88 protein-coding genes and 5 pseudogenes (1 of these 93 running past the window's edge) are annotated in these 106518 nt (G+C 71.4%); 27 read left to right on the top strand and 66 right to left on the bottom strand.

The window, feature by feature from the left end:
- Positions 1-327 precede the first annotated feature (327 nt).
- Complete coding sequence (locus ACZ49J_RS22070; RefSeq protein ID WP_467450217.1) at positions 328-621, bottom strand: hypothetical protein; 294 nt, start codon at positions 619-621, stop codon at positions 328-330.
- Between the two features lie 207 nt (positions 622-828).
- A complete protein-coding gene (locus tag ACZ49J_RS22065; RefSeq protein ID WP_467450216.1) occupies positions 829-1173 on the bottom strand; it encodes a hypothetical protein in 345 nt (114 codons plus the stop codon).
- Positions 1174-1303: 130 nt separating this feature from the next.
- On the opposite strand from ACZ49J_RS22065, the gene ACZ49J_RS22060 reads away from it, so the two are divergent.
- Positions 1304-2074 carry a transposase gene (locus ACZ49J_RS22060; RefSeq protein WP_467450235.1) on the top strand — a complete coding sequence of 257 codons (771 nt, stop codon included), beginning with the start codon at positions 1304-1306 and terminating at the stop codon, positions 2072-2074.
- A gap of 195 nt (positions 2075-2269) precedes the next feature.
- Positions 2270-2449: pseudogene (locus tag ACZ49J_RS22055) on the top strand (hypothetical protein); the annotation flags it as partial.
- A gap of 51 nt (positions 2450-2500) precedes the next feature.
- Here the strand turns inward: ACZ49J_RS22055 and ACZ49J_RS22050 are convergent.
- On the bottom strand, positions 2501-3151 hold the full coding sequence (locus ACZ49J_RS22050; RefSeq protein WP_467450215.1) for a Uma2 family endonuclease: 651 nt from the start codon (positions 3149-3151) through the stop codon (positions 2501-2503).
- Between the two features lie 325 nt (positions 3152-3476).
- Here ACZ49J_RS22050 and ACZ49J_RS22045 point away from each other — a divergent pair, with 325 nt between their 5' ends.
- The 4 genes from ACZ49J_RS22045 (at position 3477) to ACZ49J_RS22030 (ending at position 6019) form a co-directional block, all read left to right on the top strand.
- Positions 3477-3884 carry a hypothetical protein gene (locus tag ACZ49J_RS22045; protein WP_467450214.1) on the top strand — a complete coding sequence of 136 codons (408 nt, stop codon included), beginning with the start codon at positions 3477-3479 and terminating at the stop codon, positions 3882-3884.
- 8 nt (positions 3885-3892) lie between these two features.
- Entirely contained in the window at positions 3893-4408 is a 516-nt protein-coding gene (locus ACZ49J_RS22040) for a thiol-disulfide oxidoreductase DCC family protein (protein WP_467450213.1), read from the top strand.
- Between the two features lie 10 nt (positions 4409-4418).
- On the top strand, positions 4419-5321 hold the full coding sequence (locus tag ACZ49J_RS22035) for a TetR/AcrR family transcriptional regulator (protein WP_467450211.1): 903 nt from the start codon (positions 4419-4421) through the stop codon (positions 5319-5321).
- A gap of 89 nt (positions 5322-5410) precedes the next feature.
- Positions 5411-6019, top strand: coding sequence for a Uma2 family endonuclease (locus ACZ49J_RS22030; RefSeq protein WP_467450210.1), 609 nt, complete (start codon positions 5411-5413; stop codon positions 6017-6019).
- Here ACZ49J_RS22030 and ACZ49J_RS22025 read toward each other — a convergent pair.
- Positions 6012-8429: an MMPL family transporter gene (locus ACZ49J_RS22025; protein ID WP_467450233.1), complete on the bottom strand. Its 2418-nt coding sequence runs from the start codon at positions 8427-8429 to the stop codon at positions 6012-6014. The two genes, ACZ49J_RS22030 and ACZ49J_RS22025, sit on opposite strands and share 8 nt — an antisense overlap.
- A gap of 167 nt (positions 8430-8596) precedes the next feature.
- Here ACZ49J_RS22025 and ACZ49J_RS22020 point away from each other — a divergent pair, with 167 nt between their 5' ends.
- Positions 8597-9304: a response regulator transcription factor gene (locus ACZ49J_RS22020; protein WP_467450209.1), complete on the top strand. Its 708-nt coding sequence runs from the start codon at positions 8597-8599 to the stop codon at positions 9302-9304.
- Positions 9301-10803: a sensor histidine kinase gene (locus tag ACZ49J_RS22015; protein WP_467450208.1), complete on the top strand. Its 1503-nt coding sequence runs from the start codon at positions 9301-9303 to the stop codon at positions 10801-10803. Before ACZ49J_RS22020 ends, ACZ49J_RS22015 begins: the two co-directional genes overlap by 4 nt.
- A gap of 88 nt (positions 10804-10891) precedes the next feature.
- Here the strand turns inward: ACZ49J_RS22015 and ACZ49J_RS22010 are convergent, their stop codons facing one another.
- From ACZ49J_RS22010 to ACZ49J_RS21995, 4 genes are all read right to left on the bottom strand, one after another.
- Positions 10892-11299 carry an ATP-binding protein gene (locus tag ACZ49J_RS22010; protein WP_467450207.1) on the bottom strand — a complete coding sequence of 136 codons (408 nt, stop codon included), beginning with the start codon at positions 11297-11299 and terminating at the stop codon, positions 10892-10894.
- 116 nt (positions 11300-11415) lie between these two features.
- Positions 11416-12972 (bottom strand): ABC transporter substrate-binding protein, encoded by a 1557-nt coding sequence (locus tag ACZ49J_RS22005; RefSeq protein WP_467450206.1) that lies wholly within the window; start codon positions 12970-12972, stop codon positions 11416-11418.
- Positions 12973-13221: 249 nt separating this feature from the next.
- Positions 13222-14559: a metallophosphoesterase gene (locus tag ACZ49J_RS22000; protein WP_467450204.1), complete on the bottom strand. Its 1338-nt coding sequence runs from the start codon at positions 14557-14559 to the stop codon at positions 13222-13224.
- A 16-nt stretch (positions 14560-14575) separates the two neighbouring features.
- Positions 14576-14818, bottom strand: a complete 243-nt coding sequence (locus ACZ49J_RS21995; protein WP_467450203.1) for an SCO4848 family membrane protein — start codon at positions 14816-14818, stop codon at positions 14576-14578.
- Between the two features lie 205 nt (positions 14819-15023).
- On the opposite strand from ACZ49J_RS21995, the gene ACZ49J_RS21990 reads away from it, so the two are divergent.
- Entirely contained in the window at positions 15024-16304 is a 1281-nt protein-coding gene (locus ACZ49J_RS21990) for a D-alanyl-D-alanine carboxypeptidase family protein (protein ID WP_467450201.1), read from the top strand.
- A gap of 41 nt (positions 16305-16345) precedes the next feature.
- Here ACZ49J_RS21990 and ACZ49J_RS21985 read toward each other — a convergent pair whose 3' ends face one another.
- Positions 16346-17386: a YihY/virulence factor BrkB family protein gene (locus tag ACZ49J_RS21985; RefSeq protein ID WP_467450200.1), complete on the bottom strand. Its 1041-nt coding sequence runs from the start codon at positions 17384-17386 to the stop codon at positions 16346-16348.
- Positions 17387-17512: 126 nt separating this feature from the next.
- On the opposite strand from ACZ49J_RS21985, the gene ACZ49J_RS21980 reads away from it, so the two are divergent.
- Positions 17513-17818: a hypothetical protein gene (locus ACZ49J_RS21980; protein WP_467450198.1), complete on the top strand. Its 306-nt coding sequence runs from the start codon at positions 17513-17515 to the stop codon at positions 17816-17818.
- A gap of 304 nt (positions 17819-18122) precedes the next feature.
- On the opposite strand, the gene ACZ49J_RS21975 is transcribed toward ACZ49J_RS21980, so the two are convergent.
- The 12 genes from ACZ49J_RS21975 to ACZ49J_RS21920 form a co-directional block, all read right to left on the bottom strand.
- A complete protein-coding gene (locus tag ACZ49J_RS21975) occupies positions 18123-19325 on the bottom strand; it encodes an MFS transporter (RefSeq protein ID WP_467450196.1) in 1203 nt (400 codons plus the stop codon).
- Positions 19326-19410: 85 nt separating this feature from the next.
- Positions 19411-21870 carry a non-ribosomal peptide synthetase gene (locus tag ACZ49J_RS21970; RefSeq protein ID WP_467450195.1) on the bottom strand — a complete coding sequence of 820 codons (2460 nt, stop codon included), beginning with the start codon at positions 21868-21870 and terminating at the stop codon, positions 19411-19413.
- A 14-nt stretch (positions 21871-21884) separates the two neighbouring features.
- Positions 21885-23303, bottom strand: a complete 1419-nt coding sequence (locus tag ACZ49J_RS21965; protein WP_467450194.1) for a serine hydroxymethyltransferase — start codon at positions 23301-23303, stop codon at positions 21885-21887.
- 57 nt (positions 23304-23360) lie between these two features.
- Positions 23361-24806, bottom strand: coding sequence for a condensation domain-containing protein (locus ACZ49J_RS21960; protein WP_467450192.1), 1446 nt, complete (start codon positions 24804-24806; stop codon positions 23361-23363).
- Positions 24799-26649: a non-ribosomal peptide synthetase gene (locus ACZ49J_RS21955; protein WP_467450191.1), complete on the bottom strand. Its 1851-nt coding sequence runs from the start codon at positions 26647-26649 to the stop codon at positions 24799-24801. Before ACZ49J_RS21955 ends, ACZ49J_RS21960 begins: the two co-directional genes overlap by 8 nt.
- 3 nt (positions 26650-26652) lie before the next feature.
- A complete protein-coding gene (locus tag ACZ49J_RS21950) occupies positions 26653-27720 on the bottom strand; it encodes an acyl-CoA dehydrogenase family protein (protein WP_467450189.1) in 1068 nt (355 codons plus the stop codon).
- Positions 27710-28873 (bottom strand): acyl-CoA dehydrogenase family protein, encoded by a 1164-nt coding sequence (locus ACZ49J_RS21945; RefSeq protein ID WP_467450188.1) that lies wholly within the window; start codon positions 28871-28873, stop codon positions 27710-27712. Before ACZ49J_RS21945 ends, ACZ49J_RS21950 begins: the two co-directional genes overlap by 11 nt.
- Positions 28870-29727, bottom strand: a complete 858-nt coding sequence (locus ACZ49J_RS21940) for a thioesterase domain-containing protein (protein ID WP_467450187.1) — start codon at positions 29725-29727, stop codon at positions 28870-28872. Before ACZ49J_RS21940 ends, ACZ49J_RS21945 begins: the two co-directional genes overlap by 4 nt.
- A gap of 56 nt (positions 29728-29783) precedes the next feature.
- Positions 29784-31124: a condensation domain-containing protein gene (locus tag ACZ49J_RS21935; protein ID WP_467450185.1), complete on the bottom strand. Its 1341-nt coding sequence runs from the start codon at positions 31122-31124 to the stop codon at positions 29784-29786.
- Positions 31125-31249: 125 nt separating this feature from the next.
- Complete coding sequence (locus ACZ49J_RS21930; protein ID WP_467450183.1) at positions 31250-32110, bottom strand: class I SAM-dependent methyltransferase; 861 nt, start codon at positions 32108-32110, stop codon at positions 31250-31252.
- A 297-nt stretch (positions 32111-32407) separates the two neighbouring features.
- Entirely contained in the window at positions 32408-33580 is a 1173-nt protein-coding gene (locus ACZ49J_RS21925; RefSeq protein WP_467450180.1) for an arginine deiminase, read from the bottom strand.
- Between the two features lie 267 nt (positions 33581-33847).
- The gene (locus tag ACZ49J_RS21920) at positions 33848-34009 is read right to left on the bottom strand and encodes a hypothetical protein (RefSeq protein ID WP_467450179.1); all 162 of its coding nucleotides are present in this window, start codon (positions 34007-34009) and stop codon (positions 33848-33850) included.
- Positions 34010-34566: 557 nt separating this feature from the next.
- Between ACZ49J_RS21920 and ACZ49J_RS21915 the strand changes: the two genes are divergently transcribed.
- Positions 34567-36138 (top strand): amino acid adenylation domain-containing protein, encoded by a 1572-nt coding sequence (locus ACZ49J_RS21915; RefSeq protein ID WP_467450177.1) that lies wholly within the window; start codon positions 34567-34569, stop codon positions 36136-36138.
- A 33-nt stretch (positions 36139-36171) separates the two neighbouring features.
- Here the strand turns inward: ACZ49J_RS21915 and ACZ49J_RS21910 are convergent, their stop codons facing one another.
- Together ACZ49J_RS21910 and ACZ49J_RS21905 are read right to left on the bottom strand one after the other, a co-directional pair.
- Positions 36172-37110 (bottom strand): decaprenyl-phosphate phosphoribosyltransferase, encoded by a 939-nt coding sequence (locus tag ACZ49J_RS21910; RefSeq protein WP_467450176.1) that lies wholly within the window; start codon positions 37108-37110, stop codon positions 36172-36174.
- The gene (locus ACZ49J_RS21905; RefSeq protein ID WP_467450175.1) at positions 37103-37696 is read right to left on the bottom strand and encodes a phosphatase PAP2 family protein; all 594 of its coding nucleotides are present in this window, start codon (positions 37694-37696) and stop codon (positions 37103-37105) included. The genes ACZ49J_RS21910 and ACZ49J_RS21905 overlap by 8 nt, the downstream gene beginning before the upstream one ends.
- Before the next feature lie 144 nt (positions 37697-37840).
- Between ACZ49J_RS21905 and ACZ49J_RS21900 the strand changes: the two genes are divergently transcribed.
- Positions 37841-39211, top strand: a complete 1371-nt coding sequence (locus ACZ49J_RS21900; RefSeq protein WP_467450174.1) for an FAD-binding oxidoreductase — start codon at positions 37841-37843, stop codon at positions 39209-39211.
- An 82-nt stretch (positions 39212-39293) separates the two neighbouring features.
- Positions 39294-40049, top strand: coding sequence for a decaprenylphospho-beta-D-erythro-pentofuranosid-2-ulose 2-reductase (locus ACZ49J_RS21895; RefSeq protein ID WP_467450173.1), 756 nt, complete (start codon positions 39294-39296; stop codon positions 40047-40049).
- A gap of 23 nt (positions 40050-40072) precedes the next feature.
- On the opposite strand, the gene ACZ49J_RS21890 is transcribed toward ACZ49J_RS21895, so the two are convergent.
- The 3 genes from ACZ49J_RS21890 to ACZ49J_RS21880 form a co-directional block, all read right to left on the bottom strand.
- Positions 40073-40669, bottom strand: coding sequence for a 2'-5' RNA ligase family protein (locus ACZ49J_RS21890; RefSeq protein WP_467450171.1), 597 nt, complete (start codon positions 40667-40669; stop codon positions 40073-40075).
- A 167-nt stretch (positions 40670-40836) separates the two neighbouring features.
- Positions 40837-41850, bottom strand: a complete 1014-nt coding sequence (trpS, locus tag ACZ49J_RS21885) for a tryptophan--tRNA ligase (protein WP_467450170.1) — start codon at positions 41848-41850, stop codon at positions 40837-40839.
- 221 nt (positions 41851-42071) lie between these two features.
- Positions 42072-43526: a glycine hydroxymethyltransferase gene (locus ACZ49J_RS21880; RefSeq protein WP_467450169.1), complete on the bottom strand. Its 1455-nt coding sequence runs from the start codon at positions 43524-43526 to the stop codon at positions 42072-42074.
- Between the two features lie 251 nt (positions 43527-43777).
- On the opposite strand from ACZ49J_RS21880, the gene rocD reads away from it, so the two are divergent.
- Positions 43778-44995, top strand: a complete 1218-nt coding sequence (rocD, locus tag ACZ49J_RS21875; RefSeq protein ID WP_467450168.1) for an ornithine--oxo-acid transaminase — start codon at positions 43778-43780, stop codon at positions 44993-44995.
- 10 nt (positions 44996-45005) lie between these two features.
- On the opposite strand, the gene ACZ49J_RS21870 is transcribed toward rocD, so the two are convergent.
- The 3 genes from ACZ49J_RS21870 to pdxR all read right to left on the bottom strand — a co-directional run bounded on the left by ACZ49J_RS21870 (position 45006) and on the right by pdxR (position 48121).
- Positions 45006-46190 (bottom strand): glutathionylspermidine synthase family protein, encoded by a 1185-nt coding sequence (locus tag ACZ49J_RS21870; protein ID WP_467450166.1) that lies wholly within the window; start codon positions 46188-46190, stop codon positions 45006-45008.
- A gap of 30 nt (positions 46191-46220) precedes the next feature.
- Positions 46221-46583: a hypothetical protein gene (locus tag ACZ49J_RS21865; RefSeq protein ID WP_467450165.1), complete on the bottom strand. Its 363-nt coding sequence runs from the start codon at positions 46581-46583 to the stop codon at positions 46221-46223.
- Positions 46584-46717: 134 nt separating this feature from the next.
- Positions 46718-48121: a MocR-like pyridoxine biosynthesis transcription factor PdxR gene (gene pdxR / locus ACZ49J_RS21860; RefSeq protein ID WP_467450164.1), complete on the bottom strand. Its 1404-nt coding sequence runs from the start codon at positions 48119-48121 to the stop codon at positions 46718-46720.
- A 46-nt stretch (positions 48122-48167) separates the two neighbouring features.
- On the opposite strand from pdxR, the gene ACZ49J_RS21855 reads away from it, so the two are divergent.
- The 3 genes and pseudogenes from ACZ49J_RS21855 to ACZ49J_RS21845 all read left to right on the top strand — a co-directional run.
- Positions 48168-48737: a carboxymuconolactone decarboxylase family protein gene (locus ACZ49J_RS21855; protein ID WP_467450162.1), complete on the top strand. Its 570-nt coding sequence runs from the start codon at positions 48168-48170 to the stop codon at positions 48735-48737.
- A 94-nt stretch (positions 48738-48831) separates the two neighbouring features.
- On the top strand, positions 48832-49554 hold the full coding sequence (locus ACZ49J_RS21850; RefSeq protein ID WP_467450232.1) for an isocitrate lyase/PEP mutase family protein: 723 nt from the start codon (positions 48832-48834) through the stop codon (positions 49552-49554).
- A gap of 10 nt (positions 49555-49564) precedes the next feature.
- Positions 49565-49717, top strand: a pseudogene (locus ACZ49J_RS21845) (JmjC domain-containing protein); the annotation flags it as partial.
- A 79-nt stretch (positions 49718-49796) separates the two neighbouring features.
- Here the strand turns inward: ACZ49J_RS21845 and ACZ49J_RS21840 are convergent.
- The 6 genes from ACZ49J_RS21840 to ACZ49J_RS21815 all read right to left on the bottom strand — a co-directional run bounded on the left by ACZ49J_RS21840 (position 49797) and on the right by ACZ49J_RS21815 (position 53915).
- On the bottom strand, positions 49797-51413 hold the full coding sequence (locus ACZ49J_RS21840; RefSeq protein ID WP_467450161.1) for a serine/threonine-protein kinase: 1617 nt from the start codon (positions 51411-51413) through the stop codon (positions 49797-49799).
- Between the two features lie 231 nt (positions 51414-51644).
- Positions 51645-52088, bottom strand: a complete 444-nt coding sequence (locus ACZ49J_RS21835) for an NUDIX hydrolase (RefSeq protein WP_467450160.1) — start codon at positions 52086-52088, stop codon at positions 51645-51647.
- Positions 52089-52107: 19 nt separating this feature from the next.
- On the bottom strand, positions 52108-52539 hold the full coding sequence (locus tag ACZ49J_RS21830) for a sulfatase-like hydrolase/transferase (RefSeq protein WP_467450158.1): 432 nt from the start codon (positions 52537-52539) through the stop codon (positions 52108-52110).
- A 21-nt stretch (positions 52540-52560) separates the two neighbouring features.
- Entirely contained in the window at positions 52561-52902 is a 342-nt protein-coding gene (locus ACZ49J_RS21825; protein ID WP_467450156.1) for a hypothetical protein, read from the bottom strand.
- A gap of 82 nt (positions 52903-52984) precedes the next feature.
- The gene (locus ACZ49J_RS21820) at positions 52985-53395 is read right to left on the bottom strand and encodes a hypothetical protein (protein ID WP_467450154.1); all 411 of its coding nucleotides are present in this window, start codon (positions 53393-53395) and stop codon (positions 52985-52987) included.
- Complete coding sequence (locus tag ACZ49J_RS21815) at positions 53358-53915, bottom strand: nucleoside/nucleotide kinase family protein (RefSeq protein ID WP_467450231.1); 558 nt, start codon at positions 53913-53915, stop codon at positions 53358-53360. Before ACZ49J_RS21815 ends, ACZ49J_RS21820 begins: the two co-directional genes overlap by 38 nt.
- A 30-nt stretch (positions 53916-53945) precedes the next feature.
- Between ACZ49J_RS21815 and ACZ49J_RS21810 the strand changes: the two are divergent.
- Positions 53946-54554: pseudogene (locus ACZ49J_RS21810) on the top strand (DUF6879 family protein); the annotation flags it as partial.
- Between the two features lie 10 nt (positions 54555-54564).
- Positions 54565-55416 (top strand): annotated as a pseudogene (locus ACZ49J_RS21805) (helix-turn-helix domain-containing protein).
- Between the two features lie 305 nt (positions 55417-55721).
- On the opposite strand, the gene ACZ49J_RS21800 reads toward ACZ49J_RS21805, so the two are convergent.
- Positions 55722-55913 carry a hypothetical protein gene (locus ACZ49J_RS21800; RefSeq protein WP_467450153.1) on the bottom strand — a complete coding sequence of 64 codons (192 nt, stop codon included), beginning with the start codon at positions 55911-55913 and terminating at the stop codon, positions 55722-55724.
- Positions 55914-55924: 11 nt separating this feature from the next.
- The gene (locus ACZ49J_RS21795) at positions 55925-56776 is read right to left on the bottom strand and encodes a helix-turn-helix domain-containing protein (protein ID WP_467450151.1); all 852 of its coding nucleotides are present in this window, start codon (positions 56774-56776) and stop codon (positions 55925-55927) included.
- Between the two features lie 242 nt (positions 56777-57018).
- On the opposite strand from ACZ49J_RS21795, the gene ACZ49J_RS21790 reads away from it, so the two are divergent.
- A complete protein-coding gene (locus tag ACZ49J_RS21790; protein WP_467450150.1) occupies positions 57019-57432 on the top strand; it encodes an ATP-binding protein in 414 nt (137 codons plus the stop codon).
- A gap of 185 nt (positions 57433-57617) precedes the next feature.
- Here ACZ49J_RS21790 and ACZ49J_RS21785 read toward each other — a convergent pair whose 3' ends face one another.
- From ACZ49J_RS21785 to ACZ49J_RS21760, 6 genes are all read right to left on the bottom strand, one after another.
- Positions 57618-60821 carry a type I restriction endonuclease subunit R gene (locus tag ACZ49J_RS21785; RefSeq protein WP_467450148.1) on the bottom strand — a complete coding sequence of 1068 codons (3204 nt, stop codon included), beginning with the start codon at positions 60819-60821 and terminating at the stop codon, positions 57618-57620.
- A 6-nt stretch (positions 60822-60827) separates the two neighbouring features.
- Positions 60828-61442, bottom strand: a complete 615-nt coding sequence (locus ACZ49J_RS21780) for a DUF4276 family protein (protein WP_467450147.1) — start codon at positions 61440-61442, stop codon at positions 60828-60830.
- Positions 61439-62668: an AAA family ATPase gene (locus ACZ49J_RS21775; protein WP_467450146.1), complete on the bottom strand. Its 1230-nt coding sequence runs from the start codon at positions 62666-62668 to the stop codon at positions 61439-61441. Before ACZ49J_RS21775 ends, ACZ49J_RS21780 begins: the two co-directional genes overlap by 4 nt.
- Positions 62669-62675: 7 nt before the next feature.
- Positions 62676-63923 carry a restriction endonuclease subunit S gene (locus ACZ49J_RS21770; protein ID WP_467450145.1) on the bottom strand — a complete coding sequence of 416 codons (1248 nt, stop codon included), beginning with the start codon at positions 63921-63923 and terminating at the stop codon, positions 62676-62678.
- On the bottom strand, positions 63920-65989 hold the full coding sequence (locus ACZ49J_RS21765) for a type I restriction-modification system subunit M (protein ID WP_467450143.1): 2070 nt from the start codon (positions 65987-65989) through the stop codon (positions 63920-63922). The genes ACZ49J_RS21770 and ACZ49J_RS21765 overlap by 4 nt, the downstream gene beginning before the upstream one ends.
- A gap of 82 nt (positions 65990-66071) precedes the next feature.
- Entirely contained in the window at positions 66072-68192 is a 2121-nt protein-coding gene (locus ACZ49J_RS21760) for an N-6 DNA methylase (RefSeq protein ID WP_467450141.1), read from the bottom strand.
- A 195-nt stretch (positions 68193-68387) separates the two neighbouring features.
- Between ACZ49J_RS21760 and ACZ49J_RS21755 the strand changes: the two genes are divergently transcribed.
- Together ACZ49J_RS21755 and ACZ49J_RS21750 are read left to right on the top strand one after the other, a co-directional pair.
- Positions 68388-70082 carry a TIGR04141 family sporadically distributed protein gene (locus tag ACZ49J_RS21755; RefSeq protein WP_467450140.1) on the top strand — a complete coding sequence of 565 codons (1695 nt, stop codon included), beginning with the start codon at positions 68388-68390 and terminating at the stop codon, positions 70080-70082.
- Between the two features lie 5 nt (positions 70083-70087).
- A pseudogene (locus ACZ49J_RS21750) lies at positions 70088-70210 on the top strand (isocitrate lyase/phosphoenolpyruvate mutase family protein); the annotation flags it as partial.
- Between the two features lie 12 nt (positions 70211-70222).
- Here the strand turns inward: ACZ49J_RS21750 and ACZ49J_RS21745 are convergent.
- The 12 genes from ACZ49J_RS21745 to ACZ49J_RS21690 all read right to left on the bottom strand — a co-directional run bounded on the left by ACZ49J_RS21745 (position 70223) and on the right by ACZ49J_RS21690 (position 86552).
- Positions 70223-71179 (bottom strand): ABC transporter substrate-binding protein, encoded by a 957-nt coding sequence (locus ACZ49J_RS21745; RefSeq protein ID WP_467450139.1) that lies wholly within the window; start codon positions 71177-71179, stop codon positions 70223-70225.
- 1 nt (position 71180) lies between these two features.
- Positions 71181-73145 (bottom strand): ABC transporter permease, encoded by a 1965-nt coding sequence (locus tag ACZ49J_RS21740; protein ID WP_467450137.1) that lies wholly within the window; start codon positions 73143-73145, stop codon positions 71181-71183.
- Positions 73145-74323 carry a quaternary amine ABC transporter ATP-binding protein gene (locus ACZ49J_RS21735; RefSeq protein WP_467450136.1) on the bottom strand — a complete coding sequence of 393 codons (1179 nt, stop codon included), beginning with the start codon at positions 74321-74323 and terminating at the stop codon, positions 73145-73147. The genes ACZ49J_RS21740 and ACZ49J_RS21735 overlap by 1 nt, the downstream gene beginning before the upstream one ends.
- Entirely contained in the window at positions 74323-75897 is a 1575-nt protein-coding gene (locus ACZ49J_RS21730) for a GMC family oxidoreductase (protein WP_467450133.1), read from the bottom strand. Before ACZ49J_RS21730 ends, ACZ49J_RS21735 begins: the two co-directional genes overlap by 1 nt.
- Positions 75898-76079: 182 nt before the next feature.
- The gene (locus ACZ49J_RS21725) at positions 76080-77591 is read right to left on the bottom strand and encodes an aldehyde dehydrogenase family protein (protein ID WP_467450131.1); all 1512 of its coding nucleotides are present in this window, start codon (positions 77589-77591) and stop codon (positions 76080-76082) included.
- A gap of 212 nt (positions 77592-77803) precedes the next feature.
- Positions 77804-78538: a hypothetical protein gene (locus ACZ49J_RS21720; protein WP_467450129.1), complete on the bottom strand. Its 735-nt coding sequence runs from the start codon at positions 78536-78538 to the stop codon at positions 77804-77806.
- A 757-nt stretch (positions 78539-79295) separates the two neighbouring features.
- Positions 79296-79649 (bottom strand): hypothetical protein, encoded by a 354-nt coding sequence (locus tag ACZ49J_RS21715; protein WP_467450127.1) that lies wholly within the window; start codon positions 79647-79649, stop codon positions 79296-79298.
- The gene (locus ACZ49J_RS21710) at positions 79636-81507 is read right to left on the bottom strand and encodes a hypothetical protein (RefSeq protein WP_467450125.1); all 1872 of its coding nucleotides are present in this window, start codon (positions 81505-81507) and stop codon (positions 79636-79638) included. Before ACZ49J_RS21710 ends, ACZ49J_RS21715 begins: the two co-directional genes overlap by 14 nt.
- A gap of 265 nt (positions 81508-81772) precedes the next feature.
- The gene (locus tag ACZ49J_RS21705; protein WP_467450123.1) at positions 81773-82762 is read right to left on the bottom strand and encodes a malate dehydrogenase; all 990 of its coding nucleotides are present in this window, start codon (positions 82760-82762) and stop codon (positions 81773-81775) included.
- A gap of 472 nt (positions 82763-83234) precedes the next feature.
- A complete protein-coding gene (locus tag ACZ49J_RS21700) occupies positions 83235-84488 on the bottom strand; it encodes a helix-turn-helix domain-containing protein (RefSeq protein WP_467450121.1) in 1254 nt (417 codons plus the stop codon).
- A gap of 665 nt (positions 84489-85153) precedes the next feature.
- Complete coding sequence (locus ACZ49J_RS21695; protein WP_467450120.1) at positions 85154-85708, bottom strand: DUF3017 domain-containing protein; 555 nt, start codon at positions 85706-85708, stop codon at positions 85154-85156.
- On the bottom strand, positions 85698-86552 hold the full coding sequence (locus tag ACZ49J_RS21690) for a bifunctional methylenetetrahydrofolate dehydrogenase/methenyltetrahydrofolate cyclohydrolase (RefSeq protein WP_467450119.1): 855 nt from the start codon (positions 86550-86552) through the stop codon (positions 85698-85700). The genes ACZ49J_RS21695 and ACZ49J_RS21690 overlap by 11 nt, the downstream gene beginning before the upstream one ends.
- A 285-nt stretch (positions 86553-86837) precedes the next feature.
- Here ACZ49J_RS21690 and ACZ49J_RS21685 point away from each other — a divergent pair, with 285 nt between their 5' ends.
- Both ACZ49J_RS21685 and ACZ49J_RS21680 read left to right on the top strand, forming a co-directional pair.
- Positions 86838-87497, top strand: coding sequence for an RDD family protein (locus ACZ49J_RS21685; protein WP_467450118.1), 660 nt, complete (start codon positions 86838-86840; stop codon positions 87495-87497).
- A 309-nt stretch (positions 87498-87806) separates the two neighbouring features.
- Positions 87807-88409 (top strand): ALF repeat-containing protein, encoded by a 603-nt coding sequence (locus ACZ49J_RS21680; protein ID WP_467450117.1) that lies wholly within the window; start codon positions 87807-87809, stop codon positions 88407-88409.
- A gap of 66 nt (positions 88410-88475) precedes the next feature.
- On the opposite strand, the gene ACZ49J_RS21675 is transcribed toward ACZ49J_RS21680, so the two are convergent.
- On the bottom strand, positions 88476-88664 hold the full coding sequence (locus ACZ49J_RS21675) for a hypothetical protein (RefSeq protein ID WP_467450116.1): 189 nt from the start codon (positions 88662-88664) through the stop codon (positions 88476-88478).
- A gap of 345 nt (positions 88665-89009) precedes the next feature.
- On the opposite strand from ACZ49J_RS21675, the gene ACZ49J_RS21670 reads away from it, so the two are divergent.
- Complete coding sequence (locus ACZ49J_RS21670; protein WP_467450115.1) at positions 89010-89525, top strand: peptidoglycan-binding domain-containing protein; 516 nt, start codon at positions 89010-89012, stop codon at positions 89523-89525.
- A gap of 55 nt (positions 89526-89580) precedes the next feature.
- Here ACZ49J_RS21670 and purH read toward each other — a convergent pair whose 3' ends face one another.
- Both purH and purN read right to left on the bottom strand, forming a co-directional pair.
- Positions 89581-91143 carry a bifunctional phosphoribosylaminoimidazolecarboxamide formyltransferase/IMP cyclohydrolase gene (gene purH / locus ACZ49J_RS21665; RefSeq protein WP_467450114.1) on the bottom strand — a complete coding sequence of 521 codons (1563 nt, stop codon included), beginning with the start codon at positions 91141-91143 and terminating at the stop codon, positions 89581-89583.
- Positions 91140-91778 carry a phosphoribosylglycinamide formyltransferase gene (gene purN, locus ACZ49J_RS21660; RefSeq protein WP_467450113.1) on the bottom strand — a complete coding sequence of 213 codons (639 nt, stop codon included), beginning with the start codon at positions 91776-91778 and terminating at the stop codon, positions 91140-91142. The genes purH and purN overlap by 4 nt, the downstream gene beginning before the upstream one ends.
- A 366-nt stretch (positions 91779-92144) precedes the next feature.
- Between purN and ACZ49J_RS21655 the strand changes: the two genes are divergently transcribed.
- Positions 92145-92921 carry a hypothetical protein gene (locus ACZ49J_RS21655; RefSeq protein WP_467450112.1) on the top strand — a complete coding sequence of 259 codons (777 nt, stop codon included), beginning with the start codon at positions 92145-92147 and terminating at the stop codon, positions 92919-92921.
- A 30-nt stretch (positions 92922-92951) separates the two neighbouring features.
- Here the strand turns inward: ACZ49J_RS21655 and ACZ49J_RS21650 are convergent, their stop codons facing one another.
- Entirely contained in the window at positions 92952-94793 is a 1842-nt protein-coding gene (locus tag ACZ49J_RS21650) for a cell division protein PerM (protein ID WP_467450111.1), read from the bottom strand.
- 104 nt (positions 94794-94897) lie between these two features.
- On the opposite strand from ACZ49J_RS21650, the gene ACZ49J_RS21645 reads away from it, so the two are divergent.
- Positions 94898-95893 carry a SigE family RNA polymerase sigma factor gene (locus ACZ49J_RS21645; RefSeq protein WP_467450110.1) on the top strand — a complete coding sequence of 332 codons (996 nt, stop codon included), beginning with the start codon at positions 94898-94900 and terminating at the stop codon, positions 95891-95893.
- A 140-nt stretch (positions 95894-96033) separates the two neighbouring features.
- Here the strand turns inward: ACZ49J_RS21645 and sucD are convergent, their stop codons facing one another.
- The 7 genes from sucD to ACZ49J_RS21610 form a co-directional block, all read right to left on the bottom strand.
- Positions 96034-96918, bottom strand: coding sequence for a succinate--CoA ligase subunit alpha (gene sucD, locus ACZ49J_RS21640; protein WP_467450109.1), 885 nt, complete (start codon positions 96916-96918; stop codon positions 96034-96036).
- A 21-nt stretch (positions 96919-96939) separates the two neighbouring features.
- A complete protein-coding gene (gene sucC / locus ACZ49J_RS21635; protein ID WP_467450108.1) occupies positions 96940-98121 on the bottom strand; it encodes an ADP-forming succinate--CoA ligase subunit beta in 1182 nt (393 codons plus the stop codon).
- 476 nt (positions 98122-98597) lie between these two features.
- Positions 98598-100682: a hypothetical protein gene (locus ACZ49J_RS21630; protein ID WP_467450106.1), complete on the bottom strand. Its 2085-nt coding sequence runs from the start codon at positions 100680-100682 to the stop codon at positions 98598-98600.
- Between the two features lie 330 nt (positions 100683-101012).
- Positions 101013-102116 carry a hypothetical protein gene (locus tag ACZ49J_RS21625; RefSeq protein WP_467450105.1) on the bottom strand — a complete coding sequence of 368 codons (1104 nt, stop codon included), beginning with the start codon at positions 102114-102116 and terminating at the stop codon, positions 101013-101015.
- Positions 102117-102449: 333 nt separating this feature from the next.
- Positions 102450-103664, bottom strand: coding sequence for a VWA domain-containing protein (locus tag ACZ49J_RS21620; RefSeq protein WP_467450103.1), 1215 nt, complete (start codon positions 103662-103664; stop codon positions 102450-102452).
- On the bottom strand, positions 103661-106051 hold the full coding sequence (locus tag ACZ49J_RS21615) for a DUF5682 family protein (protein ID WP_467450101.1): 2391 nt from the start codon (positions 106049-106051) through the stop codon (positions 103661-103663). Before ACZ49J_RS21615 ends, ACZ49J_RS21620 begins: the two co-directional genes overlap by 4 nt.
- Positions 106052-106172: 121 nt before the next feature.
- Positions 106173-106518, bottom strand: the final stretch of a protein-coding gene (locus ACZ49J_RS21610) for an ATP-binding protein (protein WP_467450099.1). Its footprint extends 854 nt past the window's final position; the window shows 346 of its 1200 coding nt (coding positions 855-1200); its start codon lies beyond the right edge, outside the window; it ends in the stop codon at positions 106173-106175.

Below are 106518 nucleotides of genomic sequence, written 5' to 3'. Positions count from 1 at the left end.
GAGCTTCACAGGCCCCTGAGCCTTGCGAACCTTGCGGATCTCGAAGTCCATCGCACCCCTAACTGGGGTGTTGCGAGGACCACTAGAACCGAAGCGCACCTGACGGGGCTTCAGTTTACTTCTGTCACCTAGCGAAGTAGGCGTGGCATCGGGGCAACGAGGCTCACGCCCAGCCAGCGCGAGAATGGCGCGAACCTCCGACGGTTCGGAGTTGATCACCTTTAATTCTCCGACGACAGGGAAAGTCGACCCTGCCGCACATCTCGCCACTCATCCTTTGCGGGCGCGGCACTGGCGAACGGGATAGCTCGCAGGGATCGAGTCAAGTCAATCACCGGAGATCCACAGATAACCTCTACGCCTGACCACCCCGTCTAGAATCGACTTGAATTCTACCGCATCGCTCTTTGCGTCGAAATTTCGCTCAATCAAGAGGTCAATTTCACCCATTACCCGCATCAATTGAGGGGAGTTGAACATTGTGTCACCATGAAGATGAACTCCCGCCAGAAGGGAATCAGCATCAACGTGCGGCAAGATCGCTTCGAGGTAGACCTCAGCCTCCCTACCTGCATGCACCCGCTGATGATTCTGATCTTCAATGTAGACCGCAAGGCCCATTGCAACTCCCACTCTATTCCGTGGGGTCGGCTCGCAAAGACCGAGCCGACCCCACGAACAATCACCTAAGGGCTGTCCCGTAGGGTGTTCGGGCTGGCCGTTGTCTGGGTGCCGGGTCTTGGTGGGTTGGTAGCCAGGCCAGAGTCAGGTCGTGCAGTAGGCGATGCCGCGCATAGGGTCGTGTCAGCCGTTGCCCCAGCTACGGGCTCAGCCCTCCGCGTCGGAAAACCTTTGCGCAAGGTCGCGGTGCTTGTCTGCGGCCAGCCTCCCTTGGGCAGGGCTGATGGTCGATCCAGCCATGCGGCTCAGGCGTTCAACCTCCTCCGAGAAGCGCAGGTGCTCGCGCCGTGCGTGCTCACGGCAGGCAAGGCAGGTGACACGATCCGGGCGAGGAGAGGTCATCGCATACGGCACCTGCAGCCCGCATCCAGTAGTGGCAAGGCTCGGCAGGTCACCGGCCAGACCAAACGTGGATGCCAACACGTTGCGGGTAGCGGCATCGCCGTGGACCACCTTCGACTGAACGTGGATGTGCGGATCGTTCCCGCCCATGAGTCCTCCCTGCCCCGGCGACTGGACTGACCGAGGGTGCTTGCGCCCGGCCGCACCCTGCAGGATGAGTCTGCCATGTGCCCACGAGCCAATTCCCTGCAAGTGATCTTGCGGTGCGATGATCTTGCTGGTGGCAGGTGTGATCACGACGTCGGAACCCTCCTGGATAACCCCGTTCAGCGGGCTGAGCCCCCGCGCTTTCAGCGTGCTGGTGACCACGCTGCGCCGTGAGGGCGCCCACGCGCGGGGGCGGGGCCGGCCCTGGAAGCTCCCGCTGGAGGATCGGCTGCTGCTGGTGGCCGCGTACTGGCGAACGAACCTGACGTTACGGCAGTTGGCGCCGCAGTTCGGGATCTCGAAGTCGGCGGCCGACCGGGTCATCGACCACCTCGGACCGAAGCTCGCGCTCCAGCCGCGCAAGCGGTTCAGCAAAGGCACCGTGCTGATCGTGGACGGCACCCTGGTGCCCACACGCGACCACAAAATCGCCGAGCAATCGAAGAACTACCGATATTCCACCAACCATCAGGTGGTCATCGACGCCGACAGCCGCCTTATCGTCGTGGTCGGCCGACCGCTGCCGGGCAACCGCAACGACTGCCGCGCCTGGGCCGAGTCCGGCGCGAAGGCAGCCGTTGGAAAGACCACCACGATCGCTGACGGCGGCTACCGCGGCACCGGACTGATCATCCCGCACCGCCGCCGCAGCAAGGACGACGAACTACCCGCCTGGAAGCAAGACCACAACAAGTCCCATAAGCAAGTCCGCGCCCGCGTCGAGCATGCCCTCGCCCGCATGAAGACCTGGAAGATCCTGCGCGACTGCCGCCTGAAAGGCGACGGCGTCCATCACGCCATGCTCGGGATCGCCCGGCTGCACAACCTCACCCTCGTCAGATGACGAGCCAGTACAGCGCGGAAGGCTGCACCTCGACCAGACCGTAGATCATTTACGGGACAAGTCTTAGGCACTGCCAGCTTCGGAATAGGGTGCATTGTGATTACGCCGCCGTACTTGTCTTGGACAACTCGATACCACGTCGTGGGCAGCCCACCAGCATCGTCCGATAGGCGACCGATCACAGTACCCGCATTGAACGTGCCGCTGCTGATCGGCACCCCGGACGCCAACGGCGATGGCATCCCCGACATCTGGGCCGTGCGCTCCGGCGGTTCCGTCCGCTTCTACGCGGGCGGGAGGACGGCGCTGCCGGGGTCCGGTACGGAGATCATCGGCGCCAGGAGCTACTGGCGGACGCGGACCGCCATCGGCTGAGGGCGCCTCGTGGCAGGGCCGACCGTGTCGTGGGGTCGGCCCTGTGCCGTGTCAGCCCTGCTCCGGTTCCGGCGCGGTCCTCGGTCGCCGGTTGATGGCCGTCAGGTCGATCTCGATGTCGAAGGGCACCGTGAGCTTGAGGCGGTCGTGGAAGATGCCGGTGAGGGCGTAGGACTTGGTGGCCGGATCGAGTTCGTAGACGTAGACGACAGGGAGGCCCTTGTCCTCGTCCTCCTCGATGCGCCAGAAGTGGGGCACGCCGACCGCGGCGTACTTGCGAGGCTTGACCTCGCGGTCGCGTTCGCGCGAGTCGGCGGAGACCACTTCGACGGCGAGGACGACGTCCTCCGGCTTGTACCAGGTCTGCTTGGGCCCCGTGTTCGCCTCCAGCGGGAAGACCAGGACATCTGGCTCCGGCCGGTTCTTCATGTCGAGCCTGATGGTCATCTCCCGCATGACGTCGAGATGCTCCGGGGCCTGTGCGAGCAGAGTGTTCTCCACCAGACGCATGCAACGCGCACGGAAGGCGGTCTGCGGACTCATGAAGACGAGACTCCCGTCGATCAACTCCGTGTGCGGCGGGAGGCCCGGAATCCGGTCGAGGTCGTCCGCGGTCCAGCCCTCGGGGGGCGGGATGGGCCAGCGGTACTCCGGCTCGTCGTCGAGTCGACCGTCCGGCCTGCTCTCGGATGCGGCGCTCATGATTGCTCCCATGGGACGGAGTCACGCCTGTGGCCCCAGCCGGAACGCCTGAGCCGTCAGCTGTACGAGCGACCACCCAATGGGGCGCTTGAACGAGACTCGTGCGTGTGCGCGATTCGGCTGGTCGCTCACCCACCGGGCGCGATCCCCGCGTGTCACTTCGGCCTCCACGGGCGCGGGTCTTACCTGACGCCATGTCAGCCCGCGAGGCGTACGGCCCGCCCGGCCCTCACCACCTCCGGACAACTCTCCCTTGAACGTGTTCAAAAACAGGAGTACGGTTCCCCCAAGAACCTTTTGAACGTGTTCAAGAAAGGGTCGGGACATGGACCTCACGGTCGTCGCATACGTCATCTACCTGCTGGTCAGCGTGGGGCTGACCGTCTGGGTGGCGCGGACGCTGAGCCGCAACGGGCGGATCTTCCTCGGCGATGTGCTGCGCGGGAACGAGAAGCTCGCCGATGCCGTCAACCACCTGCTGGTCGTCGGCTTCTACCTCGTCAATCTGGGGTTCGTGGCCCTCTATCTGAACCAGGACGGAGCGGTCGCCGACGCGCGCGGGGTCTTCGAGGCGGTCTCGACGAAGCTCGGCGTGGTCCTGCTCGTGCTCGGTGTGCTGCACCTCGGCAACGTGTTCGTGCTGAACAAGATCCGGCGGCGGGGGCTCATGGAGCGGGAGCAGGTGCCGCCCGTCGCGCCGCAGGACTGGGTCGCCCCGGCGGCCGGGGCGTGACGGCACCGATGACGACGCCGATGGAAGCCGTCGCCGTACGCGACCGGGACGCCGCCCGCGTCCCGGTCCGCGGGCTCACCGTGCTGTACGACGCCCAGTGCTCGCTGTGCCGCTTCGTGAGGGAGTGGCTGGGCCGGCAGCGGCAGTTGGTGCCGCTGGAGTTCGTGGCGGCGGGGAGTGAGGAGGCCCGGCAGCGCTTCCCCTCGCTCGATCACCGGGCCGCCCTGGAGGAGATCACCGTCGTGGGCGACGCGGGACAGGTGTACCGCGGGCCGGCCGCCTGGGTCGTGTGTCTGTGGGCCCTGCGGGAGCAGCGGCCGCTCGCCCACCGGCTGAGCACCCCCGCCGGGGCGGTGCTGGCCAAGGGTGCCGTCCTGGCCGCGGCCAAGTGGCGGGCGGCGCACACCGACAGCCAGTGGGGCGGGAGCGCGTACAGGCATCGTGAGGGCTGGTCCTACGATCCGCGGTACGGGTGGACGTACACCCCACCCGCCTGCGACAGCGGTTCGTGCGCGACTCGTTAGGCTCTGTTCCGTGCCAGCAGTTCCCGAAGCGGCCGACGCGGCCCACGACCCCCGGCCCGAAGACGACCTCGGCCCGAGCTCCGGCCCCGCGGAGGGCTCGGGCCCGGCAGAGAGTCCCGGCCCGCGAGACGGCTCGGGCCGGCCAGAGGACTCCGGCTCCGGCTCCGGCTCCGGCTCCGGCTCCGCAGCGGACCGTACGTCCGCCAAGGGTCCCGCCAAGTCCGAGCAGACCCGCGCGCTCATCCTGGAGACCGCGCTGCGGCTCTTCCAGGAGCGCGGGTACGACAAGACGACGATGCGGGCCATCGCGAAGGAGGCGGGGGTCTCCGTCGGCAACGCCTATTACTACTTCGCCGGCAAGGAGCACCTGATCCAGGGGTTCTACGACCGGATCGGCGAGGAGCACCTGACGGCGGCCGGGCCGGTGCTGGCGCGCGAGAAGGATCTGGAGGCGCGGATAGCCGGGGTGCTCAAGGCCTGGCTGGACGTGGCGGAGCCGTACCACGAGTTCGCCGCGCAGTTCTTCAAGAACGCGGCCGATCCGGACAGCCCGCTCAGCCCCTTCTCGGCCGAGTCGGAGAAGCCGCGGGAGGAGGCCATCGCCCTCCACCGGGAGGTGCTGGCCGGGTCGAAGGCCAAGGTGCCGGAGGAGCTCCGGGAAGTGCTGCCCGAGCTGATGTGGCTGTCCCAGATGGGGCTGGTGCTGTACTGGGTGTTCGACCGGACGGAGGGGCGTGAGCGGAGCTACCGGCTCGCCGAGCGGGGGGCCCGGCTCACGACCCGGGGGGTCTCGCTGGCCCGGTTCCGGGTGCTGCGGCCGCTGGTCCATGAGGTGCACGAGCTGTTCACGGACTTTCTGCCGGGGATGACGAGGGTCCTGCCTGATCCCGGGGGCAAGAGGCGGGCGAGGTGATCACTTTCGGGTGAAGCGGTCGAAGGGGACACCTGGCACCCCGCCTGCCTACGATGATGCTCTCGACACCAGCCCACGGGAGGCACGTGATGTCCGCAGCATCCGTCGAGCGGCCCCATGGAGACCGTCCGCTGATCGCGGAAGCCAACCGGCTCATGGACCGCAATCCGGGCTACCGCGTCGAGATCATCGGAGGCCAGATCCTCGTGTCCCCGCCGCCCGACGGCCCGCACGCCGTAGTCCTGACCGACCTCATGCTGCCTTTCGTGGCCTCCGGTCTCCACGGGGAGGAGTCGAAGGTTGTCCAGGGCATCGGTCTCTGGCTGCCAACCGGCACCGAGGACTACGCGATTCCCGACCTCTCCGTGGTCGACGCCGACTACCGCGACCACCACGTCGAGAACAACTGCTACGACCCCGTCTGCTTCCGCTTGGCCCTGGAGGTCACCTCCAGCAACTACCGGACCGATCTGCGCGACAAGGTCAAGGCCTACGCCAGCGCGAAGATCCCGGTGTACGTCATCGTCGACCGCAAGCACCAGCGCCTCCACGTGCTGACCGAACCCGCCGGGGTGGAGTACGAGAACCACCGCCCGCACTCCCCCGGCGAGATCGTCACCCTGCCCTCGGGCATCGGCGGCCAGGTCACCCTGAACGTCGACGAGATCCTCAAAGCCGGTGAGCCGAAGGCTAATTGACCACGTCCACCTCTCCTTCGGCCACCTCCACGTCGACCACCAACGGCCCCTCCGCCACCTCCACGGACCGCGCCCGCGAGCCCAGCCCGTCAGCCGCCGTCGCCAGCAGGTACTCCCCCGCCCCCGGCACCGCCACGATGTACGACCCGTCCGCCAGCGACGTCACCCGGTCCAGCTGACGCCCGCCCTTCGTCAGGAGCGTCACCGCCGCGCCCTCCACCGGCTCGCCCTCCTGGGTGCGGACGAAACCGTGGATCACGGAAGCGGGCCCGCGTGGTGACGGGACCTCGGCCCCGGAGGCCTCCTCCCTCGGCTCCACCGCAAGGTGCGGCAGCCGCTTCTCCAGCCCGGCCGGCAGCCACCAGTTCGCCCTGCCCAGCAGGTGCATCGCCGCGGGGACCAGCGCCGTACGGAGGATGAACGCGTCCAGGGCGACCGCCGCCGCCAGGCCGATGCCCGCCATCGCGCCCTCCATGTCGCCGCTGAGGACGAAGGCCGAGAACACGCAGATCATGATCAGAGCCGCGCAGTTGATGACCCGGCTCGTCTCGGCGAGGCCCACGCGCACGGCCCGCGCGTTGTCCTTCGTGTGGACCCATTCCTCGTGCATCCGGCTCACCAGGAACACCTGGTAGTCCATCGAGAGGCCGAAGAGCAGCGACAGCATGATGACCGGGAGGAACGCCGTGATCGGGCCCTCTTTGCCGAGGCCGAGCAGTTCCGCGCCCCAGCCCCACTGGAAGACCGCCACCAGTACGCCGAAGGACGCGGCCGCCGCGACGAGGTTCATCAGCGCGGCCGTCAGTGGGACCACCAGGGAGCGGAAGGCCACCAGCAGGAGCAGGAAGCCGAGCGTGATGATCGCCGCGACGAAGTACGGCAGCCGGTCGCCGGTCACCGCCGCGAAGTCCTTGAAGACCGCCGTCACCCCACCCACGTGGGCCTCGGCCCCGGACCGCGGGATCACCTCGTCCCGCAGGCGGTCGATCAGCTGGTCCGTCTTCTCGGACTGCGGTGACGTCGTCGGCACCACCTGGATCACCGAGACGCCGTTCGCGGGCGGGAGGGCGGCCACCTGAGCCACTCCCTCGGTCCTCTCGATGGTGGTGATCAGCTTCTCGGGCGCCGAGCCGTCCACGACCACCTGGAGCGGCCCGTTGAAGCCGGGGCCGAACCCCTCGGCGAGCAGGTCGTACGCCTGCCGCGTCGTCGTGGACTCCTGGTGGTTGCCCTGGTCGGTGGCGCCGAGCCGGAGCGACAGGACGGGGATGGCGAGGACGGCCATGACGACCACAGCCGCCGCCGCGACCGAGCGCGGGCGCCGCTGCACGTACGCCGACCAGCGTGCCGCGAGACCGCTCGCCTCGTCGGGCTCGGGTCCCGTCGCGGCCAGCCGGCGCCGCTGCCCGCGGCTGAGCACGCGCATGCCGAGCAGCCCCAGCAGGGCGGGCAGCAGCGTGACGGCCGCGAGCACGCTCAGCACCACGGTCAGCGAGGTCGCGACGACGACGCCGTCCAGGAACCGCATGTTCATCACCAGCATGCCGGCGAGCGCGATGCACACCGTGCCGCCGGCGAACAGCACGGCACGTCCCGAGGTGTTGAGCGCCGTCACCGCCGCGTCCTCGGGCTTCATCCCGCGCAGGATGCCGCGCCGGTGCCGGGTGACGATGAACAGCGCGTAGTCGATGCCGACGCCCAGACCGATCAACGAGCCCAGCAGCGGGGCCACTTCGGGCACGTCCGTGACATGGCTGAGCAGCGACGTCGCCATCATGCCGGTGCCGACGCCCGCGATCGCCACCACGATCGGCAGCAGCATCGCGAAGAGCGAGCCGAAGGCGAGGAAGAGGACGACGGCCGCCGCGAGGATGCCGACCAGTTCGGCCAGGCCCTGCGGGGGCTCCTGGGTGCGGGCGATCGCCTGGCCGCCCAACTCCACCCGCAGACCGGCCCGTTCGGCGCCCTGGGCCGTGTCGACGACGTCCTCGATCAGCTCCTTGGGGACGCCGTTCGCCTGCTCGGTGAACGTCACCTGCGCGTACGCGATCCGCCCGTCCCGGCTGATCTGCGCGGCTCCCCCGTCCGCGTACGGGCTCGTGACCTCCCCGACGCCCTTCATCGCGCCGATCTCCTTCAGCGCGGGCTCGATCCGGGACCGTACGGACTCGTCCCGTACCGATCCGCCGTCTGTCCCGTCCACCTTCCACACCACCGTGTCGGTGTCGCCCGCGCTCTCGGGGAAGGCCTTCTCCATCAGGTCGTACGCGCGCTTGGAGTCCGTGTCCGGGAGGGAGAAGACGTTCGCGTAGTCCGTTCCGGCGGCCGAACCCGCCGCGCCCAGACCGAACAGTGCCCCCACCCACAACAACAGGACCACCAGCCGGTGCCGATAGCACCACCGTGCCAATGTCGCCACGATCAACTCTCCTCGTACGGCGGTCGATTGGTCCCCCAGGTCCGAGGCAACAGCATGGGCGGCGGCACGCACGCGGGGACACGAACCGGCCATGACTCTCAAGGAACTCCAAAGCGGGAGCTGTCCCCCTGCGGGATCGCCGTGACGATACTGGGGACATGACCGGAAACGAGGGGGCCGGATCCGTGGGAGCCACCGTCCTTGTCGTGGAGGACGAGGAGAGCATCGCGGACGTCCTCGCCATCGCCCTGCGCTACCACCGCTTCGAGGTGATGACCGCGGGTACCGTCCGTGAGGCGCTCGCCCTCGCCGAGCGCACCCGGCCCGACGCGGCCCTGCTGGACGTGATGCTCCCCGACGGCGACGGCCGGGCCCTGGGCCGTGAACTGCGGGTGAGGCAGCCGGAGCTGGCGCTGGTGTTCCTGACCGCGCGGGACGCCCCCACCGAGATCGTGGGCGCCCTCGGCTTCGGCGACGACTACATCACCAAGCCGTTCAACATCGACGAGGTCGTCGCCCGGATCACCGCCGTCCTGCGCCGTACGCGACGCGCCGACGTCCTCCCCCAGCGCCCGCCCCTGCGCTACGGCGACCTGGAGCTGGACGAGACGACGTACTCCGTGCACCGCGCCGGCCGCACGGTGGAGCTGACGCCCACCGAGTACGCGCTGCTGAGGTTCCTGGTGCGCAACGGCGGCCGAATCGTGCCGAAGGAGCAACTCCTGCGCCACGTCTGGCAGTACGAGCACGCGCCGGCCGAGTCGACCGTCGTCGAGACCTACATCAGCTATCTGCGCCGCAAGCTCGACACGCTCGGGCCGCCGGTGATCACCACCCGGCGGGGCGTGGGATACGGGCTGGCATGAGCGCGGGCCCCGCCGGTTCCCGCGCCCGCCCCCTCGGCCGGCTCCTCGCCCGTTTCCGCTGTCGTCGCGGCATCCACTCCCTGCGCGGCAAGCTCACGCTGGCGAACGTGGGGCTGCTCGCCCTGGGCATCGCGGTCGCTACCGCTGTGAGCGTGGTGGGCATGCGGCTGTACCTGCTCGACAGCGTCGACACGGAGCTGATGTCGACGCGTGGTTCGATCGGCGAGGCGCGGATCAGCATGGAGCAGGTGGACGCGCTGGGCGCCCTGGTCGCCCTCAGCGACAAGATGTCGCCCGCCCGCTCCGCCGAGGACACCGACTCCCTCGTGCGGGGCGCGGTCTTCGCGGCCCTGGACGACAAGGGCAGGCCCCTCACGGTCGCCGGTTTCGCGCCGACCGCCCAGCAGCGCGCGCTCGCCGCCGCCGTGGACGACCCTGACGCCCTGGTCGAGGACGACGAACCGCACGACGTCAGGGTGCGGGGCGCCCCCTACCGGGTCACCGCGGCCCGGCTCGGCGACGGTACGACCGTCCTGCTCGCCACCTCGACCAAGGCCCTGCACGACGTCCTCACCAAGGCCATCAGGCTAGACCTCGCCTTCGGCGCGCTGCTGCTGGCCCTGCTCGCCTGCCTGACGATGATCAGCGTCAGCCGCCGCATGCGGCCCCTGGAGGACATGGTGGAGACCTCGTCGGCGATCGCCGAGGGCGATCTGACCCGGCGCGTCCCCTCCAGCAGCGAACCGACAGAGGAGGTCGAACAGCTGCGGCTCGCCCTCAACTCCATGCTCCAGCAGGTCGAGTCGGCGTACCGGACGCGCGAGCGCAGCGCCGCCCAGCTGCGCCGTTTCGTCGCCGACGCCTCGCACGAGCTGCGCACACCGCTGTCCGCGATCCGGGGCTACCTCCAGCTGTACGACAAGGGGATGCTGCGCGAACCGGCCGAGCGGAAACGCGCCTGGGACCGGATGACCGGCGAGGCCGACCGCATGGGCCGCCTCGTCGACGAGCTGCTCACCCTCGCCCGCCTCGACCAGCACCCCGAACTCCGGCTCAGGAACGTCGACCTGACCCGCCTGGTCCGTGACGCCGCCGAGGACCTGCGGGCCCAGCAGCCCGACCGCCCGGTGACCGTCCACGCCGACGGCACCCTCCTCGTCCACGCCGACGAGTCGGGCCTGCGCCAGGTGCTGGGCAACCTCGTGGGCAACGTCCGCGCGCACACCCCCGCCGACGTCCCGGTCCTGCTGAGTGTGGAGCGCGCCGACGGCGCCGTACGCCTGTGCGTCGCCGACGAGGGCCCGGGCCTGACGGAGGAGGACGCGTGCCGCGTCTTCGACCGCTTCTTCCGCACGGGAGGCGGCACGGGCAGCGGATTGGGATTGGCGATCGTGCAGGGGGTGGTACGAGCCCACGGAGGCGATGTAGAGGTGCACACAGCTCCGGGCAAGGGCTTGAAGGCAACGATCACCCTCCCCACCCCAGGGGCGCGGGGCTGAGTCGATTTGCGGCTCCGCCGCGTGGGCGCGACCAGCCACAACGAACCCGCACCCGCCAACGAACAGGAACCACCCACCCCCGTAGGCGTCACGGCCCCCCGAGCGGAGCGACAAGCGCCCACACCGTCTGCCCGTGCCGCCCCCGGTTCCACACCCCCCACGCCGAAGCGATGTGCTGCACCAGGAACAGCCCCCGCCCGGACTCGTCCCACTCACCGGCCTCCCTCACCCGGGGCGGCACTCCGCCCTCGTCGGAGACCTCTATGAAGCACGAGCCGTCGGCGAGCGCGGTCACCGCGACCTCGAACTCCCGCTCCAGCAGGGGCCCGTGGCGCACCACGTTGGTCGCCAGCTCGGAGACGAGGAGCACGGCGTCCTCCAGGGCGGCGTCGCCGTCGCCGTGTCCCCAGTCGGCGAGATGGGCCCGGGCCCGGCGCCGGGCGAGTCCGACGGACGCGGGATGCCGGGGCAGCCGGAAGGAATCGCGTCTCAACACGTTTGCTCCTCACCCCGACCGCACCTTCGTCACATGGTGCTGCGTGGTGGGCGAACAGGGTGTCACTTCAGCGAATGTCACACCACGCGTCGCCATGAGGTGTCACACGGCGGCTGTCAGATCCAGTTCAGCTGCCAGAGCCGGAAGACGCCGGTTCCGTCGGAGAGGTACTGACCGCCGCCGACGTCCTCGGTGCTCAGCACGTACTCCTTCTGCTGCCACAGCGGGATCAGCGGTACGTCCTGGGCCACGGCCTCCTGGATGTCGCGGAAGTCCCGTGTGGCCCGGCTGCGGTCCCCGTAGCGCCTGCTGTCCTTGATCAGCCGGTCGACGGCCTTGTTGCTGTAGCCGTTCTTCATGCTGCCGCCGGTGCCGACGAGGGGTCCGCTGAAGTTGTCGGCGTCGGGGAAGTCGGCGACCCAGCCGACGGCGTACGCGTCCAGCTTCCCCTGGGCGTACCGCTCCTGGAAGTCGGTCCACTCGTACGCCTTGGTGGTCACCTTGAACAGTCCGCTCGCCTCCAGCTGCCTCTTCAGCTCGGCGGCCTCCTCGGCCGTGGATCCGCTGCCTGTGGCGTACCCGTAGGTGAAGCGCACGGGCAGTTTCACTCCGGCCTCGGTGAGCAGTGCGCGGGCCCGCTCGGGGTCCGGCTCGGGGTACATGTCGAAGAACGGGGTGGTGTGGCCCGTGATGCCGACCGGGATGAGCGAGTAGAGCGAGTCGGTGGTGCCCTTGTAGACGTCGCTGACGAGCTTCTCGCGGTCGACGAGAGCGGCGACGGCCTGGCGTACGCGGCGATCGTGCAGCGGCGAGTTCCCGCGGACGTTCAGGACGAGGTCGCGGGTCTCGGCGCTGTCGGACTCGGAGACGCGCCGGTTCGGGTCGCTCGGTGACAGTTCGGCGACCACCGACGGGGGCAGCTCGCGGGAGGCGACATCGATGTCCTTCGCCTTCCATGCCTTGTTCAGTGCCTCGGAGTCCTTGTAGTAGCGCAGGGTCACGGGCCGGCCGGTGTCCTTGACGGCGCCCTTGTACTTCCCGTTCGGTTCGAGCACGGCCTCCTTCTTCTTCGTGTACGACTTCAAGACGTACGGCCCCGTGCCGTCGGTGCCGCTGTCGGTGCGTACCGTGCGCGCGGGGTACTTGGTGTGGTCGACGATCGCCCCGGCGCCGGTGGCCACCTTGAAGGGGAACGTGGCGTCCGCGGTGGACAGGTGGAAGGTGACGGTCTGCCCGTCGGCGTCGACCGACCGCAGGGTGCTGAGCAGGGCGGCGGGGCCCACGTCGGAGTTGATGCGTTTGACGCGGTCGAAGGAGTACTTCACGTCCTCGCCGGTCATGGTCCGTCCGCTGGGGAACCTCAGGCCGTCGCGTACGGTGCAGCGGTACGTGGTCAGGCCGCTGCCCACGAACTCACAGCTCTTCGCGGCGTCGGGCACCGGGGTCGCGCCGCCGGGGTCGAAGGTCATGAGTGACTGGAAGACGTTGCTGAACAACGCCCATGACCCGGCGTCGTACGCGCCCGCCGGGTCGAGGGCCGTCACGGCGTCCGTCGTCCCCACGGTGATCGTGCGGCCCCCGCCCTTCCCGGCCGGCAGCATCTGCCAGGCGCCCACGGCCGCGGCCGCCAGGACGGCCAGCATCGCGAGAATCCGCATGCGAACCGAGCGCATCGGTGTGCCCTCCCAAGGCCCTCATCGCACAAGCCACCAGTCGTGGCGCGGCTCACCCAACCACACGCGTTTCGGCCGGCGGAAGAGCATTCCGGATACCTGAGGAAAGCTCTTACCATCGGCCGTTTCGCCGGATTTCACAGCCGGCCCACAGCTGGCCAACAGCCGGCCCGTGGTTGGCCCGCGGTCGGCCCGCAGCCGACCCGCAGAGGTGCCGGGCAGGGTCCACGGAGGGGATCCGCAGGGCGCTCAGGCCTGCTTCGAGGCCAGCTCCACCACCGTGATGTCCGACGGGGCTCCCACGCGCACCGGAGGCCCCCAGGCGCCCGCCCCACGGGTGACGTACAGCTGGGTGTCGCCGTGGCGTTCGAGGCCCGCGAGGGTCGGGTTGGCGGCGGCCGCGACGAAGTTCATGGGCCACATCTGGCCACCGTGGGTGTGACCGGACAGCTGGAGGTCCACGCCGTGGTCGACGGCCTCGTGGACCTGGACCGGCTGGTGCGCGAGGAGGACGACGGCCCGCGAGGTGTCCCGGTCGCCCAGCGCCCTGGTGAAGTCCGGTCCCTGGCCCTCGTCCTCGCCCGCCACGTCGTTGACGCCCGCGAGGTCGAAGTGGGGCAGCTCACGGCGCGCGTTCTCCAGCGGGTCGAGACCCAGCCGCCCCACCTCCTCGACCCATGGCCCGGCGCCCGAGAAGTACTCGTGGTTGCCGGTGACGAAGTACGCCCCGTGGCGGGCCGTCAGCTGCGCCAACGGGGCCGCCGCCGGGCCCAGGTCCTCGACGGAGCCGTCCACCAGGTCACCGACGACCGCGATGAGGTCGGGCTGCGTGCCGTTGATCGTGTCCACGACCTTCTGGGCGAAGCCACGGCCCAGCATCGGCCCGAGGTGGATGTCGCTGACCACGGCGATCCTGAACCCGTGGGCCGCGCGCGGCAGTTTGGCCAGCGGCACGGTGACCCGCTTCACCTTGGGGCCGCGCACGACGCCGTACGTGCCGTACCCGACGGTGCCGACCGCTGCGGCGGCCACGGCTCCGCCGATTACGCGCGAGACGAACAGGCGCCGGGAGGGGTCTGCGGGGGCCGGGTCCGGGGTGGCGGCGGGGGCCGGGTCCGAACCGGATGCCATGGGGTCCGCGGGAGCCGGGGGGTCGGCGGGAGCCGGGGGGTCGGCGGGTTCCGCGGGCTGCGAGCCGGCCGGGACGGGCTCGGCCTCCCGCACCGGCACCGGCTCCGTCGCTCCGGCGGGCGCGACCGCCGGAGCGCGCCGCTCCACCAGGCGCCGCAGGAGCGGGCGTACGAGCTCTCCCGCCAGCAGCGCCAGCAGCAGGTACAGCGACAGCGCCAGCCACAGGAAGCCCGGCCAGCCCAGCACCTGCTGGAGCCAGAAGGGGGCACCACCGCGCTCGGCCCCGAACGCCGCGAACAGCAGCACCGGCCCGGCGGCGAACACCGCCGCGCCCACACGGCGGGCGGTTCCGGGCCCGCGTGTCGTGTCCCGCACCAGACGGCGCCACGCGTACCAGTGCAGGACACCGAAGGCCGCAAGGACGGCCAGCGCCGCCAGTATGAAGAGAATCACCATTCCGCCGCACTCCCCGCTATGACGTGGCGCGCAGTGCGCGCAGTCCGCGCAACCCGATGAGGCCGATGGCCGTCCCAAGGACAAAGGAGACGACGGCGAGCGTCAGGTGCACCCAGAAGTACGCCGTCGGATCACCCGCGTCGTCGAACGCGAGCCCGCTGCCGTCCTTCCAGAGGTTTTTGACGAAAGTGATCCAGATGACCCAGCTCCACACCCCGAAGGCGAGCAGGAACCAGGAGAGGGGGCGGCTGAGCTTCACAAAAAGAAACCTCTCTTCAACACGCTGGGCATCCGGAGCCGAGGCAACCGGCCGGGGGGCAGGCCCACTGCGCAGCAGCCATGGGACACAGCGTCCCCCGGATGGGCACAGCATGGGCCCAGTATCGCCTCCGGTGGCTCGGGTTCGCCGGGTGGGTGGGGGCAGCGGTAGGAGTTACCGGTCGGGGCCATGTACTTTCTCGGTCGTGCCCGCCTCCATGAAGACCGCCGCGCGACCCCTGCTCGTCGCCTCCGCCCTGTCGTTGTCCCTGTCGCTGACGGCCGCTCCGGCCGCGTTGGCCGCACCCGGGAAGCCTTCGCCCAGCACGTCGCCGTCGGCGACACCCCCGGCGGGGATGTCGACGGTCGGCGGCGAACGGCTCGGCATGCCGGGCACCCAGGCCGAGCTCGGCACCGGCGCGCCGGTCCTGCCGAAGGACATCACGGCGCGCTCCTGGATCGTCGCCGACGCAGAGTCGGGCGACGTTCTCGCCGCCCACAACGCGCACTGGCGGCTCGCGCCGGCGAGCACGCTGAAGATGCTCTTCGCGGACACGGTGCTGCCGAAGTTCAACAAGGACGAGAAGCACAAGGTCGTGCCCTCCGACCTCGCCGGCATCGGCGCGGGCTCCAGCATGGTCGGCATAAAGGAGGACGAGACGTACTCGGTCCACGACCTGTGGCTCGGCGTCTTCCTTCGCTCGGGCAACGACGCGGTGCGTGTGCTGTCCGCGATGAACGGCGGTGTCGAGCAGACCGTCAAGGACATGAACGCCCACGCCGAGGAGCTCCAGGCCCTCGACACGAACGTGGTCAGCCCGGACGGCTACGACGCGAAGGGACAGGTGTCGTCGGCGTACGACCTGACGCTCATCGCCCGGTCGGGCCTGCAGAAGAAGGACTTCCGCGAGTACTGCTCGACCGTGCGGGCCAAGTTCCCGGGCGAGACCAGGAAGAACAAGAAGGGCAAGACGACCCGTGGGTCCTTCGAGATCCAGAACACCAACCGGCTGCTGACCGGTGACACGGGGCTCGACGCGTACCAGGGCATCGCGGGTGTGAAGAACGGCAACACGACGAACGCGGGCTCCACCTTCACGGGGGTGGCCGAGCGAGACGGCAGGGTGCTGCTGGTGACGGTCATGAATCCGGAGAAGGAGGAGTACAACGCCGTCTACAAGGAGACCGCCCGCCTGTTCGACTGGGGCTTCCAGGCCGCGGGCAAGGTGACGCCGGTGGGTGAGCTGGTGCCGCCGAAGGGCGCGGAGACCGGCGGCGGCTCGGAGCCGGGGGGCACGCCGTCCGGGGCCGCGCCCGTCTCGGGGGCGACGGGGGGCAAGTCGGTCGCCGCGGGCGCCTCCGGCGGGTCCAGCGGGATCGGGGTTGCTCTGGGGATCACCGGGGGTGTGGTCGCGCTGGTGGCCGGTGGGGTGTTTCTGCTGAACCGGCGGTGGCCGTTGCCGGAGCTGATGAGGCGGCGCCGGTAGCTCCGCCGGGTGGGCCGGGGGGCCTGGTTGCTGTCGTCCGGTCAGTGCGCGTCGTCTGTGGCTGGTCGCGCCCCGCGGCGGAGCCGCACGGTGCCCCAGCCCCGCGCCCCCCAAAAGCGCGTCTGCCTGGTTGCTGTCGTGTGATCAGTGCGGGTCGTCCGTGGCTGGGCGCGCAGTTCCCCGCGCCCCTTTCGGGGCTCGTCCTCGCCCGTATCCGTACCGACCAGTTCCACCGCCTTGCTGCCCGTTGCCGTCCAGGACGCGCAGTACAGGAGGAGTTTCGAGGTGAAGTTGATCCAGAGGAGGAGGGCGATGGGGACGCCGAAGGCGCCGTACATGCTCTTTGAGGCGATGCCCTGCAGGTAGCCGCTGAGCAGCAGCTTCAGGAGTTCGAAGCCGGCCGCGCCGAGCAGTGCGGCCACCATCAGGCGGCGGCGCGGGGGGTGGACGCCGGGCAGCAGGGTCAGGACGTACAGCAGGACGAGGAAGTCGGCGAGGACGGCGATCGCGAAGGCGGCGGCCCTCAGCAGCGCGCCACCCCAGCCGTCCCGGTCGATGCCGAGCTGGTCGGCGAGTCCGCCCACCAGCGCCGAGGCCACCGTGGAGGCGGCGAGGGTCACCACGACCGCGCCACCGAGGCCGAGGAGCACGCCCGCGTCCCTGGCCCTGCTCAGGACCGGGTTCTCCTCGGGCTCCGGCTTCTCCCACACCGCGCGCAGACAGCCCCGCATCTCGCCGACCCAGCCGACGCCGGTGAACAGCAGGAACGCGCCGGCGATGATCCCGATCGTGCCCGCGTTGTCGACGAGGGTGCCGACGTCGAGCTGGTCGGCGATCCCCGGCACCTGCTCGGTGATCTTGGACTGGAGCTCCTGTTGCTGTTCCTTGCCGAATATCGCGGCGACCACGGCGGCGCTCAGGGTCAGCAGCGGGAAGAGCGCGAGGAAGCTGATGAAGGTCATGGCGGCGGCCAGCCGCGTCCAGTGCACGCGGTCCAGCCGCTCGTACGACCGCCACGCGTGTGTGGTCATCAGGCGCTCCATCCAGGGGCCGATCCCGGGGAGCTTCTTCAGCCAGTCCATGATCCCACTCTGCCCCCTTCGCCTCCGCCCTCATGCCGGAGGCCCTCTATCCGCGTACCCCCAAATCGCGGGACAGTGGCTGTCAGCACGGTGCGAAACGGACGCCCGCTCACCGATGAGTGCTCAGTGGACCCCAGGGGAGCACAACGGCACTTCCGCGGCCACAACCTGGCCTTCGTGGCCGGCTCCGCGGCCCTGGACCACTGGACGGACCCGCACTTCACGGCCCACGCCGCCGACCTGGCCACAGCGGTGCGCACCGACTTGGAGGGCGTCACCGCCGACCTTCCGCCGGGCGTGGCCCAGTTGGTCGGCAAGGGCGCGATGAGCGGCCTGCGCTTCGCCACGCCCGCCCTCGTGTCAGCGGTGCAGCAGGCCCTCTTCCACGAGGCGGTCATCGCCGAGCCCTCGGGCCTCGGCCACGGGTCCTGAAGCTCCTGCCACCCTCACGATGCCGCTGACCGACTTGAAGGAGGTCAGGGACACGATCGGCCAGGCGATCCTGGACACGGTGACGCACGCGGCCCCCTGAACCGTCGTCCCGTCCAGAGCCGCCCCGACGACCGCCCGACGGCCACCCGGGCCCGCGCGTGTCCAGGTCCGGGAGGTGTCCGGGCCCGGACGGCCGGTGCACCGGCCGTCCGGGGGGCCGGTGGGGCCCGGGTGCCGGGGGCTGGGGCCCGGACGTTCGAAGCACCGACGGAGCGGTGCGAGGCGTTCAGCGCAAGCCGCTCGCTCACGAACGGGCCGGCCCCGAAGGGAGGTAGGCGATCACGGCGGCGACGAAGCAGACGGCGAGGGGCGCGGCGAAGGCGACGTGCACACCCAGCGGAAGCAGGGCGGCGACGGCGAAGCCGGCCAAGCCGTACCCGGCGCCGTTGGCGGCATACAGGGCGGAGAAACCGGCGCTCCAAGCCGACTCGGGCAGGTCCCGCTGCAAGGTCAGTGACCGTGCGGTGAGCTGTGGTGCGGCGAACAGCCCCGCCGCCACGACACTCACCGCGATGACCGGCAGGCTGGGCACCACCGCCGCCGGAATCAGCACCACGCACAGCGCCGCGAGCAGCAGAGCCGCCTGACGGTGGATCCGGCCCGGCCAGTGACGCAGTCCGAAGGCCAGGCCTCCCACCACACTGGTGATGGAGTAACCGGTGAACAGCACCCCGGCAAGGGAGGCGGGCGAATCGGCGGCGTGCAGGGCGGGTGGCAGTGCCGTGTCCAGGACTCCGCCGGCGAAACCGCCGACCACCCCCAGGACGAGGGAGGGCAGGGCTGCACGCAGCAGCACCGGGCCGAGCGCCACCCCCGACTTCCGCCCACCGGTGAGGCCGCTGCCGCCGGATTCCGGGGCGGGCAGGCGCAGTGAGGCGAGGGCGGCGGCGGCCGCCAGCACGGCCATCGCGGCGACGGCCAGCCGCGCGTCTCCGAGGGCGACCAGAACGGACACACCGACCGGTGCGACCGTCCAGGCCAACTCCAGCAGCGTGGTGTCCAGGCTCATCGCCGGATGCAGCAGCGGCGGGTTCATCGTCCGCGCCAGCAGCGCCCTCAGCTGTCCGGGCACCCCGGCTCCGATGCCGCCCGCCACACCCGCGAACAGCACCAGGCCCGCGGCGGGCAGGACCGTCGCGGTGGCGGCCAGCAGGGCATAGGCGACCGCGCGGACCACCAGAGCCACCCGCACATAGCGGTGGCCGCGCCAACGGTCGGCGAGCACACCGAGCCACGGCGCCAGGACCGCCTCGCTGATCGCGTGGGCGCCGGAGGCGAGTCCTCCGACGGTGAACGACCCGGTCTCATGGCCCAGCAGCACCAGCGCCAGCGGGGCCATCGCGTCGGGAATGCGGCTCAGCAGCGTGGTCAGCGCCCACGGCCGCCATCCGGGCACCGACATCACCTGTCGGTAGCCGACCGGCCGCGCCGTCACCTCCGTGCCCAACAGAGCCCTCCTTTCCACGTACGGGGCCTGGAGGGCACCCCGTTGCGCAGCCCGTGACAGCGCCGGGTTCCCCCGCGGACATCCTTCACGGGTGCCTCACCGCGCGCAGCCGGGCGGCCAGCGCGCCGACGGTCGGGTGGCGGAACAACTCGGTCGGCGGCAGGTCCGGCGCCAGGGCGCTCATGGCGCGGATCGCCCGGAAGGAGTCACCGCCCAGGGCGAAGAAGTCCTCGTCGGGTCCCGGCCGGGGGACGTTCAGCACGTCGGCCCACACCTCCGCCACGCGCCGCTCCTGCGGGTCCGCGTATCCGTCGTGGCGCGGCGGCTCCGGCGCGGTGGACGGGCCGGTCGGGGCCGGAGGTGTTTCGGTCAGCCGCCGCCGGTCGACCTTGCCGTTGGGACTGAGCGGGAGGCTGTCGGTGACCACGACGGAGCCGGGGACCAGGGCGGAGGGCAGCCGGGCGGCCAGTTCCGCCCTGACCGCCTCGGGGCGCACCGGGTGCCCGGGCTGCGGAACGACGTATCCGACGAGCTGCCGACCCGAGCGCTCGCCGGTCGCGACCGCCACCGCCTGCTGTACACCGGGCACCCGCCGCATGTGGTGCTCGATCTCCCCCAGTTCGACGCGGACCCCACTGATCTTCACCTGGAAGTCGAGCCTGCCGAGGAGTTCCACCAGTCCGTCGGAGTGGTAGCGGGCGAGGTCGCCGGTGCGGTAGAGCCGCTCCTCACCCACCTCCGGGTGACGCCACGTCCAAAACCGTTCGGCCGTCAGTTCCCCGCGGTGGGCGTAGCCGCGGGCCAGCCCGACCCCGGCGAGATGCAGTTCTCCCGGCACACCGACGGGGGTGGGGTGCCCGCCGGGACCGAGGATGTACAGACGCTGGTTGGCCAGCGGGCGGCCGTACGGCACGCTCGGCCAGTCGGGCGGGCCCGTGGGGGGCACCTCGTAGAGGGTGGAGTGGATGGAGGACTCGGTTGCTCCGCCGAGGGCGGCCACCCGGACGCGGGGAGCGAGCGCCCGCAGCCGGTCGGGCAGGGTGACCCCTATCCAGTCGCCCCCCAGCATCGCCAGCCGCAGATCCGGTAGCCGCAGACCGGTGCGCTCGGCGTGCTCGACGAACAACTCCAGCAGGGCGGGTGCCGAGTTCCACACGGTGACCCCGTGGGCGCGCGCCAGGCGCGCCCAGTGCGCCGGCTGACGCAGGCCCTCGGGGTCGGGCACCACGACGGTCCCTCCGGCGATGGTGATGCCCAGGAACTCGTACACGGACATGTCGAATCCCGGAGAGGACAGGGCGAGGAGCGTGTCGCCGGGGCCGACACCGAAACGGTCGTTGAGGTCGGTGAGGTTGTTGACGACGCCCCGGTGCCGCAACTCGATGCCCTTGGGCTCACCGGTGGAGCCCGAGGTGTGGATGACGTAGCACAGGTCGTCCGGGCCGGCGCGGCGCGGCAGGTCGTCCGCCGGCTCGGCCGCCTCGCCGCCCGCGTCGTCGACGCGGAGCACGCGGCCGGGGCCGTCGGGCAGTGTCCCGGCCACGACCGCGTCCGTGAGCACCGCGTCGCAGCGGCCGTCGCGCCGCAGGAAGGCGAGTCGCTCGGCCGGGTAGGCGGGGTCCATCGGCAGATAACAGCCGCCGGCCTTCAGCACCGCCAGTACGGACACCAGCAGGTCGGCGGAGCGCGGAAGGGCGACGCCGATCACGGATCCGGGGGCCACGCCGATGTCCACCAGCCGACGAGCGAGCCGGTTGGCGCGCCCGTTGAGCTCGGCGAAGGTGGTGGGCCGGCCGCCTTCCCACACGGCGACCGCCTCCGGCTGGGCCTCGGCCCGGTCCTGGAAGTGCTCGTGCAGGCAGCGGTCGTGAGGCAGGTCCGCGGTCGTACGGTTCCACTCCACCAGCATCAGCCGTTCCTCGGCCGAGGTCAGCAGGGGCAGTGTCGCCACGGGCCTGTCCGGTCGTGCGGCCGCAGCCGCCGCCAGTACGCCCAGGTGGCCTGCGAGCCTTCCGGCGGCGTCCGGGGGCAGTGTGCCGGACGGTGCGTGGAGGCAGGCGGATTCGGGCCCGTGGGCGGGGGCGGCGACGGCGAGGGTGAGCCGGCCGGGGGCCGCGACGGCGCCGGTGGCCTGCTCCTGACAGGCTGTCACCTGGACCGGCGGCAGACCGGCGCCCGGCACGGCGTCGCCGGAGCCGTCGTCCTCGGGACCGGCGCTGCGGCCTCGCGGGGATCGCAGCGCCGCACGCACGTCCTCCAGCAGCCTGTTGAAGGAGGGGTTGCCCGTGAGGTCGACGGGTACGGCCGTGGGGCGGGCGTCCGGTCCCTGAGGCAGGACGTTCAGCACGACGGTGTCGGCGTCCGCGTAGCGACCCAGCACCGCCGCGCAGACCGCCGCGGCCTCGGCCGCCCCGGGGACGCCGTCGGCATCGGGCGCGCGCCGCAGCCACTCGGCCGGCAGGCGCACGGGGTGGACGGAAGGGACACCGGATGCGGGCGGGGCGTCCGCCGGGTCGCCGTGCACCGGAAGCAGCAGGGGGCGCATGGTGATGTCCCTTCTCAGCGGGCGACGGGGTACTGGGGCACGGGAAAGCGGTCGCACAGCTCTCGCACGACGGCGCGCACGCGGTCGCGGAGCACGGGATCCAGCCGGTGCTCCTCACCGCGCCGCAGCCGCAGGCCGCGCACCACCGTGTGGACCAGGTCCGCGCAGACCGCCATGTCGGAGGGGCCCAGCCCGCGCTGGGCGAGGATGTTGGTGCCCAGGCGCAGTCCGCTGGTGACCAGGGGCGGCCGGGTGTCCCCCGGGACGCGGTTGCGGTTGGCGAGGATTCCGCACTCCTGGAGCGCCTGCTCGGCGGCGGCCCCGGTCACCGCGCCGCCGGTCAGGTCGAGCAGCACCATGTGGTTGTCGGTGCCGCCGCTGACCAGGCGGTGGCCGCGGGTCGTCAAGGCGTCGGCCAGGGCTCGCGCGTTCGCCTTGATGCGGTGGGCCAGCGCGGTGAAGCGAGGTTCCGCCGCCAGGTCCAGGGCCCGCGCCTTGGCGGCGATGGTGGCGGCGTCCGGGGTGCCCTGGGTCCGCGGGAAGACTCCGCGCTGGATGCGTTCGGCGAGCGGGGTGCGGCCGGCCGGGCCGGGTGTCTCCTCGGCCGCGGCTCCCAGCAGGATGAGTCCGCCGCGCGGGCCGGCGAGCTGTTTGTAGGTGCTCGTGGTGGTGACGTGGGCGATGTCGACGGGACTGGGGTGTGCTCCGGCCGCCACCAGGCCGGCGATGTGTGAGATGTCGGCCAGCAGGTAGGCGCCCACCTCGTCGGCGACGGCGCGGAAGGCGGCGTAGTCCCAGGTGCGGGGGTAGGCGCTGGCTCCGGCCACGATGACCTTGGGCCGGTGCCTGCGGGCGAGGTCGGCGACCTGGCCCAGGTCGACACGGCCGTCGGCTCCCAGCCCGTAGTGCACCGCGTGGAAGCAGCGGCCGGTCACCGAGGCGGGCGCTCCGTGGGTGAGATGGCCGCCGGCGTCGAGGTCGAGACCGAGCAGGGTGTCCCCGGGCCGCATCAGGGTGAACAGCACGCTCAGGTTCGCCGAGGAGCACGAGTGCGGCTGGACGTTCGCGTACCGGGCGCCGAACAGCGCCGCCGCCCGTTCGGTCGCGAGGCGTTCGACCTCGTCGAACCAGCGGGTGCCCGGGTGGTAGCGGGCGCCGGGGTAGCCCTCGGCGGTGACGTTGGACAGGGCGCTGCCCGCCGCCGCCAGGACGGACGGGTGGGCGAGGCTGGCGTAGGCGACCATGGCGAGGTTCTCCTGCTGGTACCGGGCCTCGGCGTCCAGCAGGCCGGCCAGGGCGGGGTCGTCGTCCGGCAGTGCGCCGAGGCCCCGGTCGAGGAGTTGTCGGTGGGCGCCCGGCGTGGGGCCGGCCGGTGCGGGGGCGGCCGGTCCCGTCGACGGGGGCCGGGTCGGAAGCGTACGTCCGGTGATCATGGCTGTTCCCAGAAGTCGGAGGGGTACGGGTGCGGCGGGTCGGGGGTCGGGCGAAGGTCAAGGGCCTGGCCGTGGCACGTCGGTGTCCGACAGGCCCGCGACGCGCCGTGCCTCCCGGTGCCAGCGGTCGGCCAGCGTCGTCAGCCGGTCGGCCCAGAAGGAACGAGAGGGCGCCTGGAGGACGCCGTGCACGGGACCGCGACCGTCGTCGTACAGCTCCAGCAGGACCTCCGCCTGCGGGGCGGACGGCGGCACGGGGACGGTGCGGACGGTGACTGGTCCCGCGCCGTGGGCGCGGCGCGGCCAGCTCTGGAGCAGGAACGTCGCCTGGTACAGCGGCATGCGCCGGCCACGCCCGGCGCCCGCGGCCCGGACGATGTCCTCCAGGGGCAGTGCGGCATGGGCGACGCAGTCCACGACCGCCCGCCACAGCCGCGGCACGCAGTCCGGGGCGAGCGGGTCGCGGACCGGGACGGGAACCATGGTGAAGAGGCACCCCACTTCCTCCTCCGTGCCGGCGCGGCGGTCGGCGACGGCGGTCCCGACCGCGAAGTCCCGCGCCCCGGCCAGCGCCGACAGGGCGCGCGCGTACGCGGCGAGGAGTACCGCGAAGGGGGAGGTGGCGGCGAGCCTGGCGGCGTCCCTCAGCGCCTCGGTGTCCTCGGCCCCGAGCCGGACCGGCCGTTCCACGAGCGTGTCGCGCAGCAGATCGCGCCGGGTCAGGCCGCGGTCGTCGTCCGGCAGGTCGCTCAGGCCGCACAGGGCCTGCTTCCAGTACGCCTCGTGCTCCGCCCGCAGATCCGGGGGCAGGGGCCTGGGACGGTGACGGGGTACCGGGGCCGGCCGGGGGCACCTGCCGGAGAGGGCCTCGGCGTACGCCTGGGCCAGATCGGCGGCGAGCACCTCTCCGGAGGCGCCGTCGAAGGCGATGTGGTGGACGGCCAGATAGAGGTCGGCGCCCTCGGGGAGGGGGACGAGAGCCCAGCGCAGCAGGTCGGCGCGGGTGGTGTCGAGGGCGGGGCCGGAGCGCAGGATCCGTACGGCTTCGGCGGGCGCGGTCCCTGACGGAAGTACCAGCGGGTCGTGTTCCGCAGGCCGGTCCGTCGTCCGGGCCAGCAGAGTCCCCTCGTGCACCGTGTAGGCGGTGCGCAGGCCTTCGTGCCGCTGGCGCACGGCTCGCAGGGCGATCCGCAGGGCGGACCGGTCCACCGGCCCCGTGAGGCGGAATCTGCCGAACGTCATGGCGGCGGCCGGATCACGTGCGGTGTGCTCCAGTGCCCAGAACCGGCGCTCGGCCGCCGTCGCGGGCTCCCCGGTCGACGCCTTGGGCGGCGCGGCGGAGCTGGGGCCTGCCGGATCGGGCCGGGTCGGGCGCGGGGCACCGGTGTCGTCAGGTGCCGGGCCGAGCGCGGTGGCCGGGGCCGGAGGTTCGGGACGGGGCGCCGCGTCCGGGGGGATCGCCCCGGTCCGGGGTGGTGGGGCTGCGGTGTGTGCGTCACCCATGGTGGAGCCTCCGGAGCGCCGCCGTGATGCCGGCGGGGGTCGACGCCTCGAACAGCACGGCCAACGGGAGGTCCTCGCCCAGCCGCCTGCGGAGCCGGTTGACGAGCCGGGCGGCCTGGAGCGAGTTGCCGCCCAGGTCGAAGAAGTCGTCGTCCGGTCCGACCGAGGGGCGGCGCAACACCTCCTCGAAGACCTCGACGACGGCTCGGGTCGCCTCGTCGTCCGGCTCGGCGGGACCCTCAGCCGTGTCCTGCGGGCCGGGGAGGCCGACCTGCCCCTGGTCGCCGTGCACCGGCGGCAGGGCCGAGCGGTCGACCTTTCCGGTCGGGCCGAGCGGCAGGGCGTCGAGGACCATGAGGTGCGCCGGGACCAGCTGGGCGGGTGCCCGCGCGGCCAGCTCCCGCCGCAGGGCGCGCGGATCGGCGCCTGCCGGGCCGGGCACCACGTAGCCGATCAGCGTGCCACCGTCCCCGTCGGGACCGTCCACGGCCCGGGCCGCCGCCGCCCGTACACCAGGCAGCGCCATGAGGTGCGCCTCGACCTCGCCGAGCTCGATCCGGTGGCCCCGGATCTTGATCTGGTCGTCCTGCCGGCCGAGGAACTCCAGGGCTCCGTCCGGACGGCGGCGGACCACGTCACCGGTGAGGTACATGCGGGAGCCGGGCCGGAAGGGGGCGACGGGGAAACGGCGGGCGGTCAGCTCGGTGTCGCCCAGATAGCCGAGGGCGAGCTGGTCGCCGGCCACCGCCAGCTGGCCCGCCCGACCGTCCTCGACGGGCCTGAGGACGTCGTCCAGCACGTACAGTTCGGTGCGGTCCAGGGGGAAGCCGATCGGCACCTCCTGGCCCGGGGGCAGCGGACGGCAGGTCCACCAGGTGGCGTCGATCGCGTACTCGGTCGGGCCGTACATGTTGTGCAGCCGCGCCGACGCGTGCCGCAGGAACCGGTCGTGCAGGGAGCGGTCCAGGCGTTCGCCCCCGCAGAACACCTCGCGCAGACGCTCGCACGACCGCAACCCCTCGTCCTCGTCCAGCAGGGCACGCAACAGGGACGGAACCAGCGCCAGGGTGGTGACCCGCTCCCGGGCGAGCAGGCGCACCAGGTGGGCCGGGTCCCGCTGTCCGTCGTCGTCGGCGACGACGACGCGGGCGCCGGTGGCCAGCGGCGGGAAGATCTCCTGCAGGGAGATGTCGAAGGCCAGGGACGTGCGGTGCAGGACGCTGTCGCCCGGGCCGCTGGGGAAGGCGGCCGTCTCCCACACCACGCGGGAGCGAATGGCGCGGTGCGGAACGACGACGCCCTTGGGCCGTCCCGTGGAACCCGAGGTGTGGATGACGTAGGCGGGCGACTCCGGGGAGAGCGCCGGGCGCGTCGCGGAGCGTTCCGCGTGCGCGGCCGGCGCCACCGGGAGGGAGCCGATCCCTGCCACGGGTACGTCGCCGGTCAGCAGCCGGGCGGTCTCCTCGGGGTCGGCGGCGAGGAGGAGCCGTGGCCGGGCGTCCTCCAGCACCGCCCGCAGGCGCTCGGCGGGATAGCCCGGGTCCAGGGGGACGTACGCCGCACCGGCGTTCAGCACCCCGAGGACGGTTACCAGTGCGTCGGCGCCGCGGGGGAGGGCCACGCCCACCAGAGAGCCGGGACCGCAGCCGGCGTCGGCCAGCCACTCGGCGGTGGCGTCGGCCCGTTCCTGGAGCTGCCGGTAGGTGAGGGTGGTGCGGCTGTCGGTGACGGCGGGTGCGTCCGGAGTGCGCAGGCTCTGGTCACGGACCAGGTCGTGCAACAGGCCGTACGGTTCGGGCCGTACGGGAAGCACGCCCGGCGAGGGGTGGGTGAGGCTGGTCATCGGTCACGTCCTTGAGGAAGCGGTGTCTGCGGGTGGGGGCGCCGGGCGCGCCAGGGCGGTGTGGAACAGTGCGCGGCGGTACAGGAGCTGCGCGGGGGACTTCTCGGTGAGTCCCTGGGCGCCGTGCACGTGGAGTGCGCACCAGGTGGCGTCCAGGGCCAGATCGCTGTTGTGCCGGACGAGGTCCGCCACCCGTTCGCCGAACGGCTCCTTGCGGCTGTCGACGGGCGGACTGTCGTCGTGAGGACGGGTGCGGCGGTCGGCGAGCGCCGCCGTCCAACGGGTGAGGAGGCGAGCCGCGTGCAGACGGGCGGTGAGAGCGGCCAGTGGGAAGGCGACCGCCTGGTGGCGGCCGATGGGGGTGCCGAACTGGCGGCGGCCACGCGCCCGCAGGACCGCCGCGCTCACGGCGGCGTCCGCGAGCCCCCACAGGTACCCGGCGCGGCGGATGCCGTCCAGAGCGGACAGTGCCGTGGTGCCGCCGGTGCCGTTCTGCTCCGGGGCGAGGGTTTCGTGGGTCGTGAGATCGTGCGTGGATCCCTGGCCGCCCAGGACGAGCCGGTGGCGGGGCTCGCCGTGCACTCCCGTGTGCGGCAGCCAGGAGGCATCGCGCAGGGGTACGACCGTGAACCGCTCACCACCGCCGGGGGCCGGGGGCAGCCGCAGCAGTGCCGTGACGGCCGGCAGTCCGCTGACGAAGTCACGGTGCAGGGGGGACGGGGAGCCGTCGTGCCGTTCGTCCGGCGCCGGGTGCAGGCTGACCGCGAGCCCTGCCCGTCCGGCCAGCAGGTCGTGCAGTGCCTCGGCCACGGGTCCCTCGTCCGGGGCGGCGGCCAGCGCTTCGGCGGCGGTGGCCAGGTCGAGCAGGGTGCCGTCGCGCCCGGCCCGACCGGTCTCCTCCGCGATGAGCACGGCCTCCAGCTGCCCCAGCCCACGACCCCCGCGCGCCCCGGGCACCGTGAGCGCGGCCCAGCGGGGCAGCGCCGATGCCACCGCTCCCTCCGACGCTGCCAGCGCCCGCCGGTACTCGTCCACCAGATCCCGTTGCACGGCACTGAGTTCAGTCGGCATCGCCGGCCTCCAGCCCGAGCCCGCCGGCGATCACCTGGAGCATCATCTCGGAGGTGCCGGCCGACAGGCTCAGCCCCGGGGCCTCACGGTTCAGCAGCAGCGCGCTCGGGTCGGGCGGCGCCCCGGCGTCCTGCGGCGTCAACAGGTCGTGGGGGGAGGCCATTTCCTGGGCCAGTTCCCAGACGTCGTGCATCAGCTCGCTGTTGAGCCACTTGGACTGCGCGGCCTCCATCGGGTCGAGGTCACCGTCCTCCAGCCGGTCGGCCATGGACCAGGCCAGCAGACGGCCTGCCTCGGCGGCGGTGGACAGCCGGCGCAGCCGACCAGCGAGGGCGGCGCCGTGGCCGGCACGCGCCGCGCGCCGCCGAAGCCACTCCAGGTGGGCCCGTACCCGTGCGCTGTAGTCCATGCCGACCCGTTCGACGGCGAGTCCCTCGGTGACGACCAGCCAGCCTTCGTCGACGCCGCCGACGACATCGGCCGGGCCGACCCGCAGACCGTCGAACACGACCTCGTGGAAGGGCTCGTGGTTGACTCCGGCGACCGGCCGGACCACCACGCCGGGAGAGCGCAGGGAGACCGCGAACAGCGTGATGCCCAGCAACGGCTGCGCGTGCCGTGAGGTACGGGCCGCGACGATCGCCAGGTCGCAGTGGGCCGTCTTGACGCTGTGCGCCTTGGTGCCGTGCAGCTCCCAGCCGTCGCCGTGGGGCCGCGCCGTGGTGCGCAGCGACGCCAGGTCGGAGCCTGCGTCCGGCTCGCTGTACAGCACGGCGGCCAGCACGTCACCGCGGGCCATCGCGGGCAGCAGCCGTTCCCGCTGCCGGTCGTCACCGCACAGCAGCAGGCAACGACCCGCGTTGCGGACGCTGTTGACGTGCGCGCTGTCCGGGATGCCGTGGGCGGCGAGTTCCTCGGTGAGGATGCCGGCCGTCGCCGCGTCCAGCCCGGCTCCGCCCAGTTCGGGCGGCCAGTCGGGAGCGAGCCAGCCATGGCGGCCCAGCAGGCGGTAGGCGGGCCGGGGGTCGGGGTCGTCGGGATGGTCCCGGCTGCCTTCGTGCAGGGCTCGGCGCATCGCCTCCCCGGCCAGCACGTCGCGCAACCGGTCCCGGAATGCGAGGTGTTCGGGGCTGAGCAGGAGGTCCACGGTCATTCTCCGGTGAGGGCGCGGTCCACCGCGGCGGCGACGGCCGCGGCGGGTGCCGCGCCCATGAGGCCGAAGTGGTCGGTGGGCAGGCTCAGACGGTGGACCGGGCCCGACAGGTGAGGCAGCCAGGCGTCGCCGCGCCGGCGCTCTCCGTCGGCCGGCTCGGTGTCCACCACGAGTGCCGGGCCCGTGTGGGGGCGGGCCGGACGATGACCGGTCAGGCTGCGGCTGTGCTGCCGGAAGGCCGCGAAGCGCCGGTACGTCTCTTCGGGGTCGGTGTCCGGATCGTCGGTACCGGTCTCGCGCACCGCCGTGCCGAGAGGGTCGGGTTCGTCTTCGGCACGTGCCTCGATGTCGGACAGGCCATTCATCCGGCGCACCTCGTAGAGGAACTGCCGGGCCAGCGTGTCGTCGTCGAGGGGGTCGGTCCAGGTGCCCGGTGGCGGCGCGTCGAGCAGGACGAGCAGATCCACGGCGCGGCCCTGTGCGGTGAGCCCGAGGACCGTCTCGAACGCCGCCGTACCGCCGAACGACCAGCCGCCGACCAGGCAGGGTCCGCGGGTGTCGGTGTCGGCGGCGATCGACGTGGCGTAGCGGGCTGCCAGCTCGGTCAACCGGTCGGGTGCCGGGCGCCCCGACAGCAGGGGTGAGGCGATGCCACTGACGCGATGGCGGGCGGCCAGGGCGCGGGCCAGCGGCAGGTAGCACAGCAGGCTTCCGCCGACCGGGTGCACGAGGTAGACCGGCGTCGCGCCCGCCGGTCCGGGCAGCAGCGGCGTGATCGCGTCGGTGGTGCGGGCGGGATCGCCCGACTCCGTGGGGCACGGGCCGTTCGGGACGGAGACGAGGGACTCGGGCATCTCCCGACGAGCTGCCGGAGTGGCAGCGGCAGGGGGGCTCGGGTGGGACGGCCGGGTCATGCAGGTGCTCCCTTCCGGGGCTCGGGGACGGGAACGGGACGCGGCGACGGATCGGAGCGCGGCAGTCGGTCGGCGACGGCTGCCAGCACCGCGTCGGCCTGTGCCGGGGAGACGGTGGAGGTGTCGGTGCGCAGCAGCAGCCGCAGGGTCTCGTCCCCGACCCGGGCCTCCAGGTCGAGGGGGTACTGCACGGAGCCCGGTTCGACGTGCACCGCCTCGGTGACGCAGCCTCGCAGGGGCAGTGCCGGCGGTGTCTCCTGCCGCACGTCGACGACGGCCTGGTACGGCGACTCCAGTACCGCCGTACCGGCGGCCCGGGCCAGGGCGGCGGCCGGCACCGCGCGGTGCCGCTGTGCCTCGAGGCTGCGCTCACGGACCTGCCGCAGCAGTGCCGCGCCGTCGCATCCGGTCAGTCGTATGCGCAGCGGCATCATCGTGACCAGGCAGTCGACGAGATCCGCGTCGCCGGGGCCGCGCAGCGACACGGGGCACCCGAGGACCACCTCGTCGCGGCCGAAGACTTCCCCCAGGGCCGCCGCGTACACGGCGGTGAGCACCATGTGCGGGGTCGCGCCCGCCGCGCGGGCCGTCCGCGCCAGAGCGTGTACGGCGGGGGCGCCGCGGCGCAGCTGTCGAACCCGCGCGGGACGGCCGGTGGGCGGCACCCGGTCGGCCGGGGCGGGCAGCAGGGGCGGCGGAGGAGCGGCGAGCCGACGCGCCCAGTAGGCGGTCGACGCACCGTCGTCAGCGCGCTGGGAAGCGGGCCCCTGCGCCCCCGCCGGTGATGCCGCGCGGTCTCCCCGGGCGGCGGGCGCGAGGATGCCGTGGGTGCCGTCCGGGCCGGTCTCGGCACGGTAGGCGTCGGCGAGGTCGCGGCAGAAGACGGTGGCGGAGACGCCGTCCATGGCGATGTGGTGGAAGCAGAAGGCGATCAGTGTGCCGGCGCGGTCCGGACGGCTGATGCCGGCGCGCATCGGCTGCTCCGTCTCCAGGTCGAAGGGACGGCGATGGAAGTCGGCCAACTCGCGGTCCGAGCCGGTGCCCAGGTCCTCCCAGCGCGGGCTGCCCGGGGGCGGCTGGATGTGGCGCACCGGTCCATCGGAGCCGTCATCGGGATGCAGTGACCGCAGCGCGGGGTGACGGGTCGTCACCCGGGCGAGGGCGCGGTCGAGCGCGGTGCGGTCCAGCGGGCCCGCCACCCGGAAGGCGCGCAGGACGTGGAGGTCGGCGTCGCCCGGTCGCATCTGGTGGGCCAGCCACAGACCGAGCTGTGCGTCGGTGAGCGGGCGGATCAGGGGCGGGTCGGCAGCCGGTGCCGCCGGATCACGCAGAGCCATGGCATGTCCTGACGTTCACGTGGGGGGAGGAGCGGCGGCGGGAGAGCCGGGACGGCGGGCCGTAGGCACGGCGTGGGCGACGTGTCCCGTGGATCCGCCGCCCCGGCTGCACGCCGCCCGGCTCCTCAGTGACGGGGCTTCACCGCTTCGACGAGCAGGTGGTAACCGAGGTGGTTGAACGGCGGGGTGTCGCACAGGGTCCGCTCGAAGGACTGCACCGCGAGCGCCACGGCGGGGTCGCCGAGCACCTCGTCGGCGAGCCACACCGCCAGGGGTGAGTTGCCCCGCAGCTGCGTGACGACCATGCCCTCGGCGGCGAACAGGGCCTTGAGGTCATGCGGGCTGAAGCTGTACCAGGGCGCTGTGTACTCCTCGCCGCTGCGGGTGCGGGTGAAGACGAGTTCCTTGGCGGTGACGTCGGTGACGTCCACGGAGGCGAACCGGTCGGCCTTGAACAGCCGCTCGATCAGGCTGTTCTTGACGCCGAGCAGCATCCGCCCGCCGGGCCGCAGCACCCGCCGGACCTCGGCGAAGACCTTGGGCCGGTCCTGCAGGGGGATGTGCATCAGGGCGAGCATGCTGGTGACGACGTCGAAGGACTCGTCGGGGAAGGGCAGCGCGGCCATGTCGCCCTCACGCAGTTCCGCGTGCAACCCGCGCGAGGAGAGTTTGTCACCGAGGACGTCGAGCATGGCCCGCGACAGGTCGAGACCCGTCACCTGGGCGCCGCGCTCGGCCATGGGCACGGTGAACCGCCCGGTGCCGCACCCCATGTCCAGCACCCGCTCACCCGCGTGCACCTTGGTGAACAGGAAGTCCCTCTCCGCCGCGGTGAACATGTCGTCGGAGGGGCCGGCGCCCGGTATGCGCTCGTCGTATTCGGCGGCCACGCGCTGGTAGACCGAGCGGACCTTCTCCTTGACCTCTGCTGCCTCGCGCGGCGGTGCGGTGGTGTCGGTGTTCAGGTCCTGGTCGTAGGTGGTCATGGGGATCTCCTTGTGATGTGACGGGACGTGCGGGCGTCTTGTGGTGGATGCGGAGTAGTGGACGGAACGTGGTGATTGGGGGGCGTGTGGACGGGCCGTCGGAGGAAGAGGGACGTGCCGTCGAGGGGCAGCGGTGGTGGGCGGCGCGGCGGCGGCCGGCCGGACCGGAGGTGTTCGGCCCCGGTCAGGACGTACGGGGCGGGCACCGGCCCTGCGGGGAGGTGGACGGCCCGTACGTCCCGACCGGCGTTGTCGGCGCCTGAAGGAGGCGGTTGCCCGGGGACCCGGCCGACGGGTTCAGGACCCGGCGCGCACCAGGGGGCAGGACAGGCAGTGGGGGCCGCCGCGGCCACGGGCGAGCTCGGAGCCAGGGAAGGTGATCACCTCGATGCCCGCCTGTTCCAGGCGCCCGTTGGCGTCGGCGTTGCGGTCGTAGGCCACGACGAGGCCGGGTTGGAGCGCGAGGACGTTGGCCGAGTCGCTCCACTGTTCGCGGCGTACGGCGAAACCGTCGTCGCCGGTGTCCACCACGCGTACGGCCGGCAGGCCCAGGGCGTCGGCCAGCGCGGCGAACCCGTCGTCCGCCGGACGCGCGCGGATGTCACCGCGGCGGTCGAGGACCAACTCGTACCAGCGGCACTTGTCATGGTGTGCTCTGCTCACCAGGAAGGTGTCGTGGTCGACCATGGTCATCACCGTGTCGAGGTGCATGGTCTGCCGGTCCCTCGGCAGCATCACGGCCAGCACACGCCGTTCACCGCCGGACATGAGCAGGGACCGCGCCAGTTGTTCGGCCGCCACGGTGCCGGTGCGCTCGCCGACGCCGACGACCACACAGCCGGGGCCGGCCACCATGACGTCCCCGCCCTCCAGGGAGGCCGATGGGGTGTCGCCGCCGGTCAGGATCCCTTCGGCACCGACAGTCCGCAGCAGTGCTGCGGTCAGCGCGCCCTCGCGCGACCTGGCGGGGGTGGCCATACGGCCCGCTGTGCAGCGTTCGCCGATCCAGCTCAGGGTGTCGCGAACGAACATCGCGTTGGGCAGAGGTGGCAGCGCGAGCCAGTCGAGCGGCCGGTCCTCGGCGCAGAGACTGTCCCTGAGGGCGGCGCGGCGCCGTTCGGGCAACTCCGCCAGTGTGGCGCCCAGCAGCAGCCGTTCGGCCAGCTCCGCGGGGGGCAACTCCTCCAGCCAGCCGCGTAGTTCGCGTCCGGCCAGACTGCCCAGTCCGGGTGTGGCCGGGTCGCCGGTCACACCGTCCACGAGCAGGCTCCGGCCGACGGGCAGGGACGCCGCGGCGGTCAACAGGTCGGCCAGTTCGACCACGGCCACGCCGCGCCGGCGCAACAGACCGCTGAGGACGTCGTGTTCGCGCTGTGCCGCGCTGAGCCAGGGAATGTCGTCGAAGAGCAGCGTGTGCAGGTTCTCCGGGACCAGGCGGTCGAGTTCTGACCCGGGGCGGTGCAGGAGCACACGTCGCAGGGGAGCGGTCTCGGAGTCCACGACACAGTCGCCGAGTGCCGCTTCGAGGAAGGCTGTGGGGAACCGGGCCGCGTCGACGGCGGGCCGGGAGGGGGAGGAGGGGCATACGGCGGAGGCCGGGTCGGCCGGTGGGCCGGGCGACGGACGCGGCCGTGTGCGCGGGGGGCTGTGGAGAGTCGATGAGATGGCTAACGCGTCATCCACGGATTCGTCCCGGAGTGGGGGGAGGGAGGCGGTGGGGGCCCGGGGGCCACCGGTTCAAGCCCTGGTCCGGCCCTCGGCGAGCACACGCAGGGCCAGCAGGCCCTCGCTCGTGAGGACGTCGAGGTAGTCGACCTCGATACCGGTGGCTTCGTAGAGGCGTGTGGAAAGCAGGACGGCGTGGAAGGAGTCACCGCCGTTGTCCAGAAAGCTCCGCAAAGGATCTGCGGATGGACCGAGTATTTCTCGCCACAGATTCTCGGCAATATGTGAGGAGGGTCCCGAACTTAAGGGAACCGAACTCTCTTCGGAAGTCAATGCGGCCTCCTGGCAGATGAAGACGGAGGATGAGCCGGAGCAACCGGCGGGGAGAGCCGTGCGGTAAGTCGACGCTACGGACGCATTGAGCGCGATGTCAACCCGTGCATAGGGAATCAGAGTTATTGACGACTCGCGCGAAGCCTGCCGGATCTCTTGCCCTACCAGCGATTTCATGAAAGGCGCGACCCCGGGTGACATCTTCCGCGTAGACCTTGCGAACAAATGGAATGCGATCTTCCGACTGGTTCGGAAATTCCGGGACCACCCGCTCACCTGCAAGGATGCAACACCCGAAAAGAACCCTGTTTGCTTGTGGGACGCAGGGGTACGCGTCAGCCGCTCGCCTCTTGAATGCAGGGGACACCTCTATGCCGGGAACGACCGGCAGATATCCCCTGCGCGCGTTCTGCTTCTCTTTCTGTCCTCCCCCTGTCGGACTTCAGCGGAGCTTCCCCATGCCTTTATCCCGACCGTCGTCCTTGTCCGACCTGCTGCATGCCGCAGCCCGCCGCCACGGGCGGGAACCAGCCCTGGAAATCTCCGGCGACATCTTCACCTACGGCGCTCTGCACGCGCTCGCAACGAACGTCGCCGGCGCACTGGTGGCGGCAGCGGGCCGTCGGTCGGCGGTGCTGGCCCTGTGCGCTGCGCGCAGCCTCCCGGCCTACGCCGGCTACCTGGCGGCGATCCGGCTGGGCTGGACGGTCGTACCGCTCAACCCCGCCTTCCCCTCCGAGCGCAACGCCGCCGCGGCTGCCGCGGCCGGTGCACGGGTCGTGCTCGCCGACGCCTCGGGCGCCGTGCAGTCGGCCGCGGTCGCCGAGCGCGCGGGAGCCCGCCCGCTCCTCGTCGATGACCTGTGCGCCGAGCTGCCGTCAGTGGATCCGGCCACGTTGCCGGACCCTCGCACCGGTCCCGACGACGTGGCCTACGTGATCTTCACTTCGGGCACCACCGGCCGCCCCAAGGGTGTTCCGATCCGGCATCGGCACCTGCTTCCGTTCCTGCGGCACTGCGTACGGGCCTACGGCATCGGGCCCGGCAGCCGGCTCTCCCACACGTACGATCTGACATTCGATCCGTCGGTCTTCGACCTGTTCGCCACCTGGTCCGCCGGAGGCACCCTCGTGGTGCCGCAGCGCAACGTGGCGCTGCGGCCGTCCGTCTACGTCAACGAGCACCGGCTCACGCACTGGTTCTCGGTGCCGTCCGTCGTCTCGGTCGCCGACCGGCTGGGGGACCTGGAGGAGGGCAGCATGCCCGGTCTGCGCTGGACGCTGTTCGGCGGGGACCGTCTGACCAGACGGCAGCTGGAGCGCTGGTCGGCGGCGGCACCGGGCAGCGTCATCGACAACACCTACGGCCCCACCGAGGTGACCGTCTTCTGCACGGCCCACCGGCTGGCGGCCGGGCAGCGCTGCGCGGAGACCTCCAACGGGACCGTGCCGATCGGCACCACACTGGCCCACCTCGATCATGCCGTCGTCGACCCGGACGGACACCCCGCCGACCAGGGCGAGCTGTGCCTGCGCGGCCCCCAGCGCTTCGACGGCTACCTCGACCCGGCCGACAACGCCGGCCGGTTCCACCTGGGCACGCCGGGCACCGGGCTGCGCCCCGCGCCCCCGGGCCCACCACCGGCCGACGCCTGGTATCGCACCGGCGACCTGGTCGCCCGGGAGCAGGGGCACCTCGTCCACCTCGGACGGCTGGACCACCAGGTCAAGATCCGCGGCTACCGCATCGAGACGGGAGAGGTCGAGTCCTCGCTGCGGTCGGACCCGGCGGTGACCGACGCGTGCGTCGTCGCGGTCGGCCCGCCCGGGGCGGCGGAACTGCACGCGGTCTACGTCGGCCCACCGGACCGGGGCCCCGCTCTGGCCGCCCGGCTGCGCGGTCTCCTGCCGCCCTACATGCTGCCCCGGCGCATCGTGCACCGCGACGCCCTCCCCCTCACCGCCAACGGCAAGATCGATCGCACCCGGCTCGCCGAGGAACTCCGGACACATCCGACGGCGCCCGTCTAACGGAGATTCAGCCCTCCGTCGAGCACGAAGCACTCAATGGGCCACCGCCAGGCCGTACATCGCGAGCCACACGACGGCGATGAAGGCGAGCGCGCGGTCGCGGAGCACCACGTCCTCCGGCTCCCCCGCCGTGCCGCGGTCGGCGAAGACGGCGTACCTGAGGACCGCCAGGACGAAGGCGACCACGGACAGTTGACGCCACGGCAGCAGGCCCGTCCCCGGCGCCCCGTCCCCCTCCAGGGCCCACAGGCAGTAGCCGAGCACGGCGACTCCCGCCGCCAGTTGCCACACGAAGCGCAGATAGCCGGCGGTGTACTCGGTGAGGAGGGCGCGCGTGGCGCCGCCCGCCCCCGCCATCTGAACGGCCTCGGAGTACCGCTTGGCGGCGACCACGAACAGCGCGCCGAAACCCGTGGTGATCAGGAACCAGCGCGAGAGCGGGATGCCGAGCGTCACTCCCCCGATCACCGCGCGCATCAGGAAGCCGGTCGTGACGACGGTGAGGTCGACGACGAGGACGTGCTTGAGGCTGACGCAGTAGGCGAGTTGGAGCCCGAGGTACGCGGTGAGCACTGCGGTGGTGTACGGGGAGCAGAGCCAGACCGCGACGGTGGGTGCGAGGACGGCGAGGGCGCCCCCGACGGCGTAAGCGACCGGAACGGGGACCTGACCGGCGGCCACCGGGCGATGGCGTTTGACGGGGTGGGCGCGGTCGGCCTCGGCGTCCCGGGCGTCGTTGACGAGGTAGACGGCCGCCGAGCAGGCGGTGAACAGCACGAAGACGAGCGGGAGTTGGGTGAGGGCACGGGCCGAGAACAGCTCTCCGGCGGACGCGGGCGCGGCCACGACGAGGACGTTCTTGATCCACTGGCGGGGGCGGGCGGCCCTGAGGAGGCCGAGAGCGAGGCTCCCGGAGGCGGGGGCGGGGGCCGCTGTCGTGCGTGGGGGGAGGAGCGTGGTGGGTTCAGCCATGGCCACCGCCCGCCGCCGGTGGTTCCGTCCGGGCCGCCCCGGACGCCGCCGCCCCGGTCATCCAGCGGGCGCCGAGCCGGGCGGTGGCCGCCCCGAGGGCCATGCCCGCCGCCACGTCCGACGGGTAGTGCACGCCGGCCACCAGCCGTGAGACGCACATCGCGGCGGCCAGCGGGGCCACGACGGAGCCCAGCAGGGGCGCGCGCGGCGCGCGGAGCGCCCCGTACGCCACAACCGCCGCCACCGCCGCGCTCGCGTGCGAGCTGGGGAAGGAGTGCCGGCCGAGGGTGTGGACCCGGGGCTCGACATGGACGGGCCGGGGGCGCCGCACCACCCGTTTGACCCCGACGCAGGCCAGATGCGCGCCCGCGGTGAGCGCGGTGCCGCGCAACCACGCGCCGCGCCGCTCCCGGTCGGCCGCGGCACCGGCCAGGCCGGCCGCGAGCCACAGGGCGCCGTGTTCCCCGGCCCGGGACAGGGACCGCGCGGCGAGGGCGACCCACGGGTCCGCCCCGTACCCGTGGAGCACCGTGAGGAGCCGCCGGTCCAGGTCACGAACATCGCCACCAGCGTCAACATCATTCATACGATGTAACTCTTATAGGGAGACAGCCCGGAAGTACGGCAATCTTGGCCGACATCCCATTAATCACCCGTTTCGGTGAGGGGTACGGAGTGCGCCCAAGCCACCGCACCGATATGCCCCCTTGAGGGCGATACGGTCGCGGGCATGCCCGCCGCCACGGTCCCCCCTACGGCACCCGTCCCCGTCACCGGCTGGGGCCGCACCGCCCCCACAGCCGCCCGAATGGTCCGCCCGCGCACGTACGAGGAGGTCGCGGCGGCCGTCCGGGCCTGCGGGCCACGCGGAGGTATCCCCCGGGGTCTCGGCCGGGCCTACGGGGACGCGGCACAGAACGCGGGCGGCACCGTGCTCGACATGACGGGCCTGGACCGCGTCCGCGCCATCGACGTGGACGGCGGGACCGTGCTCTGCGACGCGGGCGTCTCCCTGCACCGGCTGCTGGAGGTCCTGCTGCCGCTGGGCTGGTTCGTGCCGGTCACGCCCGGGACGCGGTACGTCACGGTCGGCGGCGCGATCGGCGCGGACATCCACGGCAAGAACCACCACGTCTCGGGTTCGTTCTCGCGTCATGTGCTGTCCCTGGAGCTGCTGACGGCGGACGGCGAGATCCGTTCCGTGAGCCGCGGGACCCCGCTGTTCGACGCGACGGCGGGCGGCATGGGCCTGACCGGTGTGATCCTCAACGCGACCGTCCGGCTGCTGCCGGTGGAGACCTCGCTGATGTCGGTCGACACCGAACGGGCCCGCGACCTGGACGACCTGATGGCCCGCCTCGCCGGGACGGACCACCGCTACCGCTACTCCGTCGCCTGGATCGACCTGCTCGCGCGCGGCGCCTCGACGGGCCGCTCGGTCCTGACCCGCGGCGACCACGCGCCGCTGGACGCACTGCCTCCGCGCGCGCGGAGAACCGCGCGGGCATTCGGCGCCCGCCGCCTCCCGGCCGTCCCCGCCCACATCCCGGAAGGGTTCCTGAACCGGACGACCGTGGGCCTCTTCAACGCGCTCTGGTACCGCGCGGCGCCCCGCGCGCGCACGGGCGAACTCCAGCGGATCGCCACCTTCTTCCACCCCCTCGACGGCGTCCCCCACTGGAACCGCGTCTACGGCAGGTCCGGCTTCGTCCAGTACCAGTTCGTCGTCGGGTACGGCCGTGAGGAGGCGCTGCGCCGGATCGTGGAGCGGATCGCGCGCCACCGCTGCCCGTCCTTCCTCGCCGTGCTGAAACGCTTCGGGGAGGGCGATCCGGGGTGGCTGTCCTTCCCGATGCCCGGCTGGACGCTGGCCCTGGACCTCCCCGCGGGCCTGCCGGGCCTCGCCGCCCTGCTCGACGAGCTGGACGAGGAGGTCGCGGCGGCACAGGGCCGTGTGTACCTGGCCAAGGACGCCCGGCTGCGGCCCGGGCTGCTGGCGGCCATGTACCCCCGGCTGGCCGAGTTCCGGGAGCTGCGCCGGACGCTGGACCCGCGCGGCGTCTTCGTGTCGGACCTGGCCCGCCGACTCGGTCTCCAGTGACCCACCTGCCGGTCCAGCGGCCCCCTTCCCGTCCCCTTCCCGTTTCTTTCCGATCCCCCTCTCCACGACCCCGGGAGCTGTCATGAAGGACGCCTTCGGTATCCCCCAGTCCCTGCTGGTCCTCGGCGGCACGTCGGACATCGGGCTGGCCACCGCGCGCCGGCTGATCACCCGCCGCACCCGCACGGTGTTCCTGGCCGGGCGCCCCTCGCCCGACCTGGACGACGCGGCCGCGCACCTGCGCGGACTGGGCGCCGACGTGCGCACCGTCGCCTTCGACGCGCTCGATCCCGCCTCCCACGAGACGGTCCTCGGCAAGGTGTTCGCCGAGGGCGACATCGACATGGTGCTGCTGGCCTTCGGCGTGCTCGGCGACCAGGCCAACGACGAGCGGGACCCGCTGGCCGCGGTGCGCGTCGCCCAGACCAACTACACGGGCGCGGTCTCCGCCGGGCTCGTATGCGCGCGGGCCCTCCAGACCCAGGGGCACGGCTCGCTCGTGGTGCTGTCGTCGGTCGCGGCCGAGCGGGCCCGCCGCTCGAACTTCATCTACGGCTCCAGCAAGGCCGGCCTCGACGCCTTCACCCAGGGCATCGGCGACGCCCTGCACGGCACGGGCGTCCACGTCATGGTCGTCCGCCCCGGCTTCGTCCGCTCCCGCATGACGACGGGCCTCCCGGAGGCTCCCCTGGCGACGACTCCCGAGGCGGTCGCCTCAGCGATCGAGCTCGGACTGCGCCGGCGGTCAGAGACGGTGTGGGTGCCAGGGCTCCTGCGCTGGGTCATGTCGGCGCTGCGCCACGTACCGCGGCAACTGTTCCGCCGGCTCCCGGTGTAGCTCTGGGCGGCCCGGCCACCCCGTCAGGGGCGCGGACCCCTGCCGAGGCGATCCCTGTCCGCCAAGCGGAGCGTCCCCGCCTGCGGCGGCACCACCGCACCTGCGAACGGGAACTCACGGAGCTTGCGCCACACCCCGTCCGCGCCCTGTTCGTAGAGCGCGAACCCGGTGCAGGACCACTCCGCCTCGTACTCGGCCAGTTCCTCGTACGCCCGGTCCATCGCCTCGTCGGGGATGCCGTGCGCCACCGTGACGTGCGGGTGGTACGGGAAGGCCAGCTCGCGCGCCACCGGACCCGAGGCGTCCCGGACCTGCTTCTGCAGCCATGTGCAGGCATCGGCTCCCTCGACGACCTGCACGAACACCACGGGCGACAGCGGCCGGAACGTGCCCGTGCCCGACAGCCTCATCAGAAAGGGGCGCCCGGCGGCCGCGACCTCGGTCAGGTGGTCCTCGATCGCCGGCAGCTCCGAGTCGTCGACCTCGGTCGGTGGCAGCAGGGTGACGTGGGTGGGAATGCCGGAAGCCGCGGGGTCGCCGAAGCTCGCGCGCTGCTCCTGGAGCAGGCTGCCGTGAGGCTCCGGGACCGCGATCGAGACACCGATCGTTACGGTCCCCACGTCGTCTCCTGTCGTCTGGTGTCGTATGTGTGGTCGGTTGTGCGGTGCGGCGGTGCGGCGGTTGTGCTCTGTCACCGTTTCCGTGCCGTCGGAGGGCAGGGGTGACTGCCGCTCGTTCACCGACTGTACGGTGGCGCGGCTCGGTGCGGGGAGGGCGGCCGGGCGGCTCAGTGCTTGGCGGGCAGGAAGCCCACCCTCTCGTACGTCTGCGCGAGTGTCTCCGCCGCGACACCACGCGCCTTCTCCGCGCCCTTGGCCAGGATCGAGTCGAGCGTCTCGGGATCGTCCAGGTACTGCTGGGTGCGCTCCCGGAACGGAGTCACGAACTCGGTCATGACCTCGGCGAGGTCCGTCTTGAGCGCACCGTAGCCCTTGCCGGCGTACTTCTCCTCGAGTTCCGCGATTCCGGTCCCGGTGAGGGTCGCGTAGATGGTCAGCAGGTTGCTGACACCCGGCTTGTTCTCGGCGTCGTAGCGGATGACCGTGTCGGTGTCGGTGACCGCGCTCTTCACCTTCTTGGCCGTCACCCTGGGCTCGTCGAGCAGGTTGATCAACCCCTTCGGGGTCGACGCGGACTTGCTCATCTTGATCGACGGGTCCTGAAGGTCGTAGATCTTCGCCGTCTCCTTCAGGATGTACGGCTTAGGAAGGGTGAAGGTCTGCCCGAAGCGGCCGTTGAAGCGCTCGGCGAGGTCGCGGGTCAGCTCGATGTGCTGGCGCTGGTCCTCACCGACGGGGACCTCGCCCGCCTGGTACAGCAGGATGTCGGCGACCTGGAGGATCGGGTACGTGAAGAGGCCGACGCTCGCGCGGTCGGCGCCCTGCTTGGCGGACTTGTCCTTGAACTGGGTCATGCGGCTGGCCTCGCCGAAGCCGGTGAGGCAGTTCATGATCCAGGCGAGCTGCGCGTGCTCGGGGACGTGGCTCTGGACGAAGAGGGTGCACCGCTCGGGGTCGAGCCCGGCCGCGAGCAGCTGGGCGGCGGCGAGCCGGGTGTTGGCGCGCAGCTCCGCCGGCTCCTGCGGGACGGTGATCGCGTGCAGGTCGACGACCATGTAGAACGCGTCGTGGGACTCCTGCAGGGCCACCCACTGGCGCACGGCACCGAGGTAGTTGCCGAGGTGGAACGAGCCGGCGGTGGGCTGGATTCCGGAGAGCACGCGAGGTCGATCAGAGGCCATGCTCACCATTCTCTCAGGTGCGGGGGCCCGTTCCGGAACTGGTCCGAAACAGAAGTGACACAGGTGGGAACGGAAGGGTCCGGCTGGAGCACCGGCCGTCTTCGGGGGCGCGGGGCTGTACCGGATGTGCGGCCCCGCCGCGTGGCGCGGCGCTGCGGAGACGGCACCCTTCCGACACGCCGCGCGGCGTGTCGGCCCTCCCGACACGCCGCGCGGACGGACTAGCCCAGGTCGATCTCCGGGTACAGCGGGAAGCCGGCCACGAGGTCGGTGGCGCGGCGGGAGATCTCGTCGGCGACCTTGGGGTCGAGCACGTGCTGGGCCTTGGAGGGGGCGCCCGACTTGGTGGTGCCCGGCTCGGTGGTGGTCAGCACGCGGTCGATGAGGCCCGCGACCTCGTCCATCTCGGCGGTGCCCAGGCCACGGGTGGTCAGCGCGGGCGTGCCGATGCGGATGCCGGAGGTGTACCAGGCGCCGTTCGGGTCGGCGGGGATGGCGTTGCGGTTGGTGACGATGCCCGAGTCGAGCAGCGCGGTCTCCGCCTGGCGGCCGGTGAGGCCGTAGGAGGTGGCGACGTCGATCAGGTTCAGGTGGTTGTCCGTACCGCCGGTCACCAGGGTCGCGCCCCGGCGCACGAGGCCTTCGGCCAGGGCGCGGGAGTTGTCGACGATGCGCTGGGCGTAGTCCTGGAAGGCGGGCTGCCGCGCCTCGGCGAGCGCGACGGCCTTGGCGGCCATGACGTGCGGGAGGGGGCCGCCGAGGACCATCGGGCAGCCGCGGTCGACCTGGTCCTTGAGGGAGTCGTCGCACAGGACCATGCCGCCGCGCGGGCCGCGCAGCGACTTGTGGGTGGTCGTCGTGACGATCTGGGCGTGCGGGACCGGGTCGAAGTCGCCGGTCAGCACCTTGCCCGCGACCAGGCCGGCGAAGTGCGCCATGTCCACCATCAGCGTCGCGCCGACCTCGTCGGCGATCTCGCGCATGATCCGGAAGTTGACCAGGCGCGGGTACGCCGAGTAGCCGGCGACGATGATCATCGGCTTGAACTCGCGGGCGGTGGCGCGCAGGGCCTCGTAGTCGAGGAGCCCGGTGGCGGGGTCGGTGCCGTAGGAGCGCTGGTCGAACATCTTGCCGGAGATGTTCGGGCGGAAGCCGTGGGTGAGGTGACCGCCGGCGTCCAGGGACATGCCGAGCATGCGCTGGTTGCCGAAGGCCTGGCGGAGCTCGGCCCAGTCGGCCTCGGAGAGGTCGTTGACCTGGCGGGCGCCGGCCTTCTCCAGGAAGGGGGCCTCGACGCGGTCGGCGAGGACGGCCCAGAAGGCGACGAGGTTGGCGTCGATGCCGGAGTGCGGCTGGACGTAGGCGTGCCGGGCGCCGAAGAGCTCTCGGGCGTGCTCGGCGGCGAGGCCCTCGACGGTGTCGACGTTGCGGCAGCCGGCGTAGAAGCGGCGGCCGACGGTGCCCTCGGCGTACTTGTCGCTGAACCAGTTGCCCATGGCCAGGAGGGTGGCCGGGGACGCGTAGTTCTCGGAGGCGATCAGCTTGAGCATCTCGCGCTGGTCGGCGACCTCCTGCCCGATGGCGTCGGCGACGCGGGGCTCCACGGCCCGGATGACGTCGAGGGCGCTGCGGAAGGCGGTGGACTCGGTGGAGAGGGGCGCGGGGTTGTCGGACATGAGGACCTCCGGACGTGGCGTTCGGCGTTCACGGTACGGCCCAGGCGCACGGCACTCGCTTCCCGGGCCGCTCCCCGATGGTCGGTCCCATCTTCGGAACCCCGCCGTCAGGCGGGATCCAGCGCGCCAGTCACGGCCCGCCGCCACCCTACCGGGCGCGCCGGAGCAGCGGGTTCGCGCGTCCACCATGCGAGCGACGATGGAAACGGGAGCGGGTCCCGCCCGGTTCCGCAGGGAGGAGAGGAGACGTCGTGGCTGCCCCGAAGAGCCCCTCGGAGCGGTTGATCGCCTCGGCCGAGGAGTACGGCGCGCCCACCTACGACCCGTTGCCGGTGGTGGTGGCGTCGGCGGACGGGGCGTGGATGACGGACGTGGAGGGGCGCCGGTACCTGGACCTGCTGGCGGGGTATTCGGCGCTCAACTTCGGTCACGGCAACCGGCGGCTGATCGAGGCGGCGAGGGCGCAGCTGGAGCGGGTGACGCTGACGTCGCGGGCGTTCCACCACGACCGGTTCGCGGAGTTCTGCGAGCGGCTCGCCCAGTTGTGCGGCATGGAGATGGTGCTGCCGATGAACACGGGCACGGAGGCGGTGGAGACCGCGGTGAAGACGGCCCGGAAGTGGGGGTACCGCGTCAAGGGCGTGCCCGGCGGGCGGGCGAGGATCGTGGTCGCGGACGGCAACTTCCACGGCCGTACGACGACGGTCGTCGGCTTCTCCACCGATCCGCTGGCCCGGGCGGACTTCGGCCCGTACACGCCGGGCTTCGACGTCGTGCCGTACGGGGACGCGGCCGCGCTGCGTGCCGCGGTCGGCGACGACACGGTCGCGGTGCTGCTGGAACCCGTCCAGGGCGAGGCGGGGGTGCGGGTGCCGCCGCCCGGTTACCTGGCGGAGGTACGGGAGGTGACGCGGGAGCGGAACGTGCTGTTCGTCGCCGACGAGATCCAGTCCGGTCTCGGCCGGACCGGGCGGACCTTCGCCTGTGAGCACGAGGGCGTCGTACCGGACGTCTACGTGCTGGGGAAGGCGCTCGGGGGCGGGATCGTGCCCGTGTCGGCGGTGGTGTCGTCGCGGGCGGTGCTCGGGGTGTTCCGGCCCGGTGAGCACGGGTCGACGTTCGGCGGGAACCCGCTGGCCTGCGCGGTGGCGCTGGAGGTGATCGCGATGCTGGGCTCGGGGGAGTTGCAGCGGCGGGCGGCCGAGCTGGGCGGGCACCTGCATCGTGAGCTGGGCCTGCTGGCGGACGCGGGGCGGCTGACCGAGGTGCGGGGGCGTGGGTTGTGGGCGGGCGTCGACATCGCTCCCGGGTACGGCACCGGCCGCGAGGTCTCCGAGAGGCTGATGGACCGGGGTGTCCTGGTGAAGGACACCCGCGGCGCCACCCTGCGCCTCGCCCCTCCCCTGGTCATCGGCGAGGAGGAGCTGGACTGGGGGCTCGCCCAGCTCCGCTCGGTACTCGGCGTGTAGGGCCCGGCCCTCAGAGGATCACGTGCGGCAGGAACCGCGCGTACTCGTCCGTGACCAGCCCCGACGACTCGCGGATGCCGAGCCCCGCCGACTCGTTCTCCACGACCCACGCGCCCAGCACGACCCGGTTGCCGTCGAAGGACGGCAGGGGCGCGAGCTCCTGGTAGCAGCACGGTTCGTCGCGGAGGACGGGATCGGCGCCCGGTTCGTGCACCGTCACCCCCGCGCCCTCGCGGCCGAGCAGCGGCTTGGCCACGTAACCGCGCCCGGAGGCCAGCTCGCGGGGGCCGTCCAGGTAGGCGGGGAGCAGGTTCGGGTGGCCCGGGTACAGCTCCCACAGCACCGCGAGGAGGGCCTTGTTGCTGAGGAGCATCTTCCAGGCGGGCTCGATCCACAGTGTGGCGCCCGTGCCGCCGCCGTTGTCGAGGGTGGCGAGGACGTGCGGGGCGAAGCGGTCGGTGGTGAGCCACTCCCACGGGTACAGCTTGAAGACGCTGCGGATGAAGCGGAGCTTCTTGTCGACGAAGCGGCCGGAGAGGCGGTCCCAGCCGATGTCCTCCATGGAGATCCAGTCGGTGTCGAGGCCGGCCTGTTCGGCGGTCTCCTTCAGGTAGGCGACCGTCATCAGGTCCTCGCCGAGCTCGTCCCCCGCCGAGTGGGCGAAGTAGAGCGGGCCGCCCGGCGGGAGCAGCTCGGACTGCTTCTTCCAGGCGTCGACCAGGCGTTCGTGGAGGGAGTTCCACTGGTCGGCGCCGGGGAAGCGTTCCTCCATCCAGAACCACTGCGGGCTCGCGGCCTCGACGAGCGAGGTCGGGGTGTCGGCGTTGTACTCCAGCATCCTCGCCGGGCCCGTGCCGTCGTAGCGCAGGTCGAACCTGCCGTACACGGAGGGGAGTTCGGCTCGGCGGTGCCAGGCCTCGGTGACCAGTTCCGCCAGCCGGGGATCGGTGATCCCGAGGTCGGCGAACCGGTCGTGCTCGACGATGTGCGCGGCCGCCGCCAGGCACATGCCGTGCAGTTCCTCGACGACCTCCTCCAGTGCCTCCACCTCGGGCAGCGAGAAGACGTAGTGGGCGCTCTCGTCCCAGTACGGGCGCAGGGAGCCGTCCGGGTAGCGGGTGAGCGGGTAGATCAGCCCCTGTTCCTCGACGGTCTGCTGCCATCCGGGGCGGGGTTCGATCGTGCGGCGTTCCATCGGCTCGTCGGGTCCGTCCCGCGTGTCCGCTCAGCCGCCGCCCGACCCGGAACCCGAGCAGCCGAAGCCGTCGCGGTCGACGGCCTCGCTGCGGCTGAAGGTGCCGTAGTCGGCGTAGCGGCCGGTGACGTCGGCGTCGTAGTACCAGTCGGCGTCCACGGTGGCGGTCCTGCCGCCGGTCTTGCGCTTCTTGGCGGACGACGTGGAGCCGGACGCGGCCGCCTTGCAGTTCTTGTCGGCGACGATCTTGTAACCGTTGGCGAAGTCGTAGCTGTCGCGGTCCACGCAGCGGCGGTCCGGTTCGGAGCCGCAGGACGTGAGGGCCGCGGCTATGACGCCCATGCCGCCGAGTACGACCGTGCTGGACCGCAGGCGCCTGCGCTGCTCTGCCATGTTCTCTCCCCCGTCGGGTGTGCGTGTACGGGCCGCCGCGCGGCACATGACCGGCGTGCGACCGGCGCTCAGAGTAGTGATCGAATGCGGCGATTGCCCAACCGGCTCGGCAAGGACGCCCGGGGCCGCCCGCCCTACGGCAGCACCCTGCACAGGGCGTCCAGCGCCCCCGCCCACGCGTGGTCCGGAGGGGTCCCGTAACCGACGACCAGGGCGTCCAGGTCGGTGGTCGCCCGGGCGTGGCGGTAGCGGGACAGGCCGTGCACCTCCAGGCCCTGCCAGGCCGCCGCCCGGACGACCGACGCCTCGGTGCCGGGCGGGAGCCGGAGCACCGCGTGCAGTCCGGCCGCGATCCCGGTGACGCGGACGTCGGGTGCGCGCTCGCGCAGGGCGTCGACCAGGGCGTCCCGGCGGCGCCGGTAGCGCAGCCGTACGGAGCGCACATGCCGGTCGTACGCCCCCGACGTGATGAACTCGGCGAGGGTCAGCTGGTCCAGTACGCCGCAGGACCAGTCCGTGTGCCCCTTGGCCGTGAGGACCTCGGGGGTGAGGGACGGCGGCAGGACCATCCAGCCCAGGCGCAGTCCCGGCGCCAGGGACTTGCTGGCGGTGCCCAGGTGGACCACGTGGTCGGGGTCGAGGCCCTGCAGCGCGCCGACCGGCTGGCGGTCGTAGCGGAACTCGCCGTCGTAGTCGTCCTCGATGACCAGTCCGCCGCTGCGGCGCGCCCAGTCGAGCACGGCGGCCCGCCGGTCGGGGTGGAGCGGCACACCCATGGGGAACTGGTGGGCGGGGGTGAGCAGGACGGCCCGGACGCCGGTGAGGTCGCCCGTCAGGTCCTCGGTCCGGGTGCCGAGTTCGTCGTACGGCAGCGGGACCGTCCCGAGACCGGCTCGTGCCAGCAGGTTCCAGTGGGCGTCGAGGCCGTACGACTCCACGGCCGGCGCCTGGGCGCCCCGGCGCCGCAGCACCGTGCCGAGCAGCATCAGCGCGTGGGAGATGCCCGAGGCGATCACGATGTGCTCCGGGTCGGCGCGGACGCCGCGGGCCCGGGCCAGGTAGCCGGCGAGGGCGGTGCGCAGTTCCACGCGGCCGCGCGGGTCGCCGTAGCCGAGGGCCTCGTGCGGGGCGGAGGCCAGGGCGCGCCGGGCCGCCTTCAGCCACGCCGTGCGCGGGAAGGAGGCCAGGTCGGGGCTGCCGGGAATGAGGTCGTACGCCGGACGGCCGGGCTCCGGGTGGGGCCGGGGTGGCCTGCGCCGCGCGCTCTGCGGGACGGCGCCGTCCGCGACCCGGGTGCCCGAGCCCTGGCGCGCGGTGAGCCAGCCCTCCGCGACGAGGTCGCTGTACGCCTGGGCCACCGTGTTGCGGGCAACCCCGAGGTCGGCGGCGAGCGAGCGGGAGGAGGGCAGGCGGGTGCCGGGAGCGAGACGGCCGCTGCGCACGGCCTCCCGGAGGGCGTCCGTGAGCCCTTTGCGCACTCCGGAACCGGACGGTTCGACATGGAGGTCGACGCCATAAGTGGCCCACTGTTTCGCCATGGAAATGGACCATACCCCTGGGCTGCTTCGCTCCTAGGGTCGAGGCATGACGACGACCGATGAGACGAAGCCCCAGACGGGGACGGAGACGAAGACGGGGACGGGGACGGGGACAGGAACAGGGACAGGGACGGAGACGCAGTACGCCCCCGAGAGTCCCGCACGTCTGCCGTGGGCCAAGCTCGCCCCTGACGTGTACAAGGTGATGGTCCGGCTGGACGCGGCAGCCCGGCAGGGCCTCGACCCGGCGCTGTACGAGCTGGTGAAGATCCGCGCCTCCCAGATCAACCACTGCGCCTTCTGCATCGACATGCACACCAAGGACGCGCTCGCCGCCGGCGAGCGGGTCGAGCGGATCATCCAGCTCAGTGCCTGGGACGAGTCCCGGCACTTCTACACCGAGAAGGAGCTCGCGGCGCTGGAGCTGACCGAGGCGGTGACGGTCCTGACGGAGGGATTCGTACCCGACGAGGTGTATGAGAAGGCCGCCCGGCACTTCGAGGAGGCCGAGCTGGCGCAGTTGATCTCCGCGATCGCCGTGATCAACGCCTGGAACCGCTTCGGTGTGACCGCCCGGATGACGCCGGGGCACTACCAGGCGGGACAGCACAAGTGACGCCTCGCACCTTGCCCTGCTCGGGAGTTTGGTTCCTCCCCGGCCTGAAGGCCGGGGCACCCTCGAAGGAGTGCAAGTGAACAACGGGACCGACATGAGCAAGGTCGATCTCTTCCGCGCCCTGCACCGCGGCCGGACACCCGAGAACCCGCTCGTGCTGCCCGGCCCGTGGGACGCGGCCAGTGCGCGGGTCCTCGTGGAGGCCGGGTTCCCGGCGCTCGCCACACCCAGCGCCGGGGTCGCGGCCTCGCTCGGGTACGCCGACGAGGACGTGCCCGCCGACGAGGTGTTCGCGGCGGTCGCGCGGATCGTACGGGCCGTGGACGTGCCGGTGTCCGCCGATGTCCGGGACGGGTTCGGGCTGCCGCCGAAGGAGCTGGTGGAGCGGCTCCTGGAGACCGGTGCCGTGGGCTGCAACCTGGAGGACTCCAGCGGGGGCGTGCTCAAGGACCCGCGCGAGCACGCCGACTGGCTCGCCGCGGTGCGGGCCGCGGCGGGCGGGGCGCTGTTCGTCAACGCGCGCGTCGACACGTTCGCCCGTGGGGTGTCCGATCCCGGCCGGGCCATCGAGCGGGCCGCGCTGTACGTCGCCGCCGGCGCCGACTGCGTGTATCCGATCTACGCCCCACCGGAGGTTCTGCCGCTGCTGCGGTCCGGGATCCAGGGGCCGGTCAACGTGTTCGCCCGGCTGGACGGCAAGGGCCCCTCGCCCACCGAACTCGGTGAACTCGGGGCCACTCGCGTCACGTTCGGGCCGGGACTGCAGCGCTGGGCGGCGCTGGCGCTGCGCGGGATGGCCGACCACCTGAAGCAGTAGGGCACTGAGGGCTCAGGGCTCCCCGGCCGACTTCCTGACCGCGTACGAGCAGGAGACGACGCTGCCTCGGCATGTACCGTTCCTCGACATACTCGGCCCGCTCGACGCCGTGGTGTGCACCACCCACATCCCTCCCCGGATCCAGGAAAGCGGGGAGACCGTCCGCGCCCTGAATCCCGTACGGCTGCAGGCGGCTGTGGAACAAGAGGGCGAGGGCGAGGCGTGACGGTACCGGAGGGACGTCAGTAGGGGCCTGCCCCCTCCGGGCGGCGCAGGCGGGTGAGGAGGCCGGCGATTTCGCGGGTCTCCTCGTGGTCCTCGCCGAGGACCACGCGCATGTCCTCGTGGAGGGCGTCGAGGACGCCCTCGGCCTCGGTGCGGCGGCCTTCGGAGAAGAGAAGGACGCCAATGCTGCGGCGCAGGTCGAGAGCGGTCTCGGAGGCGTCTCCGTCCGTGTCGGACACGACTTCCAGGACATCCTGGAACTCCCGCAGGGCGACGGTGGCCTCGCCGAGGTTGGCCCGGCAGTGAGCGGCGTGCCGACGGCACTCCAGCGTACTTTCGTCGGCCGGTCCCGCCGTACGGGCGTAGACGGCGGCCAGCGCGTCGAACTCCGGTAAGGCACGCCGGAAGTCCTCGCCGGCCATGAGGACCGCCGCGCGCTGCCGCCGCAGACCGAGCACGCGGGGGTTGTGCGCGCCGAAGGCAGCGGCCGCGGTGGCGATCACCGCCTTGAGGACGTCCGCGGCCTGGGCGAACCGCCCGCTCTCGGCGAGGTCCGCGGACCGGGCGTAGGCGTCCCGGATCGCGTCCCGCAGCGCGGTGTCGACGCGCCCGGGGACCGGCACGGTAGCCGTCGGCTCGGGTGAGGGCGCAGGCGCCGTGGTTCGCCGCAGGGGTGCGTTCGGCTGCCGGTAGACCAGCGTCGGGTCGGGCGCCTCGGAAAGGGAGCCGCCGTGGGTGAGGCCCACGGGATCGGCTGCCGATCCCGGTTGTGGCAGGTGCGGCACGAGGCGCTCGTACACCGCGTACGCGTCGGCCGGACGCTGCTCGGGCGCCTTGGCCAGCAGGTCCAGGGTCAGCGCCTCCAGGTCCGACGGCACCTCGGGCCGCAGGGTGCGGAGCGGCTCCGGCTGCACGTTCATGTGCTGGTGCAGGAGCTGGTAGTCGCTGTCGCCGCTGAAGACCGGCTGCCCGGCCAGGAGTTCGTGCAGCATGCAGCCGAGTGCGTAGAGGTCGCTGAGCGGGGTGATCTGCGCGTTGTCGATCTGCTCGGGTGGCATGTAGCGGCTGGTACCGATCCGATCGCCGGTGGCTGTGAGCCGGGTGATGTCCGTGCCCAGCAGTTTCGCGATGCCGAAATCCAGCACCTTGACCGTGCCGTCCGTGGCGATCAGGACGTTGTCCGGCTTCAGGTCGCGGTGTACGACCGGGATGGCGTGGGCATACGACAGGACCGTGCAGATCTGCGCGGCGATCGACGCGGCCCAGCTCACCGGGAGCCGCACCGCCGCTCCGTCCTCCGTGCCTGTGAGCACCTTGCGCAGGGAGATCCCTCGCACGTACTCCATCACCAGATACAGCCGGTCGTACGACGCCTCGTCCAACACCGCGTCGAACACCTGGGGCACCCCGTGGTGGCCGATGCGTGCGGTGACGCGTGCCTCGCGCTCGAAGCGGCGGGTGAACTCCTTCGCCTGCGCGGGTGTCGCGACGACGTCGGGCCGGATGAGCTTGACCGCGATCTCCCGGTCGAGAACGGCGTCGTAGCCGCGCCAGACCGTGCCCATGCCTCCGGACTCGATTTCCTCGATCAGCTCATAGCGGTCCTGCTCACCGATCTTCCGTGTCTGCGCCACGCGTTGCGCCCCCGCTGTCTGATGTCTCGTCAGCCGATTGCTGTACACGGTACCGACTGGTGGCGGTGCGCACGGCAGGTGCTACAGCAGGTGGTCGGCCTTGCCGGCCTTGATGTGTGGCCCGCCCCCTGGGTCAGGGTGTCGGCGCCTCAGCGGGCGAGAAGGGGTGTATCCGCTGACGTGGACAATGACGCGACCGGGCTATCGGTCGGTGCCCGGGATCGACTCCTCTCAGACCGCGAAGACCTGCTGAGCCAGCAGCAGTGCCAGCGGGCCTCCCTGAAGCAGGAAGCGTCCCTCGGTGGCGGCCCGGATCGCGTCAGGCATCGGCCACCACATGAGCTTGAAGCTCTCCTCACTGGGCGTGAGCTGTTGCGGGCCGAAGGTAAGACCTTCGGCCAGGAAAAGGTGGATGCGTGCAGTGGAGTTCAGGGTGATGGCGTACGAGCCGAGGGGCCGCCAGGTCTGGGCGGTGACGCCGGCCTCCTCGCGCAGCTCGCGCCGGGCGCACTCTTCCGGTGTCTCGCCGTCCTCCCGACGCCCTCCGGGCAGGAACACGTACTCGCGGCCGTGCTGGGGGAACTCGGCGTTCAGGACGGCGACCGTGCCCTCCGCGTCTCGGGCCACGATGACGGAGGCGTCGCGCACCGCCCCCCGTTGAGATGTGTCGGTCATGGCCAGGGAGCGTAGCCACCTACTCTGACAGCCAGGCCGCGAACGGCACGTTCAGCACGGTCGGGTGAGCGATGCCGCGGCCGTGGTAGCCGTCCTCCCCGAAAGCGTCGCCGTGGTCGGAGCACATGATGATCAGCCATCTCTTCTTGCCGGTGAGTCCGTCGACCAGGCGGCCGAGGTGTTCGTCCGCGTACGCGAGCGCTGCGGCCTGTGAGTGCCAGGAGTCGCCGCTGTCGCCTGTGTAGTGGCCGTGGGGGACGTGGGTGGCGGAGACGTTGACGAACAGGAACAGCGGCCGTTTGGCGTACTGCTCGGCGACGGTCAGGGCGTGGTCGACCTGGTGGCGAGTGGAGTCGGGTTTCGGGGAACAGAACTGGGGCCACCAGTGGTCCTCGTCGAACATGTCGGGCAGCACCGACCCGAGCGGTGTCTCCCGCGAGAAGTAGGTCACGCCGCCGATGCACACGGTGCGCTAACCGTGCTGGGCGAGTCCGGTGAGGAGGTTCGGCGCGTCGAAGACGAACGTGCCCGCATCGACCGTCTTGAACGCGGGCGGGCGGCACTCCCACAGCCGTGGCGGCTGTACGGGCTGCGGGAGCTTGGGCAGGAAGCCTGAGAAGAACACGATGTGCGCGGGGAGGGTGAAGGTGCCGGGGGTGCGGCGTTCCTCCCACTCCCCGCCCGGAAGGATCTTCGCCAGGCGCGGGGTCTGACCGGCGTGCACGGCCGCGCGGGCGACGTCGTAGCGCAGGGAGTCCAAGGTGACAAACAGGATGCTGGTGCCGCTTCGGATGACCTCGGCCGCGTCGATCACAACGCCTCCACCAGATCGCGCCGTTCGGTGATGCTGCCCTTGGCCTGGTCGTTCACAGGGATGGGCACCCGGTCGGAGGCGATCATCTGCCGCAGTCTGGCCAGGCCGGTGTCCTCGGTGACCGGCTGGCCGTCCGCGTCGTAGAGGCGAATCGTGACGGTTGCCGCCCGCCGCCGTCGGTCGTGGTCAGCAGGGCTCCGGGGACGTCTCCGAGTTGTTTCATGGCGTGCAGGAGCTGGGCTTCGTCGGCCGTGCCGAGGCTGGAGACCTGGCAGCCGAAGTGCTCGGCGTTGATGGCCCCGCGGCAGAACCGCTGGTGGAACTCGGCCGTGGTGGGGTGGCTGTCGTGGGCCACGGCCATCTGCCGGGCCTGGCTGACCACGACGAAGCAGGCGGCGACCCACCAGGCGACGCCCTCGTGGATCTCGTCCGGGAACGCCCCGGCGACGCGGCCGTCATGGATGACGGCGTCGGTGTCGATCGGGTTGAGCACGCCTGTCCTCCAGGTGCTTGACGACGATGTCGGCCAGATCGTCCGGGCTGCGGTTGTCGGTGGGGAGCATCACCGCGCTCGGGTTGGTCTCGGCGACTGACTGGAAGTTCTCCCGGAGCCGGGCAAGGCGGCCGGGGACGTTGAACAGGTCGGTGTCGTCCTGCTTCACGTCCGTCTTGGTGCTCATCCGCTCCTTCAACGAGCTGTCGGAACTGATGAGGTAGAAGGTGGCGTCCGGTGCCACGAGGTAGGGCAGGAACGGGGCGATCAGCTCTCGCACTTGGTCCAGGCCCACCTGGTTGACGGCGGCGTGGCAGGCCATGACCGAGGAGGCGTAACGATCCGCGACCACCGGACCCACGGCCAGGGCCTGCCGTACGGCGTCGGAGACGTGCAGGAGGCCGGAGAGGTAGAAGGCGAACTGCGGCAGCGGCCGAAGCCCCCGGTTGATCGTGTCGGACCAGCCGGTGTGCGGGTCGGTGAGGGTGTGGATCGCCGTGGCGCCGAGCCGCTCGGTCAGCAGGCGGGCGAGCGTCGACTTCCCGACCCCGGAGTCGACGAGGCAGCGGTGGCCGTGCCGCGCGAACTGCTCGTGAACTGGGGGCCGAAGGAGATGGAGCGGGTGCCGGAACTCGTGGACCGAGCCACTTTCCGCCGCCTGTTCGAGACCTTCGAGCACACCGCCTGGCGACTGGAGACGCGGCGCGGTTACGCATCGGACCGAGAGGACCCCGACTTTCAGGCGTTCCTGGCCACCGGCTCGTCGCCCTGCGACCCCGACGAACCCTGGTTCGTCAACATCAGGGCCCAGACGGACGCCGGTAAGACGGTCGGCCGTGTCCGCATCGCCGACAACCCGCCCACCACAGAACAGCCGTTTCTGCTCGACTACGCCCGGCACAACGCCACCTTCGGCGAGGACATCCGCTACCTGTGGCGCGAGGAGGCCGCGCGGGCCGGCCTGCCCGCCAAGGACTTCTGGATCTTCGATTCACGGCTGGTCGCCCTGCTGCACTTCGATGACGAAGACAACCTGCTCAACATCGAGCTGATCACCGAACCGGCCGAGGTCGTGCGGTACGCAATCGTGCGTGACACGGCGATGCACCACGCGACCCCGCGCGAGAAGTTCGCCGCGCAGGTGGCCACGACCGAATAGTGCGTGACCGGTGAGCACTGACTACCAGCAGGCACGGGCGGCGTTGGGGGCGCGGCTGCGCGAACTCCGTTTCACGTGCCCTGGTGGTCGGCTCACCGGTCAGCAACTCGCGCACCGGCTCGGCTGGCCGGGCTCCAAGGTCAGCAAGCTGGAGAACGGCAAGCAGACGGCCACCCCCGAGGACCTGAGAGCGTGGGCCGACGCGACCGAGCAGCCAGGGGTCTATCCCGAACTCGCTGCCCGCCTTGCCGGGTTCGAGTCGCACATCAGGTCATGGCGTCGAGCGCTGGCGAACGGCTTCAAGCCCCTTCACGAGGGGCTGAGCGCCGAGATCGACCGCACCTCTGATATATGGGTCTGGGAAGAGTCGGTGATCGCCGGACTGCTGCAGACTCCGGAGTACGCCCGACACGTCATCCAGCGGTACGCGGAGCTGCTGGGCGCAGCCGACGACATCGAGGCAGCCGTGCGCTCCCGGGTGCAGCGCCAGGAATGACTGTACCGGTCCGGGCGCAAGCTGCACGTGTTGATGTGGGAGGCCGCGTTGCGGTCGATGATCTGCCCGCCCTCGGTGCTGGCGAGCAAACTCGACCGCCTCAACGGCGTGATCGGTATGGACATGGTCGAGTTGGGTGTAATCCCCTTCACTGCGTCCGTCAATATCGTGCCTGCCAACGGCTTCTGGGTGCTCGATGACCGGCTGGTCGTCGCTGAGGACTGGCACGCCGAACTGTGGCTGGGCGACGCCGACAACATCGCCTTGTACAAGAAGGTCTGGAAAGCCCTCAGCGAGTCGGCGGTGCGCGGGGCGGACGCCCACAACATCATCAACTCGGCCCGCCGAGCCCTGAACCCGCGTTGATGACGTTGCGGGCGGGCGCCCGAGGCGCGGCACATCATCAGCAGGCGCAGCGTCAGCGAGCCGCCGGGTAGGTGCTGCGCGGAGCGCGACAGTTTCCTGAAATGTGTTGCACTTCGCGCGGAGGTGATCCCTCACCGGAGGGTTTGCCAACAGCATCGGGACACCCGCGGGCCCTGGGCAGGCGCACTCCTGCCCAGGGCCCCGCTGTCAGACCATGGCCTTGGGCTTTGAGGTCTGGGTCTCGACGTACGCCATCCGCCAGCCGTCGATGGGCGGTACCGACTGCCGCCGGCGCGAGGCGCGTCCTACAGGAGGTGGTCGGCCTTGCCGGCCTTGATGTCGGTGATGAGGGTGCGCAGGGCTTCGAGGGAGTCGGTGAGGTAGTGGCCCTCCTGGCCGGCGACGGCTATGTAGCCGTTGCCGTCGGCGTCGGTACCGAGGCGGAAGCAGTTGCTCGCATCCTGGCAGAAGGGTGCTTCCCAGGTGATGTCAGGCATGGTGAACTCTCCTAAAGGCTCTGTGAAATGGTGTGCATGAGATCGAGGGTCTTCTCGGGTGGAAGCGCGATCCTCTGCATCTCGTCAAGTTGCAGCCGGTACTTGCACAAGTGAGCTCCGGAATGCAGGAATTCTCCCGCCATCGTGCGATCCAGTTGCACGGTGTCCAGTGGGGGTACTTGGCCGAGGGCGTACAGGATCGCCTGGCCTGAACCAGGGAACACGCCGGCCGAAAACGGGATGGCCTGGATCGTGACATTGTCGTGGTCTGCGGCTGCCATGAGGTGATGGAGCTGGTCTCGTAGCACATCTCGTCCGCCGACTTCGATCCGCAGAGCAGCTTCGTGGATGATCACGACGTAGGCCGGAGCCCCGGGCCTGTCGATGGCTCGGCGCCGTTGCACGCGGTGGGCCACTCTGGCCTCGAACTCCTCGGCGGGCAGCGGTGGGATAGCAGCTTGGAAGAGAGCACGCGCGTACGCCTCGGTCTGCAACTGTCCCGGCATGTGCGTCATCGTGCTGACGCGCAGGCCCTGGGCGTGCCACTCCAACTCGGCAATGTCCAAGAACGTCGCGGGCAGGATGCCGCGATACTCCTCCCACCAGCCGATCGCGCGGTCGCCGCACATGGCGACCAGCGCATCCACCAGGGCCTGGTCCGTGCACTCATACCGGAAGGCAATGCGCCGGACACGCTCCGGGCTGACGCCGTGGCGTCCCGCCTCGGTGCTGGTGATGACGGTCCGCTTCGTGTCTAGCAGCACGGCGGCCTGTTCGGTGGACAGCCCCGCCCCTTCCCGCAGCTTGCGAAGCTCTGCGCCCAGACGCTGCTGGCGTGCGGTCGGGTTGCTCCTGGGCGGCATGCGTTCCCTCTCGTCGTGTGCGGCTCAGTCTGCCGCGGACCGAAGCTCGTTCCAGCGGGCCTTCAAGACTAGGGAGCACATGTACTCCCAATGCTCTACTGTCAGTATCGCGCAAGTTACACACCGCAACGCCGGAAGCGCACCGCGCGGGCATGCCCGCCTGCCCTGGGACGGGTATGCCCGCGACCAGGGCGGCAGGCCACCGGCGATCCCAAACCCCTCACACAACCGTGGAGTTCGCCATGCCCGAAATCCCCCTCGTTCCCGTCCACTGGCGCTTTCCCGCCCATCCCACCTCCGTACGGCGGGCCCGCCACGCCGTCGCCGAATCGCTGCCGCACGTCCTTCGTCCCCACCTCGGCGACGACCTTGGGTTGTTGACCTCTGAGCTGGTCACCAACGCCATCCGCCACGGTGTCTGCCGGGAGGACGAGGACTTCATCGAACTCGTCCTGTGGCCCGCCGACGGGCACTACTGGCTCGCCGTCTCCGACCCCGGCACTGGCAAGCCCGTACTGGCCGCCCCGGACACAGACGCCGAGAACGGTCGGGGCCTGCTCCTCGTCGACCACCTCGCCACCGCCTGGACCGTCCGCCCCCGCCTCGCGCGCGGAACGTCCGTGATCGCAGGCCTTTCTTTCCACCAAGGCGGTTGACCCGGCGGTGCGGTCGGCCGGGAGGGGCCGGAAGTCCGGACGGACGCTGTTGGCGAATCCGTGGCCTGAACCCAATTGGCTTCTCAGTCCCAGCGACACGCCTTGAACGCGGCGTGTCGCTGGGACCCACGAGCCACTCGGCGACCCTTCGGCGGTGCATTCACCACCAACGTCGTCCAGGCGGGTCAGGCCGCCTCGTCGTCGATGTTCTCCTCCCGGCGGATCATCCGCCAGGCCGCCCGGCGCGCACTCTGGTTCAGGGACTGCTTGAAGCTGTCGTCGTGGCTGAAGTACTGCCGTCCCATGTCGGCGATGGTGTCGATGTGTTCGGCCATCTTGTCCTCGAAGACCTCGTCGAAGACGAGACCGAAGTTCTCCTCGTCGTTGACGGCGGCGGCGCGGACCTTCGGATCTGCCGTCGTCTCCGAGAAGGGCGTGATCACGTCCTGATCGGTGAAGTCGGTGCCGAACTTGTCGTTGAACTTCTCGATCAGCTCCGACAGCAGGGACTTCTCCTGCTCCCTGGCGCCGCCCGGCCCCTCGCCGAAGCCACGCAGCTCCGCTGCTCCCTCGGCAGTCAGCGAGAGGTCATGCTCGCCGGTCTTCTGGATGCGCAGGTGACTGAGGTCTACGTCCCCTATGTCCACTCCGCCGTCACCGCGTCGCGGCAGGCGGTTGAGCAGGTGGCGGCCGTAGAGGTAGAGGCATTCGAGGTCGGCGTCGCGGTAGGGCACGATCTGCGAGAGGAAGCCGTACTTCCGGACGTAGTCGTTGAGGTCCGCGCGGAACTGCTCGGCGGCTTCGCGGGCGTCCTCGTCCGGGTCGCCCGCCTCGTCCTTGCGGTCCAGCAACTCGGTGAACCGCGCAACGGCCGGGCCGAGATGCCGGTACAGCTCCGCGTGAAGCTTCTCCCAGCGGGCCACCGAGCCCGCCGCCTTCTCCTCCGCCGCCAGATAGGCGTCGGCGAAGCCCCTCATCTCTTCCTCGACGAGGATGTCGGGCTGCATGACCTTGCTTTGCGCGATGTAGAGGAGGTTCGGGTCGGAGGGAAGGGTGTTCGCCTCCTCGAAGTACGGGCGGAAGGACTCCTTGATGTCCTCGGCGTCGTTGACGAAGTCCAGTACGGCCAGGTCAGCCTGCGACTTGCGGTCGGCGGTGCGGTTCAGGCGGGAGAGGGTCTGGACGGCGCTGATACCCGCGAGCTTCTTGTTCACGTACATCGTAGTGAGCAGCGGCTGGTCGAAGCCGGTCTGGTACTTCTCGGCGACGACCAGGATGCGGTACTCGCGCTGCGTCGCCTTCCCGCCGGTGCGCACGGCCTTGTCGTCCTTGCGCGTGTACGCGAACGCCTTCGGCAGCGCGGACTCGGCCAGTCCGCCGTTCTCCTTCGGCTCGGTCGTCTCCTCGCCGTCGTACGTGAGGCTGCCCGAGAACGCGACCAGGACGCCGGGGTCGGCGTACGCCTGATCGTCTACGTACTTCCTGATCTGGCGCGCCATCTGCACGGCACTGTGCCGGGAGGCCGTCACCACCATGGCCTTGGCCCGCCCGCCGAGGCGGCCGGCGGTGTGCGTGCGGAAGTGCTCGACGATCACCTGCGCCTGCTGCGCCACGGTGGAGTCGTGGGTGAGCGCGTACCGGGCGAGCAGCGGATTCGCCTTGGACGGGTCCACCTCGCGTTCGTCCGGGTTCTTGTTCACCAGCTTCCGGTACGTGTTGTACGTGACGTAGGTGCGCAGAGGGTCGAGGATGAAGCCTTCCTCGATGGCCTGGCGCATCGAGTACGTGTGGAAGGGGACGTACGTCGGTTTGCCGTTGACGGTGTCCAGGGTGCCGAAGAGTTCGAGGGTCTTGGCCTTGGGCGTGGCCGTGAAAGCGAAGTAGGAGAGGTTGGAAGCCTTGCTGCGCTGGGTGGCCTTGCGGATGAGCTTGGCATCAGTGGTGGCTGCCGCCGCTTCCAGCTCGGTTGCCCCTGCCTCGTCGGAGTCCGAGTCCAGGCCCAGGTCACGCAGCGCCGCGCGTACGGCCGTGGCAGCGTCGCCGGACTGCGAGGAGTGCGCCTCGTCCACGATGATCGCGAAGTTGTGGCCCTGGATCTCGGTGGGGTTGCGACGCAGGTAGTCGATGAGGGCCGGGAAGGTGTGCAGCGTGACCGTGATGATCTTCCCGGTCTCGCGGGAGAGCGCCTTGGCGAGCTGGTCGGACTTCGCGCCGTGCTTCTCGTCGATCTTCACGACCAGACCGGCGGTCTTCTCGAAACTGCCCACGGTCTCGCGCAGTTGGGCGTCGAGATTGCGGCGGTCGGTGATGATCACGACCTTGTCGAAGACGGGCGCGCCCGGCTTGAGCCCAGCGGCCAGGGCATCGGGGTCGATTTCAGCGGGGTCGGTGGACGTGTGAAGCGACGACAGGCGGTGCGCCAGCCACCCGATGGTGTTCGACTTGCCGGAGCCGGCGGAGGCCATGCCGAGGTAGTTGTGACCGGCGCCGTGACGGGCCGCGTGGCCGGCGAGCTTCTTGACGATGTCCCACTGGTGGTAACGCGGGAAGATCAGCTTCTTCCGCGTCCGCCCGTCCGGGCCCTTCTCCTTGCTGAGGTGCACGAACCGCTCGATCAGGTCGAGCCAGGTGTCCGGCTCCCAGATCTGCTCCCAGAGGTACGAGGTCGCGTACGTCCCGGGAACGGTGGGCGCCGGGTTCCCGGCACCGCCGGGCTTCCCCGGCCCCTCCGAGCCGGTGTTGAACGGCAGGAACCTCGTCGGCTTGCCCCGCAGCTCCGGCGCGACGAACACCAGGTCCGTGTCGATCGCGAAGTTCGCGATCACGCGACGCGCGAAGATCAGCTCACTGGGGTCGCGGGTCGTGCGGTACTGCTCCTTGGCGGCCTCCACGCCCTGGCGCGTGAGGGCGTTCTTCAACTCGGCCGTAGCCAGCGGGATTCCATTGAGGAAGAGGGTGAGGTCAAGGCGCTTGCCCTTGTCCGTCTGCTTGGCGGCGTACTCCAGCTCCTTGACGAAGGTCAGCCGGTTCGCCCGGTAGTCGTCCAACACCGCGTCCGACGCAACGAGCGACGGCCTGAAGTAGGCGAGCCTGATCAGGACGCCGTGGTCCTTCACGCCTTTGCGAAGCACGTCCAGCACGCCGTCCGTTCCGATCGCCTGGTCCACGCGCTTGGCGAACCCGGCCTGGGCGGTGTTGGGATCCCCGCCGTAGAGGGCGATCAGCTCGGCCCAGTCGTCGGCCTGGGTCTTGCCGATGAACTCGAAGAGCTGAGCGGTGTCCAGGCCGAGATGGCGTTGGTAGTCCTGCTTGTTTCCTTCACGCCAACGGCGCTTCAGCAGGGCGGCGACTATGGCGTTTCCGAATGCTGCTTCGTCGTGGACGGACATGAGCGGCTATTCCCCCCGCTTTCCTGTGATCAGGTACGTGATGTCGCGGCAGAACTTGTCGAATGACGGTGAGTTGGCGCGGGCCAGGTCGAGATCCATGTCCTGGGTCAGGGCCGGTTGGTCCACCCGGGGGCGGTACCGCACTCCGTCGCGCCGGTGGTGGGTCAGCCAGCCCTTGCAGTCGCGCAGCGTCTCGCTGTTGACCGGGACCTTTAGATGCTCGGCGAGCCCCGCCCGGCCGCTGAGCGAGGGCGCTGAGGCGAGGAACCATGCCTCGAACTCCCGGTTCGCCAGCACGACGGCTGTGCGGCGGTCCGGGCGAGTGGCTTCGGCCCTGGCCAGGAGCTCGGGCCCGAGGCTGGCTGGACAGTCGTCGTCGGCGTCGATCACCACGAGGATGCCGCCCGGGTGGTCTGGAGGTACGCGTCGAGCCTGGGCCTCCACGGCGGCTTCCAGACCGCCCGGCCGGACGAGTCGGCCACGGTCGACCAGGAAGGGCGGTTTGATGTCGGCGTCCCAGATCTGCGCCTTGTACATCAGGCGTCGGAGGAGTACGGGCAGTGCGCTGATCTCACCCTCGCCCTCGACGACGGAGGCGATCGTGACTCTCGGTTGGATCACGCCTCACCGTCCGGCTGGGCTGGGGGGTCGACGACCGGGCGCAGTTGGTCGGAGCGCAACAGTTCGGCCGTGGTCGCCAGGCCGTCGGCCACGATCGACCGGCTCACCGGGTCCACTTCGCCGATCACCGTCACCCCATGCTCGGCGGCGACCACGCGGATGGCAGACAGGTCGGCCTCCTTACGGTCGAACAGTTCCGCGCTCTGCGTAGTGGCAAGGACTTGTACGTGCTCGCTGGCTTCCGTCAGCGCGTCGTAGAGGGCCCCGGCCGCGAGGGGGTGCAGGGCGAGTTCGGGCTCCTCGACGGCGATGAGCGGGATCCATCCGTCGCGGGCGTTGGGCTGGAAGAGAGCGGTCAGCAGACCGATGGCCCGAATGGTCCCTTCCGACATGGACTCGGCCCGGAAGACGTGCGGTTCGGTCTCGCCGTCCGTGGCGAAGCTGATCCGCGCCGCGATGTAGTCGGCGGAGGGATCTGTGGGGCCGACTTCTACGACTCCGGGCACGATCACCCCGAGGTACTGCGAGATGCGCTCACGTTCCTGGTCGCCGAGCGCGGCCAGGGCTGAGCCGAGGACACCGCCGTCTTCACCCAAGGCCCAGAAGCTCGGGGACTTGGGGCGTGCCTCGCGGAGAACGGACAGGTCGGGGTTGTAGAAGAACATGTCTGTGAGAGTCTCGTGGAGGCTGGCGAACGGCTCTTCCTCACCCATACGTGAGAGTTCCAGCACCCGGTGACGACGCCCCTCCCCTCCGCGATCCCGCGCCACGAAGGACTCGGTGCCTACCCGTCCCTTGATGCCAGGGCGGTGCACCTCGCAGGACTCCCGCTGGATACGGACCCCAGGTTTTGCGTCCCGACCCGCCCCGGACGCCTCCAGAGGAGCGAAGGTGATTTCGTACCACCCTGTCCAGGGCCCCACGCCGTCGGCGGTCGCAGGCAGTTGAAACTCCACACCGATCGTGCAGGAGGTCGCCGGCTCAGGGACCCGGCGCAGCACCTCCGCCCACCCGCCTCGTGCCGCTACGGCCTCGGCGGGACCCTGTACAAGCGCGTCGCGGACGAAGCGCAGGGCATCGAGGAAGTTCGACTTGCCTGCGGCGTTCAGCCCGAGGAGCACGGTGAACCGGCCGAGAGTCACGTCGCAATGGGCGATGGACTTGTAGTTGTCGATTCGGACACGGGTGATGAACGGAAGAGGGCGGTGGGGTGCGGCGGGACTCATGGCGCGATCATTCCTCGATCCCTCGTCCGCTGGCGGTGGACACGTCGATCTGACCGGTGACGGCGGCGGTGATCAACGCTTGGCGCCGCTCGGTGAGTAGCACCTCCTGCGCCTTGAATTTCTCCATCAGTTGGTCAATGCTGTCGACTTTCCTGTCGATAGATTTGACGACCGCATCTTGTTGAGAGCGAGGGAGAGACGGCACAGGGAGCTGCTTCATGGCACCCACGTTGAAATGTGCCTGAATGCTACCGACGGCATGCTCGGAAATGCGTTCACTCGTATAGTCGGAGTTCAGTACGTACTCTAGATACCTCGGTGAAAGTTTGCCTCCGGGGCGAATCAAGATCAGGTCGATGCAGTTAGCCCCATCCAAAGAAGCAGGTACTACTGCTGCTGCGCCAGCTTGACCGGTCCGCACTACAACGACGTCACCAGCCCGGAGCCGAGACTTCCGGTTTTCCGCATGACCCTCTTCGCTGATATGCACCAGGTCTTCGGTGGCGATCTTGCCAGGCTGCACATTAAGTCCCCTGAGTGCAGGGGTGCCGCCATTTTCCACGTACCACTTGGCTGGTGTGATGACGATTCCGACCGTGATTTCCTGAGTCAGATATTTTAGAGGCGTCAATCCGTGCACTGAAGCCCTGCTGTCAAAGCCAAGCTCGGCGTCGATGATCCTGCTTCGCTTCAATGCAAGCAGGTTCTTCATCTGGCGTCGCTTAGCGGCAACCGTATCTATGCGGGCGATCTCGGCGTCGAGGAAGTCGGCGATTCGGCGCTGCTCCCCCAAGGCGGGCAGCACTACCGGCAAACCTAGAGCGATTTCGGTGTTCAAATTCTCCATAGTGCTACCCACGGACTGCTTCTGAAAGTAGCTGTAGGTTTCCGAATTTTGCAGCGCATATCCGGCAAAGCGGGTATCGAGACGATGTTGGTTTACGCGCACCCTGATGCAGCCTGTTCCGCACAGCCATCCTTCGGCTGCCTGAGGCACGATTGCAGACCTGCCGAGCTCTCCTCGTCGCGCAAAAATCAAGTCACCAGGGAGAAGTCGGTGCACGGCCAGCCTTGCGGCCGTTTCTGCGCTCACCGTGGAATTGCTATCTGGGATCAATTTCCCATCCTTGATATTGGATGGGTTAATGACAGGGATTTCACCCTCAATGTACTCGCTGGCGTGGAGCTGTGAGCCGAATGGGCCGGTTTGTGCGCTGGTGGCAAGGAATTTCAGCGGAATAGTGGCCCAACTCACTTGGTCACCTCCCCCAACAGCGCCTGAATCTCACCCTCCAGCGCCTTCAGCTCCGCGTCGATCTCCGCCAACGGCCTCGGCGGCTTGTACACATAAAAGTGCCGCGTGAACGGGATCTCGTACCCCACCTTCGTCTTGCTGTGGTCGATCCACGCGTCCGGCACATGCGGCAGCACCTCCCGCCGCAAGTACTCCTCCACGTCCTCCTCCAGCGGCACGTTCTCGTAGTCCCGCAGCTCCGGGTCAGGCTCCGGTTCGCCCTTGACGAGCTGGACCTCGCCCTCCGGGTCACGGACGCCGACCGCCTCCCGCAGCGCCTTGCCGAACGGCGCGCCCGTCGGCCACAACAGGCCGGCCGCGACGACCGCGTCCTTGAGGTCGATCCACGCGTCGGACTTCATCGTCCAGGACTTGCCGACCAGCGGGCGCAGCGCCTCCGCGAACGCCTCGGCGTCCGTGGCCCGCACGATCGGCTTCGATGCCGCGATCGCCGTCAGCGTCTCCTCCGTCACCTCGAAGCGGAGCTTCAACGGCCGTTCGACGGTGATCCGGTGGTACCCGAAGTCCTCGTTGCGGAAGACTTTGATCTTCCCGGCGCGGTCGGCCAGGTCATGGCCGCCGCCCTTCTCCGCCGCGTCGACGACCGCCAGCGCCTCCGTGTAGAGCCTCGTGATCTCGGAGATGTGCTGCTCGCCCAGTTCCTTGCGCTTGTCGCCGAGCGACTTCCGCATCTTGCGCCAGTAGTCGCGCGCGTCCAGCAGGACGACCTTGCCGCGCCGGTCCCTGGCCTTGCGGTTGCTGAGCACCCAGAAGTACGTGGAGATGCCGGTGTTGTAGAAGAGTTGATCGGGCAAGGCGATGATGCCCTCCAGCCAGTCCTTCTCCAGGATCCACTGCCGGATCCTTGACTCGCCCGACTCCGCCGCACCCGTGAACAGCGGGGAGCCGTTGAAGACGATGGCGATCCGGCTTCCGCCCGCTCCCGACGACGGATCGACCGGCTTCATCTTCGAGATCATGTGCTGAAGGAAGAGCAATGAACCGTCGTTGATACGCGGCAGGCCGGCCCCGAACCGCCCACTGTCACCGAGGCGTTCGTGCTCTCCCTCGACCGCGTCCTTGACCTTCTTCCACTCCACGCCGAACGGCGGGTTGGCCAGCAGGTAGTCGAAGGTGGCGCCAGTGTGGCCGTCGTCGCTGAAGGAGTTGCCGAACTTGATGTTCTCCGGATCCTGGCCCTTGATCATCATGTCCGACCGGCAGATGGCCCAGGACTCGGGGTTGAGTTCCTGGCCGAAGACCTTGACGGTGGCGTCCGGGTTGAGGGCCGTGATGTGTTCCTCGGCCTCGCTGAGCATGCCGCCGGTTCCGCAGGCCGGGTCCATGACCGTGCGGACGGTGCCCGGGAGGGCCAGCGCGTCGCTGTCCGGCGCGATGAGCAGGTTGACCATCAGCCGGATGACTTCCCGGGGCGTGAAGTGCTCACCGGCCGTCTCGTTGGACTGCTCGGCGAAGCGCCGGATCAGCTCCTCGAAGATATAGCCCATTTGGTGGTTGGTGACGATCTCGATCGGCTTGCCGTCCTCGTCGAGTACGACATTGCCGTCTTCGTCCCTCTTCACCGGCCGCAGATCGAGGTCGGCGAACCGTCCGACCACCTGGTACAGCAGATCCGCCGCCTCCAGCCGCTTGACCTGCTGGGCGAAGTCGTACCGCTCCAGGACTTCTCGCGCGTTGGGGGAGAACGCGCCGTAGTACTCGTTGAGGTACTTCGCCGCGTGAGTGGCGTCGCCCGCGATGGCCTTCAGCGTGTAGGTGCTGGTGTTGTAGAAGCTGTGGCCGGACGCCTTGCGCAGGAAGCGGTCGGGGTTGATGTCCTGGTCCTGGTAGCGGGCTGCGACCTCCAGCACCTTGTCCTTGGTCGGGGCGAGGACACACTCCAGGCGGCGCAGCACGGTGAAGGGCAGGATCACCTTGCCGTAGTCGGACTGTTTGTAGTCGCCGCGCAGGAGGTCGGCGACCTGCCACGCCCGGTTCGCCAGTTCTGTGTGCTTACTGCTGTTCAACGGTGTCCTTCCGGTGTTTCGTCGCCGTCCCCCAGGGACAGAGACGTCAAGTCTGGTCGTTCGCGGTGCTGCGGCGCACGTTTCACGCCGATCCGTGACCGTGCGGCAACAGGGCGCCGCCGGTGAGTCCGGTGTTGAGGAGACGTGTGACGTCCTCGGCAGCCTGGTCGGCACGACGGGCGGCGGTACGCAGTTCATGAAGGTGGCGGAAGGCGGCGCCGTAGCGCTGCTGCTCGGCGAGCGGGAGCAGGGGAACACGTAGTCGCCGGGGGTCCACCCGGATGATGGATGTGCCGGTGGCTGCGGCATTGACGTTCTGCTCCCCTGCGAGGAACCCGGCGAGGAACCACGGGTCGAGCCGACGCCGGTCCGGGCGGAAGAGTAGAAGGTGGGGCCCCAGGAAGCAGCCTGTCTCGCCCGGCTCGACGACCCGGGCCACGGCCGTGCGTCCCACGCGGAGGATCTCCGTGAGCAGCACGTCACTTCCCTGGACCAAGGGGAGGGCGGCGCCGGTGGGAAGGTCCGCTTCCGTTCCGGAGGCGGGCCGGTTCGAGAAGACGTCGGCAGCCGTGAGCGCCGGTCGTGCGCCGGATTCTGCTTCGGGTCGAGGCTGCGGTTGGCCGCTACGTGTCCGGCGGCCCGGGGGCGCGGTGTGGAGCAGACTGAGAGCGCCGCCGCGCAGAAGGTCCGCAACCGTTGCGGTGCGCCAGTCGCGGGGGCGGTCGTCGGCCGGTAGCCAGTCGCCGTCGGTGCTGAGGCCGACCAGGTCTGTTGCCCCTTGCCGGAGTTGGTCGTACAGCTCCGCCGCCTGCTGGGCCAGCAGGGCGGGACGGAGTACTTGCCGGGAAGCCGTCCGGATGCGGCGGGCCGGGGTCAGGTCCACGGCCTCGTCCAGGAGGTCGGTGGCCGGCATGGCGGCGGCGATACCTGGGGCTCCCATGAAGCCGCCCCTGTCGTCGACGTAGGGCCGCCACGCCGAAAGCACAGTGTCGTTGACAGCGTGCCAGTCGAGATCTCGCTTCTCGGCGGCGGCATCGACGAGCAGGACCGTACCCGGCGCTTCAGCCTGCGGATCGGGCCGTTCAAGCACCCACAGGTGTAGGCCGATGTGGAGCGGGGTGGCCGCGCCCTGAGGAAGCGAGACGACGGCGCGGAGGGCTCCGTCCCGTACGAGCTGAGCCCGGATACGCCGGCCGGCGGTGCGCTCCGCGACGGCGGGCGGCATGAGCAGTACGGCACGGCCGCGGGGCGCGAGGTGGGCCAGGCAGTGCTGGACCCAGGCGAGCTCGGGCTCGCCCTTGGGAGGCACGCCGTAGGCCCAGCGCTGGTCGTACGCCAGATCGTCGTGCCCCCAGTCACGGACCCCGTAGGGGGGATTGCACAGGACAGCGTCCGCGGTGAGGCCCTTGAAGGCGTCGGCACGCAGACTGTCCCCCGTACGTACGGAGATCGCCGCCTCGGGGGCGCCCAGCCGGAGTCGCACGGCGGCCTGGGCGGCCTGGCCGACCAGCACGTCCTGGCCGTGCAATTCGCTCGCGCCTGCGGATGCCGCCGCGGCGAGCAGCGATCCGGTACCACACGCGGGGTCGAGAACGCTCGCGGGGGAAGCACCCGCGCTGTCGGTCAGGATCCGGGCCATGAGGTCGGCCAAGGGGCGCGGCGTGAGGTAGGTCCCGGTGCCCCCCGTGTCCTCCAGCAGGCGTTCGGCCAGGACGTCCGTCGCGGCCTCGGCGCCATCCGTGACGACGCATCGCAACAAGGCCCTCAGCGGCCCGGCCGCCTCAAGGGCGTATGCCGCGTTCTCGGTTCCCGGGATGTCCTGGGCTCCGTCGTCCGCAGCTGACCGGACCCATCGCAGCAGCGCGTCGTCACGCAGTTCGGGAAGGGCTTCGCGCTCTGTCCGGTCCAGTTGGGCAGCCGCGAGCACCACAGGGAGCAGGTGCAGGGCCAGTTCGCCGTCGCCGGGGTGGGTGCGCAGCGCAGTGCGAAGCCGGTCCGCCGGTGTGTCCTCGGGAAGTTGGCCACGGGCGGAGAGCCAGGCGCGTACGGCGTCGAGGTCGTAGGTGGGGCTGGTGTCCGTGCCTCCCGCAGGGGCGGGGAAGTCAGGATGCCGACGACGCCAGTTGCTCACCGTGGCGCGGGTGACTCCGGCTAGCCGCGAGATCTCGGCGGCGGTCACGAGGGCACTGGCCTGCTGGTTCATGGGCTCCTGCCGGGTGACGTGGGGGCGGGCGTGCTGGACGGCTTCACTCTATACCGACCCCCAACCCAAGTGAAGTGTTTGACAGTGCTTTCAGTTGACGCTCTACTGGTTGTGCTTTCACTCGGCTTCCCGGCTTCCCCGGGACTCCCGGGCTTCCCCCTGCCCTCAACACGTCGATTCGAATGGAGCGGCACCATGGCCACCAGCACTTCCGGCACGTCCAAGCGCACCCTGTACCGGCTCACGGGTGTCGCTCCCACGGTCGACGCGATGTTCGACGTCCTCGACCCGGCTCGACTCGAAGCCGTTGACGCGGAAGTGCACTTGCCGGAGGAGCGGTTGGGCGTTCCGGCGCTGCTGGTCACCGGCAGCTTCGAGCAGCCGGTCGCGAGCTGGTGCGGCGAGATCAATCGCACGACCGGGTGCGAGGTGTCACGGCCGGTGAACCGGTCGGCCGGGCTGCTGATGCTCGCGGTCGACGGCGAGGTGTACGCCATCGGCTACGACCAGGGCTTCCGCCTGGTGCCCGACCGGGTGAAGGACCGGCGGTTCGGGCTGAGTTTCGTGATCCGCAGGGTGGACCCCGCCCAGATCCGGGACATGGTCTCCCATACGCCGGGCGGCGGCCGGACCGACATCACCCTCGTGCCCGGCGGCGCTCCGGTCTGGAGCCTGGGTATCCAGGAGCACGCGCAGATCGTGCGGCGGCTGGGCGGTCGGCTGGACGGCATCGAGCTGACGATCGCTCAGGACGACCGTACGAAGATCTCCAGCGTCGAGGGCGGTACCGGGCTGCGGATGCGCCTCGGTATCGACGCCGCGGACCTGGTCGCGGACATCCGGGCCATCGCCCGTGTCCTTCGGGACGAGGCCCCGACTCCGGAACTCGAGTTCGTCGAGCACGTCGTCCCGGTCAAGGACACCGACCTCGTCACGCGGCTGGAGGAGCGGCTCGACGACATGCTGGGCGAGGTACCGGACGGACGTATCGCGGTCGCCGTCCCGTCCGATCACTGGGACGACTACGGCGCTGCCCAGGCATTCGGCACCAGGGTGCACAGTCCGGAGGCGCGCCTCACCGACGACTTCAGCCTGGAGTACATCCTCAACCGGGCCCGCGTACAGAGGCCGGGAACGCGCTTCGCCGCGCTCCGGGACGGCACCGTCACCCTCTACGCGCACACCCGGGCGGAGAAGGGTGACGTCATCCGGACGTCGAGCGTGCTGCGGTGGATCGAGGCGGAGGTGGCGCTCGGTGCCCGCCGGTTCTTCCTGCTGGACGGGCAGTGGTACGAGATCGGTGAGGCGTACCTGGAGACGATCCGTTCGCAGGTGGAGCGGCTCATCACCGACACGCCCTCGGTCGACCTTCCGGCCTGGGTGCTCGGGGACAAGGAGCGGGACTACAACGATTCGGTACCCCACCTGCGGCCCGGGTACCTCTGCTTCGACCGTGACAACGTCCGGACCACGCTGCACCGGGGCAACGGCGTGGAGATCTGCGACCTGCTGAGCCCGGACGATGTCCTGGTCATGGTGAAGCGGGCCAAGGGCTCCGACGCGCTGAGCCATCTGTTCGGTCAGGCCGTGGTCGCCGTTCAGACCCTGCTGCACTCGCCGGAGGCCATGGACGGGTTCGCACGGAAGGTGGCCGCCGCCCGGCCCGGCCAGGCCTTGCCGGAGGGGTTCCGGCCGTCGAAGGTCGTGTTCGCGATCCTGCTGAAGAGCGGAACCGACCTCACCGCCGACACGCTGTTCCCGTTCTCCCAGGTCACCCTCGTGCAGACGGCCAAGATGCTGGAGGCCTGGGGCGTCGCTGTCGAGGTCATCGGGATCCAGGCCACGACGGTGCCCGCGAGCCGGGCGGGCATCCGCCGCCTGGCCGCGTAGCGGTGGGCAAGGGCCCCTCGCCCACCGAACTCGGTGAACTCGGGGCCACTCGCGTCACGTTCGGGCCGGGACTGCAGCGCTGGGCGGCGCTGGCGCTGCGCGGGATGGCCGACCACCTGAAGCAGTAGGGCACTGAGGGCTCAGGGCAGCCACTTCCTCCACGTGGACTCGTGGCTGTCCACCCACTTCTTCGCCGCCTCCTCCGGCGTGAGCTTCTGGTCGGCGATCATCAGGGACACCTCGTTCTGGTCCTCGGTGGTCCACTTGAAGTTCTTCAGCAGGGCCGCCGCCCTGCCGCCGGACCGGGCGAAGTCGGCGTTCAGGTACTTCTGCAGGGGCGTGTGCGGGTAGGCGCACGCCACCTTGTCCGGGTCGGCGTCGCAGCCCTCCTTGTACGGCGGGAGCTTCACCTCTGTCATGGGCACCTTCTTGAAGAGCCACTGGGGGGCGTACCAGTAGGTCAGGAAGGGCTTCTTCTCCTTGGCGAACTGCCGGATCTGGGTGATCTGCGCGGCCTCCGAACCGGCGAACACCACCTGGTAGTCCAGGTCGAGGTTCTTCACCAGCGCCTTGTCGTTGGTGACGTAGGACGGGGAGCCGTCCAGGAGCTGGCCCTTGCTGCCGCTCTCGGCGGTGCGCAGCTGGTCGGCGTACTTGTTGAGGTTCTTCCAGTTCGTGACGTCGGGGTGCTTCTTGGCGAAGTACGTCGGCACGAACCAGCCGATGTGCCCGGTGACGCCGAGTCCGCCGCCGCGGGCGATCGTCTTCTTGTCCTTGACGTACAGCTGCTCCTGCTCGGGGTGGCCCCAGTCCTCCAGGATCGCGTCGACGCGGCCCTGGCTGAGCGCGTCCCACGCGGGGACCTCGTCGACCTGGACGGTGTCGACGCGGTAGCCCAGTTCGTGTTCGAGCAGGTACTGGGCGACGGCCACGTTCGCCTGGGCGCCCACCCAGGACTGCACGGACAGGGTCACCGTCTTGGAGCCCTGGGCGTTCGCGAAGGGCGAGGCCTGCTTGGTCATGTCGGCGGCGCCGCAGCCGGTGAGGACCAGCAGGGAACAGGCGGCGGCCACGGCGGACGTCGTACGAAGTCGCATGTCAGGCTCCCTTTCCGACGCGGCGGCGTTCCGTCGGCTGCGTGACCCGGTCCAGGACGAGGCCGAGGCAGACGATCGCGACGCCGGCCACCAGACCGGTCGCCAGGTCGCCCTGGGCGAGGCCGAAGACGACGTCGTAGCCGAGCGCGCCGCCGCCGACCAGGCCGCCGATGATGACGACGGCGAGGACGAGGACGACGCCCTGGTTGACGGCGAGCAGCAGCGCCGGGCAGGCGAGCGGGAGCTGGACCTGGCGGAGCTGCTGTCCGCTGCTCGCGCCGAGCGAGCGGGCCGACTCCAGCGCGGCCGGGTCGACTTGACGCAGCCCCTGCGTGGTGATGCGGACGACGGCGGGCAGCGCGTAGACCACGGCGGCGGCGACGGCGGGCGCGCGGCCCACACCGAACAGGGCCACGACCGGGATCAGGTACACGAACTGCGGCATCGTCTGGAACACGTCCAGGACCGGGCGCAGCAGCCGCTCCACCCGGTCGCTGCGGGCGGCCGCGATGCCGGTGGCGAAGCCGAGGACGAGGGTGACCGCGACGGCGGCCAGCACCTGTGACAGCGTGTCGAGGGACGGCTCCCACACGCCGAGCACACCGATCCCGGCCATCGCGAGGACGGCCGTGAGCGCGGTCTGCCAGGTGCCGATCAGCCAGGCGAGGGTGGCCACGATGAGCAGCACCGACCACCAGGGCAGTCCCTGCAGGCCGGAGCGGATCGGGTCGAGGACCCAGGTGGTGAAGTGGCCGGCCCAGTCGGCGGTGCCGCCGATGTACGGGACGCCCGAGTAGAGGTGGGCGGTCATCCAGTCGACGGCCCGGTTCACGGGCTCGGCGATGTTCACGACCCACGACTCGGGCCAGTCGAGGCGGCCTGCGAGACGCGCGGCGACCGCGACGGCCACGGTGAGGACGGCTGCGCCGCCCCACTGCAGGGCGCGCCGGCGGCCGGAGGTCTCCGGGCCGTCGCCGCCGAGCCCGTCGCCCGCCGCGCCGGTGACCCGGTCGAGGACGACGGCGAGCAGCACGATCGGGATGCCGGCGGCCAGCGCGGCGCCGACGTCGACCGAGGCGAGCGCCTGGTAGACGCGGTCACCGAGGCCGCCCGCCCCGATGACGGACGCGATGACGGCCATGGACAGCGCCATCATGATCGTCTGGTTGAGGCCGAGGAGCAGCTCCTTGCGGGCCAGCGGCAGCCGGGCGGTCAGCAGGCGCTGCCGCGCGGTGGTGCCCAGGGACTCGACGGCCTCCAGCACGCCCTGGTCGGCGCCGCGCAGCCCGAGCGCGGTGAGACGGGCCATGGGCGGTGCCGCGTACACGACGGTGGCGAGCACGGCCGCGGGCACGCCGATGCCGAACACCAGCACGACCGGCAGCAGGTACGCGAACGCCGGGAGCACCTGCATGGTGTCCAGGACGGGCCGCAGCGCGCGGTACGTACGGTCCGACAGCCCGGCCGCGAGGCCCAGCAGCGCGCCGAGGAAGACCGACGCGAGGACGGCGACCACCATGAGCGCCAGCGTCTGCATGGTGGGCACCCACATGCCGAGGAGCCCGCAGGCGAGGAACGCGAGGCCCGTGCCGAGGGCCAGCCTCAGGCCCGCCACACGCCACGCGATCAGCGCGGCTCCCGCGGTGACGCCCGCCCAGCCGGCCGCGAGGAGCAGGAGGTAGACGGCGCGCACGGAGAGCACGACGGCGTTGCTGATGTGTCCGAAGAAGTACAGGAACAGCGGGTGGCTGTCGCGGTTGTCGATGACCCAGTCGCTGGCCCTGCCGAGCGGTTCGGACAGGTCGACGGTCAGCGCGTCGGGCCAGCTGCCGCTCGCCCAGCGGGCGTTGACGACGGGCACGAGGACGGCCGCCGCCAGCGCGATCAGGAGGAGCTTGGCGAGGGCGCGGTGCTTGAGGAGGCCGGGGAGACCGGTGCGGACGGTGGGTGCGGTGACGGTGGCCATCACACCACCTCCTCGCCGGCCTCGGCTTTGGCCTCGGCTGTGGCCTTGCCCCCGGCCCTGCCGCGGGAGGCCTGGGCGGGGACGGCGGGCGCCGGCTTCGGGCCGGCGCCCCCGGTCGTGCCCGCGACCACCCCGAGGAGCGCTTCGGAGTCGACCACGCCGAGGCAGCGGCCGTCGTCCACGACGCGCGCGGGCGTGCCGGTGCGGGCCACCGCCTCGATGGCCTCCGAGACGGTCACGTCGGGCGCGACCGCCGGGCCCTGCCCCGCCTCCTCGGAGGACGCGGGCGGCCGCATCGCGGTGCGGACGGTCATGACCTGCTGGCGGGGCACCTCGCGCACGAAGTCCCGGACGTAGTCGTCGGCGGGCGAACCGACGATCTCCTCGGGGGTGCCGAGCTGCACGACCTGGCCGTCGCGCATGAGGGCGATGCGGTCGCCCAGCTTGAGCGCCTCGTTCAGGTCGTGCGTGATGAAGACCATCGTGCGGCCCTCCTCGCGGTGCAGCCGCACGACCTCCTCCTGCATGTCGCGCCGGATCAGCGGGTCCAGCGCGCTGAACGGCTCGTCGAACAGCAGCACCTCCGGGTCGACGGCGAGCGCCCGGGCGAGCCCTACGCGCTGCTGCTGGCCGCCGGAGAGCTGGCCGGGCCTGCGCTGTTCCATGCCCTCCAGGCCGACCTTCTCGACGACCTCGCGGGCGCGGGCGCGGCGCTCGGCCCTGCCGACGCCCTGGACCTCCAGGCCGTACGCCACGTTGTCGAGCACGGAGCGGTGCGGCAGCAGACCGAAGTGCTGGAAGACCATCGACGCGCGGTGGCGGCGCAGTTCGCGCAGCCGGGCCTTGTCCATGCCGAGGACGTCCTCGCCGTCGATGGCGATCCGGCCGGACGTCGGCTCGATCAGCCGGGTGAGGCAGCGCACCAGGGTGGACTTGCCGGAGCCGGACAGCCCCATGACGACGAAGACCTCGCCCTTGCGCACGTCGAAGCTGACGTCCCGGACGGCTGCCGTGCAGCCGGTGCGGGAGCGCAGCTCGGCGGGCGGGAGCGCGGTGAGCTCGGGGTCGGCGGGTACGCGGTCGGCCTTGGGACCGAAGACCTTCCACAGGTTCTCGACCGAGAAGACGGGATCGTCGACGGCGGCGTCCGTGGCGGTGGGAGTGGTGACGGTGCTCATCAGGCGGCATCTCCGATCGTGGTGGTGGCGCCGACCAGGTCGGCGCACTTCTCCCCGACCATCAGCACCCCGATCATCGGGTTCACGGCGGTCATCGTCGGGAAGACGGACGCGTCGGCGACGCGGATGCCGTCGAGCCCGCGGATCCTGAGCTCCGGGTCGACGACGGCGAGCGGATCGTCCGGTGCGCCCATGCGGCACGTGCCCGCCGGGTGGTACACGGTGTGCGCGACCTTCCGGGCGTACTCGCTGAGCTCCTCGTCGCCGGTGACGTCGGGCCCGGGACACACCTCGCGCCCCAGCCAGCCGGCCAGCGGCTCGGTCTTCGCTATCTCGCGGGCGATGCGGATGCCGTCGACGAGGGTGCGGCCGTCGTAGTCCTCGTCGTCGGTGAAGTACCGGAAGTCGAGGGCGGGCTTGACGGCCGGGTCGGCGCTGGTCAGGTACAGCCGGCCGCGGCTCTTCGGTTTGGGGATGTTGGGGGTCATCGAGACGCCGTGCGCGGGCCGTTCGTACCCGAGCCGCTCCGGGTTGTCCGTGAACGGCACCTGGTAGAAGTGGAACATCAGATCGGGGCCCGCGTGGGAGGGGTCGCGGCGCACGAACAGGCCGGCGTCGCTGTCCATCGCGGAGTTCTCCGGGATCGGCCCGTTCGTCTCCCACACGATCACCGACTCCGGGTGGTCGAGCAGGTTCTCGCCGACGCCGGGCAGGTCGAGGGCGACGGGGATGCCCAGCGCCTCCAGGTCGGCGCGCGGCCCGATGCCGGAGTGGAGCAGCAGCCGGGGCGAGTCGACGGCACCGGCGCACAGCAGCACCTCACGCCGGGCCCGAACGAGGATCTCCTCGCCGTCCTTGGTGCGCACGTGCACGCCCTCGGCGCGCGTCCCGTCCAGCTCCAGCTTGTGGGCCCAGGTCTCCAGGAAGATGGTCAGGTTGGCCCGCTCGTCCATGACCGGGTGCAGATACGCGACGGACGCGCTGGAGCGTTTGTTGTTCTCGGGGTGGTAGGCGAGGTCGAAGAAGCCCACGCCGTCGTTGAAGGGCTTCTTGTTGAAGCCCTCGACGCGGGGCACGCCCAGGGCCTTCTGGGCGGCGTCCACGAAGTCGCGGGCGATGGCGTTGCGGTCCTTCTCGTCGACCGGGACGATGTTGTTCTTCAGCCGCGCGTAGTACGCCTCCATCGGCACGGCGCCCCAGCCCTTGGCGCCCGACGCCTCCCACTCGTCCCAGTCGGAGGGCAGCGGCTTGAACGCGATCAGTGTGTTGTGGCTGGAACAGCCGCCGAGGACGCGGGCGCGGCTGTGCCGGATGTGGGAGTTGCCGCGTGGCTGCTCGGTTGTCGGGTAGTCGTAGTCCAGGTCGCCGCCGAGCAGGCCCATCCAGCGGCGCAGGGTGAGCACGTCGTCGCGGCCCACGTCACTCGGGCCGCCCTCGATGACGGCAACCGTCACGTCGGGGTTCTCGGTGAGGCGGGAGGCGATGACGGAGCCCGCGGTGCCGCCGCCGATGACGACGTAGTCGTATGTGTGGGGATGCGTGTCGTGCGTGTGGGTACGCGTGTCGTGGTGCATGGGGGTGCTCCAGGAAGGGGAGGTGATCGGACCGGGGGGGGTCGGTCTGGTCGGCTGATCGGCTGGTCGGTGTGGTCGCTCTCGTCGGTCTCGGGAGGGCGGCGGGGCCTGGGCGGCCCCTGGGGTTCAGGCGCCCCCGGACCCCAGGGTTCAGGCGCTCCCGGCGCCGTCCGGGGCGTCGTTCAGCCCGCGAACCACCGCACCGGCTTGGGCGCCAGGTTCTGGTAGACGTGCTTGGTCTCGCGGTACTCGGCGAGGCCGCTGGGCCCCAGCTCGCGCCCCACGCCGCTCTTGCCGAACCCGCCCCACTCGGCCTGCGGGAGGTAGGGGTGGAAGTCGTTGATCCAGACGGTGCCGTGGCGCAGCCGCCCGGCCACGCGCCGTGCCCGCCCGGCGTCGGCGGTCCAGACGGCACCCGCGAGCCCGTACTCGGTGTCGTTCGCGAGTGCGACGGCCTCGTCCTCCGTGCGGAAGGTCTCGACCGTCAGGACCGGGCCGAAGACCTCCTCGCGCACGACCCGCATCTCGCGGTGGCAGCGGTCGAGGACGGTCGGCTCGTAGAAGTACCCGGTGGCGGGCCTGATGTCGCTCGGCTCGGGCCGCCTGCCGCCCGTCCGCAGCACCGCGCCCTCGGCGAGCGCGGAGGCGACGTACGCCTCGATCTTCTCGCGCTGCTGCTCGGAGACGAGCGGCCCGCACTCGACGCCGTCCTCGGTGCCGCGCCCAAGCCGGATGCGCTCCGCGCGGCGGACCAGTTCGGCCACGAACCGCTCGCGCACGGACTCCTCGATGATCAGCCGCCCGCCGGCCGAGCAGACCTGGCCGCTGTGGATGAAGGCGGCGTTGAGGGCCTGGTCGACGGCGGTGTCGAAGCCCTCCTCCGTCTCGCAGGCGTCCGCGAAGACGACGTTCGGGTTCTTCCCGCCCAGCTCCAGGGCGACCTTCTTGACGCTGACGGCGGCGGCCTGCGCGACCTTGGTGCCGCTGACGAGTCCACCCGTGAACGACACGAGGTCGACGTCCGGATGCTCGGCGAGCCGCGCCCCGACCGAGTGGCCCGGCCCCGTCACGATGTTGGCAACCCCGGCGGGCAGTCCGGCCTCGGCGAGCAGCTGGACGAGCGCGACGGTGGTGAGCGGCGTGATCTCGCTCGGCTTGACGACGAAGGTGTTCCCGGCGGCGAGCGCGGGCGCGATCTTCCAGCTGGCCTGGAGGAGCGGGTAGTTCCAGGGCGTGATCAGCGCGCAGACGCCGACGGGCTCGTGCACGACCACGCTGTGGATGTCGTCGTCCCCGGCGTCCACGACCCGGCCGCCGCCCTCGCCGGCGACGAGGTCCGCGAAGTACCGGAAGGCGTCCGCGACACAGTCGATGTCGACGCGCCCCTCCTCCACGGTCTTGCCGGCGTCACGGCTCTCCAGCCGCCCGAGGGATTCGCGGTCGCGCATGAGCAGATCGGCGACACGGCGGAGCAGGGCGGCCCGCTCGGTCACGGGCGTACGGGCCCACGTGCCCTCGTCGAAAGCACGCCGGGCGGCGGCGACGGCGGCGTCCGTGTCCCGCTCGTCGCCCTCCGCGACCACGGCGAACGGCTTGGCGTCCGCCGGGTCGAGGATCTCGCGCGTGGCGCCCGAGACGGCTTCCAGCCACTCTCCGCCGATATGGATGGTGCGCTGAGCCTGCTGTCCTGCCATGTTCGGTGTTGCCTTCCGTTCCAGGTCGGTGCCCCTGTGTCACAGCACTGTGACTCTCGGGGGCCGTGAGCGCCTGCCCCCGCCCCTGGAATGCATGCACGATCCGTGGCCGAAAGTGCGCCGCGTCACTGAACATGCGGAAAAAGGTCGCGAATCGGAAGGGTGTGCGACGGCACGGTCGCGACACCGTGCGCGACCGTGAACCGTCGGGATCAGCCGGCGCAGGTGCCGCCCGGCGGGCAGAACCAGCCCACCACCGTGTCGGCCATGTCGGTCTCGTCACTGCGGCCGTCGTCGTCACGGCCGTACACGGCCACCGCGTAGAGGGTGCCGTCCGAGGCCGCGAACCGGGTGTCGACGACATGCCAGGTGCCGACGTCGGGCTCGCCCCGGATCGAGTCGACAAGGTACTCCAGCCGCTCCCCCACGAACTCGCCGTCGCTCAGGTCCTCACGGCCGAGCTGCCGGAAACTGTCGGACTTCGGGGTGTCGGGCGACAGGAACAGGTCGAACGACTCCTGCGGGGTCGCCTCGGCCACCTCGAACACCTGGATGCGCTGCTCACGGTCCGGGCTGCGGAAGTTGACGACGTCCATGCCGTACTCGGACGGCACGGTGTCCCGCTCCCAGCCGTCGGGCACGGCTGCCCTGAACCCCTGCGGGTCGTCGAACGAGTCGTAGTCCGAGGGGAGTTGGGCCGCGGTCAGGGACGGCGAGGACGTCTCCTCCGGGGTTTCCCCGGTGGGCGTCTCCGACGTGGACGTGTCCGACGCGGACGTGTCCGGCGGGTCCGAAGGGGTCACGGACTCGGACGCGTTCTGGTCCCGCCCGCCGCCGTCGCCCTCGTCCCCGCCCACCTGCGTCAGCACGAGGCCCGCGGTGATCCCGACCACGGCGGCCCCGGCCACCACCCCCGCCCACAGCCGCCGCCCGAACCGGCCTGCCACCGGCGCCGAGGGCGGGCCGGCGGGCGGCCAGGGGGAGGACGCGGGGGTCGGCTGAGAGGCCCAGGGAGGGGGCGGGGTTCCGGCCGGTTCGGAAGGCAACGGGGTCCCTGAGCGCCCGGCGGCCGGTGAAGCTCCCGCCGCCCCGGACCCCGACGGGGCCCCCGGCCACCCGGAGCCCGGCTGACTCCCCGGCCAACCAGAAGCCGGAGAGGATCCCGCCGACCCAGAAGCCGGAGGGGCTCCCGCCGCCCCGGAAACCGGAAGGGATCCCGACGCCCCGGCGTCCGGTGCGACCCCCGGCCACCCGGAGCCCGGCTGACTCCCCGGCCAACCAGAAGCCGGGGGGGCTCCCGCCGACCCAGAAGCCGGAGGGGCTCCCGCCGCCCCGGAAACCGGAAGGGATCCCGACGCCCCGGCGTCCGGTGCGGCCCCCGGCCACCCGGAGCCCGACTGACTCCCCGGCCAACCAGAAGCCGGAGAGGATCCCTCCGCCCCGGAAACCGGAGAGGCCCCCGACGCCCCGGCGTCCGGTGCGACCCCCGGCGGCCCGGACGCCGGCGTCGGCGGAGCCCCCGCCGGTCCGGACGCCGGTGGGGGCAGGACCCCCTCGTCGCCGTCCCGCGCGCCGACCACCGTCGGTTCGTGGTCCGGTCGGCCCGGCGGTGGTGAGGTGGCGTGGGCCGTTTCCTGGGTGCCGTCCTCCCAGCGCTGGGTCTCCTCGTTCCAGTACCGCTGTCCCCCGCTCATCGCGCCCTCCTCACATGCCCAGCAGTCCGGCCACGGCCCCGGCCGAGGCGATCAGGCTCACCAGGGCCTCGGAGTCCGTGAGCAGCTGCCGCAGCCGCTGCAGTCTGCCCGCGCCGACCGTGCCGGTACGGGTGATCTCGTCCTCGGTGTCGGCCAGCGCGGCGTCCAGCTCGCTCGTCCGCTCGTCCGCCCGTACCCGGGTCAGGTCGGCGCGCAGCTCGCGCACCGCTTCCAGCAGTTCCTCGGCGGCGGCGTCGCGCGGGCCGCCCGTGCCGTGGTGGCTCTCGGCGTGCGCGTGGCTGCCGATGGCGAAGGTGCTGTGCGAGACGTCGCCGATGCGGACCGTCGGCTCATCCGTTGCCATCGCGGGGTCCCTTCTGCTGCGGCGTGGAGCCGCCGGTCGGTGAGGTGGAGGAGGAAGGAGAGGAGGAGGTGGACGCGCGGGCGTGGGAGCCGACGGCGAACGTGCTGTTCGCGACGGAGTCGACGTGCACGCCACCGCTGCTGATGTTGACCACCTTCTGCACGAACTCGCCGGTCTGGTAACCGTGGTCCGCCAGCGCCGTGCGCACCCCGTTCGCGATGCGGTCCTGCACACTCCGGAGGTAGCGGTCGACGTCCATCCGCTGGAAGAGCGACCCGGACCGCGCCGCGCCCAGCTCGCGGACCGACAGCGCGGGGCCGTCGGGCAGCGCGTTGCCGTAGCCGCCGGTGAGCAGCTGCCAGCCGTAGGCCGCTCCCTTGAACAGGGTGACCAGGGAGCGGATCGCCGAGCCGGGCACCTGGCCGACGGCCCAGGTGGCCTTGCCGAACGGGCTGTTGCTGCGGAACCGGTGGGCCGTGCGGTCGGCGTCCTTGAAGTCCGCGCGGATCGGCTGCAGCACGTGCGGGGCGATCTCCAGCATCAGCATGCGGCCCTGGGTGTGGATCCGGACGTAGACGGTGACGACCAGCTCCTCCTCCCAGCCGCCCACGCGGACGCGCAGGAAGTGCCGCCGCTTCTCGGCGCCCTCCTCCACCGCGCGGGCCCGGTGCTCCTCGAACGCCTGCTGGTTGTACGGGGCCTCCTCGCGCCGGCCGAGCCCCTCGGCGGGCAGGAACACGCACTCGTCGATCTCCAGCCAGCGCAGCCGGTCGCGCACGGCGTGTCCTGCGTACTCCGAGGGCAGCCGCAGTCCTTCGAGCAACGGCCGGACGGCGTCCAGGATCGTCCGGTTGCTCATCGGCCGGACCTTCTTCATCTCGTCGGGCCGCAGCTCGACGGCGAGCACCCAGGTGTCGTAGTCCGCGCCGGACCCGCAGAACGGGCGCGCCTCGTGGTACATGATCAGCGGTGCGCTCTGCTCCAGCCGGATGCGCTCCTTCAGCCGCTGGAACCGCCGGCTCTCCGTGCTCTCCGCCGGGTCGGAGGCCGCGTCCGGGAACCGCTCGGGGGACAGCTCGCCCCCCAGGGCCCGGGCGAACTGGCTGCGCTGGGCGCCCGTGCACAGGGCGACGGCGACGAAGAGGATCAACGCCAGCCAGGCCTGCAGCGCCTTGACCGTGGCGTCACCGCCGAACAGCTGCGACAGGGCGGGCAGGAGTTCCTTGAGGAAGTTCCAGAAGCCCGAGTCGTCGTCGTAGGAGTACGAGTCGCAGGAGCCGTAGGAGTCGTACGACTCGCAGGAGTAGCCCGACGAGGAGTCGTCGGAGCCGGCGAACGCGAAGACGACCGTGGCGACCAGGAACAGGCCGAACACGATCCGGCCCAGCCAGCGGGCCGCGAGCGCCGCCATGCGCCGCATGAGCGGCGGGCGGTCGTCATCGCCCCTGATCGCGGTCCCCATCGCCAGCAGGACGCTGGGCACGAGATAGCCCGCGAGCAGGAAGTTGGTCACCAGCAGACCCACCACCCACAGGCCCACGATCGCCCCGGCCCAGGCCAGCTCCAGGCGCCGGGCCCGCAGGGCGTGGGCGAGGACGCGGGCCGTGTCGAAGCCGAGTGAGGGCGCCACGAGCCGCTGCTCGTTCAGGTCCAGCTCTTCGATGACCCGGTCCCGGAAGACGGGGTCGAGGTAGGTGCCGGCACACAGCAGGCGGCTGGCCTCGCTGGCGTGGGGCGGGCTGGGCGGCGGGGCCGCCGGTGTCGGTGGCGCCGCGGGTGGCGCGGACGCGGGTGGTGGTGTCGCTCGTGATGTCGTGGTTGCCGGCTGTGGCTGTGGTGGCACGCTGGCGCTACTCACACCATCTCCCCCGATGTGTGAACTGACTTGTGCGTCAAGCCAAGTGAGAAACCATCAGCATAGGGGGACCGAAGGAACTGCGGAATCCGTCTCGCACGGCCGAACGATCACCGCACAGACGCGCCCTTCGGGCTCGACTTGTCCGGGTACCGGTGGGGGCCCACGAGGCCGTACGCCAACAGGCCCTGTCCCGGGCGGAACCCGGGACAGGGCCTGTACGAGGTGGTGACGGTCTTCCGTCGAAGAATCCCTCCGAGGGGGGTTCTCAGATGAGGCCGAGCGCGCGGACCGCCTCGCGCTCCTCCTCCAGCTCCTTGACGGAGGCGTCGATGCGGGCGCGGGAGAAGTCGTTGATCTCCAGGCCCTGGACGATCTCGTACGTGCCGTCCTTCACGGTGACCGGGAAGGAGGAGATGAGGCCCTCGGCCACACCGTACGAACCGTCCGACGGGATGCCCATGGAGGCCCAGTCGCCCTCGGCGGTGCCGTTGACCCACGTGTAGATGTGGTCGATCGCGGCGTTGGCGGCGGAGGCGGCCGAGGAGGCGCCGCGGGCCTCGATGATGGCGGCACCGCGCTTGGCGACGGTCGGGATGAAGTCCTCGGCGAGCCACTTCTCGTCGTTCACGACCTCGGCGGCGTTCTTGCCGGCGACCGTGGCGTGGAAGATGTCCGGGTACTGGGTGGCGGAGTGGTTGCCCCAGATCGTCAGCTTCTTGATCTCGGAGACCGGGACACCGGTCTTCTTCGACAGCTGGGTCAGCGCGCGGTTGTGGTCCAGGCGGGTCATCGCGGTGAAGCGCTCGGCCGGTACGTCCGGGGCGGCGGCCTGGGCGATCAGGGCGTTGGTGTTGGCCGGGTTGCCGACGACGAGGACCTTGATGTCGTCCGCCGCGTGGTCGTTGATGGCCTTGCCCTGGGGCTTGAAGATGCCGCCGTTGGCCTCCAGGAGATCACCGCGCTCCATGCCCTTGGTACGGGGGCGGGCGCCGACGAGCAGGGCCACGTTCGCGCCGTCGAAGGCGACGTTCGGGTCGTCCGTGATGTCGATGCCCTGAAGGAGCGGGAAGGCGCAGTCGTCGAGCTCCATGGCGGTGCCCTCCGCGGCCTTCAGCGCCGGGGTGATCTCCAGCAGGCGCAGCTTGACCGGCACGTCCGCGCCGAGCAGCTGGCCGGAGGCGATGCGGAAGAGCAGGGCGTAACCGATCTGGCCGGCCGCGCCGGTGACGGTGACGTTCACGGGAGTGCGGGTCATGGCGTTCTCCGTATGACAGCTGGCGGTTGGGGCGGTCCCTGCCCCGGGTGGGACGTACGAATGATCGATCTCTTGGCGTCAAGAGAGATCAGCGGTCAGGCTATCGCGCATCCGGGATCCCGGACGGGCGGGTCTGTGTGGCCCGCCCCACACGGGTCCGCCGGGTCCCACAGTAGAGCGCCGAAGCCTGAAAAGGCGGCCGCCGTCCGGGAGAGGTGGACGAAGCGGCCGCCGTGTGGGGGTGCCGGGCCGGGAGGAGGGTGTCGATCTCCCGGGCGGCCGGACTCCCGTGGGGGTACTGTCCGCCTGCCCCGCTCGGACGCGGGCATTCCCCTTGACCGCCAACTACTTTGGGTGACGGGGGTGTCATGCGCCACGGCTCACGCCCGCGGGTGGGGCTCACGGCTTCCCAGGGGCCCGGGGGCCTGCGCGGCCAGCCCCCACCCGCCCGCACCCGGCGGGTTCCCCGCCCCTACCGCGTGCACCCCTCCTGCCCGGCCGCAAGGGTCACGCACGCCGTCGCGTCCCCCGCGTCCTTCACGGCGACCATCGGTGTGTACGCGGTCGTGTCCCCGGCCGTGCCGACCGTCGCGGTGTGCTTCACCTTGCCGGCGCTCACCCGCACCTCGTCCCCCTCCGCGGCGGCCGTGATACGCGCCCACGCCGCGTCACAGGTCTCGCTGTAGCGGACCTCGACCTGGGTCGTGCCCACGGTGACGCTGTCGGTGGTCTTCACCAGCTCGCCGCTGCACCCCATGGCCTCCGCGTCCTTGCCGGTGCAACCGGAACCACTGCACTTCACACCGGGCGGCAGTTCGGGATCGGAGCCGGCGGACGTCGCGGGCGTGGACGGCTTGTCCTCGGCCACCGCCCCGTCGCCGCCGTTCGTGAAGAAGACGGCCGCCGCGACCACGACGCCCGCACCGACGACACCGGCGAGGAACATGGTCAGCCGCCGCTTTCCGCCTCCCCCACCCGGCGCACCGTTCGCGCCCGGCCGGGCGTCCCACGGCGCCTGAGCCGGCCCGAACTCACCGGGACCACCGAGCCCACCAGGTACACCCGGCCCACTGGACACACCGGGCCCACCCGGTACACCCGGCCCGCCGGACGCCCCGGCGCCGCGCGACGGCCCGGACGGATCCGACGGCGAGGCGGTGACTCCCCAGCCGCCGCCCCGTGAAGCTCCGCTCGCGACTGCCGCACCGTAGGAGCCCGCGGACGACTGCCCCTGAGCCGTCGGCTGGGACGGGATCGAGGGCGAGACCGCGGGCGGGACCGTGGGCGCCACGCCCGCCGGGCCCGCCACACCCGGCGTCGCGGTCGCGCTGCGGCCTGCCTGGCCGCTCCTGCCCTTGGCGGGCGGCGCGGTCGCCCCGAGTTCTCCGAGCTCCCCGAGCGCGGCGCGCGCCTGGGAGATACGGATGGCCTCCATGGTCATGTCGTGGCGCATCTCCGAACGGCTCCACGCCCGTTCGGCCAGTTCCCACATGGTCGTCAGGTGCACGGGATTGGTCCCGGTCACCTCGGCCAGCGCGACGATCGCGCCCTTGGGCGCGAGCAGCCGCCCGTTCAGATAGCGCTCCCAGGACGTCTTGCTGTAACCCGTGCGGTCGGCCACCGCGGCGATGCTCAGCCCGCTGCGGTCGACGAGCCGCCGCAGCTGGCCGGCGAACTCCTTGACCTGCGGATCGAGTTCCTCGGGCAAGGCCCTCCAACGAGGCATTGCTCCCCCCTCTTTTCCCCCCGAACGTGCCTGATCTTTCCCCCCGTACCGCTTCTCCCGCGCATGGTGCCCTCGCCGAGTACGAGCGTCCGAGACCGCGACCACATTCTCGACCGTGCCGGGAGCATGCCGAAGGGTTCCGGACATCTCGTTACGTCTCGTTACCTTCGTTACACCGCTCCCGGGCACCCTGTGGGATGTGCGTGGTCAGGATGCCAGTTCCCGGAACGGGGGTGCGCACGGGAGCATTCGGGCCGGGGCACGCACCGTCGCACACCCGCTGGCCTGCGGTCCAGCGTCCCACCCTCGTCCCGGACTGCCGCGCGGAACCCCCGATGAGTGCGCGAGACGTCCCGGACCGTCCCAATTGACCACGGTATTCCTGGTGTTGAGTGCTCTCGCGGGTCATTCTCGAACTTGTCAAAACATCGACACAACGGGCACACACGTACGAAAACGGGAGCCGCCCAGAGTCCCGCACGTAGCCGGCTTCCCCGCGGCCGGCGGTGCACACGCCGTGGCGGAATGGTCACCTCCGTGCCGCAGCGGGCTGACAGGTGTTGAACAGCGTCCTGAGCGTGCCCGACGGTGGGTCCCGGCGGCGGTCCGTCCTTACTCGGGGGAGAGGACGGGCCGCCGTCCCCCGGTCCGGTCCCCGGCCCGCGTCACCTGATCGTGAAGTGGAGCGTGTCGTCGAGGAACGGGATCTCCAGCCAGGGGTTCGGCTGGGCCATCATCGCGAGCAGGACGATCGCGGTTCCGAGAGCGCCGTACGTGACCATGTCGGTGAACCGGGAGCGCACCGCGAGCATGCCGACGTCGGGCAGGGCCCAGCGCAGGGCCGCGCCGACGAGCAGGGCGGCACCGACGAGGATCGTGCCGTAGCGGAACACGTCCAGTGCGGTCAGCAGCAGTCCGAGCCCGACGGTGGACAGCACCGCGAGGATCGGCCACTGCCGGGCCGGTGCCGGGGCGTCCCGGGGCGCGGCGCGGCCACCGCCCTCGGGGCGCGCGGTGTCACGGGTGAACAGGGGGAAGCGCCGAGTGGCCCGCTTCGGCTCCCCGGTGGCGTCGGGCGCGCTGATGGCGTCCCGTACGGTCTGCTCCGCGCTGTCCTCCGGGGAGCCGGCGCCGTCCTCCGGCCCGCCCCCGGGGTTCTCGTCCTCGCGGGTCCCGTCCTGCACCGTGCCCTCCGGCTCGCTCGCCGCCTCAGCCGACACCGCGCTCCGCCGCCTCGACCACGTTCACCAGCAGCTGGGCGCGGGTCATCGGACCGACACCGCCCGGGTTCGGCGAGATCCATCCGGCGACCTCGGCGACGCCCGGGTGGACGTCGCCCACGATCTTGCCCTCGGCGGACCGGGAGACGCCGACGTCCAGGACGGCCGCACCCGGCTTCACGTCCTCGGGCCGGACCAGGTGCGCCGAACCGGCGGCGGCGACGATGATGTCGGCCCGCTTCAGGTGCGCCGACAGGTCGCGCGTGCCCGTGTGGCACTGCGTCACCGTCGCGTTCTCGCTGCGCCGCGTGAGCAGCAGCGGCATCGGGCGCCCGATGGTCACACCCCGGCCGACGACCACGACCTCGGCACCCTTGATCTCGACGCCGTAGCGGCGGAGCAGGGTGAGGACGCCGTTCGGAGTGCAGGGCAGCGGCGCGGGCTCGTTCAGCACCAGCCGTCCCAGGTTCATCGGGTGCAGGCCGTCGGCGTCCTTGTCCGGGTCCATCAGCTCCAGGATCCGGTTCTCGTCGATGCCCTTGGGGAGCGGCAGCTGCACGATGTAGCCGGTGCACGCGGGGTCCTCGTTCAGCTCCCGCACGACCGCCTCGATCTCCTCCTGCGTGGCGGTCGCGGGCAGCTCGCGCTGGATGGAGGCGATCCCGACCTGCGCGCAGTCGCGGTGCTTGCCGGCGACGTACTTCTGGCTGCCGGGGTCGTCGCCGACGAGGATCGTGCCGAGCCCGGGCGTGACCCCCTTCTCCTTAAGGGCCGCCACGCGGGCGGTCAGGTCGGACTTGATCGCGGCTGCGGTGGCCTTGCCATCGAGAATCTGGGCGGTCATGGGCTCCATCCTCGCGGATGACCTGCCCCTGGTTCCAATCCGGGCTCCTCGGTTCCCATGCGGGCACCCCCGGCGCCACCGGCGTACCGGGCCGCTCCGTACCCAGCCATGATCAATGATGTTGCACTTGCACAACACATAGTGAATGCCGCTGGACAAATAAGCCGGGCCTAAAGAACGATGAACGGCGCAGTGCCGCGGGCAGTGCCGGGGGGACGACCGCATCGGATGAACCTTCCTCCGTACGTGCCGCGCATCGTCCCCACCAACGGAGGAAACAGCGCCATGAGTTTCGGCGACCCGAACAACCCCTATGGTCCCCCGCAGGGCCAGCAGCCCGGGTACCCCCAGGGCCAGCAGCCCGGCTACCCCCAGGCACCGCAGCCCGGTTACGGCTACCCGCAGGGAGGCGCTCCGCAGGGCGTCCCGCCGCAGCAGGGTTACGGCTACCCGCAGCAGCCTCAGCAGCCCGCCTACCCGCAGGCACAGGCGCCGGGTTACCCGCAGGCCCCGGGATACGGCTACCCGCAGCAGCCCGGCTACGGGGCCCAGCCGCCGTACGCGAACTGGGGCCAGCGCTTCCTCGGCACCCTGGTCGACATGCTCCTGTTCGTGGTCCCCTACATCCTCATCGGCGTCGGTGCGGCCAACAGGACCACGGCCCTGGTGATCGTCGGCTACCTCGCCATCATCGCCGTCGCGATCTGGCAGCTGATCCGGGAGGGCCGTACCGGCCAGACCCTCGGCAAGAAGGCGCTCGGCATCCGCCTGGTGCGGGAGAGCGACGGCCAGCCGCTCGGCGTCGGTATGGCGTTCGTGCGCCGTCTCGCCCACTTCCTGGACAGCATCGCGTGCTACATCGGCTGGCTGTGGCCGGCGTGGGACGCCAAGCGGCAGACGTTCGCCGACAAGGTGTGCTCGTCCATCGTGATCCGCACGCCGTGAGCGGTGGACAGCCCTGAGCACCTGTGCACGAGTGCGCGGGTGAACGGCTGACACCGAGACGGCGAGCGATGTCCTCTCGCACTTCACATCCGGGGCCGTGGCTCTCCCCGCACAAGGGGGGACACGGCCCCCGGTGCGTCGTCCTGACGGCTCGCGCCGGACCGCGCGGCTCTCGTTGTTGCGGCCCACGGCGGCCTGCCCGAACTCGCGTCCCAACTCGCGTTCTTCGAATACTCGTGTGATCCGAGGCACGGATGAGTGTGAAAATGCCTCAGTTCCTGGAGTCTCTTTTCCTAGGCAGGTTCACACATGAGATTAGCCCGTGGAGTTCTGATCGCCGCGGCGGCCGCCATGGCACCCGCGCTCCTGCTCGCCTCCCCGGCCCTCGCCGCCGACACGGCCCCGTCGTCCAGCACCGTGAGGGCGACGTCGGCGACGGACGACCCCACCACGCCGGTGGACGAGATGCCGGAGGAGGAACTCCGCATCGCCATCGCCCGCGTCCTGGCCGACCCCGACTCGGGCCGAAGGGTCATCAGAGAGGCCAACGCGGCCCTCGACGGCACCGTCGAGGACATGCGCTACTTCCTGAGCACCGGCTACCGGCTGGCCCAGGCCGAGGACGACCGCGTCGCCATCGTCCGCATCATCGGCGACCCCGACTCCGGCCGCGGCGTCATCCGCGAAGCCACCAAGGCCCTCGACACCAACACCCCCGAAGCCCTGCGCGCCTTCCTGGAGACCGGCTACCGCCTCGCCCAGGCCGAGGACGACCGCGTCGCCATCGTCCGCATCATCAGCAACCCGAACAGCAGCGCCGCGCTCCGTGCGGCCGCGCGGGAGGCCCTCGAGGGCACGCCTGAGGAGTTGCGGTACTTCCTGGAGGTCGGCCAGTACGAGGTGGACGGCTAGCCGGCCCGGGCCTGTCGCGACACTGGGCCCTGGCCGGTTTCCGCGTCCCCCCGCGACGCAGTCGGCTCAGGCAGCCCGTTCCCACTCGCCGCGGTGGTCCTCGTTCTCCGGCGGCCGGCGCTCGGTCTTCTCCAGCGCGCGCAGGAGGGCCCAGGCCAGGGCGGACATCCCGGTGAGGCACCAGGGCAGGATCCAGACCACGGCCCACCCGTGTGCCTGCGGGCTGAGAACCAGCTCGCAGGCTGCCGTGGTCATGCTCGTGACCAGGCTCCAGCACAAACAGCGTCCGGCGTACTGGACAGCCCGGGCGAGCCGCTGCGGTGCGTGGCGACTGCGCGTGCGGGAACGGCGGGAGGGCATGGCTCTGCCCGGTTCGTTCATCTCAGGGGATCCTTCGCGGGTTTCGCGGGGCACCAGGATGCTGGACAGGCGGAACGCCGACAGTGTGCACGTCGTGAACGAGTGCGCACAGGAGTGCCGCTGGACAGGAGCAACCTCTGAGACAACCTGCCACGAGGCCGTATCCCGTCAAGTGCGAGGCAGCGACCCGTCACCCACACGGGGAGGGCGCTCCGCGCAGGTCTGAACCTGGCCGAAAACGTGAGGCAGGCGAAGGCGCCGAACCGGCGAACCGTTCCCCGCTCGCTCGGTGCTCTCGTCAACCAGCAGTTCCGGGACAAGGACGAGGACGAGGACGACGAGAACGGGACGGGGACGGACGGTTCGCCCGGCTCCGCAGGCGGCGCGGGCGGCGCACGGCCACCCACAGCCACCGTCACCGCCACGCCCGGCCGCGAGAGCGGCGGCGGCTCCGGCACCGCTCCGAGCGCCGGCCCCACCAAACCCGCGACGAAACCCGCCACCCCGCCGTGGATCTCCCAGTGCACGTACTACTCCGGCACCGAGCTGGCCCGGTTCGGCGACAGGAACCAGCGGGTCACCCAGGTCCAGTGCATGCTGCTCGAGCGCGGCCACAGCCTCGGCGCGGCAGGGGTGGACGGCCAGTTCGGGAACGACACCCTGTCGGCGGTCAAGCAGTTCCAGGGGGCGAAGGGGCTGGACGTCGACGGCGAGGTGGGACCCAACACGTGGGCCGCGCTGCGCGGTTCGACGTGATGCCGTACCGGGGGCCAGGCGCACCCCGGTACGGCATCGGCGTCAGGCAGGCGCGTCAGTGGAAGAAGTGCCGCGTCCCCGTGAAGTACATCGTGATGCCCGCCTTCTGCGCGGCCTCGACGACCAGTTCGTCACGGACGGAACCGCCGGGCTGCACGATCGCCTTCACGCCGGCGGCGCTCAGGACATCGATGTTGTCCGGGAACGGGAAGAACGCGTCCGACGCCACGAACGAACCGCGTGCGCGCTCGGCACCGGCGCGCTCCACCGCCAGCTTGCAGGAGTCCACGCGGTTGACCTGCCCCATGCCGACGCCGACCGAGGCGCCGTCCTTGGCGAGCAGGATCGCGTTGGACTTGACGGCGCGGCACGCCTTCCAGGCGAAGGCCAGCTCGGCCAGTTCCTCGCCGGTGAGCGCCTCACCGGTCGCCAGGGTCCAGTTCGCGGGGTCGTCCCCGTCGGCCTGGAGGCGGTCGGTGACCTGGAGCAGCGCGCCGCCGTCGACGGGCTTGAGCTCGACCGGGTTGGACGGGCCGGTCGGCGCCTTCAGCACCCGGATGTTCTTCTTCTTGGTGAGGGCCTCCAGCGCGCCGTCCTCGTAGTCGGGCGCCACGATGACCTCGGTGAAGATCTCCGCGACCTGCTCGGCCATCTCCTTGCTGACCGGCCGGTTGACGGCGATGACCCCGCCGAACGCCGACAGCGGGTCACAGGCGTGCGCTTTGCGGTGCGCCTCGGCGACGTCCTCGCCGATCGCGATGCCGCAGGGGTTGGCGTGCTTGATGATCGCCACGCACGGCTCGTCGTGGTCGTACGCGGCACGGCGCGCGGCGTCCGTGTCCGTGTAGTTGTTGTACGACATCTCCTTGCCGTGCAGCTGCTCGGCCTCGGCGAGGCCACCCGTGCCGGAGACGTACAGCGCGGCGGGCTGGTGCGGGTTCTCGCCGTAGCGCAGGGTGTGCGCGCGCTGCCAGGTGGCGCCGACGAAGTCCGGGAACTGACTGTCGTCCACGGGCGCGTAGGAGGAGGCGAACCAGGAGGCGACGGCGACGTCGTACGCGGCCGTGTGCTGGAAGGCCTCGGCCGCGAGCCGCTTGCGGGCCGCGAGGTCGAAGCCGCCGTCCTTGAGGGCGGACAGGACGTCGCCGTACCGGGCCGGGCTGGTGACCACGGCGACGGACGGGTGGTTCTTGGCGGCGGCCCGCACCATGGACGGCCCGCCGATGTCGATCTGCTCCACGCACTCGTCGGGAGTGGCGCCCGAGGCGACGGTCTCACGGAACGGGTAGAGGTTGACCACGACGAGATCGAACGGCTCGACCCCGAGCTCGGCGAGCTGCCGCTGGTGGTCCTCCAGGCGCAGGTCGGCGAGGATGCCCGCGTGGACCTTGGGGTGGAGGGTCTTGACCCGGCCGTCCAGGCACTCGGGGAAGCCGGTGAGCTCCTCGACCTTGGTGACGGGGACGCCGGCGGCCGCGATACGGCCGGCCGTGGAACCTGTGGAGACGAGCTCCACACCCGCCTCGTGCAGCCCACGCGCGAGCTCCTCGAGCCCGGTCTTGTCGTAGACGCTGACGAGCGCCCGGCGAATCGGCCTCTTGTTGCTCTCGGCGGTCACTGGATAACTACCTTTCGTCCCTCAATGCGATAGCCGTTGCGGGCGAGCCGCCCCACGACATCGACGAGCAGCCTTCGCTCGACTTCCTTGATGCGCTCGTGCAGAGCACCCTCGTCGTCCTCGTCCCTGACCTCGACCACGCCCTGAGCGATGATCGGCCCGGTGTCGACGCCGTCGTCGACGAAGTGGACGGTGCATCCGGTGACCTTGGCGCCGTACGCGAGCGCGTCGCGGACGCCGTGGGCGCCGGGAAAACTGGGGAGGAGGGCGGGGTGCGTGTTCACGAACCGCCCGCCGAACCGCGCCAGGAACTCCTTGCCCACGATCTTCATGAACCCGGCGGAGACGACGAGGTCCGGCTCGTGGGCGGCCACGGCCTCGGCGAGGGCGGCGTCCCACTCCTCACGGGTCGCGTAGTCCTTCACCCGCCGTACGAAGGTCGGCAGTCCGGCGCGCTCGGCGCGGGCGAGCCCCTCGATGCCACCGCGGTCGGCGCCGACGGCCACGATCTCGGCACCGTAGGCCTCGGCACCCACCTCGTCGATGGCATCCAGCAGCGCCTGCAGATTGGTCCCGGATCCGGAAACCAGGACGACAAGGCGCCTGGCCGCGGACTTGACCACGGGCTCGGCCACGGCGGGGCCCTTTCTCGGGGAGTCTCTCGGGAAGTCTTTTGTACGGTCGTACGAATGCTTCGCGCCCCCTGATACGGGGAAGTCTACGAAGCGGTCGACCGTCAGCAACGATACCGGCACACCGGACGGCCCCCACGGGACGGGGGCGTGGCCGGAAGGTACCGTCTGGGAAGCATCCGCCCGGGGAACGCAGTTCGGCGAGGAGAGCGAGGGGAACGCCTCGCTCGCCCGGCACGTTGACCAAGGACGGGTGCGAACGTTCCAGCAGCGCCGCGGAACCGACGCTCCAGCAGCACCGCAGTACCGACGGACCGGTTCCGGACGTACTGGTCCCAGTACTGATTCCAAGGGGAAGACGCACACCTGATGCCGGACCGCAGCCTCCGACTTCCACCGCTCCTGCTGCGCGAGCGGCGTTCCTCGCCCACCCCGCCGCGGGAGAGCGAGGGCACGCCCGAAACCGGTCAGGAGGACAAGGAGGGCAAGGGCGGGCGTGGGGCGCAGACCCCGGCCGACGACAACCCCTTCGCTCCGCCGCCGGAGGGCACGCCCGACCGCCCGTGGCAGCCGCGCCGCCCCGAGAGGGGACAGGGAGGGGACGACGGCGAAGGGCACTCCCCCTGGGGCAGCCAGTGGAGCGACCGCCAGCCCGGCCGGTCGAGCGGCGGCGGCTTCGGCGACCGCCCCCGTCCCTCCGGTGGCGGGCAGGGCGGCCCCGAGGGGGGTCCGGGCGGTCCCGGCCTGCGCTGGGACCCGACGGATCCGTCCCAGCGCCGCGCGCGCTACGCCCTGCTCGCCGGCATGTGGGCGTTCTTCTTCTCCCTCTTCAGCTGGCCGTACGTGGCGCTGCTGCTTGGCGCGCTGGCCCTCTACTGGGGCATCAGCGCGCTGCGCGCCAAGCCGCCCCGCCCGGACCCCGACGCTCCGGCCTCCGACCCGAACGCCCGCCCCCAGACCACGGCGGCGATCAGCGGACTGGTGACCGCCTCGCTCGCGCTGGCCATGGTGGCCGCGACCTTCACCGCCCAGCTGGTCTACCGCGACTACTACGCCTGCACCAACGACGCCCTCACCACCGCCTCGAAGCAGTCCTGCGAGAAGCTCCTGCCGGAGGAACTCCGCGGCGTCCTGAGCACCCGCTGACGCGGGCTGCCGGGGCCTGTCTGACAGACCCTAGGGATGGGCACGGTCCGGTGGGTCCGCGGGTGACGCGGCCCTGCGGAGGGCAGCCCAGCGGGCCTCGCGGGAGGCGTCGTCGTGCCAGGGGGAGCCCATGGGGTCGAGGGGGACGGGGTCGAGGGGGAGGAAGTCGTAGGGCTCGATGCCGGGGGCGGGGCGCGGAGTCCCGCTGGTTCCGGCTCCGGTGGCTCCGGCTCCGGTGGCTCCGACTCGGATGGGTCCGACTCGGGCGGACCGGCTGCCCCGCCACAGCGCGCGAAGGCCGGGAACCCGTCGGCCGGCGGAGGGGCCGGGCACCTCGGAAGGCTTGGCCGCCTTGCGGAGCCTGGGAGCGCTGGGGGCCTTCGGGGCGCTGGGGGCCCTCGTAGCGTTGGGCTCCCTCGCCGCCCCCTCTGGCACCTCGGGCGCATCCCGCTCCTCCGGCGCCTCCGGCGTTCTGATCGGCGTGGGTACTCCGGCCGGCTGGGGCACCCCCGAGGTCCCCCCGCCCGCCGACCGCCGCACACCGGGCACACGACTCCCTGGGCGCCCCTTCTCCTGCCGCCGCGACCCTCCACACGCCCCCAGCGCCACCGGCACCCCCACGGCCACCGTCCAGGCCACCACGGCGGCCCCCACCTGCCACCACACCGGCCCCACATGGGCCAGCGCGACCGTGCCGAGGCTGCCGGACGACAGTGCGGTCAGGCCGGCGAGGAGCAGACCGCACAGGACGGACGCGAGGACCGTCGTGGCGCAGGTCCGGCCACGGGTCCAGGACGCGCGGCGGCCGGCCGATCCCACCCACCAGCCGAGAGTCGCCCCCGCGGCCAGCGGCACCGCACCGGCCGACGCCCACTCCGCCGCGTGCGCACCGCCACCCGGCACCGCCGCCAGGAGGGGGAAGGACGGCAGGAGGGGATCGGGAGGGGTCGTCGACAGCGGTGCCGCCACATGCGCCGCCCCCAGCGAGAAACCGGGCCCGAGGGCGTACGCCGCGCCCCACACCGCCGCGTTCGGCAGCAGCGCCACACACAGCAGCACAACGGCGCAACGGCCCGACCACACCTCCGTCAGCTGGAGCAGGGAGTCCCGCGCCGCGCCCGCGTGCCACGCCAGCGACGCGGCGACCAGCATCCCGCCCCCGGCGACCAGTACCCCCGCCCCCGCCCCCGCCGCCCGACCGGCGACCATGAGGCGCCCGCGCGTCTCCGGCTTCAGGGCCCGGCCGAGCCACGCGGACAGCTGACCGGCGGGGCGCCCGTACGCCGACCACACGCCCGCCCCCGCCACAGCCCCCGCGAGCAGCGGTACGCAGACGACGGCCCACGCCAAGGAGGGCCGCAGCGTTCCGCCGGCGGCGTACACCGTGACCGCCCCGCCGACGGTCACGTAACCGGCCACGACGCCCGCCCACGTCGTCCAGGCAGTCCGGCCCGCACGGGGGACACGGGGCGCACGGGGCGCGGCCTCCGCCTCGTCCACCGCGTCTCGCGCCGCCCGCTGGACGAGCCCCACGGGCAGCGCGAGCAGCAGCAGCGGAGTGACGCCGACCGGCGCGGGCACGCCGGACAGTGTCTCGGTGCGGACGAGTTCGACTCCGTGGGCCAGCAGCCACAGGGCCGCCGCCACGTGCAGCGCACCGCCCGGCCCGCTGTCGGGGTACGGCGAACTGACCCACAGCACCGTCACCAGCACGGCGAACGCACCGAGCCCGAGCCCCGCCGCGACGGCTCCCCCCAGCAGCCCGGCCCCCAGCGCCGACGGCCACCTCCACGGCGAGCGGCGGGCGCGGTGGGGCGGCCTGTCGTGGTGGGGCGGAATGTCGCGGTGGGGGGACTCGCTCACGTGCGTCACGGCCCCATGCTGCCAACGACACGCGCTCAAGCGACGTAACGGCGGAATCACGGATGTGTCGCTCAAAATGCTCTTATGTGCTTTTCGGTACAGAGGGCCTTCCCATGACCCAGAGCTCCGGAGCGTCGTCCACCCAGGCCATCGAGCCGCCGATCGAGGATGAGCCCTCGCCCGGGGCTGCCGACCCGGCGGTTCGGGTCGCCGAATGGTACGAACTGACACCCATCGAGGCCGCGGAACCGGTGCCCCCGTCCGGTCCCCTGACACCGGCCCAGGCCTTCGACGCCCTCTACGCGTTCTGCGCCCCGTCCCTCGTACGGCAGACCTACATGCTGACGGGCCGGCGCGCGCTGGCCCGCGAATCGGTGGAACGCGCCTTCCAGCTCGCCTGGCAGCGCTGGCCCGAGGTGGCCGTGGACCGCGACCCCATGGGCTGGGTGCGGGCCGCGGCACACGAGTACGCGCTGGCCCCCTGGCACCGCCTCCGCCCCCGCCTGTGGCGCACCGACACCTGGCGCGCCCCCGTGCTCTCCGCCTCCCTCGACGAGACGAGCACCGCCCACACCGACCGCGCCCTCATCCACGTACTCCTGGAGCTGCCGCCCCCGTACCGGCGCGCGGTGCTGCTGTACGACGGCCTCGGCCTGGACCTGCCCGACACGGCGGCCGAGACCGAGGCGAGCACCCCCGCCACGGCGGGCCGTGTGCTGTACGCGCGGGAGGCGGTCGCCGCGCGGCTGCCGGAGCTGGCGGACCCCGAGGAGTTGCAGCGCCGGCTCGCCGACGCCGCGAACGGGGAGGGCCCGTGGGTCGTCAGGCCGTGCTCCCCGGCCGCCGCGCGCCTTCGCGGCGAACGCCGTGCCCGCCGCTGGGTCCACGCGGCCACCGCCTTCGCGGCCCTCCTCCTCACCACGACCACGTTCGCCGTCCACACCACCCCCGGCCACTACGAACCCCCGGTGCCTTCGGGCGCTCCGGTCCGCGGAGTCCCGCCGAGAGGCGCCCTGGGCCCGCTCTCGCAGGAGCAGCTGGATCTCCGGGCCCGGCTGAGATCGGCAGCGGCCGGCGGTCCCGAGCGGCTGGTCCCGGAAAGCAGGTGACCCGCGCCCCGCATCACGGCGCCGCTCCGGGAAACGCCGGTGGGCTCGTACCCCGAGGGGTACGAGCCCACCTGTTCAGGCTTCGTGCCGGGCAGGCCGGCCGGCGAGGCCGTACTCAGCTGCCGAGGATGGCCCGTGGCTCAGCTGCCGAGGATGGCCCGCGCGAGCTTCGCCGTCTCGGTCGGGGTCTTGCCGACCTTGACGCCCGCGGCCTCCAGGGCCTCCTTCTTCGCCTGGGCGGTGCCCGACGAACCGGAGACGATGGCGCCCGCGTGCCCCATGGTCTTGCCCTCGGGGGCGGTGAAGCCGGCGACGTAGCCGACGACCGGCTTGGTCACGTTGGCCTTGATGAAGTCGGCCGCGCGCTCCTCGGCGTCGCCACCGATCTCACCGATCATCACGATCAGGTCGGTGTCGGGGTCGGCCTGGAACGCGGCGAGCGCGTCGATGTGGGTGGTGCCGATGATCGGGTCACCGCCGATGCCGACGCAGGAGCTGAAGCCGATGTCGCGCAGCTCGTACATCATCTGGTACGTCAGCGTGCCGGACTTCGAGACCAGGCCGATACGGCCCGGCTTGGTGATGTCGGCCGGGATGATGCCGGCGTTCGACTGACCCGGGGTGATCAGGCCGGGGCAGTTCGGGCCGATGATGCGGGTCTTGTTGCCCTTCTCCTGCGCGTACGCCCAGAAGGAGGCCGTGTCGTGGACCGCGATGCCCTCGGTGATGACGACCGCGAGCGGGATCTCGGCGTCGATGGCCTCGACGACCGCGTCCTTGGTGAACTTCTCCGGGACGAAGATGACCGTGACGTCGGCGCCGGTCTTCTCGATCGCGTCGGCGACCGAGCCGAACACGGGGATCTCCGTGCCGTCGAAGTCGACGGTCTGGCCGGCCTTGCGGGGGTTCACGCCACCGACGATGTTCGTGCCGGAGGCCAGCATGCGCTTGGTGTGCTTCTGGCCCTCGGAGCCGGTCATGCCCTGGACGATGACCTTGGATTCCTTGGTGAGGAAGATAGCCATGGTGTTCTGTGACCTCGTCCCTTACTTCGCGGCAGCAGCCAGCTCGGCGGCCTTGTCGGCCGCGCCGTCCATGGTGTCCACCTGCTGCACGAGCGGGTGGTTGGCGTCGTTGAGGATCTTGCGGCCCAACTCGGCGTTGTTGCCGTCGAGGCGCACGACCAGCGGCTTGTTGACCTCTTCGCCCTTGCTCTTGAGGAGCTCCAGGGCCTGCACGATGCCGTTGGCGACGGCGTCGCAGGCGGTGATGCCGCCGAAGACGTTCACGAAGACGGACTTGACGTCCGGGTCGCCGAGGATGATCTCCAGGCCGTTCGCCATGACCTCGGCGGAGGCGCCACCGCCGATGTCGAGGAAGTTGGCCGGCTTGACGCCCTTGTGGGCCTCACCGGCGTACGCGACCACGTCGAGGGTGGACATGACCAGACCGGCACCGTTGCCGATGATGCCGACCTCGCCCTCGAGCTTCACGTAGTTGAGGCCCTTGGCCTTGGCCGCGGCCTCGAGCGGGTTGGCCGCCGCCTTGTCCTCGAACTCCTCGAACTCCGGGTGGCGGAACTCGGCGTTCGCGTCCAGGGAGACCTTGCCGTCGAGGGCGATCACGTCACCGGAGGCGACCTTGGCGAGCGGGTTCACCTCGACGAGGAGGGCGTCCTCCTTGACGAAGACGTCCCAGAGGGTGACCAGCACGTCGGCGACCTTGTCGGCGACCTCGGCCGGGAACTGGGCCGCGGCCACGATCTCCTGCGCCTTCTCCTTGGTGACACCGTTGTTGGAGTCGACCGGGATCTTGGCGAGCTTCTCGGGGGTCGTCGCGGCGACCTCCTCGATGTCCATGCCACCGGCGACGGAGGCCATGGCCAGGAAGGTGCGGTTCGTACGGTCGAGGAGGTAGGAGACGTAGTACTCCTCGACGATCTCCGGAGCCGTCTCGGCGATCATCACCTTGTGGACCGTGTGGCCCTTGATGTCCATGCCGAGGATGTCCGTCGCGCGGGCGACGGCCTCATCCGGGGTGGCGGCCAGCTTGACGCCGCCGGCCTTGCCGCGACCACCGACCTTCACCTGGGCCTTGACGACCGACTTGCCGCCCAGCCGCTCGGTGATCTCGCGCGCCCCCTCAGGCGTGTCGATGACTTCACCGGCCAGCACCGGTACACCGTGCTTGGCGAAGAGGTCCCTCGCCTGGTACTCGAACAGGTCCACGCGCTTCCGTCCCTATCAGTGATCTAGCGGTTCGTTGGATGCGTGGGCGTGCCGCGAAGGGCAACGTGACGTCCGCTGTAGTCACAAGGGAGGCGCACACGGTGTCCGAGCGCGCGGCATGTCCGTCTCGCAGGTTATCCCCGCTCGCGGCGCCTCCCTAAATCAGGGGTCACACCCGAGCGGTGATACCTGTCACATGATGCCGAGCTCACTGGCACGGCGTGCCACAGGTGCGGGGCCTCACCGGGCTGGGGTTGACCCGGTGAGACCCCTCAAGGCCCTCCAATGGCTCTGAAAGGCCCAGGGCGGGGTGGTCCCCACCCCAATGGGGACCACTCACCGCCCTCCGCCGGGATGGGGTTGGACACGGCCGACGGCTTCGGCCGCCCGCGGTACGGCCGATGGATTCGGCCGCCCGGTTGCCTCCCGGTGGAGCTGGTCGCGGTGCACGGGCTCACGCCCGCGCGCGCCTGATGTCAGGCGCCGTACGGGGCGTTCGGCAGGTAGCCGGGCGTGATCGACCCGGCGACGCCCCCGACACCGCTGACGGCGTTGCCGGCGAGCGGGCGGCCATCGGCCTGGACGGTGCCGGTGAGGTCCTGCGCGAACGGCGCGGCCTGGCCGGCCACGGGGGCGACCTCGCCGACCACGTTCCGCGCGAACGGCTGGACATCGCCCGTCACGCCGTACGCGAGGTGCGTCGCGCCCCCGCCGATGCCCGCCACGACGGGCTGCGCATAGCCGACGACGGTGTCGGCGTACGCGGCGACGGTGCCCACGGCCGGCCGCACGTCCGAGACCGTGCCGTACGCGAACGGCGCGACGTCGTCCGCGACGAGCCCCTCCGCGAACGGTCCGACCTGCTCCTGGACGAGCCCCGTGGCCAGCGGCGGAACCTCACCGGCGACGTTCCGCGCGAACGGCCGCACGTCGCCCGTCACGCCGTACGCGAGGTGGGCCGCGTCTCCGGCCGTCTGCCCGGCGACGGGCACCACGCCGTCCACGGCGGTGTGGGCGACCGGCGGGAGCACGGAGCCGGTGGCGTCGCCGGCGACCTGGCCCGCGGCACCGGTCGCGTACGGCTGGAGACCCGCGGCGGCCTGCCCGGCGAGGGCGGTGCCGTCACCGGTGACGCCGTACGTGAGGGTGCCGGCGTTGGCCGTGAGGCCGTGGGTGAGTGTGTCGGCGTTCGCGGTGAGGCCGTGGGTGAGTGTGTCGGCGTTCGCGGTGAGGCCGTGGGTGAGCGTGTCGGCGTTCGCGGTGAGGCCGTGGGTGAGCGTGTCGGCGTTCGCGGTGAGGCCGTGGGTGAGCGTGTGGGCGTTCGCCGTGGCCTGACCGGCGAGGGTGTGCGCCTGGGCGGCGGCCTGACCGGCGAGGGTGTGCGCCTGGGCGGCGGCCTGACCGGCGAGGATCTGCGCCTGGTGGACGGCCTGACCGGCGAGCGCCGTCGCGTCGGCCTCGGTCTGCGCGGCGAGCGTCTGCCCCTGGACGGCGGCCTGCTCGGCGAGCGTTGTCGCGTCGGCCTGGGTCTGGTGGGCGAGTGTGCCCGTGTGGGCCGTGATCCGGCCGGCCAGGCCGGTGGCGTTGCCCGCGGCGTGGCCGGCGACCGGGGTGACGCCGTCGACCGCGGTGCCGGCGACCGGCGGCACGACGGCGACGGTGGTCTCGTCGACGACCGGGGTGACCGTGGCCGGGATACCCGCGACCGTGCCCGTGATGTGGTTCGGGACGGCGGAGACCGTGCCCTGGGCGGCGGTCGTGACAGTGGTGGCCCGGGTCCGGAGCTGTCCCTCGGCCGCGCCGGCCGCGTCGGTGAGGCGGGCCTCGGCACCGGTGGCGGCGGCGTGGAGGGCGGTCCGCAGGGCCCCCGCCGTGCGGTCGGCGCCCGAGGTGGTGGCCTGGACCTTCCGCTGGACCGCTCCCTCCGCGGTCGCCTTCGTGGCCCGCAGGCGGGTCTGCGCGGCGGCGAGTGCCTCCTCCAGCTCCGGGGCGAACGCGCCGAGGGGACCGAAGAGGTAGTCGATCTCGTCCCCGGGCCTGCCGGCGTCGGCGGCCGTGGCCCCCGCGTGCTGCTGTGCTTCGGCCGCGGCACCGGTGACCGTCTTGGCCGCCTTCGTGGAGAGGGACGTGGCCTGGGAGAGGTGCGCGGACCGGGAGACGTCGGCGTCCAGGTAGCGGCGGGCCTGGTCGGCGGTCCGGGTGGGCGTGGCGGTGGCCTGTGCGGCGGCCTTGCCTGCGGTCTTCTTGGCGGTGGCGGTGGTGTCGGTCACTGTGGCACTCGCCTTGGACCCGGCCTCTGCCGCGGTACCCGTGGCGGTGTCCGTCACGCCGGCGACGGTGTCCGTCACCTCGGTGACGACCCCGCCCACGGTGTCGGTGACCGTGCCGAGCGTGTCCCCGGTGTCGGCGGTGTCGACGGTGTCCCCGGTGTCGGCGGTCACGTCGAGCGCGGTCACGGCCGAGGGGTGCAGCTCGTCCGCGCTGGCCATGCTCGATCCGAGCGCCCACGCGCCGGTGACCCCGGCGGCTATCACGATCGAACGGCGGATGTTCTTGTTCATGCGTGCGTCAAATCCTTCGGCATTCCCTGCGTCGCGGTGCGCGCGACCTCAGGGGTTACGGGATTGCGGTGTACGGGACTTGGGGAACCGGTCGGTCGCCGCGCGCTCCGCGGGCTCGGGAGGGCCGAGACGACGGCGCTCCGGTGCCGTGGTGTCGGCCAGGGCTCCGATGCGGGGTTCGGCTGCGCTTCCGTCTCGCCGCGGCGTCGGCGCTGTCCTTGCGGCGCGTTCCGGTTCCGGTGGCGTACGTCCGGGGGTCGAAGGGTGCCCGGACGGCGGGCAGACCTGTTCCGCCCCCGCGCGACAGGTCTGGCGGGGGAAGCGGCTGCGCTAGCCGGGGAACTCGGGGATGTCCCGGTGCCTGTCCCGGGTCCCGTCCGCGGCGACGGCCGCGGTGACACCGGGCACGAGGCTCATCGGTGCCCGGTGGTCGAGGGTGACGGCGTGCGGCTCACCGTGCCGCGACCCGCCGTTGTCGACGGCCGAATGCCGGGTGAGCGCGCCTGTCGGGTCGCCCGGCGCCTGGTGCGCGGGCGCCCGTGCGGTGTCCGCGCCGTGGAGGGCGCGGGACGAGTGGGACACGGCGAGCTCCGTGCCGTGCGTGAACCGCGGTCCGTACGCCAGCCCGAACCGTGCTGCCGGCCGTGCCTCCGCGCCGTCACCGTCACCGTGCTCGGTGGCGTCCCGCTCGGGCGCCGCGCCACCGGGCTGCTGCGGTGCCGTGCCGATCGGCAGGGTGTCCGCCGGGATTCCCGGCAGGCCGGGCACCTCGGGGAGGCCGGGCGCTTCCGGAGCACCGGGCGCTTCGGGAACACCGGGCAGCGACGGGAACTGTGAGGATCCGCCGGACAGTCCGTCGGCCAGTCCGGCGGCCAGCCCGTCGGTCACCGTCTCGACGAGATCACCGACGGGGTTCAGGACTTGCTCGGTGACCGGCCCTACGACGTTTCCCGCGACGGGCCGCAGGATGTGCTCGTCGACCGGCCGCACCACGCGCGCCCCCACCGGCCCTACGACACGACCGACGGCGCCGGTGACAGCGGTCACCGTGCCGGTGGTGACCGTGTCAGTGGTGGCGGTGCCGGTGATGGCGGTGCCGGTGATGGCCGTGCCGGTGGGCGTGGTCGCGGCGTCGGCCGCCGGGTGACGGGGAGCGGGAGCGGTGATTTCGCCTGTCGGCTCGGCACCGTCCTCCGCGTGCGTTGCGGAGCTCTTCGCAAGGCTCTGCCCAGTGCCCGTTACGCCGCCCTCCACGGGGACGGCTTGCATCACGGGCCGAACGGCCTCCGACGAGGTGGGCACCGCGACCGTCACCGACCCCGGCGACGCCCCGTCCGCCGCGTGCGCCTGCTCCCCGCAGAGGAACCCCAGCGCGAACAACCCGCCCACCAACAGCACGACCTGCAGCACACGCCGCCCGGCCGCCCCGCGCATCGCACGCAGAACGGCACTGGCACCAGGCAGTGCGGCTGACTGAGTCACAACGGGGAGAGCCCTCCCATGGAGCGGAACGACGGCGTCCGACACAGCGGAAGCGGCACGAGACGGTGTGTGCCGACGATCCCGGCGAACTGTTCGAGGACGGTGAAGACGTGTTGCCGATCCTCGCACGGAAGTCCCGAGGTTGCGCAAGCCCCCCGTTACCGATGGGTAGTCATGTCGCTTTCTCAATCGTCCTTACGCCTTCTCCCGCCTTCTCACGCACTGCCCGGTATCGGTTCACCTGCTTCCGGGGAGGATGCCCCGGCGTTCACGCCGGGGCCCGTCTCACGCGGTGTCCGGGATCGGCAGCGGCCGCTTCTCGATGGCCGCCGCCATGACCTCGGGGAAGAGGTCCGGCGTGCACGCGAACGCCGGTGCACCCAGGGCCGCGAGAGCCGCCGCGTGCTCCCGGTCGTACGCGGGCGCCCCTTCGTCGGACAGCGCGAGCAGCGTCACGAACTGCACGCCCGACGCCTTCATCGCCGCCACCCGCTTCAGCATCTCGTTGCGTATTCCGCCCTCGTACAGGTCGCTGATCAGCACGACCACTGTCTCGGCGGGCCGGGTGATCTGCGACTGGCAGTACGCCAGCGCCCTGTTGATGTCCGTGCCCCCGCCGAGCTGGGTGCCGAACAGGACGTCGACCGGGTCGTCCAGCTGGTCCGTGAGGTCGACTACGGCCGTGTCGAAGACGACGAGCCGGGTGTTGATGGACCGCATGGACGCGAGCACGGCCCCGAACACCGAGGCGTAGACGACGGAAGCGGCCATCGAGCCCGACTGGTCGATGCAGAGGACGACCTCCTTCTTCACCGACTGCGACGCCCTCCCGTACCCGATGAGCCGCTCGGGCACCACTGTCCGGTACTCCGGCAGGTAGTTCTTCAGGTTGGCGGCGATCGTGCGGTTCCAGTCGATGTCGTGGTGGCGGGGGCGGCTGACACGGGCGCTGCGGTCGAGTGCGCCGGTGAGGGTGGCCCGCGTGCGGGTGGCGAGCCGCTTCTCCAGGTCCTCGACGACCTTGCGCACCACGGCCCGCGCGGTCTCCTTGGTCGTCTCGGGCATCGCCTTGTTGAGGGAGAGCAACGTGCCGACGAGATGGACATCGGCCTCCACCGCCTCCAGCATCTCCGGCTCCAGCAGCAGCGCGGACAGCCCGAGCCGGTCGATGGCGTCCCGCTGCATGACCTGCACGACGGACGAGGGGAAGTACGTCCGGATGTCCCCCAGCCAGCGCGCCACCGACGGTGCCGACGCCCCGAGCCCGGCGGAACGCTCCCGCCCCGACTGCGGCTTGTCGCCCTTCCCGTAGAGCGCGGTGAGCGCACCGTCCATGGCCGCGTCCTGCCCGGAGAGCGCGCACCCGGTGCCGTCGGCCGCGTCACCGCCGAGCACGAGCCGCCATCGCCGCAGCCGCTCGTCACCGCCGGCCGGCTGATCGGCCACCGCTGCTCCGCTCGCCGTACACGCATCCCCACCCGTGTGCGTGTCCGCACTCATCGGCCCACCCCCGCGAGGTCGTTGACGCCCGTCGTCCCGCTGTCCTCCTGGCTCGTGTGCGTCTGGTCCAAGCCCAGGAGCAGACGCAGCACCGGCAGCACCGCGTCCGCCCGCTCGGTGTCGAGCTCGGTCGCGAACCCCGGTATCCCCGAACCGGCGGCCCACTCACCCGTCCGGGCTCCCGGCCCGCGCCGGACCAGCTCGCCGAGGGTTCGCCGAACCCCTGGCTCGTACGCGGAGAACGTCCTCCGCAGCAACGGAAGCACGTCGGTGAACGCATCCTGCGGTACCCCGGTCAGCCACGCGTCCACCAGCCCGAGCAGCCGCTCGTCGTGCACCAGCAGCATGCCGCCGCCGGCCCCGCCCCCGACGAACCCCTCGATCCACGCGGCCGCGTCGGCCGGCTCCGTCCCCGGCGACAGCACCAGCGCCATCAGCCGGGCGGCCTCGTCCTGCGCCAGCTCCCCGTCGTCCAGGAGGAGGCGCACAGCCCTGCCCCGGACGACGCCGGGAACGGTGTCGCGTCCGGAGAGGACCCGCAGCACGGAGCGCCAGCGGGCCCGCAGGTCGCCGTGCGTCTCCGCGGCGGCCTCGGCCAGCAGCCCGACCGCGCCGTGCACGGCGTCCACATGACGGCGCATCACCTCAGCCGCCTCCGCGTCGAGCGCGGCGCACGCGGGCGGGAGGCCGACGAAGACGCGCTCGGCGAGACCGGCCGCTACCTCGGCGAGGGCGCGCGTGTCCGTGGCACGGACATCGCCGTAGCGGAGGGAGCGGACCAGCGCGGGGAGCGCCTGGGCGAGGTGGCCGACGTCCGCGTCGAGCGCGGCACGGTCGGCGAGGACTCGCATCACCACGGGGAGCGCGTCCGGGAGTTCGGCGAGGAGGCAGCGCTCGGCGAGCCCGGTGACGTCGGCGAGCGACTGCGCGGCCACGGCGTCCGCCTCGGCCTTGGCGGTCGCCGCCGAGAGCACCGTCGTGCCCCACACCCCGGCCTCGGCCACCCGCACCGACAGCTCCGGCTCCCAGCGCAGCCGCCAGGTCTCCCGGAACGTGCCCGTGCTGCCGCGCGAGGCCGCGGGTTCACCCCACTCGACGCGGAGCAGCCGCAGGCGGTGGAGGAGGAGGCTGCGCCCGGCGTCGTTCTCCTTGCGCAGATCGAGCTCCAGCTCCCGCTCCAGTGCCTCCGGCTTCAGCCTCAACTTCCGCTGGATCCGGGCGAGGTCCCGCTGCAACGGCACCGCCGGCGCCGCGGCCGGAACCTCCCCCAGGACGTCCCCGACGACGAGCCGGTCGCGCACGAGGTCCAGTGGCACGTCCGAGCCCTCGCACATCACCGCCCGTACGGCGTCGGTGGTCTCCGTGAGTCCCGGCAGCGGGCGCCCGCGCATGGCCGCCAGTGTCTCGGCGAGCCGCACCGCCTCGATGACGTGTGCCGAGGAGACGATCCGGTCCTCCTCCCGCAGCAGCCCGGCCACCTTGGTCATCCACCGCTCGACCGGCCGGTCGGTCACGCCGAACAGGTGCCCGTACCAGCCCGGCGAGTCGATGCCCGCGCCGTACCCGCTGACCCGGGACAGCCGCCGATGCGTCCACGGCACCCAGGTCATGTCCACCCTGACCTTGGGCAGCCCCTTCAGCAGCGCCCGGTCGGCGGCCACGGTGTGCTTCTCCCGCAGTGCGGGCACGTGCCACGCACCGCACACCACGGCGACGCCCTCCCCGGATTCCTTCTGCGCGACCCGCACCTGGAGCCGCATGTACGCCTCGCGCACCAGGTCGCGGTCATGGCCGCCGGTCCCGTACGCCTCCCGCAGTGCCCCCATGGCCTCCCCGAGCGCCGCGAACGGCGCGAACACGTCCCCACCCGTGCCCCTGTGCTCGACCACGTCCTCCCACCACCGCTCGGGGTCGTCGTATCCGGCGGCTTCGGCGAAGGCGGCGAGGGGGTCGACACGGACGGCTTCCCCGGGCTCCCCCGCCCCGGTGGGCCCATCGGGGCCGGTCGACTCCTCCTCTTTGCGCCACGCCAGCGTGTGTGTCGCGGGGAGGTCGATGAAGCGGACCGGGACCTGGTGCTCCAGCGCCCAGCGAATGGCCACCCACTCCGGCGAGAACTCCGCCAGCGGCCAGAAGGCCGAGCGGCCCGGCTCGTCCACCGCGTGGGCGAGGAGCGCGACCGGCGGCCGCATGCCCTCGTCGGCGGCGAGCGGGATCAGGACGTCCGCCTCGGGTGGGCCCTCGATGAGGACGGCCTGTGGGCGCGCCGCCTCCAGCCCGGCCCGCACCGCCCGGGCCGACCCCGGGCCGTGGTGCCGTACGCCGAGCAGCAGCGGCCCGTCACCGTACGCCCGCTCTCGCGGCGGTGTCTCCTCTGCGTCGGTCACAAGCTCCCCCAGGATCCCCAGCCGCTGTTCTCCGGACCGAGCCCCCAACCGGGGTCGGCCGTACCGGCCTTGCCGCCTCCCGGGCGGGGCGCGGGCCGTGCGCTCTGCCTCTGTTGCGCGCTCACGCGCTCACCTCCCGGCAGGCCCGGTAGAAGTCCGACCAGCCGTCGCGCTCGCGCACGACCGCCTCCAGGTACTCCTGCCAGATGACGCGGTCGGCCGCCGGATCGCGGACGACGGCGCCGAGGATGCCGGCGGCGACGTCCGAGGCGCGCAGGACTCCGTCGCCGAAGTGGGCCGCCAGGGCGAGCCCGTTGGTGACGACCGAGATGGCCTCGGCCGTCGACAGGGTGCCGCTGGGCGACTTCAGCTTCGTACGGCCGTCGGTCGTCACGCCGTCGCGCAGCTCGCGGAAGACGGTGACGACCCGGCGGATCTCGTCGATGCCGTCCGGTGCGGCCGGCAGG

Source organism: Streptomyces sp. NPDC030840, from assembly GCF_055572015.1.
The sequence above is the reverse complement of the archived record's forward strand: the minus strand, read 5'-3'. Positions and strand labels throughout refer to the sequence as shown.

Excerpts from the sequence above, each read along its gene's own strand:
- ACZ49J_RS22040 (WP_467450213.1), top strand. The coding sequence starts at position 3,893 with ATGACGACGCCGATGGAAGCCGTCGCCGTACGCGACCGGGACGCCGCC.
- ACZ49J_RS21900 (WP_467450174.1), top strand. The coding sequence starts at position 37,841 with ATGCCCGCCGCCACGGTCCCCCCTACGGCACCCGTCCCCGTCACCGGC.
- ACZ49J_RS21785 (WP_467450148.1), bottom strand. The coding sequence starts at position 60,821 with ATGTCCGTCCACGACGAAGCAGCATTCGGAAACGCCATAGTCGCCGCC.
- ACZ49J_RS22015 (WP_467450208.1), top strand. The coding sequence starts at position 9,301 with ATGAGCGCGGGCCCCGCCGGTTCCCGCGCCCGCCCCCTCGGCCGGCTC.
- ACZ49J_RS21725 (WP_467450131.1), bottom strand. The coding sequence starts at position 77,591 with ATGGCAGGACAGCAGGCTCAGCGCACCATCCATATCGGCGGAGAGTGG.
- ACZ49J_RS21970 (WP_467450195.1), bottom strand. The coding sequence starts at position 21,870 with ATGCGCCCCCTGCTGCTTCCGGTGCACGGCGACCCGGCGGACGCCCCG.
- ACZ49J_RS21945 (WP_467450188.1), bottom strand. The coding sequence starts at position 28,873 with ATGACCGTGGACCTCCTGCTCAGCCCCGAACACCTCGCATTCCGGGAC.
- trpS (WP_467450170.1), bottom strand. The coding sequence starts at position 41,850 with ATGGCCTCTGATCGACCTCGCGTGCTCTCCGGAATCCAGCCCACCGCC.
- ACZ49J_RS21800 (WP_467450153.1), bottom strand. The coding sequence starts at position 55,913 with ATGCCTGACATCACCTGGGAAGCACCCTTCTGCCAGGATGCGAGCAAC.
- ACZ49J_RS21715 (WP_467450127.1), bottom strand. The coding sequence starts at position 79,649 with ATGGCAACGGATGAGCCGACGGTCCGCATCGGCGACGTCTCGCACAGC.
- ACZ49J_RS22000 (WP_467450204.1), bottom strand. The coding sequence starts at position 14,559 with ATGGTGATTCTCTTCATACTGGCGGCGCTGGCCGTCCTTGCGGCCTTC.
- ACZ49J_RS21790 (WP_467450150.1), top strand. The coding sequence starts at position 57,019 with ATGCCCGAAATCCCCCTCGTTCCCGTCCACTGGCGCTTTCCCGCCCAT.
- ACZ49J_RS22050 (WP_467450215.1), bottom strand. The coding sequence starts at position 3,151 with ATGAGCGCCGCATCCGAGAGCAGGCCGGACGGTCGACTCGACGACGAG.
- ACZ49J_RS21685 (WP_467450118.1), top strand. The coding sequence starts at position 86,838 with ATGAGTTTCGGCGACCCGAACAACCCCTATGGTCCCCCGCAGGGCCAG.
- ACZ49J_RS21745 (WP_467450139.1), bottom strand. The coding sequence starts at position 71,179 with ATGCGACTTCGTACGACGTCCGCCGTGGCCGCCGCCTGTTCCCTGCTG.
- ACZ49J_RS21775 (WP_467450146.1), bottom strand. The coding sequence starts at position 62,668 with ATGAGTCCCGCCGCACCCCACCGCCCTCTTCCGTTCATCACCCGTGTC.
- ACZ49J_RS21855 (WP_467450162.1), top strand. The coding sequence starts at position 48,168 with ATGACGACGACCGATGAGACGAAGCCCCAGACGGGGACGGAGACGAAG.
- ACZ49J_RS21940 (WP_467450187.1), bottom strand. The coding sequence starts at position 29,727 with ATGCCCGAGTCCCTCGTCTCCGTCCCGAACGGCCCGTGCCCCACGGAG.
- ACZ49J_RS21655 (WP_467450112.1), top strand. The coding sequence starts at position 92,145 with ATGCCGGACCGCAGCCTCCGACTTCCACCGCTCCTGCTGCGCGAGCGG.
- ACZ49J_RS21700 (WP_467450121.1), bottom strand. The coding sequence starts at position 84,488 with ATGCCTCGTTGGAGGGCCTTGCCCGAGGAACTCGATCCGCAGGTCAAG.
- ACZ49J_RS21705 (WP_467450123.1), bottom strand. The coding sequence starts at position 82,762 with ATGACCCGCACTCCCGTGAACGTCACCGTCACCGGCGCGGCCGGCCAG.
- ACZ49J_RS21915 (WP_467450177.1), top strand. The coding sequence starts at position 34,567 with ATGCCTTTATCCCGACCGTCGTCCTTGTCCGACCTGCTGCATGCCGCA.
- ACZ49J_RS22045 (WP_467450214.1), top strand. The coding sequence starts at position 3,477 with ATGGACCTCACGGTCGTCGCATACGTCATCTACCTGCTGGTCAGCGTG.
- ACZ49J_RS21630 (WP_467450106.1), bottom strand. The coding sequence starts at position 100,682 with ATGAACAAGAACATCCGCCGTTCGATCGTGATAGCCGCCGGGGTCACC.
- ACZ49J_RS21755 (WP_467450140.1), top strand. The coding sequence starts at position 68,388 with ATGGCCACCAGCACTTCCGGCACGTCCAAGCGCACCCTGTACCGGCTC.
- ACZ49J_RS21850 (WP_467450232.1), top strand. The coding sequence starts at position 48,832 with ATGAGCAAGGTCGATCTCTTCCGCGCCCTGCACCGCGGCCGGACACCC.
- ACZ49J_RS21955 (WP_467450191.1), bottom strand. The coding sequence starts at position 26,649 with ATGACCAGCCTCACCCACCCCTCGCCGGGCGTGCTTCCCGTACGGCCC.
- ACZ49J_RS21645 (WP_467450110.1), top strand. The coding sequence starts at position 94,898 with ATGACCCAGAGCTCCGGAGCGTCGTCCACCCAGGCCATCGAGCCGCCG.
- ACZ49J_RS21960 (WP_467450192.1), bottom strand. The coding sequence starts at position 24,806 with ATGGGTGACGCACACACCGCAGCCCCACCACCCCGGACCGGGGCGATC.
- ACZ49J_RS21985 (WP_467450200.1), bottom strand. The coding sequence starts at position 17,386 with ATGGACTGGCTGAAGAAGCTCCCCGGGATCGGCCCCTGGATGGAGCGC.
- ACZ49J_RS21680 (WP_467450117.1), top strand. The coding sequence starts at position 87,807 with ATGAGATTAGCCCGTGGAGTTCTGATCGCCGCGGCGGCCGCCATGGCA.
- pdxR (WP_467450164.1), bottom strand. The coding sequence starts at position 48,121 with ATGGCGAAACAGTGGGCCACTTATGGCGTCGACCTCCATGTCGAACCG.
- ACZ49J_RS22070 (WP_467450217.1), bottom strand. The coding sequence starts at position 621 with ATGGGCCTTGCGGTCTACATTGAAGATCAGAATCATCAGCGGGTGCAT.
- ACZ49J_RS21740 (WP_467450137.1), bottom strand. The coding sequence starts at position 73,145 with ATGGCCACCGTCACCGCACCCACCGTCCGCACCGGTCTCCCCGGCCTC.
- ACZ49J_RS21930 (WP_467450183.1), bottom strand. The coding sequence starts at position 32,110 with ATGACCACCTACGACCAGGACCTGAACACCGACACCACCGCACCGCCG.
- ACZ49J_RS21760 (WP_467450141.1), bottom strand. The coding sequence starts at position 68,192 with ATGAACCAGCAGGCCAGTGCCCTCGTGACCGCCGCCGAGATCTCGCGG.
- ACZ49J_RS21675 (WP_467450116.1), bottom strand. The coding sequence starts at position 88,664 with ATGACCACGGCAGCCTGCGAGCTGGTTCTCAGCCCGCAGGCACACGGG.
- ACZ49J_RS21935 (WP_467450185.1), bottom strand. The coding sequence starts at position 31,124 with ATGGCTCTGCGTGATCCGGCGGCACCGGCTGCCGACCCGCCCCTGATC.
- ACZ49J_RS22020 (WP_467450209.1), top strand. The coding sequence starts at position 8,597 with ATGACCGGAAACGAGGGGGCCGGATCCGTGGGAGCCACCGTCCTTGTC.
- ACZ49J_RS21965 (WP_467450194.1), bottom strand. The coding sequence starts at position 23,303 with ATGATCACCGGACGTACGCTTCCGACCCGGCCCCCGTCGACGGGACCG.
- ACZ49J_RS21865 (WP_467450165.1), bottom strand. The coding sequence starts at position 46,583 with ATGGCAGAGCAGCGCAGGCGCCTGCGGTCCAGCACGGTCGTACTCGGC.
- ACZ49J_RS21620 (WP_467450103.1), bottom strand. The coding sequence starts at position 103,664 with ATGAGTGCGGACACGCACACGGGTGGGGATGCGTGTACGGCGAGCGGA.
- ACZ49J_RS21625 (WP_467450105.1), bottom strand. The coding sequence starts at position 102,116 with ATGCGCGGGGCGGCCGGGCGGCGTGTGCTGCAGGTCGTGCTGTTGGTG.
- ACZ49J_RS22030 (WP_467450210.1), top strand. The coding sequence starts at position 5,411 with ATGTCCGCAGCATCCGTCGAGCGGCCCCATGGAGACCGTCCGCTGATC.
- ACZ49J_RS21730 (WP_467450133.1), bottom strand. The coding sequence starts at position 75,897 with ATGCACCACGACACGCGTACCCACACGCACGACACGCATCCCCACACA.
- ACZ49J_RS21795 (WP_467450151.1), bottom strand. The coding sequence starts at position 56,776 with ATGCCGCCCAGGAGCAACCCGACCGCACGCCAGCAGCGTCTGGGCGCA.
- ACZ49J_RS22005 (WP_467450206.1), bottom strand. The coding sequence starts at position 12,972 with ATGCGCTCGGTTCGCATGCGGATTCTCGCGATGCTGGCCGTCCTGGCG.
- ACZ49J_RS21880 (WP_467450169.1), bottom strand. The coding sequence starts at position 43,526 with ATGTCCGACAACCCCGCGCCCCTCTCCACCGAGTCCACCGCCTTCCGC.
- ACZ49J_RS22065 (WP_467450216.1), bottom strand. The coding sequence starts at position 1,173 with ATGGGCGGGAACGATCCGCACATCCACGTTCAGTCGAAGGTGGTCCAC.
- ACZ49J_RS21910 (WP_467450176.1), bottom strand. The coding sequence starts at position 37,110 with ATGGCTGAACCCACCACGCTCCTCCCCCCACGCACGACAGCGGCCCCC.
- ACZ49J_RS21870 (WP_467450166.1), bottom strand. The coding sequence starts at position 46,190 with ATGGAACGCCGCACGATCGAACCCCGCCCCGGATGGCAGCAGACCGTC.
- ACZ49J_RS21895 (WP_467450173.1), top strand. The coding sequence starts at position 39,294 with ATGAAGGACGCCTTCGGTATCCCCCAGTCCCTGCTGGTCCTCGGCGGC.
- ACZ49J_RS21835 (WP_467450160.1), bottom strand. The coding sequence starts at position 52,088 with ATGACCGACACATCTCAACGGGGGGCGGTGCGCGACGCCTCCGTCATC.
- sucD (WP_467450109.1), bottom strand. The coding sequence starts at position 96,918 with ATGGCTATCTTCCTCACCAAGGAATCCAAGGTCATCGTCCAGGGCATG.
- ACZ49J_RS21735 (WP_467450136.1), bottom strand. The coding sequence starts at position 74,323 with ATGAGCACCGTCACCACTCCCACCGCCACGGACGCCGCCGTCGACGAT.
- ACZ49J_RS21690 (WP_467450119.1), bottom strand. The coding sequence starts at position 86,552 with ATGACCGCCCAGATTCTCGATGGCAAGGCCACCGCAGCCGCGATCAAG.
- ACZ49J_RS21905 (WP_467450175.1), bottom strand. The coding sequence starts at position 37,696 with ATGAATGATGTTGACGCTGGTGGCGATGTTCGTGACCTGGACCGGCGG.
- ACZ49J_RS21950 (WP_467450189.1), bottom strand. The coding sequence starts at position 27,720 with ATGCCGACTGAACTCAGTGCCGTGCAACGGGATCTGGTGGACGAGTAC.